General features: G+C 43.0%; 124 protein-coding genes (2 of these 124 cut by a window edge). 45 read left to right on the top strand and 79 right to left on the bottom strand.

The annotated features are described in order from the left end of the window. From BW980_RS14550 to BW980_RS14520, 7 genes are all read left to right on the top strand, one after another. A protein-coding gene (locus BW980_RS14550) for an MFS transporter (RefSeq protein ID WP_076455914.1) crosses the window boundary here: on the top strand, positions 1-309 show its end. Its footprint begins 969 nt before the window's first position; only the last 309 of its 1,278 coding nucleotides appear in the window; its start codon lies beyond the left edge, outside the window; its stop codon occupies positions 307-309. Between the two features lie 34 nt (positions 310-343). Next, positions 344-1,099, top strand: coding sequence for an SDR family NAD(P)-dependent oxidoreductase (locus BW980_RS14545; protein ID WP_076455913.1), 756 nt, complete (start codon positions 344-346; stop codon positions 1,097-1,099). Positions 1,100-1,153: 54 nt separating this feature from the next. After that, positions 1,154-2,194, top strand: coding sequence for a sugar kinase (locus BW980_RS14540; protein WP_013993960.1), 1,041 nt, complete (start codon positions 1,154-1,156; stop codon positions 2,192-2,194). Between the two features lie 18 nt (positions 2,195-2,212). Then, entirely contained in the window at positions 2,213-3,439 is a 1,227-nt protein-coding gene (locus tag BW980_RS14535) for a 6-phosphofructokinase (RefSeq protein WP_076455912.1), read from the top strand. Between the two features lie 56 nt (positions 3,440-3,495). Beyond that, positions 3,496-4,764 (top strand): Nramp family divalent metal transporter, encoded by a 1,269-nt coding sequence (locus tag BW980_RS14530; protein ID WP_076455911.1) that lies wholly within the window; start codon positions 3,496-3,498, stop codon positions 4,762-4,764. Between the two features lie 159 nt (positions 4,765-4,923). Then, positions 4,924-5,085 carry a DUF1328 family protein gene (locus tag BW980_RS14525; RefSeq protein ID WP_013993957.1) on the top strand — a complete coding sequence of 54 codons (162 nt, stop codon included), beginning with the start codon at positions 4,924-4,926 and terminating at the stop codon, positions 5,083-5,085. Between the two features lie 81 nt (positions 5,086-5,166). Beyond that, positions 5,167-5,487 carry a hypothetical protein gene (locus BW980_RS14520; RefSeq protein WP_076455910.1) on the top strand — a complete coding sequence of 107 codons (321 nt, stop codon included), beginning with the start codon at positions 5,167-5,169 and terminating at the stop codon, positions 5,485-5,487. A 57-nt stretch (positions 5,488-5,544) separates the two neighbouring features. Here BW980_RS14520 and BW980_RS14515 read toward each other — a convergent pair whose 3' ends face one another. The 3 genes from BW980_RS14515 to BW980_RS14505 all read right to left on the bottom strand — a co-directional run bounded on the left by BW980_RS14515 (position 5,545) and on the right by BW980_RS14505 (position 7,894). Continuing rightward, the gene (locus tag BW980_RS14515; protein ID WP_076455909.1) at positions 5,545-5,730 is read right to left on the bottom strand and encodes a CsbD family protein; all 186 of its coding nucleotides are present in this window, start codon (positions 5,728-5,730) and stop codon (positions 5,545-5,547) included. A 103-nt stretch (positions 5,731-5,833) separates the two neighbouring features. Next, complete coding sequence (locus BW980_RS14510; RefSeq protein WP_076455908.1) at positions 5,834-6,244, bottom strand: arsenate reductase family protein; 411 nt, start codon at positions 6,242-6,244, stop codon at positions 5,834-5,836. 69 nt (positions 6,245-6,313) lie between these two features. Further along, entirely contained in the window at positions 6,314-7,894 is a 1,581-nt protein-coding gene (locus BW980_RS14505; RefSeq protein WP_139327685.1) for an AsmA family protein, read from the bottom strand. A gap of 217 nt (positions 7,895-8,111) precedes the next feature. On the opposite strand from BW980_RS14505, the gene BW980_RS14500 reads away from it, so the two are divergent. Continuing rightward, positions 8,112-8,690: a M48 family metalloprotease gene (locus BW980_RS14500; RefSeq protein WP_076455906.1), complete on the top strand. Its 579-nt coding sequence runs from the start codon at positions 8,112-8,114 to the stop codon at positions 8,688-8,690. Between the two features lie 20 nt (positions 8,691-8,710). Here BW980_RS14500 and BW980_RS14495 read toward each other — a convergent pair whose 3' ends face one another. After that, positions 8,711-10,228, bottom strand: coding sequence for a GH3 family acyl-acid amido synthetase (locus tag BW980_RS14495; protein WP_076455905.1), 1,518 nt, complete (start codon positions 10,226-10,228; stop codon positions 8,711-8,713). Between the two features lie 195 nt (positions 10,229-10,423). On the opposite strand from BW980_RS14495, the gene BW980_RS14490 reads away from it, so the two are divergent. The 5 genes from BW980_RS14490 to BW980_RS14470 all read left to right on the top strand — a co-directional run bounded on the left by BW980_RS14490 (position 10,424) and on the right by BW980_RS14470 (position 16,258). Further along, positions 10,424-11,809, top strand: coding sequence for an exonuclease domain-containing protein (locus tag BW980_RS14490; RefSeq protein WP_076455904.1), 1,386 nt, complete (start codon positions 10,424-10,426; stop codon positions 11,807-11,809). 318 nt (positions 11,810-12,127) lie between these two features. Beyond that, on the top strand, positions 12,128-12,265 hold the full coding sequence (locus BW980_RS22610) for a hypothetical protein (RefSeq protein ID WP_175609897.1): 138 nt from the start codon (positions 12,128-12,130) through the stop codon (positions 12,263-12,265). A gap of 621 nt (positions 12,266-12,886) precedes the next feature. Continuing rightward, a complete protein-coding gene (locus BW980_RS14480) occupies positions 12,887-13,426 on the top strand; it encodes an ASCH domain-containing protein (protein ID WP_076455902.1) in 540 nt (179 codons plus the stop codon). A gap of 440 nt (positions 13,427-13,866) precedes the next feature. Then, positions 13,867-15,399 carry a beta-porphyranase PorA gene (gene porA / locus BW980_RS14475; RefSeq protein WP_076455901.1) on the top strand — a complete coding sequence of 511 codons (1,533 nt, stop codon included), beginning with the start codon at positions 13,867-13,869 and terminating at the stop codon, positions 15,397-15,399. A gap of 409 nt (positions 15,400-15,808) precedes the next feature. Further along, the gene (locus BW980_RS14470) at positions 15,809-16,258 is read left to right on the top strand and encodes a DUF7079 family protein (RefSeq protein WP_217694808.1); all 450 of its coding nucleotides are present in this window, start codon (positions 15,809-15,811) and stop codon (positions 16,256-16,258) included. A 79-nt stretch (positions 16,259-16,337) separates the two neighbouring features. On the opposite strand, the gene BW980_RS14465 is transcribed toward BW980_RS14470, so the two are convergent. The 9 genes from BW980_RS14465 to BW980_RS14425 form a co-directional block, all read right to left on the bottom strand. After that, positions 16,338-17,747 (bottom strand): MBL fold metallo-hydrolase, encoded by a 1,410-nt coding sequence (locus tag BW980_RS14465; protein WP_076455900.1) that lies wholly within the window; start codon positions 17,745-17,747, stop codon positions 16,338-16,340. Between the two features lie 120 nt (positions 17,748-17,867). Continuing rightward, positions 17,868-19,598 carry a SulP family inorganic anion transporter gene (locus BW980_RS14460; RefSeq protein ID WP_076455899.1) on the bottom strand — a complete coding sequence of 577 codons (1,731 nt, stop codon included), beginning with the start codon at positions 19,596-19,598 and terminating at the stop codon, positions 17,868-17,870. A gap of 84 nt (positions 19,599-19,682) precedes the next feature. After that, complete coding sequence (locus tag BW980_RS14455) at positions 19,683-20,864, bottom strand: cytochrome-c peroxidase (RefSeq protein WP_076455898.1); 1,182 nt, start codon at positions 20,862-20,864, stop codon at positions 19,683-19,685. A 106-nt stretch (positions 20,865-20,970) separates the two neighbouring features. Further along, positions 20,971-21,831, bottom strand: coding sequence for an SDR family oxidoreductase (locus BW980_RS14450; protein WP_076455897.1), 861 nt, complete (start codon positions 21,829-21,831; stop codon positions 20,971-20,973). A 73-nt stretch (positions 21,832-21,904) separates the two neighbouring features. Next, on the bottom strand, positions 21,905-22,456 hold the full coding sequence (locus BW980_RS14445; protein ID WP_076456277.1) for a TetR/AcrR family transcriptional regulator: 552 nt from the start codon (positions 22,454-22,456) through the stop codon (positions 21,905-21,907). 93 nt (positions 22,457-22,549) lie between these two features. Next, positions 22,550-23,182, bottom strand: a complete 633-nt coding sequence (locus BW980_RS14440) for a Crp/Fnr family transcriptional regulator (protein WP_076455896.1) — start codon at positions 23,180-23,182, stop codon at positions 22,550-22,552. A gap of 9 nt (positions 23,183-23,191) precedes the next feature. After that, positions 23,192-23,971 carry an aldose epimerase family protein gene (locus tag BW980_RS14435; RefSeq protein WP_076455895.1) on the bottom strand — a complete coding sequence of 260 codons (780 nt, stop codon included), beginning with the start codon at positions 23,969-23,971 and terminating at the stop codon, positions 23,192-23,194. 63 nt (positions 23,972-24,034) lie between these two features. Then, on the bottom strand, positions 24,035-25,015 hold the full coding sequence (locus tag BW980_RS14430) for a PLP-dependent cysteine synthase family protein (RefSeq protein WP_076455894.1): 981 nt from the start codon (positions 25,013-25,015) through the stop codon (positions 24,035-24,037). Between the two features lie 75 nt (positions 25,016-25,090). Next, entirely contained in the window at positions 25,091-26,332 is a 1,242-nt protein-coding gene (locus BW980_RS14425) for an ABC transporter permease (RefSeq protein WP_076455893.1), read from the bottom strand. 3 nt (positions 26,333-26,335) lie between these two features. On the opposite strand from BW980_RS14425, the gene BW980_RS14420 reads away from it, so the two are divergent. Continuing rightward, positions 26,336-27,592, top strand: a complete 1,257-nt coding sequence (locus tag BW980_RS14420; RefSeq protein ID WP_076456276.1) for an exo-beta-N-acetylmuramidase NamZ family protein — start codon at positions 26,336-26,338, stop codon at positions 27,590-27,592. On the opposite strand, the gene BW980_RS14415 is transcribed toward BW980_RS14420, so the two are convergent. Genes BW980_RS14415 through BW980_RS14405 form a run of 3 tightly spaced genes read right to left on the bottom strand, consistent with a single transcriptional unit; the run spans position 27,593 to position 29,498 of the window. Further along, a complete protein-coding gene (locus BW980_RS14415) occupies positions 27,593-28,453 on the bottom strand; it encodes a sterol desaturase family protein (RefSeq protein ID WP_076455892.1) in 861 nt (286 codons plus the stop codon). A gap of 40 nt (positions 28,454-28,493) precedes the next feature. Next, positions 28,494-28,976, bottom strand: coding sequence for a GyrI-like domain-containing protein (locus tag BW980_RS14410; RefSeq protein WP_076455891.1), 483 nt, complete (start codon positions 28,974-28,976; stop codon positions 28,494-28,496). A gap of 24 nt (positions 28,977-29,000) precedes the next feature. After that, the gene (locus tag BW980_RS14405) at positions 29,001-29,498 is read right to left on the bottom strand and encodes a YkgJ family cysteine cluster protein (RefSeq protein ID WP_076455890.1); all 498 of its coding nucleotides are present in this window, start codon (positions 29,496-29,498) and stop codon (positions 29,001-29,003) included. Positions 29,499-29,573: 75 nt separating this feature from the next. On the opposite strand from BW980_RS14405, the gene BW980_RS14400 reads away from it, so the two are divergent. Both BW980_RS14400 and BW980_RS14395 read left to right on the top strand, forming a co-directional pair. Continuing rightward, on the top strand, positions 29,574-30,281 hold the full coding sequence (locus BW980_RS14400) for a class I SAM-dependent methyltransferase (RefSeq protein WP_076455889.1): 708 nt from the start codon (positions 29,574-29,576) through the stop codon (positions 30,279-30,281). 51 nt (positions 30,282-30,332) lie between these two features. Further along, positions 30,333-31,262: a hypothetical protein gene (locus BW980_RS14395; RefSeq protein ID WP_076455888.1), complete on the top strand. Its 930-nt coding sequence runs from the start codon at positions 30,333-30,335 to the stop codon at positions 31,260-31,262. Between the two features lie 3 nt (positions 31,263-31,265). Here BW980_RS14395 and BW980_RS14390 read toward each other — a convergent pair whose 3' ends face one another. Next, on the bottom strand, positions 31,266-31,898 hold the full coding sequence (locus BW980_RS14390) for a 7-carboxy-7-deazaguanine synthase QueE (protein ID WP_013993928.1): 633 nt from the start codon (positions 31,896-31,898) through the stop codon (positions 31,266-31,268). Positions 31,899-32,090: 192 nt separating this feature from the next. On the opposite strand from BW980_RS14390, the gene BW980_RS14385 reads away from it, so the two are divergent. The 5 genes from BW980_RS14385 to BW980_RS14365 are packed head-to-tail and all read left to right on the top strand — an operon-like array spanning position 32,091 to position 36,483. Next, positions 32,091-33,593 carry a helicase HerA-like domain-containing protein gene (locus tag BW980_RS14385; protein WP_076455887.1) on the top strand — a complete coding sequence of 501 codons (1,503 nt, stop codon included), beginning with the start codon at positions 32,091-32,093 and terminating at the stop codon, positions 33,591-33,593. Between the two features lie 48 nt (positions 33,594-33,641). After that, positions 33,642-34,190 (top strand): hypothetical protein, encoded by a 549-nt coding sequence (locus BW980_RS14380; protein WP_076455886.1) that lies wholly within the window; start codon positions 33,642-33,644, stop codon positions 34,188-34,190. Between the two features lie 38 nt (positions 34,191-34,228). Beyond that, complete coding sequence (locus tag BW980_RS14375; protein ID WP_076455885.1) at positions 34,229-35,194, top strand: YitT family protein; 966 nt, start codon at positions 34,229-34,231, stop codon at positions 35,192-35,194. A gap of 12 nt (positions 35,195-35,206) precedes the next feature. Then, positions 35,207-36,046 carry an alpha/beta fold hydrolase gene (locus BW980_RS14370; protein ID WP_076455884.1) on the top strand — a complete coding sequence of 280 codons (840 nt, stop codon included), beginning with the start codon at positions 35,207-35,209 and terminating at the stop codon, positions 36,044-36,046. Positions 36,047-36,057: 11 nt separating this feature from the next. Then, a complete protein-coding gene (locus BW980_RS14365; protein WP_076455883.1) occupies positions 36,058-36,483 on the top strand; it encodes a VOC family protein in 426 nt (141 codons plus the stop codon). A 61-nt stretch (positions 36,484-36,544) separates the two neighbouring features. Here the strand turns inward: BW980_RS14365 and BW980_RS14360 are convergent, their stop codons facing one another. The 5 genes from BW980_RS14360 to BW980_RS14340 all read right to left on the bottom strand — a co-directional run bounded on the left by BW980_RS14360 (position 36,545) and on the right by BW980_RS14340 (position 42,136). Continuing rightward, positions 36,545-37,516, bottom strand: coding sequence for an aldo/keto reductase (locus BW980_RS14360; RefSeq protein ID WP_076455882.1), 972 nt, complete (start codon positions 37,514-37,516; stop codon positions 36,545-36,547). Between the two features lie 57 nt (positions 37,517-37,573). Continuing rightward, positions 37,574-38,437, bottom strand: coding sequence for an alpha/beta hydrolase (locus tag BW980_RS14355; protein ID WP_245800060.1), 864 nt, complete (start codon positions 38,435-38,437; stop codon positions 37,574-37,576). A 9-nt stretch (positions 38,438-38,446) separates the two neighbouring features. Next, a complete protein-coding gene (locus tag BW980_RS14350; protein WP_076455881.1) occupies positions 38,447-39,778 on the bottom strand; it encodes a Gfo/Idh/MocA family protein in 1,332 nt (443 codons plus the stop codon). A 43-nt stretch (positions 39,779-39,821) separates the two neighbouring features. After that, positions 39,822-40,580, bottom strand: a complete 759-nt coding sequence (locus tag BW980_RS14345; RefSeq protein WP_076455880.1) for a 3-keto-disaccharide hydrolase — start codon at positions 40,578-40,580, stop codon at positions 39,822-39,824. Between the two features lie 233 nt (positions 40,581-40,813). Next, a complete protein-coding gene (locus BW980_RS14340; protein WP_245800058.1) occupies positions 40,814-42,136 on the bottom strand; it encodes an MFS transporter in 1,323 nt (440 codons plus the stop codon). Positions 42,137-42,253: 117 nt separating this feature from the next. Between BW980_RS14340 and BW980_RS22605 the strand changes: the two genes are divergently transcribed. Beyond that, on the top strand, positions 42,254-42,400 hold the full coding sequence (locus tag BW980_RS22605) for a hypothetical protein (protein WP_175609896.1): 147 nt from the start codon (positions 42,254-42,256) through the stop codon (positions 42,398-42,400). A gap of 23 nt (positions 42,401-42,423) precedes the next feature. On the opposite strand, the gene BW980_RS14335 is transcribed toward BW980_RS22605, so the two are convergent. The 4 genes from BW980_RS14335 to BW980_RS14320 all read right to left on the bottom strand — a co-directional run bounded on the left by BW980_RS14335 (position 42,424) and on the right by BW980_RS14320 (position 47,450). Further along, entirely contained in the window at positions 42,424-43,503 is a 1,080-nt protein-coding gene (locus tag BW980_RS14335; RefSeq protein ID WP_076455878.1) for a PAS domain-containing sensor histidine kinase, read from the bottom strand. A 137-nt stretch (positions 43,504-43,640) separates the two neighbouring features. Continuing rightward, a complete protein-coding gene (gene folD, locus BW980_RS14330; RefSeq protein ID WP_076455877.1) occupies positions 43,641-44,525 on the bottom strand; it encodes a bifunctional methylenetetrahydrofolate dehydrogenase/methenyltetrahydrofolate cyclohydrolase FolD in 885 nt (294 codons plus the stop codon). Between the two features lie 68 nt (positions 44,526-44,593). Next, the gene (gene ffh / locus BW980_RS14325) at positions 44,594-45,931 is read right to left on the bottom strand and encodes a signal recognition particle protein (RefSeq protein ID WP_076455876.1); all 1,338 of its coding nucleotides are present in this window, start codon (positions 45,929-45,931) and stop codon (positions 44,594-44,596) included. 172 nt (positions 45,932-46,103) lie between these two features. Continuing rightward, positions 46,104-47,450, bottom strand: coding sequence for a hypothetical protein (locus BW980_RS14320; protein ID WP_076455875.1), 1,347 nt, complete (start codon positions 47,448-47,450; stop codon positions 46,104-46,106). 136 nt (positions 47,451-47,586) lie between these two features. Here BW980_RS14320 and BW980_RS14315 point away from each other — a divergent pair, with 136 nt between their 5' ends. The 4 genes from BW980_RS14315 to BW980_RS14300 all read left to right on the top strand — a co-directional run bounded on the left by BW980_RS14315 (position 47,587) and on the right by BW980_RS14300 (position 52,745). Continuing rightward, positions 47,587-48,099, top strand: a complete 513-nt coding sequence (locus BW980_RS14315; protein ID WP_076455874.1) for an RNA polymerase sigma factor — start codon at positions 47,587-47,589, stop codon at positions 48,097-48,099. Positions 48,100-48,294: 195 nt separating this feature from the next. Then, entirely contained in the window at positions 48,295-49,197 is a 903-nt protein-coding gene (locus BW980_RS14310; protein WP_076455873.1) for a FecR family protein, read from the top strand. Then, entirely contained in the window at positions 49,187-51,706 is a 2,520-nt protein-coding gene (locus BW980_RS14305; RefSeq protein ID WP_076455872.1) for a TonB-dependent receptor, read from the top strand. The genes BW980_RS14310 and BW980_RS14305 overlap by 11 nt, the downstream gene beginning before the upstream one ends. Before the next feature lie 49 nt (positions 51,707-51,755). Next, a complete protein-coding gene (locus tag BW980_RS14300; RefSeq protein WP_076455871.1) occupies positions 51,756-52,745 on the top strand; it encodes a serine/threonine dehydratase in 990 nt (329 codons plus the stop codon). A gap of 6 nt (positions 52,746-52,751) precedes the next feature. Here the strand turns inward: BW980_RS14300 and BW980_RS14295 are convergent, their stop codons facing one another. Both BW980_RS14295 and argS read right to left on the bottom strand, forming a co-directional pair. Then, positions 52,752-53,579, bottom strand: coding sequence for a zinc-dependent peptidase (locus BW980_RS14295; RefSeq protein WP_076455870.1), 828 nt, complete (start codon positions 53,577-53,579; stop codon positions 52,752-52,754). Positions 53,580-53,630: 51 nt separating this feature from the next. Further along, a complete protein-coding gene (gene argS / locus BW980_RS14290; protein WP_076455869.1) occupies positions 53,631-55,415 on the bottom strand; it encodes an arginine--tRNA ligase in 1,785 nt (594 codons plus the stop codon). A 140-nt stretch (positions 55,416-55,555) separates the two neighbouring features. Here argS and BW980_RS14285 point away from each other — a divergent pair, with 140 nt between their 5' ends. The 4 genes from BW980_RS14285 (at position 55,556) to BW980_RS22600 (ending at position 59,518) form a co-directional block, all read left to right on the top strand. Then, positions 55,556-55,981 carry a hypothetical protein gene (locus BW980_RS14285; RefSeq protein WP_076455868.1) on the top strand — a complete coding sequence of 142 codons (426 nt, stop codon included), beginning with the start codon at positions 55,556-55,558 and terminating at the stop codon, positions 55,979-55,981. A 15-nt stretch (positions 55,982-55,996) separates the two neighbouring features. Then, positions 55,997-57,433 (top strand): SDR family oxidoreductase, encoded by a 1,437-nt coding sequence (locus tag BW980_RS14280; protein ID WP_076455867.1) that lies wholly within the window; start codon positions 55,997-55,999, stop codon positions 57,431-57,433. Positions 57,434-57,534: 101 nt separating this feature from the next. Next, positions 57,535-59,025, top strand: coding sequence for a BCCT family transporter (locus BW980_RS14275; protein ID WP_076455866.1), 1,491 nt, complete (start codon positions 57,535-57,537; stop codon positions 59,023-59,025). A 337-nt stretch (positions 59,026-59,362) separates the two neighbouring features. Further along, positions 59,363-59,518 (top strand): hypothetical protein, encoded by a 156-nt coding sequence (locus BW980_RS22600; protein WP_175609895.1) that lies wholly within the window; start codon positions 59,363-59,365, stop codon positions 59,516-59,518. Between the two features lie 134 nt (positions 59,519-59,652). Here the strand turns inward: BW980_RS22600 and BW980_RS14270 are convergent, their stop codons facing one another. Together BW980_RS14270 and BW980_RS14265 are read right to left on the bottom strand one after the other, a co-directional pair. Continuing rightward, positions 59,653-60,345, bottom strand: a complete 693-nt coding sequence (locus BW980_RS14270) for a LytR/AlgR family response regulator transcription factor (protein ID WP_076455865.1) — start codon at positions 60,343-60,345, stop codon at positions 59,653-59,655. Beyond that, positions 60,332-61,363 carry a sensor histidine kinase gene (locus tag BW980_RS14265; RefSeq protein ID WP_076455864.1) on the bottom strand — a complete coding sequence of 344 codons (1,032 nt, stop codon included), beginning with the start codon at positions 61,361-61,363 and terminating at the stop codon, positions 60,332-60,334. Before BW980_RS14265 ends, BW980_RS14270 begins: the two co-directional genes overlap by 14 nt. 192 nt (positions 61,364-61,555) lie before the next feature. Between BW980_RS14265 and BW980_RS14260 the strand changes: the two genes are divergently transcribed. The 7 genes from BW980_RS14260 to BW980_RS14230 all read left to right on the top strand — a co-directional run bounded on the left by BW980_RS14260 (position 61,556) and on the right by BW980_RS14230 (position 66,546). Further along, a complete protein-coding gene (locus BW980_RS14260; RefSeq protein ID WP_083690483.1) occupies positions 61,556-61,834 on the top strand; it encodes an EF-hand domain-containing protein in 279 nt (92 codons plus the stop codon). A gap of 32 nt (positions 61,835-61,866) precedes the next feature. Continuing rightward, positions 61,867-62,922, top strand: coding sequence for a YHYH protein (locus BW980_RS14255; protein ID WP_076455863.1), 1,056 nt, complete (start codon positions 61,867-61,869; stop codon positions 62,920-62,922). Positions 62,923-62,953: 31 nt separating this feature from the next. Then, complete coding sequence (locus BW980_RS14250; protein ID WP_139327684.1) at positions 62,954-63,583, top strand: hypothetical protein; 630 nt, start codon at positions 62,954-62,956, stop codon at positions 63,581-63,583. A gap of 192 nt (positions 63,584-63,775) precedes the next feature. Next, positions 63,776-64,495: a YHYH protein gene (locus BW980_RS14245; protein ID WP_394333502.1), complete on the top strand. Its 720-nt coding sequence runs from the start codon at positions 63,776-63,778 to the stop codon at positions 64,493-64,495. A gap of 5 nt (positions 64,496-64,500) precedes the next feature. Continuing rightward, on the top strand, positions 64,501-65,118 hold the full coding sequence (locus tag BW980_RS14240) for a toxin-antitoxin system YwqK family antitoxin (RefSeq protein ID WP_076455861.1): 618 nt from the start codon (positions 64,501-64,503) through the stop codon (positions 65,116-65,118). Continuing rightward, complete coding sequence (locus tag BW980_RS14235; RefSeq protein WP_076455860.1) at positions 65,087-65,767, top strand: SCO family protein; 681 nt, start codon at positions 65,087-65,089, stop codon at positions 65,765-65,767. Before BW980_RS14240 ends, BW980_RS14235 begins: the two co-directional genes overlap by 32 nt. Then, positions 65,764-66,546 carry a hypothetical protein gene (locus BW980_RS14230; RefSeq protein WP_076455859.1) on the top strand — a complete coding sequence of 261 codons (783 nt, stop codon included), beginning with the start codon at positions 65,764-65,766 and terminating at the stop codon, positions 66,544-66,546. The genes BW980_RS14235 and BW980_RS14230 overlap by 4 nt, the downstream gene beginning before the upstream one ends. Positions 66,547-66,659: 113 nt before the next feature. Here BW980_RS14230 and BW980_RS14225 read toward each other — a convergent pair whose 3' ends face one another. From BW980_RS14225 to BW980_RS14210, 4 genes are all read right to left on the bottom strand, one after another. Then, on the bottom strand, positions 66,660-67,394 hold the full coding sequence (locus tag BW980_RS14225) for a LytR/AlgR family response regulator transcription factor (RefSeq protein WP_076455858.1): 735 nt from the start codon (positions 67,392-67,394) through the stop codon (positions 66,660-66,662). A gap of 2 nt (positions 67,395-67,396) precedes the next feature. Next, positions 67,397-68,437, bottom strand: a complete 1,041-nt coding sequence (locus BW980_RS14220) for a sensor histidine kinase (protein WP_076455857.1) — start codon at positions 68,435-68,437, stop codon at positions 67,397-67,399. An 11-nt stretch (positions 68,438-68,448) separates the two neighbouring features. Continuing rightward, on the bottom strand, positions 68,449-68,775 hold the full coding sequence (locus BW980_RS14215; RefSeq protein WP_076455856.1) for a DUF4907 domain-containing protein: 327 nt from the start codon (positions 68,773-68,775) through the stop codon (positions 68,449-68,451). A 65-nt stretch (positions 68,776-68,840) separates the two neighbouring features. Continuing rightward, entirely contained in the window at positions 68,841-69,839 is a 999-nt protein-coding gene (locus BW980_RS14210; protein WP_076455855.1) for a Kelch repeat-containing protein, read from the bottom strand. Between the two features lie 240 nt (positions 69,840-70,079). Between BW980_RS14210 and BW980_RS14205 the strand changes: the two genes are divergently transcribed. Continuing rightward, the gene (locus BW980_RS14205; RefSeq protein WP_076455854.1) at positions 70,080-71,393 is read left to right on the top strand and encodes a DUF4270 family protein; all 1,314 of its coding nucleotides are present in this window, start codon (positions 70,080-70,082) and stop codon (positions 71,391-71,393) included. Next, positions 71,380-72,633, top strand: coding sequence for a BamG family beta-barrel-assembly machinery protein (locus tag BW980_RS14200; protein WP_076455853.1), 1,254 nt, complete (start codon positions 71,380-71,382; stop codon positions 72,631-72,633). The genes BW980_RS14205 and BW980_RS14200 overlap by 14 nt, the downstream gene beginning before the upstream one ends. 8 nt (positions 72,634-72,641) lie before the next feature. Here the strand turns inward: BW980_RS14200 and ctlX are convergent, their stop codons facing one another. The 38 genes from ctlX to rpsL form a co-directional block, all read right to left on the bottom strand. Continuing rightward, a complete protein-coding gene (gene ctlX, locus BW980_RS14195; RefSeq protein WP_076455852.1) occupies positions 72,642-73,574 on the bottom strand; it encodes a citrulline utilization hydrolase CtlX in 933 nt (310 codons plus the stop codon). Between the two features lie 144 nt (positions 73,575-73,718). Beyond that, positions 73,719-74,633, bottom strand: coding sequence for a dimethylarginine dimethylaminohydrolase family protein (locus BW980_RS14190; RefSeq protein ID WP_076455851.1), 915 nt, complete (start codon positions 74,631-74,633; stop codon positions 73,719-73,721). A 110-nt stretch (positions 74,634-74,743) separates the two neighbouring features. Continuing rightward, on the bottom strand, positions 74,744-76,030 hold the full coding sequence (locus tag BW980_RS14185; RefSeq protein WP_076455850.1) for a citrate synthase: 1,287 nt from the start codon (positions 76,028-76,030) through the stop codon (positions 74,744-74,746). Positions 76,031-76,175: 145 nt separating this feature from the next. Beyond that, positions 76,176-77,711: a glycogen synthase gene (locus BW980_RS14180; protein WP_076455849.1), complete on the bottom strand. Its 1,536-nt coding sequence runs from the start codon at positions 77,709-77,711 to the stop codon at positions 76,176-76,178. 133 nt (positions 77,712-77,844) lie between these two features. After that, the gene (gene eno / locus BW980_RS14175; protein WP_076455848.1) at positions 77,845-79,137 is read right to left on the bottom strand and encodes a phosphopyruvate hydratase; all 1,293 of its coding nucleotides are present in this window, start codon (positions 79,135-79,137) and stop codon (positions 77,845-77,847) included. A gap of 113 nt (positions 79,138-79,250) precedes the next feature. After that, positions 79,251-80,378, bottom strand: coding sequence for a glutamine-hydrolyzing carbamoyl-phosphate synthase small subunit (gene carA / locus BW980_RS14170; RefSeq protein ID WP_076455847.1), 1,128 nt, complete (start codon positions 80,376-80,378; stop codon positions 79,251-79,253). A 93-nt stretch (positions 80,379-80,471) separates the two neighbouring features. Beyond that, positions 80,472-81,038 carry a 50S ribosomal protein L17 gene (gene rplQ / locus BW980_RS14165; RefSeq protein ID WP_076455846.1) on the bottom strand — a complete coding sequence of 189 codons (567 nt, stop codon included), beginning with the start codon at positions 81,036-81,038 and terminating at the stop codon, positions 80,472-80,474. Positions 81,039-81,099: 61 nt separating this feature from the next. Continuing rightward, positions 81,100-82,092, bottom strand: coding sequence for a DNA-directed RNA polymerase subunit alpha (locus BW980_RS14160; RefSeq protein ID WP_013993881.1), 993 nt, complete (start codon positions 82,090-82,092; stop codon positions 81,100-81,102). An 18-nt stretch (positions 82,093-82,110) separates the two neighbouring features. After that, positions 82,111-82,716: a 30S ribosomal protein S4 gene (gene rpsD / locus BW980_RS14155; protein WP_013993880.1), complete on the bottom strand. Its 606-nt coding sequence runs from the start codon at positions 82,714-82,716 to the stop codon at positions 82,111-82,113. An 88-nt stretch (positions 82,717-82,804) separates the two neighbouring features. Then, positions 82,805-83,209, bottom strand: coding sequence for a 30S ribosomal protein S11 (gene rpsK / locus BW980_RS14150; RefSeq protein ID WP_076455845.1), 405 nt, complete (start codon positions 83,207-83,209; stop codon positions 82,805-82,807). Between the two features lie 12 nt (positions 83,210-83,221). After that, the gene (gene rpsM / locus BW980_RS14145; RefSeq protein WP_076455844.1) at positions 83,222-83,596 is read right to left on the bottom strand and encodes a 30S ribosomal protein S13; all 375 of its coding nucleotides are present in this window, start codon (positions 83,594-83,596) and stop codon (positions 83,222-83,224) included. Positions 83,597-83,598: 2 nt separating this feature from the next. Beyond that, positions 83,599-83,715, bottom strand: coding sequence for a type B 50S ribosomal protein L36 (gene ykgO / locus BW980_RS14140; protein ID WP_013305171.1), 117 nt, complete (start codon positions 83,713-83,715; stop codon positions 83,599-83,601). 24 nt (positions 83,716-83,739) lie between these two features. After that, on the bottom strand, positions 83,740-83,955 hold the full coding sequence (gene infA, locus BW980_RS14135) for a translation initiation factor IF-1 (RefSeq protein ID WP_013751343.1): 216 nt from the start codon (positions 83,953-83,955) through the stop codon (positions 83,740-83,742). Between the two features lie 2 nt (positions 83,956-83,957). Continuing rightward, positions 83,958-85,301: a preprotein translocase subunit SecY gene (gene secY, locus BW980_RS14130; RefSeq protein ID WP_076455843.1), complete on the bottom strand. Its 1,344-nt coding sequence runs from the start codon at positions 85,299-85,301 to the stop codon at positions 83,958-83,960. Between the two features lie 12 nt (positions 85,302-85,313). Then, positions 85,314-85,766, bottom strand: coding sequence for a 50S ribosomal protein L15 (gene rplO / locus BW980_RS14125; RefSeq protein WP_076455842.1), 453 nt, complete (start codon positions 85,764-85,766; stop codon positions 85,314-85,316). Between the two features lie 13 nt (positions 85,767-85,779). Next, complete coding sequence (rpmD, locus tag BW980_RS14120) at positions 85,780-85,962, bottom strand: 50S ribosomal protein L30 (protein WP_013993875.1); 183 nt, start codon at positions 85,960-85,962, stop codon at positions 85,780-85,782. A gap of 11 nt (positions 85,963-85,973) precedes the next feature. Next, positions 85,974-86,498 carry a 30S ribosomal protein S5 gene (gene rpsE / locus BW980_RS14115; protein WP_013993874.1) on the bottom strand — a complete coding sequence of 175 codons (525 nt, stop codon included), beginning with the start codon at positions 86,496-86,498 and terminating at the stop codon, positions 85,974-85,976. A gap of 8 nt (positions 86,499-86,506) precedes the next feature. Continuing rightward, positions 86,507-86,863: a 50S ribosomal protein L18 gene (rplR, locus tag BW980_RS14110; protein ID WP_013993873.1), complete on the bottom strand. Its 357-nt coding sequence runs from the start codon at positions 86,861-86,863 to the stop codon at positions 86,507-86,509. A gap of 9 nt (positions 86,864-86,872) precedes the next feature. Further along, positions 86,873-87,415: a 50S ribosomal protein L6 gene (rplF, locus tag BW980_RS14105; protein WP_076455841.1), complete on the bottom strand. Its 543-nt coding sequence runs from the start codon at positions 87,413-87,415 to the stop codon at positions 86,873-86,875. An 18-nt stretch (positions 87,416-87,433) separates the two neighbouring features. After that, positions 87,434-87,832, bottom strand: a complete 399-nt coding sequence (gene rpsH, locus BW980_RS14100) for a 30S ribosomal protein S8 (RefSeq protein ID WP_013993871.1) — start codon at positions 87,830-87,832, stop codon at positions 87,434-87,436. A gap of 66 nt (positions 87,833-87,898) precedes the next feature. Next, the gene (rpsN, locus tag BW980_RS14095) at positions 87,899-88,168 is read right to left on the bottom strand and encodes a 30S ribosomal protein S14 (protein WP_076455840.1); all 270 of its coding nucleotides are present in this window, start codon (positions 88,166-88,168) and stop codon (positions 87,899-87,901) included. Between the two features lies 1 nt (position 88,169). After that, positions 88,170-88,721: a 50S ribosomal protein L5 gene (gene rplE / locus BW980_RS14090; RefSeq protein ID WP_013993869.1), complete on the bottom strand. Its 552-nt coding sequence runs from the start codon at positions 88,719-88,721 to the stop codon at positions 88,170-88,172. A 3-nt stretch (positions 88,722-88,724) separates the two neighbouring features. Next, positions 88,725-89,039, bottom strand: coding sequence for a 50S ribosomal protein L24 (gene rplX, locus BW980_RS14085; RefSeq protein ID WP_076455839.1), 315 nt, complete (start codon positions 89,037-89,039; stop codon positions 88,725-88,727). A 13-nt stretch (positions 89,040-89,052) separates the two neighbouring features. Beyond that, on the bottom strand, positions 89,053-89,421 hold the full coding sequence (rplN, locus tag BW980_RS14080; protein WP_013993867.1) for a 50S ribosomal protein L14: 369 nt from the start codon (positions 89,419-89,421) through the stop codon (positions 89,053-89,055). 1 nt (position 89,422) lies between these two features. Next, a complete protein-coding gene (gene rpsQ / locus BW980_RS14075) occupies positions 89,423-89,683 on the bottom strand; it encodes a 30S ribosomal protein S17 (RefSeq protein WP_013993866.1) in 261 nt (86 codons plus the stop codon). Between the two features lie 13 nt (positions 89,684-89,696). Continuing rightward, entirely contained in the window at positions 89,697-89,888 is a 192-nt protein-coding gene (gene rpmC, locus BW980_RS14070) for a 50S ribosomal protein L29 (protein WP_013993865.1), read from the bottom strand. Between the two features lie 8 nt (positions 89,889-89,896). Continuing rightward, the gene (gene rplP, locus BW980_RS14065; protein ID WP_076455838.1) at positions 89,897-90,328 is read right to left on the bottom strand and encodes a 50S ribosomal protein L16; all 432 of its coding nucleotides are present in this window, start codon (positions 90,326-90,328) and stop codon (positions 89,897-89,899) included. 19 nt (positions 90,329-90,347) lie between these two features. Further along, positions 90,348-91,070, bottom strand: coding sequence for a 30S ribosomal protein S3 (rpsC, locus tag BW980_RS14060; RefSeq protein ID WP_076455837.1), 723 nt, complete (start codon positions 91,068-91,070; stop codon positions 90,348-90,350). Position 91,071: 1 nt separating this feature from the next. Continuing rightward, positions 91,072-91,479 (bottom strand): 50S ribosomal protein L22, encoded by a 408-nt coding sequence (gene rplV, locus BW980_RS14055; RefSeq protein ID WP_013993862.1) that lies wholly within the window; start codon positions 91,477-91,479, stop codon positions 91,072-91,074. Positions 91,480-91,482: 3 nt separating this feature from the next. Then, positions 91,483-91,761 (bottom strand): 30S ribosomal protein S19, encoded by a 279-nt coding sequence (gene rpsS / locus BW980_RS14050; RefSeq protein WP_013993861.1) that lies wholly within the window; start codon positions 91,759-91,761, stop codon positions 91,483-91,485. A gap of 14 nt (positions 91,762-91,775) precedes the next feature. Next, entirely contained in the window at positions 91,776-92,600 is an 825-nt protein-coding gene (gene rplB / locus BW980_RS14045; protein ID WP_076455836.1) for a 50S ribosomal protein L2, read from the bottom strand. Positions 92,601-92,609: 9 nt separating this feature from the next. Continuing rightward, on the bottom strand, positions 92,610-92,900 hold the full coding sequence (rplW, locus tag BW980_RS14040; RefSeq protein ID WP_013993859.1) for a 50S ribosomal protein L23: 291 nt from the start codon (positions 92,898-92,900) through the stop codon (positions 92,610-92,612). A gap of 6 nt (positions 92,901-92,906) precedes the next feature. After that, positions 92,907-93,536 (bottom strand): 50S ribosomal protein L4, encoded by a 630-nt coding sequence (gene rplD / locus BW980_RS14035; RefSeq protein ID WP_076455835.1) that lies wholly within the window; start codon positions 93,534-93,536, stop codon positions 92,907-92,909. Beyond that, positions 93,536-94,153, bottom strand: a complete 618-nt coding sequence (gene rplC / locus BW980_RS14030) for a 50S ribosomal protein L3 (protein ID WP_013993857.1) — start codon at positions 94,151-94,153, stop codon at positions 93,536-93,538. The genes rplD and rplC overlap by 1 nt, the downstream gene beginning before the upstream one ends. Positions 94,154-94,341: 188 nt before the next feature. After that, on the bottom strand, positions 94,342-94,647 hold the full coding sequence (gene rpsJ, locus BW980_RS14025; protein WP_007094989.1) for a 30S ribosomal protein S10: 306 nt from the start codon (positions 94,645-94,647) through the stop codon (positions 94,342-94,344). A gap of 11 nt (positions 94,648-94,658) precedes the next feature. Then, positions 94,659-96,791: an elongation factor G gene (gene fusA / locus BW980_RS14020; RefSeq protein WP_076455834.1), complete on the bottom strand. Its 2,133-nt coding sequence runs from the start codon at positions 96,789-96,791 to the stop codon at positions 94,659-94,661. Positions 96,792-96,797: 6 nt separating this feature from the next. Beyond that, entirely contained in the window at positions 96,798-97,274 is a 477-nt protein-coding gene (rpsG, locus tag BW980_RS14015; RefSeq protein WP_013993855.1) for a 30S ribosomal protein S7, read from the bottom strand. A 74-nt stretch (positions 97,275-97,348) separates the two neighbouring features. Beyond that, complete coding sequence (gene rpsL / locus BW980_RS14010; RefSeq protein ID WP_010519393.1) at positions 97,349-97,723, bottom strand: 30S ribosomal protein S12; 375 nt, start codon at positions 97,721-97,723, stop codon at positions 97,349-97,351. Positions 97,724-98,399: 676 nt separating this feature from the next. Between rpsL and BW980_RS14005 the strand changes: the two genes are divergently transcribed. From BW980_RS14005 to rlmB, 5 genes are all read left to right on the top strand, one after another. After that, positions 98,400-101,663, top strand: a complete 3,264-nt coding sequence (locus BW980_RS14005) for a SusC/RagA family TonB-linked outer membrane protein (protein ID WP_076455833.1) — start codon at positions 98,400-98,402, stop codon at positions 101,661-101,663. Positions 101,664-101,673: 10 nt separating this feature from the next. Further along, the gene (locus BW980_RS14000; protein ID WP_076455832.1) at positions 101,674-103,137 is read left to right on the top strand and encodes a SusD/RagB family nutrient-binding outer membrane lipoprotein; all 1,464 of its coding nucleotides are present in this window, start codon (positions 101,674-101,676) and stop codon (positions 103,135-103,137) included. Between the two features lie 164 nt (positions 103,138-103,301). After that, complete coding sequence (locus BW980_RS13995) at positions 103,302-106,028, top strand: T9SS type B sorting domain-containing protein (RefSeq protein ID WP_076455831.1); 2,727 nt, start codon at positions 103,302-103,304, stop codon at positions 106,026-106,028. Positions 106,029-106,037: 9 nt separating this feature from the next. Then, on the top strand, positions 106,038-106,835 hold the full coding sequence (locus tag BW980_RS13990; RefSeq protein ID WP_076455830.1) for a dienelactone hydrolase family protein: 798 nt from the start codon (positions 106,038-106,040) through the stop codon (positions 106,833-106,835). Between the two features lie 91 nt (positions 106,836-106,926). Continuing rightward, positions 106,927-107,673, top strand: coding sequence for a 23S rRNA (guanosine(2251)-2'-O)-methyltransferase RlmB (gene rlmB / locus BW980_RS13985; RefSeq protein WP_076455829.1), 747 nt, complete (start codon positions 106,927-106,929; stop codon positions 107,671-107,673). 33 nt (positions 107,674-107,706) lie between these two features. Here the strand turns inward: rlmB and BW980_RS13980 are convergent, their stop codons facing one another. Further along, entirely contained in the window at positions 107,707-108,450 is a 744-nt protein-coding gene (locus BW980_RS13980; protein ID WP_076455828.1) for a rhomboid family intramembrane serine protease, read from the bottom strand. A gap of 144 nt (positions 108,451-108,594) precedes the next feature. Between BW980_RS13980 and BW980_RS13975 the strand changes: the two genes are divergently transcribed. Further along, the gene (locus BW980_RS13975; RefSeq protein ID WP_076455827.1) at positions 108,595-109,872 is read left to right on the top strand and encodes a replication-associated recombination protein A; all 1,278 of its coding nucleotides are present in this window, start codon (positions 108,595-108,597) and stop codon (positions 109,870-109,872) included. On the opposite strand, the gene BW980_RS13970 is transcribed toward BW980_RS13975, so the two are convergent. The 6 genes from BW980_RS13970 to radC form a co-directional block, all read right to left on the bottom strand. Further along, a complete protein-coding gene (locus BW980_RS13970) occupies positions 109,869-110,717 on the bottom strand; it encodes a hypothetical protein (protein WP_083690482.1) in 849 nt (282 codons plus the stop codon). The two genes, BW980_RS13975 and BW980_RS13970, sit on opposite strands and share 4 nt — an antisense overlap. A gap of 114 nt (positions 110,718-110,831) precedes the next feature. Then, a complete protein-coding gene (locus BW980_RS13965) occupies positions 110,832-112,262 on the bottom strand; it encodes a DUF5723 family protein (protein WP_076455825.1) in 1,431 nt (476 codons plus the stop codon). After that, positions 112,259-112,750 (bottom strand): hypothetical protein, encoded by a 492-nt coding sequence (locus BW980_RS13960; RefSeq protein ID WP_245800056.1) that lies wholly within the window; start codon positions 112,748-112,750, stop codon positions 112,259-112,261. Before BW980_RS13960 ends, BW980_RS13965 begins: the two co-directional genes overlap by 4 nt. Positions 112,751-112,860: 110 nt before the next feature. Next, positions 112,861-113,550 (bottom strand): YjjG family noncanonical pyrimidine nucleotidase, encoded by a 690-nt coding sequence (locus BW980_RS13955; protein WP_076455824.1) that lies wholly within the window; start codon positions 113,548-113,550, stop codon positions 112,861-112,863. After that, positions 113,543-114,838, bottom strand: coding sequence for a polysaccharide deacetylase family protein (locus BW980_RS13950; protein WP_076455823.1), 1,296 nt, complete (start codon positions 114,836-114,838; stop codon positions 113,543-113,545). The genes BW980_RS13955 and BW980_RS13950 overlap by 8 nt, the downstream gene beginning before the upstream one ends. Positions 114,839-114,912: 74 nt before the next feature. Continuing rightward, positions 114,913-115,343, bottom strand: the 3' portion of a protein-coding gene (gene radC / locus BW980_RS13945) for a RadC family protein (RefSeq protein ID WP_076455822.1). 268 nt of this gene lie beyond the right edge of the window; only the last 431 of its 699 coding nucleotides appear in the window; its start codon lies off the right edge, out of view; it ends in the stop codon at positions 114,913-114,915.

The raw sequence follows: 115,343 nt of genomic DNA, 5'->3' as shown, positions 1-115,343 counted from the left end.
ACCGAAAAGAACCCGATGACCTTTATTTATATCGTGGCCGTCGTACTCTTCGGATTTCAGTTTGCCATTGGTAATATCCAAACTATTTCAAGCGACCTGTTCCGCGGACCCTCTGTGGGCACCTTGGCCGGTTTGGCCGGTACCGTGGCGGCCGTCTCGGTCATCATTATGAACTCTTTGATCCCAATGATAGCATCAGTATCGTATACTCCCGCATTTATTGTAATTGCGGTACTGGCCCCTCTAGCGATACTATCAATCTATGGATTGATAAAGCGGATACGCCCCGTAGAACTTGAGTCAGTTTAATTAAAAAAAATCATTAACAGTAACTAACATACAAATGAAAAGAAAAGTAGCAGTAATAACAGGAGCAACAGGCGGAATAGGTTTTGCCGTAGCAAAAAGATTAGGGCAAGATGGCTATACCGTTATTTTAAATGGTATAGACGATGAAGCCGGCGCAGAAAGGGTAAAGGAACTTACCTCAGAAGGTATTGACGCTGAATATTATAGTTTTGATGTTACCAATGAGGAAGCCGTCACCAAAAATATTAAGGCAATTGGTGAGAAACACGGCAAAATAGACACCCTGGTAAACAATGCCGGAGGTCTAGGAGGCCGATCAAGATTTGAGGAAATGACTACGGAGTTTTACCGATCGGTAATGGCACTGAATCTAGATTCTACCTTTTTTGCCTCACGGGCGGCTATCCCTTATCTAAAAAAAGGAGAAGGTGCCTCTATCATAAATTATACTTCAAATGCAGCTTGGACCGCTGGTGGACCCGGAGCGGGAATCTATGGAACCTCGAAAGCGGGAGTAAACACTATCACCAAAGCATTGGCTAAAGATTTGGCCGAATATGGGATTCGGGTAAATGCAATATCCCCAGGTACCATAGACACCCCATTTCACGCACAGATCAAAGCTACCAAGCCCGAAGTTTTTGCTTCATGGGCCAACAGCATTATGCTGGGCAGATTAGGTCAACCCGAAGATGTAGCCGGTGTAGTATCTTTCCTGGCAAGCAACGACGCAAAATTCATTACCGCCGAAACCATACAAATTGGTGGTGGGCAAGCTTTAGGAATCTAACCGCTTATATCTAAAACAACACTTAAGAACAGTAATAAAGTAACACGATTTAAAATGAAAAAAGTAGTAACCTTCGGAGAGATCATGCTCCGTTTAGCACCTCCAGGATTCTTACGCTTCTCACAGGCCAACAGCTTTGATGTTGTCTATGGTGGTGGCGAGTCCAATGTAGCGGTATCACTCGCCAATTATGGGGTTCCGGTAGATTTTGTTACGCGTTTGCCCAAAAACGACATCGGTGAATGCGCCTTGATGGAAATGCGAAAAAGAGGCGTCAACACCCAAAATATTATTTTTGGTGGCGACCGTCTCGGAATCTATTTTTTGGAAACCGGGGCCGTAAGCCGAGGAAGCAAGGTAGTCTACGACCGTGCCCATTCGGCCATTTCCGAAATTGAACCAGGAATGATCGACTGGAAAAAAGTCTTTGAAGGGGCCGGATGGTTCCATTGGACGGGCATTACCCCCGCCATCTCACAGAGTGCCGCCGATGTTTGTTTGGAGGCCGTAAAAGTGGCCAGCGATATGGGCATTACCATTTCCACCGACCTTAACTATAGGGCCAAGCTATGGAACTATGGCGGTGACCGCGAGGCCATAATGACGGAGCTTACCTCCTACTGCGATATTATCTTGGGCAACGAGGAAGATGCCGAAAAACATTTCGGGATCCATCCTGAAGGGCTTGATGTGCACAAACAAGGTAGCGAGGTAAAGGCCGAGGCTTTTCTATCGGTCTGCAAACAAATGATGAAAAAATTCCCGAAAGCCAAAAAAGTGATAACCACTTTAAGGGGATCCATCTCCGCATCGCACAACACATGGGCCGGTGTACTTTACGATGGTAAAAAAATGTACGAGACCCGACAGTATCAGATTACCGATATCGTAGACCGCGTAGGGGGTGGCGATTCTTTTATGGGTGGATTGATATACGGTCTTTTACAATACCCCGAAGACGACCAAAATGCCCTCGATTTTGCCGTGGCCGCATCCTGTTTAAAGCACACCATTAAAGGTGATGCCAATTTGGTTACGGTAAGCGAAGTAGAGAAATTAATGGGTGGCGACGCTTCCGGAAGGGTAGCGCGATAATTTTTTAAAATACAAAAGATGGCTTCTAAAAAGTCGATACTGATCATTTGTGGCGGAGGTCCCGCACCGGGCATCAATGCCGTTATAAGCACCGTAGCTAAAATCTTTCTCAAAGATGGCTACCGCGTACTTGGCCTTCACGAAGGTTTTAAAGGTATTTTTTCCGAAGAACCGCAAATCAAGGAATTCGATTTTGCACATGCCGATCGTATTTTTAGTCGCGGCGGGTCTACTTTGATCATGAGTAGGTTCAAACCGAGCGACGAAAAAATAAATACGAAACTTTTTTCCGATAACAATGTAAAACTGTTGGTCAGTATCGGTGGTGACGACACCGCCTCTACGGCCAACAGAATTACAGGGTACCTGTCAAAAGAGAACATATCGATATCGAACATACATGTGCCCAAAACCATAGATAACGATTTGCCCTTGCCCGACCGAAACCCAACTTTTGGATTTCATTCGGCCAAAGACGAAGGGGTACGTATCGGTAATACCACATACGAAGATGCACGTACGAGCCAAAACTGGTTCGTAATGTCTACCATGGGGCGTTCGGCCGGCCATTTGGCCTTCGGTATCGCTGCCAGTTGCCATTTTCCCATGATGGTCATACCCGAAATGTTCTACAAGACCCCTATTACTTTTGATAAGGTGGTCCGCTTGATCATATCGTCTATCGTAAAACGAAAGATAAAAAACATCAACTACGGCGTAGCCTTGGTAAGTGAGGGGGTCTTCCACATCATGCCCGACAATGAACTCGATCATTGTGGTATCAACTTCACCTATGACGACCACGGCCACCCTGAATTGGGCAACGTAAGCAAGTCACATATCTTTAATATGCTCGTTCAGGTAAAACTAAAGGAACTAGGCATCCACATAAAGAGCAGGCCCGTAGAGCTTGGCTATGAACTCCGTTGCTGCAGACCCATAGGTTTTGACCTTACGCTCTGTACGCTCTTGGGAATTGGCGTTAAAAAACTATTTGACCAAGGCCTTAGCGGCTGTATCGTTACCGCAAACTCCCGTGGGGAGGTAACGCCCCTGTTTTTGGAAGACCTACAAGGTGAAGACGGCAAAATAGCCCCCCGGCTAGTGGAGGTGGACTCTGAATTTGCAAGGCTCTGCTTTCAAAACATGCACTATATTGAAGAGAGCGACTACGAAGCGGCCAAGGCCTATCTTCCCGATCCCGAATCGTACGATTTCAACAAAATTCTATCCGGAGAAGTGTAAACTGGCGGCCACTATAGAACGATAGCCATAAACGAACCTTTAAACTATTTGAAACAATGCTTGAAGAGAAACCGGGCCTGCTAAAAAAGATTCTTGCTATAATACTCGCCTTTGGCCCTGGTATCTTTGCCATAGGATACACCATTGGTACGGGAAGCGTCACCTCTATGATCGTTGCGGGAAGCACCTATGGTATGCAGTTATTATGGGTCTTGGTCTTGAGCTGCGTTTTTTCGGGCATGCTTATGTTCGCCTATGGTAATTATGCATTGATAACGGGCGAAACCGCCCTCTATGCGTTCAAAAAACATCTAAAATGGGGCAAACCCATTGCCATACTGATTATTTTGGGGGTTTCTTTCGGCCAGTGGAACTCGCTTATGGGCATTCTCGGTATCTCGGCCAATATTATTTTTGAGATATTCCTCATCTATTTTCCGGCCTTGGCGGCCTATCAATATGAATTGGTACTCACCATTGCCGTTGTGGTCATTATCGTCATGTATTATTTTCTGCTTATCGGAAAGTACACCTTCTTTGAAAAGATACTGGTGATTTTCGTTACTATAATGGGACTCTCATTTTTAGTGTCGCTCTTTATGGTCTCTCCCCTTCCCATAGAAGTGGCCAAGGGACTTATTCCGACCGTTCCAAAGGTCGAGGGCGGAGGAATGATGGTCGCCGCTTTCGTTGGAACGACCATGGCCGCGGCCACCTTTTTATCGCGTCCCTTGTTCGTTAAAGGAAAGGGATGGACGATCAAAAACCTAAAACAACAAAAGAAAGACTCCATTATAGCGGCCACTTTGGTCTTTATCATCAGTGCTTCGGTCATGGCCGTTGCCTGTGGGGCCCTTTTTCATCAAGGACAACCCGTAACCAAGGTGCTCGACATGGTAAACACCCTTGAGCCGGTGGCGGGCAAATTTGCATTGACCCTTTTCTTTTTCGGCACACTAAGTGCCGGGCTATCTTCTATTTTTCCCTGCTTGCTCATTGCCCCTATTCTACTTGCCGATTACCAATCGGGAGAATTGGACACTACCTCAAAACAATTTAAGCTCATCACTGCCATTGCTTGTTTGTTCGCCTTGATCGTACCCGTATTCGGGGCCAACCCGATCCAGATGCAGATCGTTTCACAGGTGTTCAACGTATTTGTGCTTCCCTTAGTGATCCTTGGCATCATACTGTTGTGTAACAACAAAAAACTCATGAAGGAACACAAGGCGACCGTATGGCTTAATATTGGACTCACAGCGGCACTGTTCTTCTCCATCATTATCTCGTATAATGGGGCCGTGGCCCTCTGGAATTATTTCTAGAATAGCCTCCCTTCCTATACCCCTGTTAATTAAGGCATACGGTTATTTTTATATCTAATGCAGCTAAGCGGTATACACACCTTTTGGGACATTTGTAAAACATGGAGCAAGACCACTCTTGCCGATGACAAATGAACAGTAATCTTAAAACCAAAAACTATGTTACGTTGGACCGTTATATTTATCATACTTGCCATAATTGCAGGAATCTTTGGATTTGGTGGAATTGCCGCCGGAGCTGCTAGTATTGCCAAGATTTTATTCTTTATCTTTATAGTACTTTTCATAATCAGTTTGATTATGGGCCGCAAGAAGATATAGAACCGATCACGATATAAATTTTACTTGTAGAGGATGGTTATGCGACCATCCTCTTTTTGTTTCACCTTAATACCTAACATTATGGACAGTGAATATGCCAAGCACGAAATGGACGCCATGGACGCCTATGAAAAAAAGGGATATACCCGCCGCTTCCGATACTTGAACGGGGCATTGGTCGACCTTGAGACCGACAAGGGCTACACCCCTGAAGATATCACCATCGTCAAGGAAATCAGATATGAGGGTATGAGCGACCCCGAAGACCTCTCCATTCTCTATATTATTGAAACGAATGACGCTATTAAAGGCATCTTCCTTATGGCCTATGGACCGTCGGCAGATACAGAAACTGCCGCATTTTTCACGGCCATACCCGATAAAAACTACCATAGGGAATAAAAAAAGGCCCGGACTTAAACGTCCTGGCCTTCTTATTTAGGTTGGTACTACCTTGTGTTACCAACTGGCAATCTCCTCTTTCAATTCTTCTTTTCCCTTTCCGATTTTTTCCTGTACCCTACCCAGCATTTCATCAAATTTACCTTCTGAATAGGTGACATCGTCATCGGTCAGATTTCCATATTTCTGTTTGAGTTTTCCTTTTACTTGCTTCCACTTACCTTCTAATTGTTCTTGGTTCATTTTCTTTATTTTTAAGATTCTACTTCTTTTTAAACTCTACCTAAAGTTAAACAGGTTCCCCTTCTTAGCTTGCTGCAAAAAATTCTGTTTTTGACCTAAACGCTTATGCATAGGGTTTATCTATTCCTGCGCTATCATCGTCTAAGAACTTTACAAAATCAGATGGGTTTTTTATCGGAATAAAGCGATTGCCCTTTATAACAACGGGATATGCCAAAGTAGATGGCGATTTTTCCAATACCCGTAACCAATCATGTTCGTCGAGGTCTACCTTTTGGTCACCGTATTTTTCCTTGAAGTCAGGGTGGTCTTGGTTTACAAGACTTCCTACAGGCCGGTTCATACTATGGGCGATCTCTGCCCATTGGGTACCGGTTACCTTTGTTTTTGATATGTCTATGGCCAGAATGTCTTCATCCGCAGATTCAACGTAGGCATAGGTCTGCTTCCCGATAGAATTCCCAGAATTGTAATACAGGGTAATTTTCTTTTTGTCTTTTGATATAACTCCCATTTTTCCGTGTTTTAGTTTACAATACCCTTAAACTAGGACTTTACCGTATGCCTCCTTAGCCCAAAAGAATTATTTTTTTCTCCTTTCGTTCTTTCCGTTGCCGATAATGGTGGAAGTCAGCCCATCGCTCACATTTAACCATAGGTAATTAAAAAAGGACTTGGTAGGATCTCTTTGGGCCTCTATGCCACCATAACGATATCCGTTTTCATCGGTGTTCGACCCATCGTTTACAAAAACCTTCCCTATGGCCGTCAATAATTTATTGATGCGCAAGCGGTCTTTTTTTAAGACGGAAAACTCAAAATCTTCATATTTCATCTTCATATCCCCCGAGGAGGATATGGCGTCGCCACTCACCGTGAAATACAGTTCTTGAATGTCGCCCCGGGCCCTTACCCTTAGATTGGATTCCAAAAAAGGATTCAGCTTCTTCGGATTAAACCCCTTTACCGTTCCGGAAGCCAAAAAGGCATCTGATTTCTTCTGGGTATCAAAAGACCAATTGAGGGTAATAGGCGCTTCGTTCATTAATAAGGCCTTGGCCTCCACACTTGTTTTTAGGTTCTTGTTCGGAATGTTCTGTACATGGAGGATTTGGGCACTCACTTTGGCGAAATTAATTTTACCCGGAGCGGTTTCCCTATTGACCCGTTCACTATAGGCGATATGGCCCCCGCTTATCTCTATCTTGGGTATATCCAATTGTATGGGGAGCTCGCGAAGGGCCTCGCTATATAATTTTTTCCGTTTGGTATCATCGGGCAAGAGCTTATCCCGGTACAGTTCAAGATCGGGGTCCTCTAAGACCGCAACCCCTGTACGCACCCAATAGCTACTTTTTCGATACCCTAGAACGATACTTTCAAAACTGAGCTTGGGAATTTTTAAATCAATAAAGTCATGTTCCTTATGCAGATGCAGGGACAATTCTGTCTTGGAATATTTCGACTTTAACGTCAAATCAGAGATAACGACCGCCCCATGGTTTATTTCGACCTTACTTCCCCCTAAAGTTTCATACGGGCCCAGGTCGGCCATTAAGGAGGTCGCACTAAACCCAAGGGTGGAATAGGTAAGCGGAAGCTTGGTAACGATACGGGAGGCATCGGTAGCCACATCGCTCATTTCAATATTTACCGAATCGAGCTTTAAGGCTACACTGTCGCTTCGGTCTTTGTAGAGCGTAACACTACCATCCACTACCTTGATACTACCAATCTCCAGCGCTTCTAGGTTGCCTAAGGGATTCTTTCCCCTACTGGCCGTATCGGTTTTCTTGTTTTTTAAACCATAGGCCAGGATCGGCCTTTCAATGTATAAAGTCCTTAATGTGATTTTTCGATGGAAAAGAAACTGCCAATACCCCAGCCCGACAACCTCTAAGGCATTTATTTTGGCGGTATCGCCCCGAAGGGAATCTTGGCTTCCCAATTTTAGCCCTATCGTTTTCAATTTGGCACTACCCGTCAACACATTCACCTCAATATCGTTATAATCCAATTGGACATGGGCCGGTAATTTGTTCTTCAAAAAACCCGCTATGGCATCTTTAGCCATCCACTGGGCACCGATAATAACGAATATCAATAGGGTGAACAGCGCGAAAAGTGTCCTAAGAATAATTCTTTTTGTCCGTTTTAGATGCATGCGTTTTGTTTAATTAAGGCGAGTGGCACCAACGTAGCCTCCCCTAACCTAAAAGTGCCCCTTTACCACTTAAAATACGTGTGTTTTTAGATTTATATTTAACCGGTTAAGAAAAAAGGAGGCTAAAATATTCTAAGGTTTTATATCTTGAGGCTAACCGTCATTTAAAACCGATATTATTTCAATTTTGCATCCTTTTCAATTCTGTATATTCCTTATGGCCTTTGTTCCACTCAACGCACAGCACCTTGTGCCCGACGCAATTAAAGAAGAGGCGGGTATCGCGCTTTCCCATTACCCCGAGCTGGCCGACACCCCTATTACCTTTAAGATCGTAAAGAAAATCAAACAGTCTACCATGCGGGCCCAACCGAAATTCAACAGCCTCATCAAAGGAAGGCAAAAACGGGCCTATGTTATTCTGATCAGTGAACACATAAAAATTTCAAACCAAGTGTTTTTAACCCAAGATGTACCAAAAGATATTATGATCGGCTGGTTGGGCCATGAGCTCGGCCACGTGATGGATTATCGGGAACGAAGCACCCTAAACCTCATCTGGTTCGGACTCAAATATTATTTTTCAGGAGCTTATATCAAGGAAGCCGAACGTGCTGCAGACACTTTTGCCGTGGCCCACGGCATGCACGAATACATTCTAAAGACCAAGAGGTTCATTCTTGAAAATGCCGATATAGAAGAAAAGTACAAAGCCCGTATACGCCGCTACTACCTTTCCCCCGAAGAAATAATGGCCATCGTAAAAAAACGTGAAGCTTCAGGGCCAAGCTCATAGTATCGAATCGGATCAGTACCTTATGATCGTACAAAAGCCTCCCATTCTTCGAACTTCTCCTCGCCCATAACCCGTTCCATCTTTACTTGTCCGCCCTTTTTTTTATTCTTGCCGTTCCAGTCATGGAATACGGATGGCGGAACCGAAACGACCTTCACGCCCTTCAGCGCTTTTGAACGGGCCACTTTATAATTCTTATTGGCGTTTTTAAGGGACGCATCCAAGGCGCGGGCCAACTCTTGATCATCGGTTTTATCTTCCGTTCCTAAATACCAGCAATGGTAGAATTCCCCTTCTATCCGTTTGGCACAAAGTGTATATTCGGGAATACGGACCCCGAATTTTTCCTCCAAGCCTTGTACGCCATCATCCAACTTGTTCACGGAAAGTTGCGAACCTACGGTGTTCAAAAAGAACTTGGTCCGCCCTGTGATTTTTATTTCCGCCCTTGCTACATCGGTGAAGGCTATGGTATCTCCGATCAGGTAACGCCATGCCCCGGAAACCGTACTGATAAGGAGCACATAATCTTGCCCCGCTTCCACTTCCGAAAGTTGTAGGGCGGGTGCATCATCGCTTAACGATCCGTCCGGTTTTATATATTCGGGCTCAAAGGGTATAAACTCAAAATAGATGCCTGAGTCGGTAGAAAGCTGCATTGCATCGGTTTCAGGCCTGGCCTGGAATGCCATAAATCCCTCCGAAGCCAAATAGGTATCTATTACGGTAATGGGTTTTCCCAAGAGTGCGTTAAAACTCTTTTTATACGGGCCAAAAGCCACTCCGCCCGAAGTGTATACCTGAAGGTTGGGCCAAATCTCATGGATATGGGTCAAGCCGTGGTAATCTATGACCTTTTGCAACATTAGCTCAATCCACGACGGAATTCCACTCAATGCCCCAATATCCCAATTGGGTGCTTCTTCGGCTATTTTTTGCACGCGTTTGTCCCAATCATCGATTTCGGCTATTTCCTCGCCCGGCTTGTAATACCCGCGAAACCAAGTGGGAATATTGCTGGCACTGATGCCGCTTATCTCCCCTTCTTGATGGCCCTCCACCTTGTTCAGATCCGTTGAACTGCCCAGCATCAAGATACCGAGTTCAAAGAAATCGGGGGGCAAGTCGAAATTGCTCAAGGCAAAGACCTGTTCTAACCCGGTTTTTCGGATGGCATCAATCATAGCATCGGTTACGGGAATTCTTTTACTCGTCTTTCCCGTGGTGCCCGAACTCAAGGCAAAATAATCGGGCCGCCCCGGCCAGGTCACATCCGCTTCACCCTCATGTAGTTTTTGCCACCATTCCTTATCGATCCGGTTGTAGTCGAAATAGGGAACGGACTTGGCAAAAGCTTGGGCAGGGCGTTCCGATTCTTGAATAGCCTTAAAGTTATAATGCTTCCCGAAAGCCGTGTTTTCGGCCTTCTTTAAAAGCTCTTCAAGCATGGCGTTTTGTTCCGCTATGGGATCTTTCGTTCCCGAGAGCTTATCCCTTACCTCAATAAATCCCTTAATAAAATGTCCTATGATCGGCATGTGTATCGTTTTCGTAAAAATAGCCCTGGGCCCGTTCAGACCTGTTCTTTATACAATGTTTGATCAACTCAAAAGCCTTGTCATGGCGTTCCTCTTAGTTTCTCACCTTCCCCCTACGTGTCGATATAACGTTAAACTTTGTAATGCCAATCTTAGTTTGCTTAATTTTAGGGTATAATTCCACCACATTCGCATTTGTACAGCATCGTAGACATAGAAACCACCGGCAATGGCATAAAGGGTAATAAGATTACCGAAATATCCATTTTTAAATTTGACGGTTACGAAATTGTCGAGGAGTTTACCTCCTTGGTAAACCCACAATGTGAAATACCCTATTTCATCACGCGACTGACGGGAATCGATGGCGATATGGTCCGTGACGCACCTACACTGGACGAAATTGCGGATGACATTCTAAAAATTACGGAAAACACCATTTTTGTAGCCCATAGCGTCAACTTCGACTACAATGTAATCAAGAACGAATTAAAGCTCTTGGGCAGGGACTTTATCAGGAAAAAACTCTGTACCGTCCGTTTATCGCGGAAGCTCTTACCGGGCTACCATTCGTACAGTCTAGGAAAGCTATGCTCTTCTTTGGGCATTCCCTTGACCGACAGGCACCGTGCCCGCGGCGATGCCCATGCCACTACCCTTCTCTTTGAAAAATTATTGCGTGCCGATGGGGCCGAAGAAGTGTTCAAAAGCCACCTCAACGCCCGCTCACAAGAAGCTACCTTGCCCGCTTCATTGCCCAAGGAAGCCTTTGAAAAACTGCCCGCAGCGCCCGGCATTTATTATTTCAAGGACGGGAAGGGGAAGATCATCTATGTAGGAAAGGCCATTAACATCAAGAAGAGGGTGTTAAGCCATTTTTACGACAAGTCCACTAAAGAAATACAGCTCTGCCAGGCCACGGCCGATATCGATTTTGAACTCTCGGGAAGCGAGCTCTTGGCCCTATTGATGGAATCGAATGCCATCAAGCACCACTACCCCGAATTCAACCGTGCCCAAAAAAGAAAGATTCAACCCTACGGCATATTCAGTTATGAAGACCGCAACGGCATTATGCACTTGGCCTTCAATAAACTGAAAATGGCCCCAAACTCGGTATTGACCCTCTACGGGCCTACCGATTGCCGATTGTTCATCGAAGAAATCTGTAAGCGCTTTAGGCTCTGCCCCAAGTATTGCCATCTGCAGGAAAACGTAAAGAGCTGCTCACATTACCGCATCGCATCTTGCGACGGTATCTGCCGAGAAGAAGAAGCCACCGACCGTTACAACCAAAAAGTACATCGGGCCCTACATCACATTCGAGCGCAAAAAGAAGATTTTCTCATAAGGGAAAAAGGAAGAAACGCAAACGAGCAGGCTTTTGTATATGTAAAAAACAGTACGTATATGGGGTATGGCTTCGTCGACCGACAAGAACACATAAGTGCCGAACACGAACTGGAAACTTTTCTCGTTCAGCAGAACAACACCTTGGAAACGGAGAGTATCATCAAATCATATCTTAGTAAAAATCCCGATAAAATCGTGATTTTAAACAGCGAACATCACAAGGATTAGTGGCTGGACTTATTTGTTCAACTTTTTATACATAAGAATTACAAACAACAACCACACACTAAATATTACGATTACAACGGTAGTATATATCGATATAGCGTCCATAAGTTTGGTTTCAGGTGGTACAAAGATTGGTGGTCATAAAAGCATTACAATACTAGCAAAAGATGCACTTCGCTAGTTTGTAATCCGATTCTTATTAAAGATAACCAAAAATCAATAAAAACAACCCTTATGAATTAAGATTGCTTTAACATTTGTAAAAATGTTAAGAAAAACGCCCAAACCGTGACTTATTCGCAATAAAAAATGACTTAAATGCAGATAATCAAGGATATACAATTATTTTTTCTTGCCGCTATTCATAAAAAGTACAACGGTGACTACCAGGGCCAAGCACACTATGGCGAAAACGGCAATCATGATAATGCCATTGCCGTAATTGACGAGAGGTAAATTTTGTGAGATCATAGGTCGATTATTTATTTCCTTCAAATTTAAGATGAAGTCCAATTTTAAAATATGATAATTATCAGTATTACAATATTTTAGACTAAACAAAGTCAATACACTATAGGTATGCCCGACCATTTGCCCTGAAGAAGCCACCTACACCAACCAACTGAAAAAAGTTGACCTTGATATCGTAAAAGCTGAATATGGACTTAAAATCCATTTAATGGCCTTGCCCCTAAAAGGCCCATACGGATTCAATTGGGCGCTTCACACCCAAAACACCCTTTCCTAAATAATAAAATGCCGCTTCGTCTAGCATTTATGGTCATGTTGCCCAAAAAGTACCGAGCTTATCACAAAACCGATGAATACGAAACCAAGTACCAAAATTATTACGCTTCTAAGGTCGAAATCTAACGAGGAGAAAATTTGAGAGATCATAACTTTGATTTTTGAATTACTACTTTAAAGTTAAAATGATTCCCCCTCAAAAAATATGATAATTATCAGGAGCTCCGTTCTTTCTAGTCCCTATTGCCCCTTTTGAAGGTTACGGATATCTATATTACTTTTCGTTTAACCAACAAGACAGCCGCAAGATTCAATAAAATATAGAATACAATGAAACACCTCATCCTAATTACCTTCCTCGTATTAAGCAGCTGTAAAGGCGAAACAAAAGCGGAGCAAGAGCTTGCCATAGATCCTTCCGTTCAAGAGATGTGGGAGCGTTTTACCACATCCTATCCGGAGTTTAAGGAAGGGGAAGCACCGGAATCTTGGTTTTTTCACGATAATGCGGCAGATGCCGATCGTTTGGCCGAATTGGTCGTACAAAAGAAAAAGCAAGCGGGTTCCGGGCTCTATTCTTGGTACGAAGAAGCCAAGGCAGAATTGCCATCCATAGGCACAAAACACATCATTACCGATTTTGACGGAACCGCAAGGGCTATCATTGAAATTAAAAAGGTAGATACCATTCCCTTTAACGAAATCTCCGAAGCCTACGCCGCCCTAGATATGGGAACGACCGATGAACCTCTACAAAAATGGAAGAAGGCGCATTGGGATTTCTTTACAAGTACAATGAAAGAAAGCGAAAAGCAAGCCACGGAAGACATGCTCGTTGTTTGTGAGTATTTTGAAACCCTATGGCCGTGAGAACAAAACAACGGCGGCTTCAAATAGAAGATCCATTTTACGATTATTTCTTATGCCCATGTGAAAAGACCATTCGACCGAAATAGAAAACCGAATGAAAGACCTTAGCAACTAGCAAGCATCGATTTCAAACCGCATTAAGAAGAAGACTCCACCAGTTTTTGTTTAAGGGATTTTCAAATCTTTGTTCTACGCATAAGATTGTAGGGCAAGCATAGCCCGTTGACGGAATATCTACATTTCTTATGGCTCCGAAACCGTTGCCAATATTTACAAAATCATATTCCCGCTTTAATATCGATTCCGCTATGACTGAACGATAGCCTCCGGTACAGTGAACAAAACATATTTTTTCTTTGGAAATTTCCGCTTTTGGTCCTGCACAAAATCCAATAATCGATTTTGTACGTAAACACTTACGCAACGCTAAATCTTACAACATGAAAAAAGTATTACTATTTTTAGTTCTTCTAGTAACCGCAAACCTTTCTGCGCAATTACCATCTCCCACAAACGGAAAAAAATGGGAAAAGGTTGAACAATTGTCCGACGAATTTAACGGCAACTCCATTGACACCAGTAAATGGTATGATTACCACCCTTTTTGGAGTGGCCGCGCGCCCAGCAATTTTAAAAAAGGGAATGCTTTCGTCAGCGACGGTTATCTAAACCTCCGTTCTACATTGAGAAAAGAACCAAGCAGCGTTCAAGATCCTTTTAAGGATATTTGGGTAGATGCGGCCGCGGCGGTTTCCAAGACCATGGCCCAACCCGGGTATTATTATGAGGCACGCTTTAAGGCTTCCTCTTTGTCTATGACCTCCTCGTTTTGGTTCCGCGTCGGAAAATTTTCTGAAATCGATGTTATCGAGCATATTGGAAATCCATCGAAAGAAAACCGACAAGACGACCTTCCTTATCAATACCACGTTAACACACATTATTACGGAAAACATGCCGGATTGCAACCACTTGGAACCGAATATAAAATGCCCGGCAGGGGAAGGGATAATTTTTACACCTATGGATTCTGGTGGAAGAGTCCCAATGAACTTCTCTTTTACTTCAACGGAGAGCAGGTTATGCGTATCATTCCAAGAGTACCGTTAGACGAGGAACTAAGAATGATTTTTGATACCGAAGTATTTCCATTTGCTACGGCCGGTGTTGCCAATATCGGACTTCCTAAGCCGGAAAACCTCCGTGACAATTCTAAAAATACCATGAAAGTCGATTGGGTACGGGTGTACAAATTGGTTGACGGCACCGGCGCGGAAGACAGTTCCGACGCTCCGATCGGCAGTTACATTTCCCTCAAAAAAACGCAAGGCGACGGTAAATTTGTAACGGGCGAAAAAGATGGCAGCCAATTGATCGCAAGAGGCGCGACCGTTCAAAGCTGGGAAAAATTCAAAGTAGAAAAACACCCTAAAGGCGGGATAAGCCTTAAGGCGAATTCGAACGGCAAATATGTACAAGTTCAAGGAAGCGACAGTAACAAACCGGTAAGGGCCGCAGGTGATTTTCAGGGTGATTGGGAACAATTCGAATGGAAATCTAAAGGAAACGGACTTGTAGCCTTGAAAAGCGTGCATACGGGCAAATGGCTACAGGCTCCATGGACCCAAAACAACGCTATAGTCAGACCTAAAGGGCCCGTAGATAATGGTTGGGAAACTTTTTCTTGGAAAAAGGAGACACCACCCACCGCCAGTACGGCACTTTCCGCCCAGTTGGAGACAAAGACCCTAGATGGAATAAGAGTGTATCCCAGCCCTGCATCGGAAACCTTGACCATTGAAGGTGTGGAAGGGGAAAATGGATTACGTGTTTTTGACTCATCCGGCAATCCAGTCCTTAAAAAAGAGGGCATACTAAGCCCAAAAGAACGATTGAACGTTTCCGGTCTTATCAAAGGCAACTACCTATTGCGCACTGGATCAGGTGAGCAAACCTGGTTTCAGAAAAACTGATTTTGGAGGCAACTGTAACATAGCCTAATCTAAAATTAATGATAACTTTCCCGAGCCCACGACAAATTCAAAGCTTTGTCAAGGCTCGGGATTTTTTTTATAATTGCTACCAAAAGAACGTTTCATATAATCAGCTAAAATACTTGGGTCCAAACAAAACAACAGGCCTTAAAAGCCAATTGCCCGAAAGACCTAATAAAGTATAAATATGGTTAAATTACAGTCCTATTAGAAAATTTAACCATGGCTAGCCTATTGAAATCCCAAAGAACAAGGGAGCTGAGCCGCACTTACATTTGAGCTCTCTTAGCAAGAAAGCTCATCAAGCAAATACATGTAGTATACGCGATATGTCATGAAAAATTCAACCGATAAAAAATGAAAGTGTAGTTGAAACAACCTTTTCTATATGAAAGCCGACAAAAAGAAAGCTAAAGAATCCCTAGGTAAATCGCCCGATGGTTCATGGGCCGGAGACAAATCCCCGAACGTAGTATTGGAACAAAGACTTCCGATATGGCAGTCCATTTCAGAATTTTATCTAGATACGGAACTACAACCTCACGATTACAATTTCATCACCCGTACTTTTCTTGACTCAGGTCTATCCCTGAACGAATTAAAAGCTATTGACCGCTACGAGGTTTTACCCGTGCTAAAGGCCAACTTAATAAATACCTTAGGCGAATGGAGAGGTTTCGATGAGACCTGGTTGAATGAAGAATGCACAAAGCACTATCTAAAAAGAAACAACCGCTGGTTCAGGTGGAAGATCCAATTTTACGATTACTTCTTATTCTCGATGCGAAAAGACCATTGGACAGAAATAGAAAACCGAATGAAAGACGCTAGCAATTAGCCCACGTCGATTACAAACAGCATTAAAAAGAAAACCCCATAGTCTTTTGTCTATGGGGTTTTTAAAGTTTCGTACCTACTTATAAGGTCGTAGGGCAAACATAGTCCGTTGACGGAATACCTGCATTCTTCATGGCTCCGAAACCGCCGCCTATATCGACAAAATTATGTATCCCCCTACTCTTTAATATCGATTCCGCTATGACCGAACGATAGCCTCCGGCACAGTGAACAAAAAAAGTTTTTTCCTTAGGGAATTCCCCCATGTAGTCGTTTATAAAATCCAAGGGGGTGTTTTCCGCATTGACCGCGTGTTCCGAAAGATACTCACTCTCCTTTCTCACGTCGAAAACAGGCATTTGCTTATTTTCTATTTGTGGTTTTGCCTCTTCCGCAGAAACGGAGTTAATGGTATCGTAATCCTTCCCGGCTTTCTTCCAAGCCTCGAATCCCCCTTCAAGAATTCCGATAGTGGCATCGAAGCCAACGCGGGACAACCGGGTTATCGCCTCTTCTTCCATACCTTCCGGCGTCACCAATAAAAGCGGTTGCTCGGTATCTGCGATAAGGGCCCCTACCCACGGAGCAAAATCACCGTTAAGCCCGATAAAAATCGACCTAGGAATATGGCCTTTTACAAAATCGTCTTGATGCCTTACGTCTAACACCACGGCACCGGTTTCATTGGCCATGGCCTCAAAGGCATCTGGATCTAAAGCGGTGGTGCCGCGATCCAAAACATCGGCTATATCTTCATAGCCTTCTTTGTTCATTTTAACGTTCAGCGGAAAATATTTTGGTGGAGGAAGCAAACCGTCGGTCACTTCTTTGATGAACTCCTCTTTGGTCATATCGGCCCGCAATGCGTAGTTTACCTTTTTTTGATTGCCCAAAGTATCCACTGTCTCCTTCATCATATTTTTACCACAGGCCGAACCTGCACCATGTGCGGGATAAACGGTAATATCGTCGGATAAGGGCATAATCTTGTTGCGTAGGCTATCGAACAATAGGCCCGCAAGATCGTCTTGGGTCATATTGGCCGCCTTTTGGGCCAGGTCGGGCCTACCTACATCTCCTAGGAACAAAGTATCCCCTGAGAAAATAGCATGGTCTTTTCCCGTTTCGTCCTTCAACAAATAGGTGGTACTTTCCATAGTATGTCCAGGGGTGTGCAATACTTGTATGCTAATGTCCCCAAGCTTGAATACCTGTCCGTCACTTGCTATAATAGCGTCAAAGGAAGGGTTGGCATGGGGTCCGTATACGATGGGCGCACCGGTTTCCTTGGAAAGGGTAACGTGGCCACTGACAAAATCGGCGTGAAAATGGGTTTCAAAAATATATTTGATCTTTGCCCCGTCTTTTTCGGCTCTTTCGATATAGGGCTGAACTTCACGAAGTGGATCTATAATCGCCACTTCACCACTGCTTTCAATGTAATATGCGCCTTGTGCCAGGCATCCGGTATATATCTGTTCTATCTTCATAATTGTTTTTTTTATTTCCCGATAGGAAAATTATACGTTTCTTATGCCTTCCCGAAAAGGGAAGTCTATATGCGTCGTTCCTTACAAAAATACCTTTAATCGTTGAATGTGGACGTAACATTAGTTACTGTTCCGTTGGTTTTGGCAGGCTACCCTCTCGCTTAAAACGGACAAGGGCGTCATGTTGTCAAAATAATCGACCGCTTCCTTTGTCTGAACGAAGAGGTACTTCTTGTTCAGGGCATCGATGATACCGCTGCTAAAAATCGTGTCCCTTGTCGGCCCTGTAGCCCCCGAAATATAAAACTGAAGTCCTTTATCATGAAGCTCTTCAATCACCCGTTTAAGCATTAGTGCCGCACTGGAATCGATATAACTTATAGCCTCGGCATTAAGAATGATGCCTTTGAGCTTGCTGCCTTTTTTGTCCACATTTTTTAAAAGTTCTTTTTTGAAATAGTTTTTATTCCCAAAATACAACTGTGAATCAAAACGTACAATAAGCAAATCGTCACGTACCAAAACATTCTGGCTGAACCTATCGATATTCTTATAATAGTCGGACCCTTCTATTCGCCCCAAAACGGCGAAATGCGGCTTTGAGCTTTTGTATACCATTAATAACAGCGACAATAACACACCGATCAGGATGCCCTCTGATATACCGGCAAAAAGAGTGACCAAGAACGTGATGACCAGTACAAAGAGTTCGTCTTTACGGTACTCCCAAAGGCTTTTCGGGTAAGCGATATCGATGAGCCCGAATACCGAAACCATAATAATGCTCGCCAAGACGGCATTGGGCAAATAATAGAAAAGCGGCGTAAGAAACAAAAGGGTGATGGCTACGACAATGGCGCTAAAGAACAAGGCCATAGGGGTTTTTGCCCCGGCTTGTGCATTGATGGCCGAACGCGAAAAACTACCCGTTACCACGTACGACTGAAAAAAGGAACCCAACATATTCGAGCTACCCAGGGCAATGAGTTCTTTATTGGCATCTATGGTCTCTTCCCCGGTTTGTTCCTCCATCGATTTCCCTATGGAAATGGCTTCCAAATACCCAATAAGCGCAAGTGTCACCGCAATGGGTGCCAATTCCAACAAGGTATCGACATTAAAACTGTGAAGCCGGAACGAAGGCAAGCCGGTAGGGATCTCCCCTACGATATGTACCCCAAAAGCGGGCAATTGCAAAAAGTAAACCACCAAAATACCCAAAATGACCACGAAGAGTATACCGGGTATACGTTTATCGAACTTTTTTAAGGCCACAATAATCACAATGCCTACCATGCCAATGGCAAAATCGTATAAATTGGTGTCGGGCATTTTTTCAAATGCGTTCACCAATAATACATCAAAGCGGTTGCTACGGGTAATGTCTACCCCCAAAAGGTGCTTCAGCTGACTGAACATAATTATCAATGCGGCGGCCGAGGTAAAGCCACTTATGACCGGTTTTGATAGAAAATTCACCAAAAAACCCATTCGTAAGAGTCCTAATGTCAATTGTATGGTCCCAACGGTAAAGGCCAAAAGCAGGGCCATACCAATATAATCGTCAACCGAAGTAATAGCCAAGGTAGCCAAACCTGCCGCTACCAAAAGCGAGTCCATCGCAACAGGCCCCACGGCCAATTGTCTAGATGTACCGAAAAAGGCGTAGGCAATCATGGGCAATAAGGAAGCATACAGGCCGTATACCGGAGGTAGGCCCGCAATCATGGCATAGGCCATGCCCTGAGGGATCAATATAATCCCGACCGTTAGGCCCGCCACCAAATCTTTGGAAAACCAGTTCTTGTTATAGTCTGGAATCCACTCCAAAAAAGGGAGAAATCTTCGCATGGGACAAATGTACCATTTAATCTAAAACAGCTATGTTACCTGTGTTACATGAACATCAAGAAACCAGTCTTAAAACCGAAAAATTTATTGAATATTGCCCCCTACCGGCAAGCCACTGGGTACACGCTCGGGTACGGTCTTGTCAAAACCATCGTCATTAAGCGTGTTTAAAAATGAAATGATTTGCGACATTTCCTTGACCGACAAGTTAAGTTCGCGCACAAAGGGATCGTATTTTTGGACCGGCACATGTGGGTTACGCTCCTTCCCATTGGCTATATCCTCATAAAACTCCAGTACCTTTTTAAGGGTGGGCAAACTCCCATTATGCATATAAGGGGCGGTAAAGCGTAGATTCCGTAGGGTTGGTGTACGAAAGGCAAACGTATCCTTCACCCCTCTATCGGGTTCGCCCAGCTTATCGTTTTCAGGGGTACCCAATACGTGCATCTTATAATCTGAAAACATGGGACCATTGTGGCAATTGACGCACCCCACCGACTTAAACAGTTCGAAGCCTTCTTTTTCCGAAATGAGAATTGCATCCTCATCTCCCCTCATGAACTGATCGAAGCGCGAATTGTTCGTCACCAACGAACGCTCAAAGGCAGCGATGGCCTTTCCTAAATTTTCTACCGTTACGGCATTCGGCACACCAAAGGCATCGGCGAACATTTTTTGATATTCGGGAATTTGCTTTACGCGATCCACCACTACCTGTAAGATACTATCGACACCAATACCGTGCCCACGCATTTCCTCAAAGGCCTTTATCGGCTCCAAGGCCTGTTTTTCAAGACTCTTAACGCGATCGTCCCAAAACATAGTGGCTTGTTCCGGATCATAGTTGCCGAAGGGGTCTATGCCATTGTAGGCCGAATTGATAATGGTAGGGGCATTTCTTTTTACAAAGGGAATATCGTTGGGCGCATTGAATTTTCTACGCGCACCCAGACCAGTGGCATTGGGACCGATACTGATATCCAAAAACTCTGCATAACCGTTTTGGGGGTGATGGCAGGTAGCACAGGCCACATCTTTGTTTCCGGAAAGAACGGGGTCGTAAAAAAGTAATTTTCCCAAGGCCTCCTTTTCAGGGGAAGCCGGATTGTCCTTAGGTGATTTCACCTTTTGGGGCAAGGCAATATAAGTTGTTACGACCCGGTTCGATTTTGACGTTTTTTTAGGCTTCCCATCGGTGTCCTTACAGCTCACCAATAACAAGACTACCATTAAACGCACCCCTATTTTCACCATTCTAGCCATATCTTAATTGCACAAGTAGAAAGGTAAAAATAAGTAATTCAATAGAAACCACACAGAAAGAGGATAAATTTGTCCGAATATTTTTTTTCGGCCCCTTTCCCAAACGCTATAAAAAACTGCGCTTGATCTGATCTACCAATTTGTTTCCATCGGGATCGGCCTTGGTTTTAAGCTCACATAGGTTTTGGGCCCATTCCGAAGTACGGATACGCATCGGCGGATTTTCGTTTTCGGCCACATCGAGTACGACTTCGGCAACCTCTCGGCCCGTTTGATAGACTTGCTCCTCAGATTCGGCAGCCCTCTGCTGGTTGCCCGCGAGGTAACGCTCAAAAATAGGAAGGTATTCACCTGAGGCCAATTTACCGTCAACCGCGGTCTTTTCAACGGCCGAATTCATAAATTCGGTAGAGATCCCCCCTGGTTCTACATTACTGATCTTGATATTGAAGGCGTCGGTAACATAGGCCGCCAAACCCTCTGCAAAGCCTTCTATCGCAAATTTCGCGGCGCAATAGAGCTCATTAAAGGGCTGGCCTACCAATCCACCCACCGAACTCAGGTTTATAATTTGCCCTGATCTTTGTTTCCGCATATGGGGCATGACGGCTTGGGTGCAAAATACCGTTCCCAAATAATTGACTTCGGTGACCCATCTTACCTCCTCTTCGCTCGCCTGTTCCACGGCTTTTGCAAAACCTGCCCCGGCATTATTGATCAAGACATCAATTCGCCCCTCTTTCCCGATAATGGTATCGACTGCCGCCTTGATACTGTCGACCTTGGTCACATCGAGTTCCAATATGTCAACGTCTAAATTGCCTTCTTCTATTTTTTCCCTTAGGCGGTCGGCCTTTTTTAAATTTCTCATGGAAGCATAAACCTTATACCCCTTCTCCGCAAAAAGCAGGGAACTTTCAAAACCTACTCCCGATGATGTACCCGTAATTAAAACAACTCTTTTCATTTTTAAAATATTAAATAGTTCACCTTATTTACAATGGAATGAACATTCACTCCAATTTTTATATAAATTTTTTTTACTCTTTTATTCCGTCCCAAACCATTCGCACCTGGTTTTGAACCGTAGACGCCCCTACTTTCACTTGGCCATGGTACCAACGTAAATAGGAGAATACCGAACCTCCGATGAACTGGATCAATTCTTCGGTTTCCAAATTTTTAACAATGCGTTCTTCCTTTCCCCTTTCGAGCAAATCATAAACCGGCGCTACCGTCTCCAATCCCTTTTTCCGGGTCTCCTCGGTGATGATGGGCGAAGCTTGAACTTGCTCCATAAACTTGAAGAACTCGGCATTCTCGATAAAAAATTCAACCATGGCCGTATAATACCGCTCGAATTGGGTCTTTATGGGGCGGGCGGTATCAAACTCCGGGAAAATGGTATTTTCCTTTTCCTTTATTCCGGCGTAAATCTCGTTGATCAGAACTTCCTTATTGGGAAAATAGTTATATATGGTCCCCATACCGGTACCCGCATTTTTGGCAATGGCCGACATGGGGGTGTTATGTACTCCCTTTTCAACCAAAAGCGCTAGAGCCGACCGTAAGATGCTGTCTTTTTTATTCACGAGGCAAATGTAGAGTTTTGGAACAAACATTCCAAAACTCTTTTCTATTTTATATTTTTTTTGGGAAAATGACGTCCTGGCGAACGAAGCCTTTTATAAGTCGATGACTTTGATCCGGTTACGCTGCATCTCTATCTTTCCTTCCTTCTCAAGCTTTTTAAGCAGCCTTGAGATGACCACTCTTGAAGTATTCAGGTCATAGGCAATATCTTGGTGTGTTGTCTGGACGTATTCGTCGTGGTTGACCATGGCCTTGTCTTGAAGGTGCTTGAGCAGCCGTTCATCCATTCGAAGAAAGGCTATGGTATCGACGGTTTCGAGCAATTCGGTCATTCGGGTATGGTAACTGTCCAAGATAAACTGACGCCATGTCGCGTATTTAGACATCCAGGCTTCCATCTTCTCTACGGGAATCATGATAAGCTCCGTATCACTTTCGGCAACGGCACGTATCTCACTTTTATGGGTTCCCACACAACATGAAAAGGTCATGGCACAGGTGTCGCCACGCTCTAAAAAATAAAGTAACAGTTCGTCTCCGTTTTCATCTTCGCGCAAAATCTTGATCGCTCCGTTCAACAATAAGGGCATGTGTGAAATGGTCTCACCGATATCCATGATTACCCTACCTTGACCATACTTTTTTACCAATCCCACCTCTTGCATCTCTGCCAAGAGTGCATCTTCAAAGAGATAGCCATAATTCTGCAAAAGACCTTCTTCCATATTTCCTATTTAATTGACCGCAGTTATAAAGACCCTCAGTTGGGCATCTTCGTCCTTCAAATAACTAAAACCTTCAAACAGCTTCGCCTGTGGTACGGCATACGGATAGAACGTAATAGGTTCTATACACAGCATATTGGGTACTTCCGTCCACAACATAAAATTGCCAAAGCCTTCGGTACGGATACGAAGCTCTTTTTGGTCCTTTAATACGATTTCCTCACAGTCGGCCACTTCTAGCGCCCGGCTTCCTACCGCCATAATCTCATCAAGACTTATTTCTTTATCGCCCACAATTACTACGGGACTTTCGGTGTGAAGCTTAAAAGCAGGGTGATAGCCCAACATAAAAGGCATATCGCGTTCCCCGGAAACCGTAAAGCTTACTTCCAGCCCGTCTTCTCCCAATCGAAAGGTCTTTTTAAAATTGAAATCATAGGTCCAAAACAACCATTCCTTGTTCGACTTGTTCGGATATTTCGAATTCTTCACCCGCGAATTGGCCTTATACGCCTTTTGAAAAACCGCCTCGTTCTCCGTTTCCGATATCAACTCGTACTCCATCTCCCGTAGCAATCCGTGCTGGTCTTGAACCGCAATGTCCCTTGGGGTCTGTACCATAAACTTGGCATCGGCAGTGGGGCCGATGATCGGAAACATTTCGGTATCGGAACTGCGCCATCCCGGACTGCCTTTTTGATGGATATATTCGTGCCCGTCTACGGTATAACCTACCAATTCACCGGCATCTATTTTTACGTTTTGATTTTTAAAACTTAACTCTGTCATCTCTCACTTTTTTATAGACTTCTACTGAAATAGAAGTCGCTTTTCTTGAACACGCTTACAAAACTAATCTAAAAACCCCTTTTCACGCATCCAATCGTCATTGAACATTTTTCCGACATAGCGACTTCCGTGATCATGGAACAACACGACCACCACATCGTCTTTCGTAAAGTGTTCCTTGAGCTGCAATAACCCTTTTATGGCTGCACCTGCAGAATTCCCCGCAAACATGGCCTCTTCCCTGGCCAAACGTCGGGTATACATGGCGGCATCTTTATCGGTAACTTTAACAAAGCCGTCAATAATGTCAAAATCTACGTTTTCCGGGAGAATATCCTCCCCGATTCCTTCGGTAATGTAGGGGTAGATCTCATTCTCGTCGAACACTCCGGTCTCGTGGTATTTTTTAAAGACCGAACCATAGGTATCGACGCCCCAAACCTTTATATCCGGATTTTTCTCCTTCAAAAACTTACCTACGCCCGAAATTGTACCTCCGGTACCCACACCAACGACAAAATGGGTAACCTTACCGTCGGTCTGTTCCCAAATTTCCGGTCCGGTACTAAGGTAATGGGCCTTTGTATTACTCGGGTTATCGTATTGGTTCACGTACCAGGCATTCGGAGTTTCCTTGGCCAGCCTTTTGGCCGTGGCATAATAACTTCTTGGGTCGCTCGGTTCGACATCGGTAGGACATACGTGCACTTCACTGCCCATAGCCTTTAATATATCTATCTTTTCTACGGATTGCTTATCACTTATTACACAAATAAGCCGGTAGCCCTTCACCGTAGCGGCCAATGCCAAGCCCATTCCGGTATTGCCCGAGGTTGCCTCTACAATGGTACCGCCCGGCTTTAGAAGCCCAGCCGCTTCGGCATCCTCTATCATTTGTAGGGCCATACGGTCTTTCACCGAGTTACCCGGGTTAAAGGTCTCGTATTTGGCCAACACTAGGCAAGGAAGGTCGGAGGTTAACTTATTTAGCTTTACCAAAGGCGTATTCCCTATGGTTCCAAGAATATTTTTTGCGTATCTCATGAGCTATAAATTATCATGTAATCTAGCAAAAAAAATAGAAAGACCTTACCACACAGAAATACCCTAAGGTATTTTCTATTCGAATTTGATGGCCTTGACCGGAGAAATTTTGGTGATAATATACGATGGAATCAACAGCATCAGCACACATAGAACCAACACGCCCGCATTGAGGGCCAAGACCGTAAATACGTCGATATGTACGGGCACGTATTCTATGTAATACTCCTTCGGGTTCGGAAACTTCAAAACCTTGAACCGGTCTTGCAATACAATACCTCCCAAGCCAATAAGGTTCCCCCAAAGCAGACCGATACCGATAAGGTATGTAGCATTGTACAAAAACACCTTACGTATGCTCCAATTGGCCGATCCCAAAGCCTTGAGGATACCGATCATTTGGGTGCGTTCTAAAATCAACACCAGCAGTGCCGTAATCATATTGAAGCCACTTACGATGATCACGATACCGATGATCAGAATGATATTAAAGTCGAAAAGACTGATCCATTCAAAGATCTTGTAATATTTGTTTACGATGGTCTGTGTATCTAGTGTAGAGACGGTATTCCCGTAAATCTCATTACTCTTGGCGTCAATATCGTCAAAACTGTTCAAGAACACCTCAAAATTACCTACTTGGTCATCCTCCCACTTGTTCATACGTTGTATGTGCCGTATATCGGTAAAAAGATAAAGTCCGTCAAATTCCTCAAATCCGCTATCGTAGAGGCCGGTAATTTTAAATTTTCTTTGGTTGGGCAATTTCGAAACATCGCCATCCTTGAGAAAAAAGGCGTAAAAGGTATCGCCGGTTTTTAAGTGCAGTCGGTTGGCCATAAGGTCTGACATCAGTACCTCTTCATTCAAATCCCCGGAATAGTTCGGCAACCGCCCCTCTACCAAATACTCCTCAAATGCCGACCAGTCGTAATCTGCCCCTACCCCCTTGGCAATAATACCCTCAAAGGTGGTCTCGGTTCTAATAATGCCCGCCTTGCTAGCTACGGCCTGTACGTGACGGATACCGTCAATGTTTTTAAACTCGGGATAAAACTCTTGATCCAATGAAACCGGAATGACCGATACATCAGATGCATTATTGTCATAACTGGAAATTTGGATGTGCCCGTTGAAGGCGGCTACTTTTTCGCGTATCTTGTACTTCAGGCCAATACCGGTAGCTATCGCAATGAGCATCATTACCACCCCCAATGCAATAGCTGCAATAGCTATTTTTATTATTGGTGCGGAAATACTAATTTTATGCGCCTCACCTTTGATGAGCCGCTTGGCCAAAAAATATTCAAAATTCAATCTATGGCGTTTTTAAACTCTCTCAAAAGTACATTTTTCATTTGGTTTTTGCTTCTTATCGCCTGCGGAAACCAAACGAAAGCCGAGAAAACCCAATCAAAACCTGCGGTCTCACTAAACGATTCGGTCAAGGCAAAGCCCGTTGTAGTGGCAGCCAATAGAACCGAAGCCTACCTTCCTTTACTTAAGGGAAAGAAAGTCGGCATTGTAGGAAACCAGACGACCATTATTTTTAAAGATCAGGTTAAAAACACCCCCCTTCCATATGTCCATCTCGTCGATTCTTTATTGGCACGCGGTGTCGATATCATAAAAGTGTTCGCTCCCGAGCACGGTTTTCGAGGTAGCGCCGATGCCGGCGAAAAAGTTAAGGACGGGATCGACAATAAGACGGGACTCCCATTGATTTCCCTCTACGGGAAAAACCGGAAACCTTCCGCCGAGCAATTAGAGGATATCGATATCGTTCTTTTCGACATTCAAGATGTGGGGGTTCGCTTCTACACCTATATAGCCACCTTACAATTGGTCATGGAGGCCTGTGCGGAACAGAACGTTCCCATTATAGTACTTGACCGCCCTAACCCTAACGGCGCTTATATAGACGGCCCGACCATGAAAAAAGAGCACACCAGCTTTTTGGGCATGACCGAAATCCCCTTGGTCTACGGCATGACCATTGGCGAATACGCCCGAATGATCAATGAAGAGAAATGGCTTGGGAATGGTACTAAAGCCGACCTTACGGTGATTCCATTGGAAAATTGGACATATGACACCCCCTACAGCATACCGGTCAGGCCTTCGCCGAACCTGCCCAACGATACGGCGATCAACCTATATCCGAGCCTAGGTCTTTTTGAAGGAACGAACATCAATGCCGGACGTGGAACCGAATTGCAATTTCAGTGTTACGGGGCCTCTTTTCTCGATAGTACCCAGTATAGTTACAAATATACCCCCATGCCCAATTTTGGTTCAAAATCCCCAAAGGAAAACGGAAAGACATGCTTCGGGAAAGATTTATCCGGATTCCCCAAAATGAGCGAAGTTTCCCTGCAATGGCTCATAGACGCCTATACCAATACCCTCGACAAGAGCAAGTTCTTCAACACCAAAGGCTTCACCGCCCATGCAGGAACCGAAGCACTTCAAAAACAAATTGAACAAGGGATAAGCGAAGAAGAGATCAAGGCTACTTGGCAAAGCGACATCGATGAGTTTAAAAAAATCAGGAAAAAGTACCTGATGTACCGCTAATTACAGGGGCTGCCCTTTTACCGATTCGGCTTCCGGCAAGGTGGTAGGTTTTCTGTATTTATGGAAAGGCTGTCGTAACAGCCCTTTGATGCTGGAGTTCTCGACCTCATCGGGAAAGGTATCTACCCCGTATACAATCTTTTCCCGATCTAACTTCATATAGGTACCGAACAAACGATCCCATAACGAAAATATGTTACCGTAATTACTATCGGTATACGGTAATCGATAATGGTGATGCACCTTGTGCATATCGGGCGAAACGATCAACAGACTTAAGAGGTCGTCTAACCTTTTGGGCATTTTTATGTTGGCATGGTTGAATTGGGTCGCCACAAGCGATAAGGACTGATATAACATTACAATACCGATAGGCGTACCGACGAGAAAAACCCCTACAAGGGTAAACACAAAACGAATCATACTTTCTAAAGGATGGTGCCGATTGGCCGTAGTCGTGTCTACATTATGGTCGGTATGGTGTACCAAGTGTACCATCCATAAAATTTTTATCTTGTGCTCGACAAAATGGGCCAGATAGGCACCGACAAGATCTAGTAACAACAGCCCTACAATAACATAGAGCCATAAGGGCATATCGGGAAGCCAGTTGATAATTCCAAAATCATGAATTACCGTAAAATCGGCGGTCTTTAGCAACAAAAAGGCAAGGGCAAAATTTATGACAACCGTCGTCATCGTAAAAAACAGGTTCGGGAGTGCGTGCTTCCATTTCTTATACGTAAAACCAAAAAGGGGCACGATGCCCTCAAGAAACCAAAAAACGGTGATTCCCCCGACCAAAATAAGCGAACGGTGCAAGGAGGGGATATTTTCAAAGTAATGGATAATGGGCCCCATGTCTTAAAGATAGTAAAAACCTTTAAGAACGGTGCCCGCTTCACTTCGGCCGGACAGGAATCCAAACCTCTTCTTCCGATTCGGGGTGATCGTTTTTATATTTGCTTCCGAGAAGTTCAAAGTGAGGCCTATGATCTAGGCGATAATCGGATATGGGAAGCCATTCCTTAAAAATAAAATCCATTGTCAGATGGAATTCCGAAGACAGGCCCTTATGTAAGAATACGGCATAAAGTCCCCCGTTCAAACATAGGGTCTCCAACCCATCACCATACACAGCTTCCCCCTTCACCTCGACCGCGGCCCATTTTTCGAAGCGGGTATCCGGCCCAAAACTGGAGCCTTCGGGCATTTCCGAAAACACCTGAACGGAATACAGGTCGCTGCCCACTGGGTCGGCTATGGTTTTTCTCAAGGGCATAAAACCGCTCCAAAGTTCAAAGGTTCGGTTATGTGCCAAGGTCATGTTCAAGCGGCGGCCCACTAGTATTTTCTTCGGTAGGACTTCTGTTCTAAGGTACATATTGGGGTTTCTATTTATGGAAGTCTAACCCTTCCCAATGTTTTTTTTCATTTTCTCGACAATATTGAAAGCCGCAGGGCAAATGGCCACATTCTTTAAGGTAAGGTTCGATATTTGCTGGAATTTCTTCCGGTCGGTATGCGGAAACTCACGGCAAGCCTTAGGGCGAACATCGTAGATAGAGCAGTAATTATCGGCGCCCAAGAAGGTACAGGGTACCTGCTGAAGCACGTAATCGCTATCTTCGTCGATACGCAAATACGCTTCAATAAAGGCTTGGGGTTTCTGCCGAAGGAATTTGGCAATTCTTTCGATATCGGCCCTGGTGAACAAAGGTCCCGTAGTTTTACAGCAGTTGGCACAATCAAGACAATCGGTTCGCTCAAATTCTTCTTCATGCAGTTCTTGCATGATGTAATCAAGATTCTTGGGCGGGCGCTTTTTTAGTTTCGCAAAAAACTTCTTGTTTTCGTTCTGCTTATCTTTGGCCTTCTTTGGAAGTTCACGTAAAATTTGGTCCATCCTCTTAAAAATCTGCCCAAAACTAAGCAAGAAATACTTAAAAAGTCCATTTTTGCCTTACAAAGCTATTGTGATATGATCGATATTTTCGGAAATGCAGTATTAGATTATCAAAAAGGAAATTATAGCGAAGACATAATCACCTTCTCTTCTTTGGACGAAGAGGATAAAATACCCCTACCCTATCTCTTTAGGGATTACAAGGAGATGCCAGAGCTGGAACAAAAAGCACTTGACCTTTGTAAGGGCAGCGTACTCGACATAGGATGCGGGGCCGGAAGCCACAGTCTCTACCTTCAGGAAACAAACCGCGACGTAACCGCGCTCGACCACTCCAAAGGCGCCATAGAAACCTGTACCCTAAGGGGTATCAACAAGGTGGTACATAGCGATATACACGACCTTAAAGGTCCTAAATTTGATACCTTGCTCCTGTTGATGAACGGTATTGGCATTGTTGGAAGGCTGGGCAATATGTCCCGCTTTTTAGACCATTTAAAAACCTTGTTGAAACCGGGCGGGCAAATTTTACTTGACTCCAGCGATATCATATACATGTTCGACGAAGACGAAGATGGGGGCCGCTGGGTACCCGATACGGGTTCGTACTATGGTGAAGTCGAGTTCAGTATGAAATACAAAAACCAGGAAAGCGAACCATTTTTCTGGCTCTATCTCGATTACAAAACCTTGAAAATGGCCGCGGAAGCCAATGGATTCAATTGCCAATTAGTAAGAAAGGGCGATCATTACGACTATTTGGCCAAGTTATGGTTGAAATAAGATCATTTTTCACCATTTTTGTTCTTGTACGACTGTCCCTAAAATTCAATGATGAGAAAATCGCACTTATTTTTATTGGTCTTGTTCACTGGCCTTTTCCTAAGCTGTACCAAAGACGACGACACCAATAGCGCCGAAAAGGAAAAAAATCAGGCAAAAGAGGCCAGTCTAAAAAGTGCTGGCGACTCGGCCAAAGACATTCTATCGAACGAAAGGTTTACAAAGCTGCTTATCGAAATTGCCTACGTAGAAGGTTTCAAACCTACGGACGAAGCCATGTTGGGTTTTGTCTCCTACCTAAAAAAAAGAACGTTCAAGGAAGATATTGAGCTCAAGTACACCCAACTGGAATCGCCCGATGAAGAAAATTTGACCTTGGAAGAAATCGCCAAACTCGAATCGGAAAACAGAACCGTTTTTAACGACGGCCCTACTTTAGGACTCTATATCTATTTTGCCGATGCACCGGCAGAAGGCGATGATGAGGAAGAGGGACTCGTTACCTTGGGTGCGGTCTACCGCAATACCTCTATGATCATTCACGAGGTAACGGTGCGCAAACTGGCCAATCAAAGCTTTTTTATTACCGATGCCGATGTAGAAAACTCAACCCTCAACCATGAATTCGGCCATCTTTTCGGCCTTGTGAATTTAGGTACTACACCGGTGCACGACCACGAGGACATAGAACGCGACGAAAACGGCAAACCGGTTTTAGATGAAGATGGCAATACAAAAGGAAATAGCCACTGCTCGGTAGAGGGTTGTCTTATGCAGGCCGAACTGCAGTTCGGCGGATTCGCCAATAAATCATCGGCCAAGATGGGATTCTATGAAAACGGATTAAAAGCCGCCTGTCGCCTAAGCGGTAAAGACGTACTTCGAATGTTGGAATCAAAAACCTCAAAAGACCTTTTTCCCGACCCGCCAAGCCTTGACCCCGAATGCCTATTGGACCTAAAATCCGCAGGCGGTCGTTAAACATTAAGGGATATTCAAATACTTGTGGGTCTGTAGACTTACCTTCCACTTAGGGTTTTGCATCACATAATCGACGATCATGGGCGTAACCTTATCGCGTACGCTCCATTCGGGCTGTAAGTAGAGAATACATTTTCCGTTCACCTTTGCCGCTTCCTGTTCGGCAAAAATCAAATCGTGTTTATTGTAAACAATGACCTTAAGTTCGTGGGCCACCTCATAAATTTCATCTACCGGAAGTTTGTTCTTTTTGGGCGAAAGGCAAATCCAATCCCACGTACCGGTCAAGGGATATGCACCCGAAGTCTCTATGTGGATCTTAAGGTTTTTCGCCTTTAGGGCATCGGTCAAGGGCTGCATATTCCATGTGAGCGGTTCGCCGCCCGTAATGACTATGGTATCGGAATATTTTGAAGCATTTTCGGTAATTTGGCGAATATCGGTGGGCGGATGGGTTTCCGCATTCCAGCTCTCTTTTACATCGCACCAATGGCATCCAACATCACATCCTCCGACACGAATAAAATATGCCGCCGTACCTTTATGGAAACCTTCGCCCTGTATGGTGTAGAATTCTTCCATTAGGGGCAACATCATCCCTTTCTCCACTTCCTGTAAAACTTCATCTTTGACCATCGTGCAAAGATACGCCTTGCAGATTCCAAAACCCAAATTCTGATTCTTAAATTCACCATTTGCCCAATAAGCGCGATTTCAACGGTAGAATACCACCAGAGGGCCAAGGTTCAGCTATGACCAATCCCAAACTTCTCTAAAAGTAACGGCCAAACAGTAAAATTCTCTTATTTTTACTCCAAAATAGACCGAATGGCAACTAGAGACGAATTCTTTCAACACATTGAAGCAGGGTATACTACCAAAGGTGACTCCATAATATTGGGCGCTGCCATGCTCGATGGGGAGGCTATTACCGATGCCCATGTAAAAATACCTTTAAAAACGTTGAACCGTCACGGACTTATTGCGGGGGCTACGGGAACCGGAAAGACAAAAACTTTACAGGTACTGGCCGAAAACCTATCTGAAAAAGGAATCCCGGTCTTATTGATGGATCTCAAAGGGGATTTGAGCGGCTTGGCCCAACCGAGTCCCGGTCACCCTAAAATTGATGAACGCCATACCAAAATAGGCCTGCCCTTTGAACCCAAGGCGTTTCCGGTCGAGATCCTCTCGCTTTCCAAACAAGATGGGGTAAAACTACGGGCCACGGTATCGGAATTCGGACCAGTGCTCCTATCCCGTATTCTCGACCTATCGGACACCCAGGAAGGAATTGTTTCGGTGGTATTCAAATATTGCGACGATAATAAGCTTCCGCTCTTAGACCTAAAGGATTTCAAAAAGGTACTGCAGTACGCCACGGGCGCAGGCAAAGCCGAATTCACCAAAGATTACGGAAGAATTTCCTCCAGTTCCACGGGGGCCATCCTTAGAAAGATCATAGAACTCGAACAGCAAGGAGCCGACCTCTTTTTCGGTGAAAAATCATTTGATGTCGAAGACCTTACCCGTGTAGACGAAAACGGAAGAGGCTATATAAATATTCTTCGACTGACCGATATACAAGACCGCCCCAAACTTTTTTCGACCTTTATGTTGAGCCTACTGGCCGAGATATACAGTACTTTCCCGGAACAGGGCGACAGTGACAGGCCTGAACTGATCTTGTTCATCGACGAGGCACACCTTATCTTTAACGAAGCCTCAAAGGCCCTACTCGACCAAATAGAAAGTATCGTTAAATTGATACGTTCAAAAGGTATCGGTCTTTACTTCGTTACACAAAACCCGACCGATGTACCCAATGAAGTACTCTCACAACTCGGGCTAAAGGTACAACACGCTTTGCGTGCCTTTACCGCCAGAGACCGAAAGGCCATAAAACTAACGGCTGAAAACTACCCCATTTCCGATTATTACGACACCAAAGAGGTTTTAACCGCCTTGGGTATAGGTGAAGCACTGGTGTCGGCCTTAGATGAAAAGGGACGACCGACCCCCTTGGCCGCAACCCTGTTGCGCGCCCCTATGAGCCGTATGGACGTACTTACCGAAACCGAACTCAACACCGTAATCGGCACCTCTAAACTGGTAAAGAAATACGGCGAGACCATTGATCGTGAAAGCGCTTATGAAATTCTGAACGAAAAAATAGAACTGGCCGAAGCCGAGGCCGAAAAAGAAAAAAAGGCCCCTAGAAAGACCAGCCGAAGCAAGGCCAGTACCCGACAGAACCCGATCATTAAGGTTTTGACCAGCGCCACCTTCATTCGTGGGGTTTTGGGAGTTCTGAAGAAAGTAATGCGCTAATGTACCGACCTAATTTCAGAATCAAATTTTAACTTTGCACAAAAATTCATGAAAAAAATAGTAACCTTAAGCTGTCTGATCATTTGCCTTACCAGCTGTAAAGATGAAAAAGACACTTCGTTTTCAATCATTACCGACCGAGTAGGTAAACTAGATCGCATCAGCTTGGTTCGCGACCTTGATATCATTTACGAGAACGACTCCATCGTAAAAGACAGTACTATAGCCAATAGGGCGAACAACAGTAAAAAAATAAAGATTTTTGAAAAGGGAGGAAAACCGCTCTTAACCCTCACACCAAACTCCGACAGTATTCCGACAATCGAGAACATTCGTATTGAAGACCCCCGTTTCACTACCGAAAAAGGGGTTGGCCTAAACAGCACCTTTAAAGATATAAAGGACAACTACACCATTAGAAAGGTAATCACCTCAATGAACAATGTAGTCATCCTTCTAAAGGATAGCGACGTCTATTTTACGATCAGTAAGGAAGAGCTCCCTTCAAGCTTGCGCTATGCTTCCAGCGTCAATATCGAAGCCGTTCAAATTCCCGATGATGCAAAAATCAAATATATGATGGTAGCTTGGGACTGACCCTTTTGCTCCTGCCTTTAGTTTAAACATAACGTACCATGAACACGATCTTACAATACATACTGGTACAACGCGCCAAAAACAAACTAAAGAGCGAGAAAAACGTGGCCAAGCGCCAATTGGTCAAAGAAATACGCTTGGGCCATGTGGAGTTAATACACGCCCTAAAGGAAATCTTGTTCATCGCCATTGGCGTTGGCGCGGCAGGGTTTGGCCTAAAAGGCTTCTTACTGCCCAATAACTTTATAGACGGCGGGGCTACGGGCGTATCGTTATTGATACAGGTAAAATCGAACATATCACTGGGAATTTTACTATTATTGGTGAACCTTCCCTTTATACTGCTAGGGGCCAAGACCATAAGCAGGAAGTTCGCGATCAGAAGTATTTTTTCCATTTTGGCCTTGGCCATTGTCGTTCATTTTGTTCCCTATCCAATAATAACAAGCGACAAGCTTCTTATAGCCGTTTTCGGTGGTTTTTTCTTGGGCCTAGGTATAGGAATGGCCATGCGTGGCGGAAGCGTTATCGATGGTACCGAGGTATTGGCAATCTACCTCAGCCGAAAATGGCATATGACCATAGGCGACATACTTTTGCTTATAAACATTCTGATTTTTTCGGCAGGAGCTTACCTATTGAGTATAGAAACGGCACTTTACGCCATCCTCACCTATTTGGCGGCGGCCAAGACCGTGAACTATGTGGTCGATGGCGTGGAAGAATACATTGGCGTAACCATTATTTCCCCGAAAAATGAAGAAATACGGGTGATGCTCACCGAAAAAATGGGACGGGCCTGTACCGTGTATAGTGGAAAAGGCGGATACGCCAAAGATGGCACGGCACGTATTACTACCGAAATTATCTATACCGTAATGACCCGACTCGAACTGGCCAGGCTAAGCACCGAAATAGACAAAATAGACAAAAACGCCTTTATCGTCATGGGCGTTATAAAAGATATAAAAGGCGGAATGATCAAAAAGAAGCCCTTAAAATAGACCAAAAAATCTATGCGTAAAAACCTGAACAAAATGCTCCCCAAGGTCTACGGGCGCTATTTTAATTTGCTGGCCAGAGTATCCCCAAAAAAGGCTGCGGAGAAAGCGTTTTATGTTTTCTGTACGGTTCGAAAAGGAAGGGTCCTCCCCAATCAAAAAGAATACCTAGACCAAGCGAAAAACGGAACCATAAACGTTCAAGGCCACACCTTGCAGACCTATGCTTGGCCCGGCAACAAAGAGACCGTACTTTTGGTCCATGGATGGGAAAGCAATACCTTTCGCTGGCGCAACCTCATCGCCAAACTCCGTGAAGCCGACTATAACATCGTAGCTTTCGATGCTCCGGCACATGGATATTCCTCAGGACAGTACTTAAACCTCCCCCTGTATTCCGACGGTGTTCAAGCCATGATCGAAAAGTATGACCCCAAGTACCTTATAGGCCATTCTATGGGGGGAATGACCCTGATGTACAATGAGTTTCACCATCAAAATGCACATGTCGAAAAAATGGTGACCATTGGGTCGCCTTCCGAGTTCTATGAAATAATGGACCACTATCAAAAGCTGCTCAACTTCAACGACAAAGTCAGAAAGGCGCTGGAAGCTTTTGTCCTTGATCGTTTCGGCTTTACCGTAAACGAATTCTCATCGTCGCGCTTTGCGAAAAAAAATACCAAAAAAGGACTCCTACTACACGATGAACTTGATAAACTGGCCCCCTTTCACGCCTCGGAGGCCGTACACGCCCAATGGAAAGGCAGTAGCTTTATCCGGACCAAGGGCCTTGGCCATTCTATGCACCAAGAACATGTAAACGATCAGATTGTAGATTTTTTAAAAAACTAAAATAGACATCTATGCAAGCCCTAACCCCTTTTCATATTGCCATACCGGTCCATAATCTAGATGAATGCCGAAGCTTTTACAAGGAAGTACTCAACTGTGAGGAAGGACGAAGCAGCGACCATTGGGTCGACTTTAACCTGTTCGGACACCAATTGGTCATTCACTATAAGCCCAAAACCGAAACCGAAGCCTTACACAGCAATCCGGTAGATGGCAAAAATGTTCCAGTACCACATTATGGGGTGGTTTTGCCATGGGAAGTATTTGAATCCTTTGCCGAAGAACTTACCGCAAAAGGCGTAGAGTTTGTAATAGAACCTTATGTACGGTTCAAAGGCCAGACCGGGGAACAGGCTACGATGTTCTTTTTAGACCCTGCAGGAAATGCCTTGGAGTTTAAGGCTTTTAAAGATATGGGGCAGTTGTTCGCCAAATAACAAAACTCTTCCCGTAAAAAACAAGTCGCCCTGGGCCCAGGGCGACTTGGGTTACTATTCCTTATTGCGACCATTCGGTGGGCTTTCGTACCCAACGGTGATTTCGCAATTCTTCCATCAATTCTTTTGGGAGTCTTTTACCATCGCTCGTGGCGGTATTGGCCAAAACATTACGTTCTTTTCGCATACCCGGTATGGTCGTACCTATGGTCTTGTTCTCCAAAATAAACCGAAGGGCCATCTCGGCCATATTCATACCTTCAGGAATCAAGGGTCGCAAGGCATCGGCATGATCCACACTTGAATTTAGGTTTTCGGGCACAAAATACGTTCCGCGCCAATCTCCTTCGGGAAAAGTAGTTTCCTTGGTAAGATTACCGGTCAAGGTACCCTCGTCAAAAGGCACCCTTGCAATTACGGCCACATCCATCTTTTCACACAAAGGAAAAAGCACGTCTTCCGGATTCTGGTCAAAAATATTGTAGATGACCTGTACGGCATCTATTAGGCCGGTTTTAATGGCCTCGATACCGTTTTCGGGTTCCCAGCGGTTTACACTGATACCCATAGCCGCAATTTTTCCGGCTTTTTTCAAATCTTCTATGGCACGTTGCCATTCGTCACGGTGTGACCAAGAGTCCTCCCAAGTATGAAACTGCATCAAATCAATGCGTTCCATGCCCAAATTGGTCAAGGTTTTCTCGGTATATTCTATAATGTGGTTCTTCGGATACGAATCCTCAAACCTATACTCGGGCTTTGCCGGCCAATTAAAATTCTTAGGGGGTATCTTACTTGCAGCATATAGTTTAGCCCCAGGATGCCTTCTGATGAGCTCTCCCAGCAATTCCTCACTATGTCCTTCGCCGTAGCCCCAGGCCGTATCGAAAAAATTCACTCCGTTTTCAACGGCCAAATCCAAGGACTTTGCCGATTGTGCGTCGTCGGACTCCGTCCATCCAGCCATACCCCACATGCCATAACCCACTTCGCTTACTTGCCAGTCGGTTCTTCCAAATCTTCTATATTTCATACTGCTCTATAATGGATTATTGCCCTTCAAAAAAATAAAGAACAGTACTATTGGTCTTTAATGTTGATGAAAAGCATCGGATACGAACTCCAAGACCTTGGGTAGGGATGCCCTCCAATACGTCCAACTATGTCTACCGTCACGCACCCTATACTCATGTGGAATCTTTTTCTTGGTCATAGCAATATGTACCAAACTGTTTCCTTCAAAGAGAAAATCATCGTCCCCACAATCGATATACCAACGTACGGACTTCACATCTTCAACAGGAACGGTCTTCAGCAATTCCAAAGCATTATGTCTTTTGAAATAGGCCTTGATTTCCGATTCGCTGAATTTGACATCACTTTTCTTCAAGCGTTCCTTAAGGTCGGCAATGGTCAATGGTCCCACATAAGCACTCAAGGGACAGGCCGATGAAAATAGTTCCGGATGATGTAAGGCATACATAAAAGAACCTCCTCCCCCCATGGAAAGTCCGGCTATAGCCCGATATCTCTTAGTGGATTTAATCCGGTATTGCTTCTCTACATAGGGCATGAATTCCTCAAAAAAGAAATCCTCATACCGCCAATCGTCGCCTTGGTTAAAATAGCCCCTTTTGCCTTGTTCGGCATCGGGCATGATAATGACCATAGGCGTTGCCGTACCGTTTTTGATAGCCTCGTCGGTAATACGCAATACTTCCCCGAACTGCACCCAGCCGGTTTGATCATCACCGGCACCGTGCAATAAATAGAGCACGGGATACGACCGTTGTGAAGTATCATAATCAGGGGGCAGATAAACCGCATACTTGCGTTCCCCCTTTAATATTTCACTCTTCATTGTCAATTCATCATAGACCTTTCCCGTCTGTGAAAGGGCGGAAAAAGACATAAAAAGGCAGGTCAATACGGTACAAGCGAGTTTTTGTATCATCGGTATTTATTAAAATTCCCTATAAGGTGAATCTAAAAATTGATTGGCTTCCTCTTCGGCAAATCTGGCCGATTTTGCGTCCCAATGAAGGGTCTTGTTCGGAAAACGGCCTGCAATTACGCCCAACAATATGGTCTCCGTCAAACGCGATGCATAAGAAAACGGGGCACTGGTTTCAGCGGTACCCAAACAGGCATCGACAAACTGATGGTAGTGCTTCTTCCCTTCGCTTTCATAATCGCGAACCGGTTCCCCTAAATTGAATTTTTCAACATCTATTTCTTGATACTCCCCATCTACGATGACCTTGGGAAGCATTTGAAAATGCGGCAAATACAACCTTCCTTTTTTCCCTATGAACATTGCTCCTTGATCATGGAGCTTCTCACCACCGGGAAGCATCAAATCTTCACGTTGTTTATCGGCCCCCTCTCCGTCATACCACACCCACTTCAGCGTGTCTGCCGTATATTTAGTACCTGGAAACTCATAGGTTACCATATTCTGTTCCGGATAGCCAAAACCATTGGGTTTTCTACAATTGGTGGTAATCGTTCTTGGCACATCCAATTCCAAGGCATTGTAAGGCGTATCAAAAATATGAACTCCCATATCACCTAGGGTACCACAACCGTAATCAACCAATTTTCTCCAGTTTCCAGGATGGTAAACGCCTTTTTTATATGGTCTTTCGGATGAAGTGCCCAACCAAAGGTTCCAATCTAAATTGGCCGGAACGGGATCCTGCCCTTCTGGCAATGGTCCGTCATACCCCCAGTTTTTAGGTGACCAGGCCCTTACGGTGTGTACTTTCCCGATAATGCCCGACTGAATCATCAAGGTCGCCAACTTATAGTCGTAAAAAGAGTGTACCTGAATTCCCATTTGGGTAACCAAATTTTTCTCTTTGGCCAATTTTTTCATGGCCCTTGCTTCGGTCACGTGATGCGTCAAAGGCTTTTGACAATATACAGGCTTATCCATTTCCATGGCCATCATAGAAGCCGGGGCATGGGTATGGTCTGGCGTAGAGACTACCACGGCATCGATTTTTTTCTTCATCTCCTTTAACATCACCCTATAATCGGTATAGGTTTTGGCATCGGGATGCAATGCCTTGGCCTTGGCCAAAAGGTCGGAATCGACATCACATAAGGCCACAACATCTACTGCAGCATGCGAGGAAATCGCCTTTAAATCTTCACCGCCCATATTGCCGACACCGATGTGTGCCGTACGCAAGCGCTTCTTTTTTGATTTAGAAAAAGCCATGGCCCCTGACGGTAACAGGGTAATTGTAGACAAGGTAGCGGCATTCTTTAAAAATTCCCTTTTATTCATTTTTTTGTAGTTTGGATTATTGGAGGTTGTTCTATGTTCCTAATTATAGGGGCCTGATCTTAACGTTCTTAAGCCAGAGTGGACTATCGTGATCTTGAAAACCGATATATCCCTTTTTAAAAGAACCGTATTTTGGGGAATTTTTCCATTTCCCTTTACTTTTTCGCTCTTCCCAATCTTTCGACCAAGGCACGAAGGACAGTAATTTTTTACCGTTGAGCCAATGCTCTACATTTTCTGGGGTAAAGATGATACGGGAGGTATTCCATTCCCCCGCAGGCTTCACTATTTTTTGACCTTTATCGGGCAAGTGCATGGCATAATCCGCCCCTGTTTTTTGCCATTCTTCCAACTTGGCATTATTGATCTCTTCCCACTTCAGGTCGTCCAACATCTGGTATTCGGGTGAAACCTCGGGAATACTCCAATCACCTTCTTGGATATGGTACAACAATCCGCTATTTCCACCCTCGGGAATTTTCCATTCCCAACTCAGTTCAAAATTGTCAAACTCTTGGGCGGCATAAATAATATCCTTCCCTCCTTTACGGTTGGCTTCGGTTCTTTTCTCCGTATCAAAAGTCAAAGCCCCATCTTTGATAACCCATTGTGGGGGTAGGTCATCACCATTGTATGCCCTCCATCCTTCGGTAGTTGTCCCATCAAAAAGATAGATCCATTCATCAATTTCGGGCTTAGTTTCCGTCTTAGCCGTCTCAACGGCCGCTTCTTCTTTTTTTGTTTCACCTTTACATGAAACAATGGCTACCGCAAGAGATAGCACCAAGGCAATTTTCTTCATTCAATGGGTTGTTTAGTATTTGGTTTGGCACGCCGGTATTGCCACAAGCATGGCAAGCCCTGTACAACTTCTAAATCTAGCAACATTACCCCAAGAATCAAAATATATGCCCCGATAAGGCCAAGTCAACACATAAATATGCTAACTTTTAATAACCATGTATGTTTTTTCTTAATTTTTTAAATGAAAAACAAAGAAAAATGTAAGTAATAAGCCTGGTAAAAAAAGATTCTTTATTGTGGGTTATTGGCCTTTACCGACGCCAAGGCCAGAAAAACTAAAAAGGCCAGACCTAAATACCCCAAGGGCCGATAGGTGTCAAAAGTCGAGAAGCACAAACTAAAAATGGACGGGGCCAATGCACTGGCCAAAATCAAGAACGACATAACCTTGCCTGTTATGGCCCCTAAATGGGTACGCCCGTAGAACCTTGGCCAAACGATGGCATTCAAGACGGCAAAGAAGCCCCCTAAAACACCAAATCCACCTATCAATAGGGGAATACCTACGACAGAGGACAGAAACAAAAATCCGACCGAAGCCATAATTCCGCCCAAGATCATCAAATACAAATACAATTTGAGGTGAAGGTAATCACTCAAGAAATTAAAAATCAAGGATACCGTTACGGCCACTACCGAGGCGGGAAGAAAAATGGAGATTGCCTCGTCTTTAGGAAAACCTTCGCTAGCAAATACCGATACTACGTGAAAGGTGAGTCCCGTTATAAAAAAGCTGTTAAAGGCCAATATCAAGGCATACATCCAAAATGCCCTTGTGCGCTGGGCCTCTTTGGCGGTGTATTGTTTCGCTAGGGGTACGTACCCAGGGTCGCTTTCCGTTTTCTTAGGCTCCCCATCGGGCAACAGACCGTGCTCTTCGGGCCGGTTCTTATAGAATATTAAAATCAAAATACCGAAGATCAGTAAGGCCGCCGCCAATATCTGCCATGTAATTTGCCAGCTATACCCCTCTATTAAAGCATTTACCCAAAGAGGGGAAGAAGAAAAACCGAAGGAAATAGCCACACTACTAATGGCATTGACCTTTCCACGGTTTTTATCGAACCATATCATAATCAGGTTTCTTGATGCCATAGTGAGTACCCCTTGCCCCGAAAACCTCAGCACAAAGAACAGCAAGGCCATCAATACAAAGGGTATAAGCCAGGTATCGAGCTTCAAAAGGTGCTTCATGAATTCGCTCATGTGTACCGACCACGAACACAACATAAGTGCGCCGGAAAGTGTCAGGGCGGCAAAGAAAGCCACATAACGCGCCCCGTAGCGATCGAACCAAACACCGGCACGGCCAATGACCAACGAACTACAAATGGTTCCGATCATATAGGCATTGCTAAATTGATTTCTGCTCAACCCGAGTGCATCCTTTACCGGATCGGTAAACACCGACACTCCTATGGTTTGCCCCGGTATACTAAAATAAATACCGATCGTACCGATAACCAAAATAACATAGCCATAGAAAATAGGGCTTTTAGCGGGATCGATAAAGGAAAAATAGTTTTTGGGCATGGGCGAAACGAAAAAGGGCAAAAGTAACGGTTTTGCCCCATTGCACGGGCCAGAATCGATAAAGATTACAGAAATCCTATACGGAAAACGAAGTTTTAAACGTTATATAACCTCAATTACATTTAAGTTATCCGATCTATGAAAAAATTAGCAAGCCTATTATTCATACTCACCACGATCATCGTATTCAGCAGTTGCAGTGTTGACGACAGTAATGATATAGAAATTATAAAACCGGGAGATACCGTTATTATGGGAAAGGTGGCCTTAAGGAAACTCAATTAGCCATATTCGGGAAAAGCCCCCCATCAAGATTTGAACTTGATCGTAAAAGTGGTTCCTTCGTTTACCTTACTGTCAACATCGATAGTACCCCCAAGACTTGTTACATGGCTATGCACTAAAAACAGACCTACCCCCTTGCTGTCTTTGGTATCATGAAACCTTTGGTTTAAGCTAAAGATCAAGCCCCCAACTTTATCCATATCAAATCCAAGACCGTTATCGGAGAAGGTTAAAATACCTTCCCCCTTCTCTTGAAAGGAAATGATCTTTATTTCAGGGGAAACATCGGGCCTCATATATTTGATGGAGTTGGTGATCAGGTTCAGAAAAATACTTTCCATATAGGCCATATTGAAATATACGCTCTCCATGCCGGAAAAATCGACACAAAATTTCGCGTTTGAATTCTTGATCAAGGAACTGATAGATTTCTGAACCTTTTCAAAAACTTCACGAAGACATACTTTCACTAAGCCAACCGTTTCCGACTCATTTTCCTTCAAGGCGTCAACATAGGAATTCAGCGAACTTTTCAAGCCTAGGGCCGATTGTTTAATATAGTCTAAAATCCGTCGATTCTCTTCCTCTTTACCACTCTTACAATCGATCATATCCACAAGGCTGAGCAAGTTGTTTACCGGCGACCTTAGATCATGTGAAGTAGTATAGTTCAAGCGCTTGAGTTGTTGATTCATTTTCGAAAGACGGGCCACGTGAGAGATCCGCTCCGATTCCATATTCTTTTTATGGGTTATATCTTTAGCGATTGCGTACACCAATTGCTCCTCTTTTAAAGGAATGGAAGTCCAGTGAAGCCATACCAGTTCGCCCGATTTACAGACATAGCGATTTTCAAAATTCACCAAAGGCCTATTCTTGACCAGACCCTCCCTTTGCAAGGCCGTCAGATTGCGGTCTTCTTCGTAAATAAAATTATGGATAGGTTTAGAATACAGCTCGTCTTCGGAATAGCCCAAAAATTTTACAAAGGCCGGATTAATCCTTTTGAAGTACCCGTCATAACCAGCAACACAGAGATAATCGATAGACAGATCAAAAAAAGGATCTAGGAGAATATTCTTTGCTTTTAATACTGGATTCATTTGGAGCAGGTATATTAGGAACGAACGTAAAACTATAACAAATTGTTGTATATCAGCCTTAGTTAGCGACTAATAATCAACAACTTTGCCTAATTTCTAAGAATACCCTACCAATAAGACCCACTACCTAACAAAAACTAATCGGCATTTCTATGCCGCTCCCTGGCTAAAAGCGTATTCTTTAACAGCATAGCAATAGTCATTGGACCAACGCCCCCAGGAACCGGGGTGATAAAAGAAGCTTTGGGGCCCACACTTTCAAAATCTACATCTCCGGTGATATAATACCCTTTTTCCTTGGTTTCATCGGCTACCCTGGTAATACCCACATCGATAATAACGGCACCTTCCTTGACCATATCGGCCTTGAGAAAATGCGGAACACCCAATGCAGACACCACGATATCGGCTTGAAGCGTAAGTTCCTTGATATTTTTTGTTCGGCTGTGCGCCAAAGTTACGGTGCAGTTGGCCGCCTTTCCTTTTTGGCTCATTAAGATACTTATCGGCCTCCCTACGATATGGCTACGTCCGATCACTACGGCATGCTTGCCCTCGGTATCTACATCATAACGCTTTAGAAGCTCCATAATACCGAAAGGGGTGGCAGAAATAAAGGTTTCCATATCCAAGGCCATTTTACCGAAATTGGTCGGGTGAAAACCATCTACGTCTTTATCGGGGTTTACCGCCATCAACACTTTTTCCTCATCGATATGTTTGGGCAAGGGAAGTTGCACGATATACCCATCAATATCGGGATCGGTGTTCAACTGGTGTACCTGCCGCAGCAATTCCTCCTCTGTAGTTTCGCTCGGCAAGTGGATCAAAGTAGATTCAAAGCCGATTTTTTTACACGAACGCACTTTGCTGCCCACGTAAGTTAAACTGGCCCCATCGTTACCAACAAGAACGGCCGCCAAATGCGGCACTTTCTCGCCTCTTTCTTTCATTCCCGCCACTTCTATGGCGATTTCATCCTTGATTTGGTTCGATACTTTTTTTCCGTCTAGTAATTTCATAATGTTCGGTTACGGTCTGCGCTATTTTTACAAGGGGGCGAACCCCATTTTCTTTATTCGTTCGGGTATTATTTCATACCTCTCATATTGCCCATCATCTGCATCATCTTCTTACCACCGCCACCTTGCATCATCTTCATCATTTTGCTCATCTGGTCAAACTGCTTCAACAGTTGGTTCACTTCCCGCATATCCCTACCACTTCCCTTGGCGATTCGCTTTTTGCGACTTACGTTCAATTTAGAAGGGTTAGACCGCTCGTCAGGGGTCATACTGTGAATTATGGCCTCGATATGTTTAAAGGCATCATCATCGATATCCAGTCCTTTCAAAGCCTTTCCGGCTCCAGGAATCATCCCCATCAAGTCTTTGATGTTCCCCATCTTTTTGATTTGTTGTATTTGGGAAAGGAAGTCATCGAAACCGAATTTATTCTTGGCAATTTTCTTTTGGATCTTGCGAGCCTCTTCTTCATCGAATTGTTCTTGGGCCCGTTCCACCAAGGAAACCACATCGCCCATTCCCAAAATTCGCTCGGCCATACGCGAAGGGTGAAAGACATCTATAGCTTCCATCTTCTCGCCGGTACCGATAAACTTTATTGGCTTATCAACAACCGATTTAATCGAAATTGCCGCCCCACCACGGGTATCACCGTCCAGCTTGGTCAGTACTACCCCGTCAAAATTCAAAATATCGTTAAAGGCCTTGGCCGTATTGACCGCATCTTGACCCGTCATCGAATCCACTACAAAAAGTGTTTCTTGGGGTTGAATGGCCTTATGGATTTCAGAGATTTCGTTCATCATCTCTTCATCTACCGCCAAACGACCGGCCGTATCTATAATGACCACATTATAACCTTCGGACTTGGCCTTGGCTATACCGGCCTGTGCGATAGCAACCGGATCGGTATTCCCACGGTCGGAATATACCTCTACCCCTATCTGCTCACCTACTACGTGCAACTGATCGATAGCCGCAGGGCGGTATACATCACAGGCCACCAAAAGCGGTTTCTTTGTTTTCTTGTTCTTAAGGAAGTTCGCCAACTTACCCGAAAAGGTCGTTTTACCCGAACCTTGAAGACCTGACATTAAAATAATGGAAGGGGTACCGGAAAGGTTGATGCCCTCGGTCTCGCCCCCCATGAGCTCGGTAAGCTCGTCTTTAACGATCTTTACCATTAGCTGCCCTGGCTGAAGGGTGGTCAAAACATCTTGCCCTAGGGCTTTTTCCTTGACCTTATTGGTAAACTCCTTGGCTATCCTAAAGTTGACATCGGCATCTAGCAAAGCCCGTCGGACCTCTTTAGTGGTCTCGGCAACGTTAATTTCCGTAATCTGCCCATGCCCTCGTAGGGTGTGGAGCGCCTTATCTAACTTTTCACTTAAATTGTCGAACATCGTCTTACTTGCTTTTGAAGAAAGGCAAATTTAATAATAACTGAGGGAAAGAACGGGCCGTAAAGAAAAAAATATGAAATCACAAAAAAAGCATCCATCTTTCGATGGATGCCCTTCAAAACTCTGTGGGGCAAAAATAGGCGTCGGGTTATTCAATCTAAAACAAAAATCTTTATTGACAAACCTTTGTCAAGACTGCAATTTCTTCTTTTCTCTTTATTTTTATACGGTCTTCGTAGCACTGATATAACTGCCAATCTCCTGTATATCTTTCCAAATCACTTTGTAGGGCCGTAAGGGTCAATTGGTTTTCCGACAACCTCCAAGTTCCCTTGTCGACAATTTGCCCTTTGGCATCGTAAACCGTCATATCGGTTTGACCAAAGCCTATGGAAAGCTCCGTGGTCGATTCGCCTTTTTCATCGGCAATGGTCCACTGGCATGTCATCAACTTTTCACCTACCAATTGATCGCTACAGGGTTCTGCCGGTACATACTCGCAATAACGCTCTAAAATAATGGCATCATCCTCTATGAACATCTTGATCTTGCCTTCGACCATTTCATATACATACCAACTATTATTAAATCCAACAGCTTCCTTAAACTCGAGTTTTACCACCACACGGTACCCAACTACGGAAGTACTCCACCCCCCTTCTACGCTATACCCGTAATCGTCATAAGCGACCACTTTCCCTTCTTCCGAAAAAATAAGGGTATATTTAGCGTATTGGGCACTATTATCCAGAGCCTTCCGGTCCATACGTACAATTTGCCATGGGCACTTTACCAGGTCCGCCCCAAGGTCGGTTTCGGTAAAATCGTCATCGTTATGGTCGTTGTTATCATCTTCGTTGCAAGCCTTAATCCCTTCCTTAAGGGCACTGCCCAGCTCACTATTTGAACTTATTACAAGACTACTACCATCGAGTGCTACCAGACTAACGGGAAAATCGATGCTGATCAAATCGGAATCGGAGAGACCTTCCAAAAAACGCCTTACCTCGGCATCATTCCCTAAGGCGAGGGTGCCGGTTTTCTGAAAATCACGATTGTACGTAAATACCGTTACTGGATACGATAAATCCCAACATTCAATATCGGCATCATCGCCGCCCTCGACACATTGTTCCGCCAAATTTTCAAGCTCCTCGGCCGAATTTACCTCAACTTCCAAATAATCGGCCGTTACTACCGTAATGGGAAAAATGATCTTCAGCTCGTCGACATCGTCATCGGCTACATCCAAAATATCTTCAATAAGCTGAAAAACCTTGGCCGACCCTACCTCTATTTCCTTTTGATTGACAACGACCTTGTAGGGAAATTGGACTTCCAAGCAACTGGCCTTATCAATAATATTATCATAAGAGCCATCGTTCGAGACCATCCGTTTCAAAAGGCCCAATACTTCCGACCCTGAGGTCAAGGTCAGCTCCGTGTCTATATGCTCTTCAAAGGGCTCTTCTTCCTGACAAGAGGTCAAAGCCACGAACGTGGCCAGTAGGAAAGCCACTAGGCAAAATTTAAAACACTTTCTCATATTCGATTTGGAATTTATCGGCACTTCAAGATTGAAACAACCAAAATTTAAAATACCCTACCTGTTCAATTTCAATTTTTTCAAATACCTTTGAAAAAAATCAACTTACTTGAAAACCAAAAATACAGGCAATGTTTGCGAAGAACAAGTCTTTGATGCAATTTTCAAAGCTAATTCTAAAACGGTTTTCAACTATATATATTATAAGTTCGGCAATGAGGAGAAAGCCTACGACGCCGTTCAGGAAGCATTTTTGAAACTTTGGGAAAACTGCGGTAAGGTAGCTCCTGACAATGCTAAGTCTTATGTATACACAGTAGCGAACAACCTTTACCTTAACGTGATAAAAGCCGAAAAGGTCCGTTTGAAATATGCCGACAAGACCTTAAAGAGTACAAACGAGTCGCCCGAATTTTTAATGGAGGAGGAAGAGTTCAGACAAAAACTCGACCGTGCACTCGACCGTTTGCCCGAAAACCAACGTTCTACATTTCTATTGAACCGTATAGATGGAAAAAAATATGCGGAAATTGCCGAAATGGAAGGGGTAAGCGTAAAAGCCATTGAAAAAAGGATGCATTTGGCCCTTAAGGCCCTTAGGGAAGAAATTGAAGGGATATAGCTATAGTAGTTAGTAGTTAGTAGTTAGTAGTTAGTAGTTAGTAGTTAGTAGTTAGTAGTTAGTAGTTAGTAGTTAGTAGTTAGTAGTTAGTAGTTAGTAGGAAAGTTATTTTTTCCTCATTAACGAACAAATAGTACCAATAAAAAGTAGGGTATTTACGTAATGAGTTGTTATTAAGGCATAAAGCTAGAATCGATGCAAGAAAATCACTTAGCAAAATGGTTGAACAACGACCTCACCGAGGCCGAGCTCGCAGCGTTTAAAAAATCTGCCGAGTACGCTTCGTATGAGCGAATCGTTGCTGCTTCCAATCAGCTGAGGAGTCCTGATTTCAACGCAGACGAAGCCCTTATGGCCTTAAAGAACCAACGTACCTTAAAAGACGGCAAGGTAGTACAGCTCCATCCGTTTAAAAAGTTTTTACGCGTTGCGGCCGCAGCGGCCATAATCATGTTCGGCTCTTATTTTTACCTCAACACTTTAGATAAAAATATAGTGACCCAATATGCCGAAAACAGAGAAATTCTACTCCCTGACAATTCCGAAGTCTTATTAAATGCCGATTCCGAACTTTCGTTCAGTGAACGGAAATGGAACAAAGAACGCAACGTTACCCTTAAAGGTGAAGCCTTCTTTAGAGTCGCCAAAGGCAAACGTTTTACGGTTGCCACCGATGCCGGAACCGTTGCCGTATTGGGTACGCAGTTCAATGTAGAGAATAGGGAGGGCTTTTTTGAGGTCACCTGCTACGAAGGCTTGGTAAGCGTTACCTTCAAAGGCAAGGAAAGTAAATTACCTGCGGGCAGTTCATTTATGGTAATAGACGGCAAGATTATAGAGGCAAGGGCAGCAAAAGCCGAGCAACCTTCTTGGCTAAACCATGAAAGTTCTTTTAAGAGCGTACCCCTCAAATATGTTTTGAACGAGTTTGCGCGACAACACAACATTACGGTAGAAACCAAAAATATTGATACCGACCAATTATTTACCGGCACTTTCAGTAATACCGATACCAAGCTTGCGTTAAAAAGCATAAGTGCGCCTTCACAAATAAAGTTTAAATTTGAGGGCAGCAAAGTGCTCTTCTATGGCAATTAAAATTCGTAAACTCTTTCATTTTTTAATCGCCCTCATGAGTTTTTTCTGTTCCTGCGGCATTTATGCCCAAAACAGAGCCCATATTCCCTTGACCACATATCTCCAGAAACTAGAGCATGAGTTTGATATAAAATTCTCTTATGCCGATGACGATATACGCGATGTGCTTGTCGAGGCCCCCGATGCCACCGAACTTAACACCATCTTGCAACTGATCGAATCGCAAACCCAGGTTCTGATCGAAAAACTGAACGACCGCTACTACACCCTTACCCGAAGCCCAACAATCGATATCTGCGGTACGGTTTACGATAACTTTAAAATGAATACCCTTTACGGGGCCACAGTAACCGTATTGGGCACCGCTTTCAGCAGCATTATTGACGAAAACGGGAACTTTTCATTTAAAGGGGTGCCCCGCGATGCCAAACTGCAAATAAAATATTTAGGCTACAAGACCCTTTTTGTCAATGCCGATGAGCTGGTGACCAAAGAGCCTTGCAAGACCCTATTGCTTGCCCAATATTACCAACAGCTCGAAGAAGTGGTCGTCTACGAATTTTTGACCAAGGGACTTATAAAACAACTCGACGGCAGTGTTCAAATGAACAGTAAGGAGTTTGGCATTTTACCTGGGCTGATAGAACCTGATGTTCTTCAGACCGTTCAAGCCTTACCCGGTATCAAAAGTATAGACGAGACGGTATCGAATATCAACATACGCGGAGGCAGTAACGACCAAAACCTCATTTTATGGGACGGCATCAAGATGTACCAATCGGGCCATTTCTTCGGGCTGATATCCGCTTTCAACCCCTACCTGACCGACAAGGTCACCCTGATTAAAAACGGCAGCAGCAGCCAATATGGCGATGGTGTAAGCGGTATTATCGATATGCGGACCAGAGACAGTATTGCCGACACCTATTTTGCCGGTGCAGGCCTAAACCTTATCGGGGGAGATGTATACGCCCACCTGCCCCTGAACGAAAAATTGGCCGTTCAGTTTTCGGCGCGAAGATCCTTGACCGACTTTTTAGACACCCCTACTTACGACAAGTTCTTTACCCGTGTCTTCGAAGACAGTCAGGTCTCCCGAGACGGTAATTTTTATTTCTATGACTTTACGGGAAAGCTACTCTACAACATCGACAATAAACACAAACTAAGCTTGAGCTTCATCAACATCAACAATCTCTTGGACTATTCGGAAAGGGACATGGACACGAACGATGAAATTCAAAGCGCACTTAGCCAAACGAACCTATCTCTGGGGGCTTCCGTAAAAAGCGAATGGAACAAAAGGTTCAGCACCTCTTTAAACGCCTACCAAACACGTTATAAACTTGAGGCCCAGAATATATCGGGCAATGCGGAGCAAGTTCTTTTCCAGAACAACGAAGTACAGGAAACCGCGTTGAAACTGAACACGAATTACAGCCTTTTCGAAAATTTAGATTGGCTAAACGGCTATCAATTTATTGAAACCTCTATCTCGAACAAGACGGCGGTCACACAACCTCCCTATACCAGCAATCAGCGCGATATCGTTAAAAGCCATGTGCTGTTTTCCGAATTGACCTATACTTCAACCGATAACAGACTCTATGGCCGTGCGGGTATGCGCCTGAATTATTTGGAAAACCCGAAATCGTTCACCAAATATCTTCTTGAGCCCCGGTTGAGCATAAACTATGCCTTTACCAACAGGTGGAAGCTACAGCTATTGGGCGAATTTAAAAGCCAGGCCATCAACCAGGTCATCGACCTAGAACAAAATTTTCTCGGAATAGAAAAACGCCGCTGGATCGTTTCCGATGACGATAGGTTGCCCATCACCCAAAGCAAACAGGGCTCTATAGGAATCAACTACGACCACAAAACCCTATATCTCGGCCTCGAAGCATTTTATAAGGAAGTGAACGGCATCAGCACATTGACCCAAGGATTTCAGAACCAGGACCAATTCAATGGCGAAACGGGAAAGTACAACGTTAAAGGCCTTGAGTTCTTGATCAACAGAAAAACGGACGATTACAGTATATGGGCCAGCTACACCTACAATTTGAACAACTACCACTTTTCGGAAGTTCTGCCCCCCGATTTCCCGAACAACCTAGATATTAGACATACCGCTACCTTTGCAGGCACCTATAATATCAAGAATTTTAAACTGGGCATAGGCCTGAATTACCGTACGGGCAAACCCTACACCCAACCAAGCATAGAGGAGCCCTTGAACACCTCCTTTTTTCCAAACCGCATCAACTACCAAGAACCGAACAGCAGTCGCTTACCCGAATACCTACGTGCCGATGCCTCGGCCATCTATGACTTTGGCATAGGCAAAAAACTAAAGGCTTCTGCAGGAATTTCGGTCTTGAATTTTACGGGCCGGAACAATATATTGAATACCTACTATCGTCTGAACGAAACCAATGAAATTGAAAAAGTAGACAACGTTTCACTCGGCCTGACCCCGAACGCCAGCTTTAGGCTGCGATTTTAGCAGCGCTTTAGGGAGTCTGTCCGTTACTGTAATACCATAAAAATTTGCCATGCCTACCATTGAAGACATCAAAAAAGCCAGGATACGTATCCATGGTCTTGTTCATGAAACACCGATTTTCAGCTCTTCCCTTCTCAACGACTGGCTCGGACATGAAATATATTTCAAGGCGGAATGCCTACAGAAAATAGGAGCCTTTAAAGCCAGGGGCGCCTGCAACACATTGGCTTGGCTCATTGAAAACAAGGAGAGACCCGAACATGTTATCGCGAATAGCTCGGGCAACCATTCGCAGGCCGTGGCGTGGGCCTCCCGACAGTTCAACATTCCGGCCACCATCTATATGCCGGCCTACGCCTCTAAAATAAAAATACAGGCTACCCAATCGTACGAAGCCCATGTTGAACTATGCAAAGACAGAAACATGGCCGACGCCCTTGTCCTTGCCGCATCCAAAGAAAAAGGCGCCTATTGGATTCCCCCGTACAACCATCACCAAGTAATAGCCGGCCAAGGAACCGCCATTTGCGAGGCCATCGAACAAGTCGATAATCTTGACGCCGTTTTCGCGCCCTGTGGCGGTGGGGGACTATTATCGGGTACGCTTATCGCAACCCACGCCCTATCGCCCAAAACCCAAGTTATCGGAGTTGAACCTTTAAACGCCAACGATGCGGCGCAATCGTTACGCACCAACCGTATTCAAAAATTAAGTGCAACGCCCGACACCCTAGCCGATGGGGCCATGACCATGGCCGTAGGCGATATTACCTTCGAGTACCTGAAATTGCTCGATGCCCTGTACGAAGTGGAAGAATCAAAGTTGATATACTGGACCCAATGGCTGACCCATTTATTGAAATTGCACGTTGAACCTACCAGTGCCATGGCCATGGCAGGGGTGGTCAAATGGCTAAAACACAGCACATCGAAAAAACGCGTAATGGTGATTTTGTCCGGTGGAAATATCGACCCTAGCAAGCAAATGGCAATCTGGAACACCAATCATTTAGATTCTAGGCCACGTTTGGAACCCTAGCCCATATCAAGTTCCCATGGCCACCCCAGAACGATGTTCGGGCAATACCTGAAAGTCGAAGCCCAACATTTTTTGGATAATGGCGTACAATTCGGGAAACTCGGCCAAGAATATTTGGGGCGTTTCGGCATAGTTCTCTACGGCTACGGAAAAAAACTCCTGTAGATTGGTCATGCCATACTCCCTAAAATATTTTGAATCGGCCAAGCCTTGGGCATAGCCCTCCCTTAGAAAAAGTTCCTTTATCTTTTTGAGTCCCACCCTAAATTTACGGGCCTCCCATGAATTCTTTCGAATCATTTCAAAGCTGAGGGCATGGGCAAATTCATGCAAGGCCAAATTTACATTGTCATCGGAAATACGAAAACCTTCCCAAATCGTATCCGCAGAAAAAATAACGGTCTTAAAACGGGGATTGTACTCCCCCAAATGGTGCTTTCGGTTTATACGGGAATAATATTTTGAAGGATAAACAACGATCCGCAGCAGCGAACGCATCATTTTATAGTTCTTCAACCCCAAGGTCATTAATACGGCAGAGGCACTTAAAAGCAATTTGAGTTCTTTCCTCCTTTCTACCTTTCCATAAAAAACAAACCTTTTTCTACTTCTGAACCATACGATGCGTTTATCGCACTTTTCCCTTAAATCTACGGGCAACTTGGTATAGATAGGAAAATTATCGGCAAGCAGTTGTTGCTCCGAAGGTGAAAGTGGCTTTTTTTTTATAAAGGGATTTAGGTGATAAAGTCCAATTGTATAATAGAGGATATACAGCGCTTGGACACACAAAAAGAACAAGGCCAAAATCTTGATATCATGCTCTGTAACCATACTGCTAACAACTCGAAAAACGGAATTAAATTGTACGAACTTCCCCCTGCCTTACATTCGTTCAGGAACGTCTATGCCCAAAAGACCGAAAGCCGAAGCTATAACTTCACTGACTTTCTTTGACAGCTGTACCCGTAACAATTTTTTCTGCGCATCGGATTCGCCCAAGATCGAAACCTGTTGGTAGAAGGAATTAAATTCCTTTACCAAGTCGTAGGTATAGTTGGCAATCAAGGCCGGACTATAGTTTTCCGCTGCCAATTGAACGGTTTCCGGATAGAGTTGCAACTGTTTAATAAGTTCTTTCTCCTTGTTGTGCAATCCATCGATATCCCCCATGGCCACATCGGCATTGGTATCAAAATCGGCCTTTCTTAAAATCGACTGGATACGGGCATAGGTATACTGGATAAACGGACCGGTATTCCCTTGAAAATCGACCGACTCTTCAGGATCGAAAAGGATTCGTTTTTTAGGATCTACTTTTAAGATATAGTATTTTAGGGCACCGAGACCTATCAACTTGTACAATGAGTTTTTCTCTTCTTCGGAATAACCTTCCAACTTGCCCAATTCTTCGGAAATTTGGGCCGCTGTATTGGTCATATCGTCCATAAGGTCATCGGCGTCGACTACGGTTCCTTCCCTACTCTTCATTTTACCGCTGGGCAAATCGACCATTCCATAGCTCAAATGGTGCAGGTTTTCAGACCAAAAAAAGCCAAGTTTTTTCAAAATCAAGAACAGCACCTTAAAGTGATAGTCTTGTTCATTACCCACAGTATATACCATACCGCCTACGTCTGGATAATCTTTTACCCTTTGTATGGCCGTACCAATATCTTGGGTCATATAAACCGCCGTTCCATCGGAACGAAGCACTATTTTTTCATCAAGGCCTTCATCCGTAAGATCAATCCAAACACTACCGTCTTCCTTTCTAAAGAAAACGCCCTTTTCAAGACCTTCGGCCACTACATCCTTCCCTAGTAAGTAGGTATTACTTTCATAATATAGGGTGTCAAAATCTACTCCAAGGTTTTTATAAGTGACATCAAAACCTTTGTAGACCCAACCGTTCATTTCTTTCCAAAGAGCAACCACCTCTTCATCGCCGGCCTCCCATTTCTGAAGCATTTCCTGGGCTTCCAAAAGAATAGGGGCTTCTTTCTCGGCTACCTTCTTATCGGTTCCATTGGCTACCATTTCGGCTATCTCCGCCTTATAGGCCTTATCGAAGGCCACATAATAGTTCCCTACGAGCTTATCACCTTTCAATCCGGTACTTTCAGGCGTTTCCCCATGGCCAAAACGCTGCCAGGCCAACATACTCTTACAGATATGGATACCTCGGTCGTTAATGATCTGGGTCTTATATACTTTCTTACCGGAAGCTTTTAAAATCTCGGCAACGGAATACCCTAAGAGGTTATTTCTAATATGTCCTAAATGCAAGGGTTTATTGGTATTGGGAGAAGAGTACTCTACCATTATGGCATCGTTCTCCGAAGGGGAAACAAATCCGTAAGCGGCATCGTTCTTGATCCCATTGAAAAAATCAAGATAATACCCATCACCGATGACGAGGTTCAAAAAACCTTTGATAACGTTAAATCCGGTAACCTCGGCTACTTCCTTTTCCAAATAGGCACCTATCTGCTCTCCTATCTGTACCGGATTTCCCTTAACAAAACGAAGCATGGGAAATACAACAATCGTTACATCACCTTCAAAGTCCTTTCGGGTCGGTTGAAATTCCACTGATGGCAGCTCTACATTGAAAATAGCTGCGATTGCCTCTTTAACCTTGGCTTCTAAAATTGCTTGAATACCCATATCATCTTTCGTTTCAAGCTGCAAAACTAATCATTTTTTGCGCTTTTACCCTAAGACGGGCGGTAATGGCCCCGCTTTTCTTTAACTTTATAAAAATGTCGCCCTTGGTCAGGTCTTAGGGTTTTTAAAACGAAGTCCATATGCTTTTAAACGTATCGTACACGGACCAACGGATTACAAAAAAAATAGATGAGGCCGTAGGCAAGCCTTTTACGCTCAAAGAGCGTTGGGCCATGGGCGGTATCGGCTCGCCTAAATTGTTCATTACCGAGACCAGTATTGGCATTAGAAACCTGCTGATTTTAGACAACAATCTCGACCAGTGCAATATTGAGCTTCGCCCTAGGGGCATTATCCTAAGATTCAGGTCGCTGCTCGAGACCTATGCCTTGGTCATTCCGTTTTACAAGCTCACTTTATACAAAGGGGATATCGGCATCTATTCCATATATCGCGACCATTATTATGTCAAGGTCAAGGCCGACACCAAGGCCATACAAAAATTCTTTATCAAGCTTCAAAATTACAAGGCCGATAATGCACCGACCTCGATCGACGATCTTTAACCCTTAAAACTGCCCATGAAAATACTCTTGACAGGTGCCAACGGCTATATCGGCATGCGACTATTGCCCCAATTACTAGACATGGGCCATGAGGTAGTGTGCACGGTACGTGACGAAACAAGGTTTTCGATAGACAAAGATATACGGGCACAGATCCAAGTGCTTGAAGTCGATTTTCTAAAGGAAGTTGACCCTTCGATCATTCCAAAAGACATAGACGCGGCCTATTTTCTGATTCATTCCATGAGTTCGTCGGTACAGGATTTCGATGCCTTGGAAGCGCAGACCGCCGAAAATTTCAATACTTACCTCAGCCATACCCAGGTAAAACAGGTAATCTACTTAAGTGGAATCGTCAACGAAGACAACCTGAGCAAACACCTACGATCCCGAAAAAATGTGGAGCAAATTTTATACAAGGGCAATTTTCAGCTTACGGTATTACGTGCGGGCATTATTGTCGGTTCAGGCAGTTCTTCCTTCGAGATCATTCGCGACCTATGCGAAAAACTCCCTGTAATGATTACCCCAAAATGGGTCTTGACCAAAACCCAGCCCATTGCCATTAGGGACATCTTGACATTTTTGACCGGTGTTTTGGGCAATGAGAAAACCTATAACGATTCTTTTGATATTGCCGGCCCCGATGTACTGACCTATAAACAAATGTTGGAGCAGTACGCCGAGGCCCGCGGATTTAAGAATTATATTATTACGGTTCCGGTCATGACCCCTAAATTGTCGAGCTATTGGCTGTATTTTGTAACCTCCACTTCGTACAAATTAGCCCTGAACCTTGTCGACAGCATGAAAATAGAGGTCATTGCCAAAGACAAGAGATTGCAAGATTTATTGCATATAGAACCACACACTTACAAAGAAGCCATTGCCCTTGCCTTTAAAAAAATCGAGCAAAACCTCGTAGTCAGCAGCTGGAAGGACAGCATGGTAAGCGGACGCTTTAAAAAGAATCTGGGGAAATACATCCAGGTTCCCAAGTATGGCGTTCTTAAAGATGAGAAAAAGATCAAGGTAGACGAGCCGGAACAGGTCTTGCGCAACATCTGGAAAATTGGCGGGGAAACCGGGTGGTACTACGGGAATTGGCTGTGGAAGATTCGAGGAATCATCGATAAATTTTCGGGCGGTGTCGGTCTACGTCGAGGGCGAACGCATCCCGATAAAATTTTCGCCGGCGACTCCCTTGATTTTTGGCGCGTTCTACTCGCCGATAAAAAAGCGAAGCGCCTTTTGCTCTTTGCAGAAATGAGGTTACCTGGTGAAGCGTGGCTCGAATTTAAGATCGACGAACACAATGTACTGCACCAAACGGCCACATTTCGCCCGCGTGGTCTTAAGGGCCGGCTCTATTGGTACAGCATTATCCCTTTTCATTTCTTCATTTTCGGAGGTATGATCCGCAACATAGCCAAGGCCAAGCCATCGCCCTAAAAAACTCACCTTGACATTTTTTTGTATTTTTCAAGAAAGTAATCCCTGCCCAAGGAGACTTAGAGCGGATTAGAACCCAAAAGATACATACCTTGCCCAAAATGCGCCATCTTAAAAATCCGTTACTTGCCCTCCCCATAGGTTTTCTTGTCCTTTTTACCCTGATTGTATTTTTTGCCACGGAAAAGAGTTACGAGTTTATTGAACTGGCCTCTATTTGGGTACGGAACTATTTTGGCTTTTTCTACCTGTATTTAGGCTTGGGCTGTGTGCTCTTTCTTATTATTATCGCCCTTTCCCCCATCGGAAATATTAAGCTCGGAAAAAAAGGGTCCTCTCCCGAATATTCACTTTGGTCGTGGACGGCAATGTTGTACAGCGCGGGCATGGGCTCGGGCATTTTACTACGTGCCGTTCAGGAACCCGTATTTATGCAGCAACACCCGCCTTTCCCTTCGCATTTAACGCCTGAAATATTGGCCTTGGAATTTACCTTCTATCAATGGGGACTCACGGCATGGGCGTTTTATGGACTTTTTGCCATGGTAGTCGGTTACGCCCTTTTCGTACGGAAGAAGAAGGTCAGGGTAAGCTCGACCATTGAAGATTCCATTTCAAGCCCCTTGGCCAAAAAGGGAATCGATATCATGACCATCATTACCACGGTATTCGGACTCATCGCGGCCATTGGCCTGGGCACTACACAAATAAACGGAGGCCTCAACCATATCTTTGACCACAATTTCGGATTAGGTACCACATTACTTTTGGCCATCTTAATCTCGGCGATTGCGTTCTACTCGGCATGGCAAGGTGTGAACAAAGGCATCAAAGCCATTTCCATGATCAATATTCTCATCACTACCCTCTTACTCTTGTTCGTATTTGCCATGAGTGACGTGAGTGCCATATTGACCGCCTTCGGTACGGCAAGCCTTAACTACCTGATCGACTTCGTTCCCATGAGCCTGGCTTACGGAAGCTACCACCCCGGTATGACCTTCTTGACCGATTGGACTTTTTATTATTGGGCCTTTTGGCTGGCATGGGCACCCTTTACTGGCATTTTTATCGCCCGGATTTCAAAGGGGCGCACCTTGAGACAATTGCTCCTCGGGGTCTTAATCATACCGTCGTTCGGAACGTTTTTTTGGTTTTCCGTTTTTGGCACCTCGGCATTCGGACTCATAGAGGACTGGGGCCAATACCAAAATGAATTTGACCATGTGTTCTCTTCCATTTTCGTGTTTTTCGAAAATTACCCCATGGCCACCCTCTTGAACCTTACTACCGTATTATTACTTGTGGGCTTTCTGGTCACCTCGGTCGACAGCGCGGTATTCGTATTGAGCATGTTTACCGACAGGGGCAAGAAAAATCCAAAGAAGAAGCATAGGTTGATATGGTCGGCCAGTATCTTATTGGCTACCCTGGCCCTTATCCTTTTGGGCAATGCCAAACCCGACATTGATGTTCTTACGGCCGTCCAGAAGCTTCTGATCATTACCTCCTTGCCCTTTGCCCTCTTTATGGTCTATATGGCCGGGGCCTTTGTATGGGAAGTTTCCCGAAAACAGAAGTCCATTCATTAAGAGCCCTTTTCCTTGATACTTTACTTCGATTAGGCAGCGATTGTCCGACAAGATTAAAACACGGCTACACACCACAAAAAACCTTCACAACAAAATCCATAAGATCCGTGTCCCAACACAATAATCGACTGGCGAAAAAGGCCAAAATCGCGCAGCACTAGAAAACAACAAGGCTACAAGCCACTCGATGAACTGAATCATATCTCCGATGAGTTAAAATGGCATTCAACAAAAAATGGCAGTTTTACATCACAAAACCCACATTTGACAACAATCCCGTTTTTCGTGGCAATGGGTAATGTAAATTAGATAAACAAACCAATAATCCCCCACCGTTATGAACAACAGATTAAAGAGTTTACTTTATTTAGCCAGTTTTGTAACCGCCGTAATTGTTTATGATAGATACAACGAAGACCACGATGACAACAGCAACCATGTGGTTGCCGATATTGTTATAGAACAAATTTCAGCACCTGAGAGGCTGAACTAAAAAATTGTGAAAATTATCGAGCTCCCCAAAAGCCCTTTGATTTTCACCAGAACATGCCTACTTGACTAAAAAGGGCCTAACGTAGAGTTAGGCCCTTTTTAATTTGAACAAGATGCCATAGCTATCGCCACTACTCAAAAAAGTTCTTTTTTTACGGCCTCAAAATATTGGGCACTGACGGGTATTTCGGTTTTTCCTATAAAAATATCTCGTCCCTTTAAGGTCGTTACCTTGGTTTTATTTACGATATACGAGCGATGCACTCGCATAAAGCGGTCACTGGGCAAAAGTTCCGTCAGTTTTTTTAACGACTGTAGGCTCATAAGTTTTTTGCCCTCTAGATAAAAATTAACATACTCGCCATCACTTTCTATATATAGAAGGTCGTCATATTTTACCTTGTGCAAATCGTAGCCCGATTTTACCGTAAGGCTATCCGAAATTACTTCACTGGTGTTCCCCGAACCTTCGACTTTCGCCTTCACCTTATTGACCGCAAGCAAAAAACGTTCAAAAGTGATGGGTTTCAACAGGTAATCGACAACGTTGAGTTCATAGCCCTGAAGCGCATATTCCGAATAGGCCGTGGTAAATATAACCTGAACCCCATCGGGAATCAGTTTTACAAAATCGGTCCCCTTGATCTCGGGCATCTGGATATCCAAGAAAAGCAAATCGATTTTCTCATCTTTCATAAGGCCCAATGTATCCAATGGATTGGCCATATCATCTACAAACTGCAAAAAACCCAATCTCTCGATATATGTTTTGAGCAATCCCCTGGCCAGCTCTTCGTCATCGATAACAAGACATTTAATCGTTTTCATCCAAATCAATAGTTAGGTTAACCGTGTATGTTTCCGCTTTTGGCTCTATTTGCAATCGATGTTTTTCAGGATAAAGTATTTCAAGCCTCTTCTTCACATTTTCAAGACCTATTCCTCCCACGATATCTTTTGTTATGGCGTTTTTTGGGATACTGTTCGCTATAAAAAAATCTATTTTATGCCTATCGCACGAAACCCGGACCTCTAAAAACGACCCCTCTATCCTTTCTATATTGCCATGCTTCAAAGCATTCTCTACAAAAGGGATCAAGAGCATAGGTGCAATGGAAACCGTCGAGTTTTGGATGTCAAAATGCGTCGTAATCGGAAAGGGCTTACTGCTCTTCAGGGCAAAAAGCGCCAAATAATTCTCAATATACGATATCTCCTTACCAATAGGCACTAATGGCCTATCGCATTCGTACAAGACATACCTAAGCATTTCCGACAAGGTACCGATACTCTCTTGGGTGCGATTTGAATCTATAACCGAAAGGGCGTAAATATTGTTCAAGGCATTGAACAAAAAATGAGGATTTATCTGAGATTTCAAGAACTTCAGCTCCATCTGTAGGCCGGCATTCTTATTCCGAATGGTCTCTTCCTCTTTCTTTTGGGCCAACAAAAAGGTTTCTACAAAGGTAGCCAACACATAGGCCACCGAAAGGACCAGAAATTGAATCAGAACTTGGGGCGGTGCCATATGGGGCCTACCAGGAGGAGGCCCTCCCATAGGGGGTCCCGGCACCCCATCGATGAGCCGGACTATCTCGGTAACGGCAAAGGAACATACTATGATGGCCACTATGGAGACCACTCCAAAGGCAATATACTTTTTCCTGAACAATAGACGGGGCGCGGTATAATAGATCAGAGTGCCTATTAACAATACCTGCATGATAAAAGAAGGTGCATTTTTCTCTAAAAACGTAGAGTCATCACCTATCAGCAACCAAGCTATCAACCAAACGGCAAGCCATAAAATAGCGTGAAAAAGAAAACGATGTGCTTGTTTCATGCTACAAATTAAGGCATTTAATTTTCATCCATTCCACAAAACAAGGGTTGAAAACCGGGCGAACCGAATCGTTCACTGAAGCTTATCGACCATTCACTGAAAACCCCTCTCCCTTTACTGAATGGTTTCATACCGCCCTTGTTCTTTCTTCATCTTTGTACTGCCCAATAGGCTTAATTAAAAAAGAATATCATGAAAAAAAATGTAATACACAACACACTGGCGCTTTCCATATTTATGTTGATGACCGCCACAGCGGCATTCGCTCAAGAAAAAAAAGGACAAGAACCGCCATCGGCCACTGAATTATTAAAACAGATGGACAAGGATGAAGATGGAAGACTTTCCAAAGAAGAAATAAAAGGCCCCTTAAAGAACGACTTTTCAAAAATAGACACGAACGAAGACGGCTACCTTTCACTTGATGAACTAAAGAAGGCCCCTAAGCCCCAAAGAAGAAAAAAGCAATAAACAGGAAAGCTTAAACCATAAATCCTATTCACATGAAACAAATTATAGCAATGGCACTTTCCGGTATATTTCTACTTTTTTCGGGCAACAGCTGCAGTTCCGACGAGAGCTCGGGTCTTGCGACCAACGATGAAGGCACCCGTACGGTAGACCCGACCCTATTTTTGGCGGATGGCCTGGCAGAACCCATTACTACCGTAGAAAAAACACTTTCCGATGGAACCGTGGCCACCTGCTATAAAATTACTACGACCTCTACCCCCACCGAACACCAAATGGGCCCTTGGTGCCCTACCCATATTTCCGATGGAGCGGACAAAGGGGGGAAGTGGTTTGAAAATGGTGAACTCTACGATGTAGATGGGGCCTTTATTGAAAACATGGCCGATTTCTATTCCGACGCCACCTGGAAAATGTACGATGAAAACGGAAACATCTATGTCACCAATTCATTGGAAGACTGCCAGAACGCCGCCAATCCGAATGTGGGTGAAGAATATGAGAATTTCTGTGTGGAATGTCTGCCTTCTTATGTTACCGATATTACGTTGACTTACTACATCCCCGTTACTCCTGTAAAACTAGATTCCCCCGATTATATTTCGGATGGGATTCCAGGAGGTGGCGGAGGTGTCCCCCCTACAGATGGCCCTCCAGCTGACGGACCTCCACCGGGCGACGCCCCCATGGGAGGTGGCGATGGGTCGGTTATCGGCTTGGCGTTTAACGGCGTAAACTTTGACCCACCGGCACCAACCTCTGCCATTCTCGACGCCTACACACTGGCCCCGATGGATGACAACGGAGGACACGTAAACCCAAACACCGGCTATCATTATCATGCCGCCACTGGCATGACCACTAAAATAGCCCAAGACGACGGACACTCGGCTATGATCGGATATGCCATGGACGGCTTCCCCATGTTCGAACGTTTGGACGATAACGGCAACGAACCAACGGATTTAGACGATTGTCGCGGTCACACTGACGACACACGTGGATACCACTACCATGTAGCCGCCGCCGGGACCAATAGCTTTATCGGCTGTTTTGCAGGTGCTCAAGGCTCCTTTGAAATAAATTAGAAATCAACAGTAAGCCCCTAACACCCCTATCATGAAAAAAATAATATTCGGCCTTTTAACATGCCTCTGTTCGTTATTTGCCAGCGCCCACAGCTCCCAAATAGCAACGATGACCTTGGCACAAGATCAAGAAAATAACTGGACGCTACATATTAGTTCTTCTTTTAATGGTTTCCGGTCTCAGTTGATCCAAAATTACCCTGACCTTCAAATGGACGCATTATCGGCCGATGAGTTTCAAAAATTGGTAATCACCTACGTAAAGGACAATATTCTTTTAAAGGCGAATTCTGATTTTACGGGCGAGCTTAAGGAAGGGGCCATAAAAATGGGCCACCAAACAGACCTTAAATTCAGGGTGGTCGGTTTGCCCAGTGCGCTAACCACCTTACAGGTCAAACTCAAAGGTTTTAAGCAAAATTCAAAACACAATACGGTTTTTAAAATAATCGATCAAGCGGATAGCTCCGAAAACTTTGTCATTAAAAAAGACAATCAGTTTACGGTACAGGTCGAAAAAATCAACGGTCACTTTCAAACAAAGGGAGAAGAATCGAATCTCTTTTGGCCCTTTATTTCCCTAAATATTTTGGTAGTGGTCTCATCGATCATGATTGTAAAAATATTCAAACCGGAGAAAAGCGAGCTAAGTCCGGCTTAGGCAAAGATCGTTTACCGGATAGATTGGGGCAACCACTGAAAACAAAAGGCCACCTACCGATCGGCCCCATTCGGCATGGGCATTAAAGCTAAATTTGACCACCACAAAGAATTAACAATCAATTATTTAAAATACAAAAACATGAAAAAAAAGTTTCTAAGAAAGGTTATCCCATTGGGTTTTGGTTGCGCAATGCTATGCATCGGCTTTGTTGCCTGCAGTTCTGATAGCGTTGATGATTCTGACATGGACGAAACTTCTGAAGAGGAAACCGTAACGGAATTGCATGCCGCCTACGCCGCCTTCAACAACGAAGCCACCACCATTTACTTAGATGGATCTGAAGTTGTTATCGAAACCACAGGCTTACCCAATCACGAAACCGTATACTGGGGAGAAGGCAACAGCCTGTATAAAGATGAGCCCGACGTGGCATTGACTCCTAGTATAATGAGCAGTAATAACAACGCCACGACCATAAGAGTGGATGCAACACCCGACCTTACGGGCAATACGGTGGAAACGCAGCTGAACACTATTGGCATTGCCGTAAGTGGCGCATCCATATTCAATGACCAAGAAGGAGGCGGTGCACTTGACAAAGCGGCGGCAAGTCTCGATTGGACAGGAGCTCATATCGGCCCCGGCGTATACCATTATCACCTAGAGCCAAAGGCCTTCAGTAACGACGATGACAAGCTAGTAGGCATATTGTTGGACGGTGTTTTCCTCTACGGAAGGAAATGTAAGGCTACTGGCACTTACCCAACCGACCTTGACGAGTCAGGCGGACATGTATCGGCCACCCAATACACAGACGGTAAAGAAGAATACCACTATCATATTATTAACGAGGTATATTCCACAACAGGTTCTTATCTGGCCTTTGCAGGACCGTACCAAGGATATTAAGCCCTATGATAAAACGTTTTTTTTACATAACCCTATTGTCGGCACTCTCTTTTGCCAGTTGCAAAGAGAGCGCTACAACAGAACCGAAAGTTGAAGAAGCCCCCCTTGTCATCAATATGCAGGAAGTGCTAAAAAAAGATTTGGTACTTAACCCCATCGAAGGCAAATGGTACTATAACGACCGATCGTACAACGGCTATTCAGTAAAATTCCACCCGAACGGTGCCTTGGGGGAACGCTTAGGTTTTGTAGACGGAAAAAGGGAAGGTATCGCAAAACAATGGTCAGACCACAACATCTTGCGTGTTCAGGCCAATTATAGGCACAATCGGTTAGATGGCGTTTATAAGACGTGGTGGGAAAACGGAACCTTATCGGAAAAATCGTATTACGTCAATGGTCGACTTCACGGCAAGCAAACCAAATGGTACGCTAACGGTAAAATTTTAAAAGAGAGAAACCTGGTAGAAGGAAAAGAGGAAGGCCTACAAAAGGCATGGCTCCAAAACGGCAAACTATACATTAACTACGAAGCCAAGAATGGCCGTATTTTCGGAATGAGGAGAGCTAATTCATGTTATAAACTAGAAGATGAAGTTGTTGTTAGAGATAAGGAGAGATAGCTTTTTACTGTTGCTTTTGGCCTTGACCGCCTGCCATCAAACGGTAGAAAAGGAAAACAAGGAGAAATCGAGCAGGGTCGAACATCTTCCCTATTACGCGGATGCATCTTTTACGCCCCATTGGTTGAAACCGGGCTCACAGGAAGAAAAGGAATTCCACAAAATTCCCGATTACCGCCTAGTAGACCAACTGGGAGACACCATAACCCCCGAAACCTTTAAAGACAAAATTTACATTACCGATTTTTTCTTTACCACCTGCCCCGGCATTTGCCTGAAAATGACCGGGAATATGCAAAAGGTTCAAAAGGCTTTTATAGACGACCCTGAAGTAGCGCTTTTATCACATTCCGTTACCCCTTCCATAGATTCTGTTTCCGTACTGAACACCTACGCCAAAAAGAACGGTGTCATCAATGAAAAATGGCACTTGGTCACGGGAGACAAACAAGAGATCTATGACCTGGGAAGGCACCACTATTTTGTTGAGAACGATTTGGGCATCCCTAAAGACATTAACGACTTCCTGCATACAGAAAACTTTCTGCTCATAGACAAGAACAGACACATAAGAGGTATCTACAACGGATTGAACCGAGCCTCGATCGCACAATTGATCACGGATGTAAAAAGCTTAAAGAAGGAATGACCGTTTTTAGGAAAATAAGAAAGAAGCTTTTAGATTCAGGCAAACTCAAAGGTTATATAACCTATGCCCTAGGAGAGATTTTCCTTATTGTAATAGGTATATTGATCGCTTGGAAAATCAATGATCTAAACGAAATCCGAAAAAACAGGATCGTAGAACTAAAAATATACGAAGGCCTGTACGATGAGCTCAACACCAATCTAAAGATCCTAAGCACCACTATAGACCATTATTCGGACACTTCCAAAAGACTGGAAGCCACCATGAACTATATTGGGCTGCCCTCTAGCGAAATTACCGAAGGGGCAAAAGACACGATTATCCACATCAACTATTCCGAAACCAACTTGCTCGAAGGGGCCTTGAATTCCGTCATCAACACGACCAAATTAGAACTTATAGAAAGTGACTCGCTCAAAGGGCTGATTACCAATTACCCTGCTGAAATACAAAAATTGGAATCTATCGATTCAAAAATAAAGGAAATCGTACTTGACAGATTACAGCCGGTACTGGAAAAACACTTGGCCTTAAAAGACATGCTTTCAAAAGACAACCCCAGATACAGCCGAATAAGGACTTTCGGAAAATCGTCAAACTATCAGAATTTATTAAACAGTAAGGAATATCAGAATAGTCTGGTCGACCGGCTCATACAGACGCAAAACCTACTGACCAGCGCCAAAAAATTGAGAAACAGAACCCAAGTTATGTCCTTGAAGTTAAAACAAGAGTTGGGCTATACGCTTTCATATAAAGAAGTCTCCCTCAAAGACTAGCACCCTCTCCCCTACATCATTCAACAACCAAGACCCGGCCCAATCTTTTAAGCCGTACAACCGTTTGTTTCTATTAGAAAACTACTTTAAGGCTTGTAAAAGTCTATATTCGACTATAGCCCCAACATAGAGAAAAACTGTGTTTTATGGCTCTCCCCAATCGGTATGCGAATATCATCGATTACAATTCTGTTCCGTTGTATGGTCTTGATAAAATTCACGTTGACCACAAATGATTTGTGTACCCTGATAAACTGGTTCTGGGGTAATTTTTCTAGAATGTCCTTAAAACTTAGCAAGGTCAAAATTGTCTTATTACAGCCCACCACATGAATTTTCAAATAGTCTTTTAGACCCTGCACGTATTGAATGTCGTCTAAATCGATCTTTACACTTTCGTGTTCCGATTTTACAAAAATGAACTTCTGGTTTTCATTGGTATCTCCGTACGAAGGAAAGACATTGGCAACCGTGGCGCCCAAAGGGACATCCTTTCGGGCCATTAGCTCCTTAGCCCTTAAAACGGCCTTAATGAAGCGTTGATATGGAATGGGTTTTACCAAATAATCTACAGCGTTCAGTTCAAAGCCCTCAACCGCATATTGTGAATAGGCCGTTGTAAAGATAAAAAGTGGCGGATTATCGAGGGCGCTAATAAAATCCAAACCGTTGATTTGAGGCATTTCAATATCACAAAAAATAAGATCTACTTTTTTCTTGTTAATGGTCGCAATCGCCTCTAAAGGGTTCGTGAACGTACCTATGACCTCAACAAATCCAATTTTCTTGCAATAGTCCGCCAAAATTTCAATGGCCAACGGTTCATCGTCAATGAGTATACAGTTCATATTTATAAGTTTAAAATTAAATTAACTTCATAAGTGGCCCCGTCATCCTTTATATCCAGTTCGTGGGAATTCGGATATAGAAAGTTTAATCTATTCTTTACGTTCTGGAGGCCCACACCGCTACTCTCAGATTTTGCCCTGTGCTTTCCAATTTTGTTCACAACGTATAGATGTATAGACTTCTCTTTGATCAAAAGGTTTATCTTCACGTTGGTCTTTCCATCGTAATCGGTGCCGTATTTAAAGGCGTTTTCAATAAATGAGATAAACAATAGGGAGGGTATTATCTTTCCGGTGTCGTCCCCTGAAATTTTCAGGAAGACGTTTTCACTATCGGCCAAGCGCAATCTTTGTAAGGCCACATAATTTTTGATGTACTCTATTTCCTTATTCAAGGGAACCAAGTCCTTGTCCGCCTCATAAATCATATAGCGCATCAATTCCGATAGGTTTATGATCGCCTCTGAAGTGTCAGTCGATTTTTTAACCGATAGCGAGTATATGGTATTGAGGGAGTTAAAGAGAAAATGTGGATTCAACTGCGTTTTCAGAAACTGCAGTTCAGATTGTACCTTTTCCTTTTCCACAGTTTTACGAAGGTTTTCATTTCGCTGCAATTCATTAAAAACACGGAGCACTATCGCAAAAATGTAGGGGATTCCAAAAGTCACAAAAGGCATTAACAAAAATCGAAAAAAAGGCACTTTGCCTCCCCTATGTTCTTTTATACGATCAGCAATCGGACCGAACTCCCTAGGCAGTTGGGGCGAAAATATATTGTAGAAAAGATAAGCGATGACCAATAACAATACGATCGACAGAACGATATAAACCTTCTTTTTTCCCTTTAATAGAAGACGGGGAACCAAATAGAAGTAATTGAAATAGAACAAAACCGTAGCCATCACCAACTTTACGATGATATGGGGAGGTACCGACCGCGGCTCAAATAAAAACGGATATATTATCACCCCGTATAACGCACACCATAAGAAGGCATGTACCAACCATTGTGGTAAATATTTTCTTTTGGTGCCATTCATTTTTTTTCGATTTAAAATGTTATTTGCATATGCCGAAGTTCTGAAACGGTAATAAACGGATCATCGCCTTTTTTCAACTTTTCCATGACAACATCTCCTATTAGCTGTGCCTCTTCCATAGACTTAAAGGGCCTCTTCCCCTGAATTGCCGGTATAAACTCTTGTTTGACCAATACCTTATTGTCATACAGAATCTGATAACCATAGCCCTCATCAACTTCTATGACTTGGGTTTGGAGACCCGTTTTTCGCCCTTCATCAGCTTTTAGGTGAAATGCAACGGATACGAGGACCATGACCAAAACGATAAATAAAAGATATGCCTTTTTTGCTTTCATATATAGCCAATTAAAAAATGGGGCAGTGCCAAAAGTACTGCCCCATAGCTCACTCAAATAAATAACTAGTCTTCGTCATCATATTCATCAAAAGGAAAAAACTCGTACAGATCGTCCAAATACAGACTTCCGGTTCTTCCCAAACCGACAACGGCCTTGCTTCCGTTGGAAAAAACGACCGCATCTTGCCTACTCGTTCCTTCAAAGTCGGTTTTTAGCTCCCATTCATCCGTACTGGGGTCGTATTGCCAAACCGAAGCCAAAGTGCCGCTAGCCGTCCCACAAGCTATGTAGCCATAACCGTTTAAGGTAAAGCCTACCGCGTTGCTTCTTGTTATGTTGTAATCATCTTCTTCATCTAGGTCAAGTTTTTTGGTCCAAGTCTCGCTTGTTGCATCAAAGGCCCAAAAATCATCGAGATAGATGCCGTTAGACACCCCTGTTCCCAAATACACCTTATCGCCAATGGTAAAGGTAGTAGCCGACCGTCTTTTATCGCCTCCAAAACCAACGAGTTCCGACCAAGAATCCGTAGCAGGGTCGTACTTCCAAAAATCCTTACGATCATTATCACCATCGAAGCCTGTTCCGAAATAACCAAAACCGTTCATTCCAAAGGCCACGGCGCTCCTTCTACCCGTTGACGGCAAGGAAGCTATCTCTTGCCATGAATTGGAACTTGGGTCATAGGCATAAAAATCGTTCAATTCGTCCAATCCATCGTAGCCCGAGCCGATATAGCCCTTTCCATCGACCTCAAAACCTACGGCCGCATTTCTAGCGCTTCCGATAAAATCTGCCTTTTGAGACCAAAAGTCGCCGTCCATATCGTAAGACCAAAATGAGGTAAGGTAATCGTCTCCATCGTACCCTACCCCAGTATATCCCATATTACCAATGGTAAAACTAGAGGTTCCGCTACGTGGACTTCCGTCAAAAACAGACCTGCCCACCCAGTTTCCAAGATACTCATCGTCATCATCGTCATTTGAGCAGCTGATCAATGAACAAGTCATTATGCTAAAAATCGTTATCGTTCCTATATAGTACCCGAATCCTTTCATGTGCCTTTCTATTATGTTAGCCAGTTAATTTTTGTCAAAACTAGAACACGGTTTACTCTCTTGAAACCGAAATAGATAAAGCCGCTCATTTAACACATGAACACCTCGATTTAATCGACCAAAACGATTCTGGCTTTAGTCGCTAAAAACAAGGTATTGGTCATAAAACTATGAGGGTTGGTCTATTGCGGTTTTGAAGCACTGCAACGCACAATACTTTTACTTGCAAATACTACTTATATGAAGAATGTCCTGATCATTTTTATCTGTTCGTCACTACTAATTTCATGTAGCACCGACACCTTGAACCAATCGGATTTTGAAGCTGGGGATGCCTTTACCAATAGCGATATACGCGTGATTCAATTAGACACTATGACCGTAGCTTTCTCGACCATGAAATTCGATAGTATAGATACATCGCAATCTTCCCGCATGCTTGTCGGCAAATATAAGGACCCTGTTTTTGGGGCAGTCAAAACCGCCAGTTTTATGGAGTTGATTCCTAGCTCGTATTTCATCGACATCGATGCCGAATACGACAGCATCACTTTTCTTCTTAGGCCCGACAAGTACTATTATAACGACACCCTACAGGTCAACACCATACATATAAAACAATTGAACGAAAACCTTAAACCCGCCGATGGTGTCAACTTTTACAATACCAGCAGCATAGGTTTCGATGAAGATGACCTCGGCTTCCTGACCTATACCCCCAGACCCTTGTCTACCGACACCCTCGAAATAAAACTCGCCGACACCTTCGGCACTTCACTTTTTAATAATTTACAACAGAAAAAAATAACGACGTACGACGAGTTTAAAAACTACTTCTACGGTATAAGCGTTCAACCGGGTGGCAGCGATGACGGTTCTATCATCGGTTTTTCATTGACCTCCAATATGCGTCTCTATTACAGCATAGCCGGGGAAAGCGAACGAACCCAATATTCAACCGACTTCACTATTAACACCCTTAGCCCTCCCCTACCGTTTTTCAATCAAATTTCTACCGAGGACGCCAACGAGTACTTAAATGCCCTGACCGATCAAGAGGTTAACCTCTATAGTTCGGAAACCGAAAACCTGAGCTTTATACAATCGGGTATCGGTATTGCCACTCGACTAGAATTTCCACATATAAAATCCGTATTCGACATTCAAGGGCAGGGCACCTTACTAGATGCCTCACTTAGAATTACACCCGAGATAGGCTCGTATAACGAGCTATTGACCTTACGGGATACATTATCAGTCTTTATCGTAGATCAAAACAATGAATTGACCGACCAACTGTATTCAACCGACGGTACGGCTGCCCAGGCCATTTTAAATAGGGACAACGAAGAATTTAACGACATCTACTACGAACTCCCCTTAAGTGGTTATTTGGAAGATTTACTCTCCACTGACCTAGAATCATCAGATGCCTTGATCCTTCTGCCCAGTAATTACAATTCGACAGTGGACCGTTTTGTTCTCAACACCGATATAAACACTCAAGGCACCACACTTGAACTTACTTATGCAATCTACGATGAAGATGAATAAAGCCTTACTTTTTTCCATATCCATATTCTTTTTCAACCTGTGTTCAACACGGGCCCAATCGGAAGGTTTGACCAGTTCCCCTTATTCCCTGTACGGTCTAGGTGCCATTAACCAATCCAGTATAGGACGCACCAACGGAATGGGCTATACAGGAATAGGCCTAAAGACTTCAAATCAAATCAACAATCTGAACCCTGCCAATTTCGCCTTGATTCCGCAAGGTTCATTTTTTTACGATATAGGAATAAAGGGAGAGTACAACCAGTACAGCAACAAAGCTGACAATGAAACAAAGACTACCCTGAATTTTTCAAACTTGGCCTTGGCCTTTAGGGTGACGGAAAATTTAGGAGCAGGTATATCGCTCGTTCCTTATAGTGAAATGGGATATTCCTTGGTGGGAATAAAGACGAACATTGAAGGATCGGAGGAAACCTTTGAAAGCAATGTAAGCGGACTCGGGGGGTTAAGTGAACTCAAATTCAATTTAGGCTATAGTATTATACCCAATTTCAGGTTGGGCGCCAATGCTTCCCTTTTGTTCGGGAATATTGAGGAAACCGAAGCCTTTGCCATAAACCAGAGTACCTTTAGTTCAGAGGAAACCACAAATTATTCAGGTATACGCCTCGGTCTTGGTATGCAGTTCGATATTTCGGAGAAACTCACCTTGGGGAGTACCGTTCAATTCCCCACTAGTTTAAAGGGCAACATAAAACGGTCGATAACCAAAAGCTTGGACGGTACCGAAATCACGGTTGAAGACGGGGCAAGTGATACGTCAGCAAATTTCAACATGCCCCTTGAACTTGGGGTCGGACTAAGCACAACCCTTTTAAAGTCATTTACCTTAAGTGCCGACTATAAGAAAAACTACTGGGACGCCACAGGGCAAACCGAAAGCCTTGGAAGTTACGCCGATCAAGACATCTACGCCATTGGTCTTGAATACGTGAAAAACCCCAGCAGTTATAAGTATGTCGACCGTATCCGTTACCGAACCGGCTTTAATTACGACAACGGCTACTTGGCCATCAACGGAAAAAAAGTTGACGGATACAATATTACCGCAGGTATAGGCATACCCGTTGGCCAAAGACAAAGGTCTATGATGAACCTATCTTACAGCTACGGTTCAAAAGGGCAGATTCAGAATATCTTGATAAAAGAGAACTTTCATCTATTGACCCTAAACCTAAGCCTTGAGGACCTATGGTTTCAAAAACGAAAAATTAATTAGTCGCCCCCCTATTTGGAACGGGGAAGAAAAACCTCGGCCATCATGCAACGGGCGCTTCCACCGCCACAAGTCTCAATGGTCTTCAATGAGCTATGGATAATATCGCAATGCTTTTCGATGGCATCGATTTGGTTTTGACCTAGACTGTTGTAAGCCGCCGAACTCATCACCAAATAACGTTTGTTATCAGCCCCTAAGACTTGGAGCATGTTTCCTGCAAAACTGTGCATTTGCTGCTCGGTAATGGTTATGATTTCCTTTCCATCCTGTTTTAGATGGTCGACCACGTTTTTGCGTTCTTTTTTATCATCTATGGTATCAAGGCAGATTACGGAAAAATCTTCCGCGAGGCACATCATCACATTGGTATGATATATGGGCATTCTCTTGCCGTCAACAGATTGATTGGCGGTAAAAATTACCGGAGAGTACTCAAAATCTTCACAGAATTCAATAAAAAGTTCTTCATCGGCACGTTCAGAGAGCGCACAATAGGCCTTACCGTTCACGCGATCCAAGGCCATGCTTCCTGTGGCCTCCAAAAAAAAACCTTCCGCTTCAGCAGAAGTATAATCTACAACGTTCTCAATGGAAAAACCCTTTTCCTCAAGGATATCCAAAATATCTTCACGCCTTTCATTACGCCTATTTTCGGCAAACATAGGATACAAGCCTATGGTACCATTGGCGTGAAAAGAAATCCAGTTATTGGGAAATATAGAGTCTGGGGTATCGGGATCCTTGGTGTCTTCAACCACCACCACGTTCACTCCTTTTGAGCGCAGTACCTCTACAAAAGCATCAAATTCACGTTGTGCTTTTTCATTGATCGTAGTATTTTGAACATCAATATCTTCTTGAAAATAATTATTGACCGCAGTCTGTTCGTTCATTCTAAAACTTACCGGGCGGATCATTAGTATAGTGTTCGTAATCTGCATAAGAAACTCAATTAATTTGAGGCAAAATTAGTGCTTTTAGAGCTGAGGAGCCTCGTATAAAACTAAAAATTAAGGCAGGAAAAAACATACAAAATCCCATGTTTTTCCTAGACAAAAATAAGCTTTCAACAACTTAAAAACCTACTACTCGCGTACCAAGGGCAAGGTACTGCAACGCAAAAGTCCTTCTTGCTTGGCAATTTCAGCATAGGGAACCTCTTCTACCGTAAACCCCTGTTCACGTAACCACTCATTGAGCCGGGTAAAGTTCTTTTCCGATATCACTATCTCAGGTGAAATGGAAAATACATTGCTGAACATTTGATACATTTCATCCGAGGTAATCTCGAATATATTGTCCTTTCCGAAAAAATCGACCAACCATTGATATTCTTCCTCTACCAAGAAGCCATTTTTATGCAATATGGCCTTTCCCTTGCCCAGCGGCTGAAAACAACAATCGAGATGCAAGGCATTTTGCTTGGCATCCGTATTGCTTTTTCGAAGTTCAAAAGACTTTATTTTCTTATGGGGGAATTGTTCGCTTATATATTCTACCGCAGCCTTATTCGTTCTTGCCGTTATATAATCGGCGTAATCACTGCCTGTATATGTGCCTATAAAAATGTAATCGCCCCAGGGCATTACATCGCCACCTTCAACGTGAACCGCTTCCGGTGGGTGCAAGATATGCTCATCATCTATTTCATCGAGAACATGAAGAATGGCCTCTACCTCCTTTTCCCTATCGGGAAGAATATTGGCTATGATAAGCTTGTTTTCTATTACAAAAGCAATATCCCTCGAAAAAATCTGGTTACAGTCTTGTAACACCTCGGGGCGATACACCTGTACACCATATTTTTCGAATACCTTTGCGAGCGCCTCCATTTCAGCGACCATATCGCTTTCTACAGGATAAGTACCTGCCTTTATGTGTTCCAATGACTTGGGATCATAGGCCTCCTCTGGTTTTGGCGTGGGGCCACAACTTTTTGCCGTACCTAGAACCAGGACTTTTAACCTGGAAATCTCATCGTTAACATGAAGTTTCAGCATATACTTTTATTGACAAAGATAAGAGAACGGAATATTGGGCAAAATATAATCGAAAATAAAAATGCCCCCTTCAGGTTTACCAAAGAGGGCATTCAGTTTATTTTATAGCACTATCTTAAATCGACTTCAACAAAGGGGCGTGCGGTTTCGCCAATGTAAATCTGTCTTGGTCTTCCTATTGGTTCTCCCCTCAAACGCATTTCCCTCCATTGGGCAATCCAACCAGGCAAACGGCCCAGTGCGAACATTACGGTAAACATTTCGGTCGGAATACCTAAGGTTCGGTAGATAATACCAGAATAGAAATCTACGTTCGGATAGAGTTTTCTATCAACGAAGTACTGATCTTCCAAGGCCTCTTTCTCAAGTCCTTTGGCTATATCCAAGATAGGATCTTCGATACCCAAATCGCCTAAGACATCGTCGGCCGCTTTTTTGATGATTTTGGCACGTGGGTCAAAGTTCTTGTAAACCCTGTGTCCAAAGCCCATCAATCTAAATGGGTCTGATTTATCCTTGGCCTTGGCCATATATTTTTTTGTATCACCACCATCTTGCTCAATGGCTTCCAACATTTCAAGCACGGCTTGGTTGGCCCCTCCGTGCAACGGTCCCCACAAAGCGGAAATCCCTGCAGAAAGCGATGCAAACAGTCCGGCATGGGACGAACCTACTATACGTACGGTAGAGGTAGAACAGTTTTGTTCGTGATCGGCATGTAAGATCAATAATTTATCCAATGCATCAATTACAACGTCATTTTTCTGATAGACTTGGTTCGGTTTTTTGAACATCATTTTATGAATGTTCTCAACATAGCCCAATGCATCATCGCCATAATCTAAAGGCAGGCCTTTTTTCTTTCTAAGCGTCCATGCTACCAATACCGGAAATTTGGCCAATATCCTTACAATGGCATGGTACATGTCTTTTTCCGATGAAATATCAACGGTAGAAGGATTGAACGCAATCAAGGCACTGGTAAGCGAGGAAAGGACACCCATAGGATGTGCCGATTTTGGAAAACCGTCCAAAATTTTCTTCATTTCTTCGTCAACATGTGACTCTTCCTTGATGTCCGCATGAAATTTTTCAAGCTCTTGCCTGTTCGGAAGTGCACCGAAAATCAACAAATAGGCTACTTCCAAAAAATTGGCCTTTTCGGCTAACTCCTCGATAGAATAGCCACGGTATCTCAAAATTCCTTTTTCACCATCCAAAAAAGTAATGGAACTCTCGCACGAACCCGTGTTCTTATAACCCGGATCGATCGTAACCATACCTCCTGTAACCGACCGGAGTGTTTTGATATCTATGGCGTGTTCACCTTCGGTGCCTTTTATTACTGGAAAATCGTATTTCTTACCGTTATACTCTAGAGTAGCTTTATCTGACATTTTTTGACTTTGCTTAAATTTGAAGTGAGTGTAAATTTACGGAAAATGTTACATCTTAACAATGCCACTTTTTCGTTTAATTTATAATTAACAATGAAATTGATGATTTTGAAAATTGCCCCTATCAAATAGGGGCGCATACCACTTACAAAACGTAAAGTTTTTCATAATATGCATCTAATGATTTCTCCCAAGTGAAGCGAACTTTCTTGGCGTTGGCCTTGATTTTTTTCCATTTGGGCTTATCGTTTTCCCAAAGATCAAGGGCTTCACTAAAATTCTTGACCATATTCTTGACCTTCTCGTCATAGGTAACCCCGTCAAAAGCAAAACCGGTGACATGATGTTCGACCGTATCTTTTAAACCGCCCGTATGATGTACGAAACAAGGGTTGCCATTTCGCATGGCCAACATTTGACTAATACCGCAGGGCTCGAAAAGGCTGGGCATACAATAAAGGTCACTTTCCAGATATATGGAATCGATCAAGTCTTCCGACTGGCCGTTCGTAAAAATGAAATTTTTGTGTTTATAGCTCATTTCCCGAAAGAACTCTTCATAACCGGGATCACCTGTACCCAGCAGCATGAATATACCGTCAATTTTTCCCAGGCGCGCAAGCATTTTTTCGAACGCTTCGGGCGACCTCTTAAAGAAATAAAATTTTTGCTCCGTAAGACGGGCTACGCTCGACACGATAAACTTGGGCCTTTCGTCTACATAGAGCATGATCTTTTCTCCGGTGTGCGCCAAAAAATCGGCTTTGTATTTTTTCGATTCGTCTTGCAACCACCTAAACAAAGCCTTTATGGTATTTCGGTACAAGAAGCCCTTATCTTGCTTTCGTATATCACTGTAGTTCGACGCATTCAGAATACCAAAAAGACGGCCTTCGTTATTGGCTTGCTGCAAATCTTTCTCTAAACTCTCTCCCCCTATGAATTCGGGCCGTGCACTCGGAAGCATAACATCTTCCTTGTATGACGGGGAAACGGTATGGACCGCATCCGCCAAACGAATACCCACGGCCATTAGGTTGATACAGTCTTCATAACGCGGATCTTTTAAGGCTTCATGATCTAATTGCAAATCAGGGAACCAATTATGCACCGAAGCGTAATTGTCATAGAAGGGGCGTATTCCCTGTATGGCCAAATTATGTATACTGTACACATAGCGCATTTTCTTCAGGTCTTTGTAACTTGGATGGTAAGTTTTCAAGAAGAGCAGGGCACTTGCGTGCCAGTCGTGCATATGAACTACATCCAAATTTCCAAAGGCTCCCATTTTTATGGCCTCTGCAACCGCGGTACAAAAAATGACGTACTTTATAAAATCGGTATAAAAGGGTTCGGTAGGGTCATCATGGTAAATATGGGCAATACCCCCTTCTTCAATTTCAGGATGATGGATGACATAATGTACAATGTTCGGACATTCTTTTTTTGCCAATACCTCGTACAATTCGGCCGTATAGACCGTACCTCTTAATTGAAAATTCAAATTGGTTCTGAAGAGTCCGTTTTTATGCAAACGCGAATAGGACGGAACCACTACTTGAACCTTATCTCCCCGCTTCGAAATATGCCTTGGCACATCGCGGACTACATCGCCCATACCACCAGCCTTACAGTTTGGAATCGCATCGTTTTCGGCCGCTACAAAAAGGAAGTTATTCATGGGAGAAATCGGTTAGAAGTTTGTTAAAAAGATAAGTAAACTTTGGCATTGAACCAAGAAAAAAAGCCTTTCAAGTTCGAAAATCATCGAATGAAAGGCTTTTTCCAAAAACAAGTTTTTCTTACCGAAACCCTTATTTTATCTTAAATGCTTTATCCTGAGGATAATAAGCCGTATCTCCTAATTCTTCCTCTATACGAAGCAATTGATTGTACTTGGCCATACGATCCGATCTTGAAGCCGAACCTGTTTTAATTTGTCCCGTATTCAAGGCAACTGCCAAATCGGCAATGGTGTTATCTTCGGTTTCACCTGAACGGTGGCTCATTACAGAAGTATAGCCTGCATTTTTAGCCATATTTACCGCCGCTATGGTTTCGGTAAGCGTACCGATTTGATTTACTTTGATCAATATAGAATTGGCAATACCGTTTTCAATACCTTTTGACAAACGCTCAACATTGGTAACAAAAAGGTCATCGCCCACCAACTGAACTTTATCGCCTATTTTTTCGGTCAATGCTTTCCAACCGTCCCAATCGTTCTCGTCCATACCATCTTCAATAGAAATGATAGGGTACTTGGCGCTAAGGTCGGCCAAATATTGAGCCTGCTCTTCCGATGTTCTCACCACGCCCTTATCTCCTTCAAATTTGGTATAGTCATATTTACCGTCTACATAAAACTCGGCAGAAGCACAATCCAAGGCTATCATAACCTCGTCACCTAATTTGTAACCGGCCTTTTCAACAGCTTTTGCAATAGTGTCAAGTGCATCTTCGGTTCCTCCGGCCAAGTTAGGGGCAAAACCACCTTCATCACCTACAGCCGTACTCAAACCTCTATCGTGTAGAACTTTTTTCAGGTTGTGGAAGATTTCGGTCCCCATTTGCATGGCATGCGAAAAATTCTTGGCTTTTACCGGCATCACCATAAATTCTTGAAAGGCGATAGGGGCATCGGAGTGCGAACCACCGTTAATGATGTTCATCATCGGAACCGGTAAGGTATTGGCGCTAACACCACCTACGTAACGATATAATGACATACCTAATTCGTTGGCCGCAGCTTTGGCAGCGGCAAGGGAAACACCAAGAATGGCGTTTGCCCCTAATTTAGATTTATTAGGCGTACCGTCTAAATCGATCATGACCTGATCAAGGAGGTTCTGTTCAAAGACAGACATGCCCAAGATTTCTTCTGCAATTATCGTATTCACATTTTCTACGGCCTTACCAACACCTTTTCCCATAAAGGTATTTCCTCCGTCACGTAACTCTACCGCTTCGTGCTCTCCTGTAGAGGCCCCAGAAGGTACCGCTGCTCTACCCATTACCCCATTTTCGGTAATTACATCTACTTCTACCGTAGGGTTTCCTCTTGAATCTAAAATCTGGCGTGCGTGTACGCTAAGTATAATACTCATAAATATTATTTTAAGTTTGGAATTCTCTTAAATTTAACTAGCCGCAAATATACGAAACAGTGCTAGTAAAGCACCGTAGAATGCATGTATATTACCGCGGATATAACAATTACTTAACTTTTGGCCATTTCTACTGAATTATTTTCGATCATTTCGTAAAACTGATCAAAAAGATACTCGGCATCATGTGGCCCAGGACTAGCTTCCGGGTGATATTGCACGGAAAAGACATTTTTGTCTTTCATACGAATACCCGCAACGGTCTGGTCGTTAAGGTGAACATGTGTAATCTCTAGGTTTTCATTGGCCTCGGTCTCTTCCCTATTAATGGCAAAACCGTGGTTCTGGGAAGTGATTTCCCCTTTGCCCGTAAGCAAGTTCAATATAGGGTGGTTTATCCCCCTGTGGCCATTGTGCATCTTATAGGTAGACACCTCGTTTGCCAAAGCAATGACCTGATGCCCCAAACAGATACCAAACACCGGTTTTCCGCTATTGATCATCCCTTTCGAGGTTTCAATGGCATCCGTCAAAGGTTCGGGATCGCCAGGACCATTGGAGATAAAATATCCATCAGGCCCCCAAGCCTCCATTTCGGAGAAGGAAGTATTATAAGGGAACACCTTAATATACCCACCGCGTTTGGCGAGATTCCTCAAAATATTCTTCTTGATCCCTATATCGAGGGCGGCGATTTTGATGTTGGCGTTTTCGTCGCCCACATAATATGGCTCTTTGGTCGACACTTTTGAAGCGAGCTCCAGTCCTTCCATACTAGGCACTTCCGCCAGTTGTTTTTTCAAGCTCTCTATATTATCGACTTCGGTAGAGATAACGGCATTCATAGCCCCATTGTCACGAATATAGCTCACCAAGGCCCTTGTATCTACATCGGATATGGCAAATAGCGCATTATCTTCAAGAAAGCTTTCAAGGCTCTTATCGGCCCGTGGTCTTGAATAATTATAACTGAAGTTTCTACAGACCAATCCGGAAATCTTGATCGAATCCGATTCGACCTCTTCGGCTACCGTACCATAATTACCGATATGGGCATTGGTAGTTACCATAATCTGACCGAAATACGAAGGATCGGTAAAAATCTCCTGATACCCCGTCATTCCCGTATTAAAACAAACCTCTCCGAAGGCCGTTCCTTCCTTATCGCCTACTGACTTACCATAAAATATAGTTCCATCGGCCAACAATATCAATGCTTTTTTTCGGGTCTGATACTTCATATGTTTCCTAATTTTTTAATTTCACAAATAAACATAAAAAAAGGATAAACTATTAAGCTTATCCTTTTCCAAATATTATTAGATATCAACATCTTATTCTTCTGAATCGTCAGCTTTAGTTTCGATATCCGTTTGAGCTTCCGCCTCAGAATTTTCAGCGACCACTGGTGGCGTCTTTGTTTCTTTTGCATCAACCTTCGAACTTTCTTCTTCGGCCTTACTACCACCTCTTCTACTTCTTCTCGTAGTTTTCTTCTTAGGTTTACCGGCATTGTAAAGCTCGTTGAAATCAACCAATTCGATCATCGCTATATCAGCGTTATCCCCAAGACGATTACCAAGTTTGATAATTCTTGTATAACCACCCGGTCTATCAGCTACCTTTTCGGCCACAGTACTGAACAATTCAGTAACTGCATACTTGTCTCTAAGGTTTTTGAAAACGATACGCCTGTTATGTGTTCCCTTTTCAGCTGTAAGGTTGTTCTCTGCTTTTGATTTTGTAATCAAAGGCTCAACAAACTGCTTTAACGCCTTAGCTTTCGCTACGGTCGTATTGATTCTCTTGTGTTCGATCAAGGAACATGCCATGTTGGCCAACATCGCTTTTCTGTGCGCTGTCTTACGTCCTAAATGATTGACTTTTTTACCGTGTCTCATTTCTTTCTTCTAATGTATTTCTCCAATCCCAGGGCATTTCCCTTCGTGTAAGAAATAGCGATTAATCTTTATCTAATTTGTATTTCGAAAGGTCCATTCCGAAGCTAAGCCCCTTATTGATGACCAATTCTTCTAGTTCTGTTAAGGATTTTTTACCGAAATTTCTAAATTTCATCAAATCGTTCTTATTGAAAGAAACCAAATCTCCCAATGTATCAACCTCGGCAGCTTTCAAACAGTTCAAGGCACGTACGGAAAGATCCATATCTACCAATTTTGTTTTCAACAACTGACGCATATGCAAAGACTCCTCGTCATAAGTTTCCGTTTGCGCGATTTCATCGGCCTCTAGGGTGATGCGCTCATCGGAGAACAACATGAAGTGATGAATCAAAACCTTGGCACCTTCGGTCAAGGCATCCTTTGGATGAATCGAACCATCGGTAACAATTTCGAAAACCAATTTTTCATAATCGGTCTTTTGCTCTACACGAAAGTTTTCGATGCTATACTTTACATTTTTGATAGGTGTAAAAATAGAATCTACTGCAATAGTACCAAGTGCGGCATTCGATTTTTTGTTTTCTTCAGCAGGAACGTATCCACGACCTTTGTCGATAACGATTTCCATATTGATGCTCACTTTGGAATCCATGTTACAGATTACCAAATCAGGGTTCAACACTTGATAACCCGAGATGAACTTTTGAAAATCTCCAGCGGTCAATTGCTCTTTTCCACTAACGGAAATAGACACAACCTCTGCTTCTGAATCGTCTATCTGCTTCTTAAAACGAACTTGTTTCAGATTCAATATTATTTCAGTAACATCTTCTACAACGCCTGAAATAACGGAAAACTCGTGTTCTACACCATCTATTCGTACAGAGGTGATCGCATGGCCTTCCAACGATGAAAGCAATACTCTTCTTAGTGCGTTCCCAACAGTCAATCCATAACCAGGTTCCAAAGGACGGAATTCGAACTTTCCTTCGAAATCCGAGGAATCGATCATTATTACTTTATCGGGTTTCTGAAAATTAAATAATGCCATATGAATTAGTGTTCTTTATTATTTAGAGTAAAGCTCAACTATTAATTGTTCTTTGATATTTTCAGGAATCTGAAGTCTTTCAGGAACGCTAACAAAGGTACCTTCTTTCTTTTCAGAGTTCCAAGTAATCCATTCGTACACTTTGCTGTTGGAAGCAAGTGAATCTTGTATGGCCTGTAAAGATTTAGATTTTTCACGTACACCGATTACATCGCCCGGTTTTAATGCGTATGATGGTATGTTCACCAATTCACCATTAACGGTAATGTGTCTGTGCGACACCAATTGTCTTGCTCCTCTTCTTGTTGGGGAAATACCCATACGAAAGACCACATTATCTAAACGTGATTCACACAATTGCAAAAGAACTTCACCGGTAACTCCCTCTTTTCTCTTAGCAGTAGCAAATATATTTCTAAATTGCTTTTCCAAAATACCATAAGTGTATTTGGCTTTTTGCTTTTCCATCAACTGTACCGCGTACTCAGATTTTTTACCTCTTCTTCTTGCGTTACCGTGTTGTCCTGGTGGGTAATTCTTTTTTTCGAAAGATTTGTCATCTCCGAAGATAGCTTCGCCGAACTTACGGGCGATTTTACTTTTTGGTCCTGTATATCTTGCCATTTTCTTTAGTTTAGAAGTGTGATTATGAATTAAGGCTTATCCTTCGATAATCGTTAACAACACTTCTGTGAAATAATATAGTGATTAATTAAACTCTTCTTCGTTTCGGAGGACGACATCCGTTGTGCGGCATCGGTGTCACGTCAATAATCTCGGTAACTTCGATACCAGAGTTATGAACGGCGCGAATTGCAGACTCTCTTCCGTTACCAGGTCCTTTTACATAAACCTTTACTTTTCTCAAACCAGCTTCGTGAGCAGTTTTTGCACACTCTTCAGCCGCTACTTGAGCAGCGTAAGGCGTGTTTTTCTTAGAACCCCTGAAACCCATTTTTCCAGCAGATGACCAAGAAATGACATCTCCTTTTTTATTGGTAAGGGATATAATGATATTATTGAAAGATGCCGTTACGTGAGCTTCGCCAACAGAATCGACTATTACTTTACGTTTCTTAGCAGCTTTTGCACTTGATTTTGAAGTTGCCTTTGCCATAATAACTACTTATTATTTAGTCGCCTTTTTCTTGTTGGCAACCGTTTTTCTTTTTCCTTTTCTCGTCCTAGAATTATTCTTTGTACGTTGTCCACGAAGGGGAAGACCAGACCTGTGACGAATACCTCGGTAACAACCGATGTCCATCAGACGCTTGATATTAAGCTGAGTCTCTGAACGCAACTCGCCTTCTATTGTATAAGAAGAAACGGCATCCCTGATACGACCTATTTCATCATCGTTCCAATCAGACACTTTTTTACCTTCATCTACTTGGGCTTTTTCTAGTATTTCTTTAGCCCTACTTCTACCGACACCAAAAATATAGGTCAATGCAATTACGCCCCTTTTCTGTTTTGGTATGTCTATACCTGCAATTCTTGCCATAATTATCCTTGTCTTTGTTTAAATCTAGGATTCTTTTTGTTGATTACGTACAACCTGCCCTTTCTGCGTACAATCTTGCAGTCGGCACTTCTTTTTTTAACTGATGCTCTTACTTTCATCGTTCTTATTCTTCTATCGTATTACTAATATCTATATGTAATTCTGGCCTTGCTAAGGTCATACGGACTCATTTCCAACTTTACCTTATCTCCAGGAAGCAACTTAATATAATGCATACGCATCTTTCCGGAGATATGGGCCGTTACTACATGACCGTTTTCCAATTCAACCCTAAACATTGCATTTGACAATGCTTCAATTATAGACCCGTCTTGTTCTATTGCTGCTTGCTTAGCCATAATTATGCGACTTTTCTATTTTTACCAGTTTTCATCAATCCATCATAATGCCTGTTCAAAAGATAAGCGTTCACCTGTTGAACCGTATCTATGGCCACACCAACCATAATCAATAAAGAGGTGCCTCCATAAAACATTGCCCACCCGGCCTGAATATCCATCAACTTAAGCACTATTGCCGGTAAAACAGCCAACAGGGCCAAAAATACAGATCCTGGCAAAGTTATTAAAGACATGATCTTATCCAAGAAATCACCAGTTTCCTTTCCAGGTCGAATACCCGGAATAAAACCACCACTTCTTTTCAAATCATCTGCCATTTTATTCGTTGGAACCGTAATGGCCGTATAGAAATATGTAAAGACGATAATAAGAAAGGCGAACAATAGGTTGTATGCCAATCCGAATATATCTTGAAACTGTACTTCCATCCACTGGCCCGCACTGGTATTGTTGAACGTCTTACCTATTAAACTAGGTGCAAACATAATTGCCTGGGCAAAGATAATAGGCATTACCCCAGAAGCATTAAGTTTCAAAGGAATATATTGCCTCGACCCCATAACGTTCTTCTCATATCCACCCGACGCCGTTCTTCTTGCGTACTGAACCGGTATCTGACGCGTAGCCATTACCAAAAGAATACTGGCCAAAATAACCAAGAACCAAAGTATAATTTCAATTAGGATAAACATCAACCCACCGTTATTGTCAACGGTTCTAGAGATAAATTCCTGAACAAATGATTGTGGCATGGTCGCTATAATACCAATCATGATTAATAGTGAAATTCCGTTACCGATACCTTTATCGGTAATCTTTTCACCCAACCACATGGCAAATACACATCCCGTCACCAAAATGATAACCGCCGGAATCATAAAGTCCAATCCTTTACCTAAAACGAAGGCACTGTCTTGGACACCGAAGGCCTCCAATCCGTAAAGATACGCTGGCGCTTGAACGACACAAATACCGATCGTAAGCCAACGTGTAATCTGATTCTTCGTTTTTCTACCACTCTCCCCTTCTTTGTCTAATTTCTGCAAATAAGGAATGGCGATACTCATAAGCTGTACAACAATAGATGCCGATATATAGGGCATGATACCCAAGGCAAAAATCGAAGCGTTAGCAAAAGCACCACCTGTAAAAGCATTCAATAAGCCGAAGATACCGGAATCGGTACCTGAGGCTAATTCTGCCAATTGAGTAGAATCAATACCCGGAAGAACTATTTGACAACCAAAACGGTATACCAACAACAAACCAAGGGTTAGTATAATCCTATTCCTTAGTTCGTCTATCTTCCAAATATTGGATATGGTCTCGAAAAATTTCTTCATGGTCAGTTATGCTTATAAATTTATTGCTTCTCCACCAGCAGCTTCAATGGCCGCTTTAGCACTTGCCGTAAATTTATGCGCTGAAACTTTAAGTGAAGCTTTCAATTCCCCACCACCCAATATTTTTACTAGGTCTTTACTCTTAGCCAAACCGTTGTCTACTAAAGCTTCAAAAGTAACAACGTCTTTAACCTTTTTGTTATCGACCAACTCTTGTAACTTTTCAACATTGATACCCTTGTACTCTACTCGGTTTATGTTCGTGAAACCAAACTTAGGCACACGTCTTTGCAATGGCATTTGACCACCTTCAAAACCAATTTTCTTAGAGTAACCAGATCTCGACTTGGCACCTTTATGTCCTCTTGTAGCTGTACCGCCTTTACCAGACCCTTGACCTCTACCTACTCTTTTGCCCGCTCTATTGGTAGCACCATCGGCTGGCTTTAGATTACTTAAATTCATTATAATATGCTATTTAAGCTTCCTCAGTGGAAACCAAATGTTCAACTTTAGCTATCATACCGAGTATATTCGGCGTGGCATCATGCTCTACTACTTGACCAATTTTCTTTAGACCCAAAGCCATCAATGTACGCTTTTGGTTCTGTGGCCTTTTGATGCTGCTCTTCAACTGTTTTACCAGAATTTTCTTTGCCATAATATCTTTACTTATCCTTTAAACACTTTTTCAAGGGAAACCCCTCTTTGGCTTGCTACGGTCTTAGCATCCCTAAGCTGCAAAAGCGCATCAAAAGTAGCTTTCACAACGTTGTGAGGGTTAGATGAACCTTGAGACTTAGAAAGCACATCTTGCACTCCTACGGCTTCAAGTACCGCCCTAACGGCTCCACCTGCAATAACCCCGGTACCGTGAGATGCCGGTTGGATATAAACGCGAGCTCCACCGAATTTTCCCTTTTGCTCATGTGGCAAGGTTGCCTTGTTCAAAGGAATACGAATCAAGTTTTTCTTAGCGTCCTCTATAGCCTTTGCGATAGCAGTAGCTACTTCTTTTGATTTTCCTAAACCGTGACCCACAACCCCGTTTTCATCACCTACAACAACTATAGCTGAAAAACCGAAAGCTCTACCACCTTTAGTTACCTTGGTAACACGTTGTATGCCTACCAATCTATCTTTAAGTTCCAACCCACTGGGTTTTACGGTCTCTACGTTTTTATATTTCTGGTACATACTCTTATTTAAAAATTAAGTCCTGCTTCCCTTGCTCCTTCAGCCAAAGATTTCACTCTTCCGTGGTAAAGGTTACCACCTCTATCAAAAGCAACTTTTTCAATACCTGCTTCTTTGCACTTAGTAGCAATCGCCTTACCTACAAGGTTTGCAATCTCTGTCTTAGTACCTTTTTCTTTTGCCAAATCTTTATCCCTTGACGACACGGCTACCAAAGTAGTACCTTTAGTATCATCTATAACCTGGGCATAAATTTCGTTATTACTTCTAAAAACGGACAATCTAGGTCTTTCCGCTGTTCCATTGGAAACCTTTCTGATCCTTCTCCGTATTCTCTGTTTTCTTTCGCTTGTTGATAATCCCATGATATACTATTAAGCTGATTTACCTGCTTTTCTTCTTAATTGTTCGCCAACAAACCTAACCCCTTTTCCTTTGTAAGGCTCAGGCTTACGGAACGAGCGTATCTTAGCGGCTATTTGCCCTACTAACTGCTTGTCGTGCGATGTCAATTTTATAATTGGGTTCTTTCCTTTTTCAGATGTAGTCTCAACTTTGACTTCTGGAGCCAAGTCTATAACAATGTTATGGGAAAAACCTAGGGCAATGTCTAATTTCTGACCTTGGTTGCTAGCTCTATAACCAACACCTACAAGTTCCAATTCTTTTGTCCACCCTTTTGAAACACCTTCGATCATATTTCTGACCAAAGAACGGTAAAGACCATGCTTTGCCTTGTGCTCTTTTGAATCTGACGGTCTGGTTACCCAGACTTGGTTATCTTCTATCTTTACCTCGACGGCGGAAAACTCTTGGGTAAGTTCTCCCAACTTGCCTTTAACGACAATCTCGTTATCCTTAACCTCAACAGTAACCCCTTCAGGAATAGCTACCGGATTATTACCAATTCTTGACATTTCTTACTATTTATCCTATTAATATACGTAGCAAAGCACCTCGCCACCTACATTTTCATTTTTCGCCTGCTTACTAGTCATTACCCCATGAGAGGTAGATACTATCGCTATCCCTAAGCCGTTTAAGACCCTAGGCAGATTTTCAGCACCGGTATACTTACGTAAACCCGGCTTACTTACTCTTTGAATCTTTTTAATAACAGGCTCTTTAGTAGCCTTGTCGTATTTCAGAGCTATTTTAATAGAACCCTGAACCTTATCTTCCTCAAATTTGTAACTTAAAATATAGCCCTGATCGAACAATATCTTAGTTATCTCCTTCTTCACCTTTGAAGCGGGTATCTCTACCACTCTGTGACCAGCTCGGCTGGCGTTTCTAACTCTCGTTAGATAATCTGCTATAGTATCTGTAACCATTTGTATATAATTCGGTAACGGTTTTCGTCTTCATTAACGAACCTGAAACCAGTTATTCAATAAATATTACCAGCTTGCCTTTTTAACACCTGGAATAAGACCTTTGTTTGCCATTTCCCTGAACATAACCCTAGAGATACCAAAAGTTCTCATGTAACCTTTAGGCCTACCTGTCAACTTACAACGGTTGTGCATCCGAACAGGTGATGCGTTACGTGGCAACTTTTGCAATGCTTCGTAATCTCCAGCCTCTTTCAAAGCCTTTCTTTTCTCGGCATATTTTGCAACAGTTTTCGCCCTTTTGCGCTCACGGGCTTTCATTGATTCTTTAGCCATACTAGTTCTTTTTAAAAGGTAATCCTAATTCGGTTAATAATGATTTTGCTTCCTTGTCCGTTTCGGCCGAGGTAACAAAGGTAATATCCATTCCGTCAATTCTATTGATTTTATCAATATTGATTTCAGGAAAAATTATTTGCTCCGTTACACCAAGGCTATAATTTCCACGACCATCAAAGCCAGTTGCCTTAATACCCTGAAAATCACGAACACGTGGCAACGCACTAGTGATCAAACGATCTAAAAATTCGTACATGCGCTCACCACGTAACGTTACTTTGGCGCCGATTGGCATACCTTTTCGCAACTTGAACGCAGCAACATCCTTCTTAGACAACGTGGCAACCGCTTTTTGACCGGTAATATTGGTCAATTCGTCTACCGCATGGTCAATAAGTTTTTTATCTGCTACAGCGGCACCTACACCCCTGCTAACAACTATCTTCTGAAGTTTCGGCACTTGCATTACATTCTTGTAACCAAACTCTTCTTTAAGCGCATTTACTATACGCTCACCATATTCTTTCTTTAACCTTGAAACGTAAGCCATAACTTATATTACTTCATTGGATTTCTTAGAAAACCGGACTTTCTTTCCGTCTCTTACCTCATAACCTACTCTCGTTGTCTCACCTGATTTAGCATCGATAAGGGCAAGATTGGAAATATGGATAGGAGCTTCTTTTTTTACGATACCACCTTGAGGGTTTTGCGCACTTGGCTTCTGATGCTTAGAAACCATGTTTGCACCTTCTACGATAGCTTTGTTCTTCTCACGGTCTACGGTCATAACCTTGCCTTCAGTACCTTTATGGTCTCCTGCAATGATACGAACCGTATCCCCCGTTTTAATTTTCAACTTTTTCATGCTTTGTCTATTATTAAAGTACCTCAGGGGCCAATGAAACAATTTTCATGAATTGCTTATCGCGAAGTTCGCGTGCAACCGGACCGAAAACACGGGTTCCTCTCATCTCTCCCGTTGGATTCAACAACACACATGCATTGTCATCAAAACGGATGTACGAACCATCTGGCCTTCTTACTTCTTTCTTTGTTCTTACAACCACCGCCGTAGATACAGCACCTTTTTTGATACCACCATTAGGCGTAGCCTCTTTAACGGTAACAACGATCTTATCTCCGATGGAAGCATATCTTCTCTTGGTACCACCAAGCACACGAATGGTCAAAACTTCTTTTGCCCCAGTGTTATCCGCTACCTTTAATCTTGATTCTTGCTGTAACATATTATTTAGCTCTTTCTAAGATTTCTACTAAACGCCAAGTTTTAGTCTTGCTTAACGGGCGTGTCTCCATTATCTTAACGGTATCACCTTCGTTGCAATCGTTTTTCTCGTCGTGCGCAACGTACTTTTTCGTTTTCAAAACGAACTTACCGTACATAGGGTGTTTTACTCGCTTTACCTCAGCCACAACAATGGACTTCTCCATTTTGTTACTGGTTACAACCCCTATCCTCTCTTTTCTTAAGTTTCTTTTTTCTTCCATAAAGCAGAACCAGTTATTGGTTTTCCCTATTAGTTAATTCCGTTGCCAATCTAGCTACCGTTCTTCTTGCCTTTCTGATTTGAAGCGGATTCTCAAGAGGGGTTACAAAATGCCCCATTTTAAGATTCGCATGCTGCGTTTTGAACTCAGCCAGCTTTTGCTTAAGCTCTTCTATAGACAATTCTTTAATTTCCTTGTTTTTCATGGTACACCTTAGATTAAATCTTGATCAACGTAGTCTCGAGCAACAATAAACTTTGTCTTGACCGGTAATTTCTGTGCTGCCAACCTAAGCGCTTCTTTAGCTACATCCATAGGTACACCGGCAACTTCAAACAAAACCCTACCTGGCTTAACAACCGCGACAAAGTATTCTGGAGCACCTTTACCTTTACCCATACGTACTTCCAAAGGTTTTTTAGTAATAGGCTTGTCCGGAAATATCTTTATCCACAACTGGCCTTGTCTTTTCATGTATCTAGTAGCCGCAATACGCGCCGCTTCTATCTGACGTGACGTTATAAATTTTGAATCCAAAGTCTTGATGCCGAACATACCATTCGATAGTTGATGTCCACGGCCCGCATTACCTTTCATGCGGCCTTTTTGCATCTTGCGAAACTTGGTTCTTTTAGGTTGTAACATTGTTTACTTCTTTAAAAAATTACTTTCTACGACGTTGCTTTCTACCGCCTTCACGCTTATCACCTCCTTTTGAAGACTGACCTTTGGTCATACCTACTAAGGGGGACAATTCACGCTTGCCGTACACTTCACCTTTCATGATCCATACTTTAATACCTAACTTACCGTAAGTTGTTTGCGCCTCATGCAAAGCGTAATCAATATCAGCACGAAAAGTAGACAATGGAATACGACCATCTTTATACGATTCGGAACGCGCCATCTCAGCACCGTTCAAACGACCGGAAATCTGCACCTTGATACCTTCGGCATTCATTCTCATTGCCGCAGCAATAGCCATCTTTATAGCCCTTCTAAATGAAATCCTGCTTTCGATTTGACGCGCGATACTCGCCGCAACCAAATTCGCATCAAGCTCAGGTCTCTTGATCTCGTAAATATTGATCTGAACCTCTTTATTGGTGATTTTCTTAAGCTCCTCTTTAAGCTTATCTACCTCTTGACCACCTTTACCGATAATAATACCAGGTCTTGCAGTAGTCACTGTAATCGTAATCAACTTTAAGGTACGCTCAATAATTACCCTTGAAACGCTAGCCTTGGCCAAACGCGCATGGATATACTTACGTATCTTATCGTCTTCAGCTAGTTTATCTCCATAATCGTTTCCACCATACCAGTTAGATTCCCATCCCCTGATAATTCCTAGACGATTTCCTATCGGATTTGTTTTCTGTCCCATTCTAGCTTTCTATATTATTATTAGACCCCAACACCAATGTAACATGGTTGGAACGTTTTCTAATTCTATGTGCCCTACCCTGTGGTGCCGGACGCAATCTCTTTAACATACTACCTCCGTCAACGCGAATCTCCTTTACATAAAGGTCCGCATCTTCAACGCTAGCATCTTCATTCTTAGCTTGCCAGTTTGCCAAGGCAGAAAGCAACAACTTCTCTAACTTACGAGAAGCCTCTTTTGGGTTGAAACGTAGAATGGCCAAGGCCTTTTCTACCTGCACACCCCTAACAAGGTCTGCCACCAAACGCATCTTTCTAGGCGATGTAGGGCAATTGTTCAACTTGGCGAACGCTATTTGCTTTTTCTCGGCCTTGATTCTTTCGGCCATCTGTTTTTTTCGAACTCCCATAGCTTACTTTTTTCCTTTGTTCTTGGCTCCTGCATGACCTCTAAAAGATCTTGTCGGAGAAAATTCGCCTAATTTATGACCTACCATATTCTCTGTAACGAACACAGGAACAAACTGTCTTCCATTATGCACAGCTATAGTCTGACCTACAAAATCAGGTGTTATCATCGATGCTCTTGACCACGTTTTTATAACGCTCTTCTTTCCCGAAGATGCGCTCTGCTGGATTTTTTTCTCCAAGCTGTAGTGAACGTAAGGTCCTTTTTTTAACGATCGTGCCATTGTTTCTTACTTTATTATTTCTTTCTACGTTCTAGAATATACTTATTCGTCTTCTTGGTTCTAGTACGCGTTCTATAACCTTTAGCCGGAATTCCGTTTCTCGATCTTGGGTGACCACCTGAAGCTCTACCTTCACCACCACCCATCGGGTGATCGACAGGGTTCATCGCTACCGGTCTTGTTCTAGGCCTCCTACCCAACCATCTGCTTCTACCCGCTTTACCGGATACCAACAACTGGTGATCTGAGTTTGAAATAGCCCCGATAGTCGCCATACATGTTGACAAAATCAACCTTGTTTCACCTGAAGGCATCTTGACCGTAACAAACTTACCGTCTTTCGCCATCAACTGGGCAAACGTACCAGCACTTCTCGCCATAACGGCACCTTGACCTGGCCGCAACTCAATACAAGAAATAATAGTACCCAATGGAATATCACTAATAAACAATGCATTCCCTATTTCCGGAGCAGCACTCTTACCAGCAACCACTTCTTGACCAACTTGAAGGCCATTCTGCGCGACGATATATCGCTTCTCACCATCGGCATATTTTAGCAATGCTATAAAGGCCGTTCTGTTAGGATCGTACTGAATAGACTCGACGGTCGCAGCAATATCTTGCTTATCCCTTTTGAAATCTATCACACGATACCTTCTTTTATGACCACCACCTCTATGGCGCATAGTCATTTTTCCTTGACTGTTTCTACCTCCCGATTTTTTTAACGGAGCGAGCAAACTCTTCTCCGGCTTATCAGCAGTAATGGCATCAAAACCATTTACTACTCTAAAACGCTGCCCGGGGGTTATGGGTTTTAATTTTCTAACTGACATTTCTTGTCTTTATAGATTACTGTAAAAATCAATGATATCACCTTCAACCACATCAACTACCGCTTTTTTAATCGCGTTAGTTTTTCCATGCTGTATACCAGTCTTAGTGTAACGTGTCTTTCTGCTAGGACCATAATTCATGGTTCTCACTTTCTTTACCGAAACACCGTAAGTTGCTTCTACCGCGTCTTTTATCTGGATCTTGTTGGCCCTTGGATCAACTATGAAACCATAACGATTGTACAACTCGCTATCAGCGGTCATTTTTTCCGTTATTATTGGTTTTATCAACACATTCATGGCTTTCTATTTTGTTAAATTAGACTCCAATCCTTCTAAGGCACCTTCCAATAACACAATATTATTTGCGTTTAAAATCTTGTAAGTACTTATCTCTGAGGAGGTTATGACTTCGGAATCCTTCAAATTTCGCGAAGACAAATATAAGCTATTATTTGGTTCACCCAAGACAAACAGCGATTTTTTGTTTTCAAGCCCTAAAGACTTCAAAACATCCTTAAAATCTTTTGTCTTTGGAGCATCAAAATTAAAATCTTCAACAACCAAAATTGCCTGCTCTTTAGATTTGATACTCAAGGCAGATTTACGGGCCAAACGTTTCACGTTTTTGTTCAATTTTTGACCGTAATCTTTTGGTCTTGGACCAAAAATTCTACCACCACCCCTAAAAATCGGAGATTTGATACTACCTGCACGGGCAGTACCTGTTCCTTTTTGTTTCTTGATCTTACGAGTACTACCCGCAATCTCCGCACGCTCCTTAGCTTTATGCGTACCTTGTCTTTGGTGTGCCAAATACTGCTTAACATCCAAATAAACGGCATGCTCGTTAGGCTCTATTGCGAAAACAGCATCAGAAAGGTCTGCCTTTCTACCTGTTTCTTTTCCTTTGATATCTAAAACTGCTACCTTCATTACTTCTCGATAGTTACGTAAGCGTTCTTATGACCTGGAACAGCACCTTTTACAACCAAAAGATTCTTTTCCGGAACAACCTTCAACACTCTAAGGTTCTGAATGGTAACTCGTTCACCACCCATTCTACCGGCCATTTTCATTCCTTTAAAAACTCTTGCAGGATAAGATGCGGCACCAATGGAACCTGGAGCTCTCAATCGGTTATGCTGACCATGGGTCGCTTGACCCACACCACCAAATCCGTGGCGTTTTACAACACCTTGAAAACCTTTTCCTTTAGACGTACCAATGACATCCACAAACTCTCCTTCTACAAAAAGATCGACACCAACGGTATCCCCTAATTTGTATTCCTCCTCAAAACCTTGAAATTCAACGACCTTTTTCTTAGGAGATGTACCTGCCTTTTTAAAATGACCTGCTTCGGCCTTATTAGCACGCTTCTCTGCCTTGTCATCGAAACCAAGCTGAAGGGCATTATAGCCATCAACTTCCTCGGTTCTGACTTGGGTAACCACACATGGTCCGGCTTCGATAACGGTACAGGGGATATTCTTCCCGTTCTCGTCAAAGATGCTGGTCATGCCTACTTTTTTTCCAATTAACCCAGACATACTGATTTTAGATTATGGAATCCAGATTTACAAAAACCCGTCTTCCGTTTATATTACATTTATTAATACTCATTAACTATCGGGCAAAAAAACAGGGTCAAAACAATTCAACCCTGATTGTTTTTCTCCGTTTTTCCCTCGCACGCAGCTCGGGACATGTCCTCCATCCTAATCCGGACGGAAAATACCTAGACTTTTATCTCAACCTCGACACCACTAGGAAGCTCAAGCTTCATAAGTGCATCAATAGTTTTTGATGAAGAGCTATAAATATCCAACAATCTCTTGTAAGAACTAAGCTGGAATTGCTCTCTAGACTTCTTATTTACGTGCGGCGAACGCAATACGGTAAATATCTTTTTGTGCGTAGGTAGCGGAATTGGCCCGGTTACCACAGCCCCAGTAGTCTTTACGGTCTTTACGATTTTCTCTGCAGACTTATCTACTAGATTATGGTCGTAAGATTTTAGTTTTATCCTTATTTTTTGGCTCATCTTTCTAAAAATTAAGCGGTGGTTACACCTTTTGCTGCCTTAATTACTTCTTCTGCGATATTCGATGGTGTTTCTGCATAGTGAGAAAATTCCATGGTAGAGGTTGCCCTACCCGATGACAACGTTCTCAATGAAGTCACATAACCGAACATTTCAGATAAAGGCACTTCACCTTTAATCACTTTTGCCCCGGCCCTGTCACTCATGTTGGAAATTGTACCCCTTCTTCGGTTCAAATCACCAACTATATCACCCATGTTTTCCTCAGGTGTCAACACCTCAATCTTCATGATAGGCTCCATAAGCACAGCTTTTGCAGCTTTCGCAGCCGCTTTATAACCCATTTTGGCAGCCAACTCAAACGATAAGGAGTCAGAATCCACCGCATGGAAGGAACCATCCTTAAGGGTAACCTTCATACTATCCATCTCGAATCCGGCCAAAGGACCATTTTTCATGGCATCTTTGAATCCTTTTTCAACAGCTGGTATAAATTCCTTAGGAATGTTACCACCCTTTATCACGTTCACAAACTCAAGACCTGTAGCTTCCTCGTCTTCAGCAGGCTCAATTGTAAATACAATATCGGCAAACTTACCACGACCACCAGATTGCTTCTTATAGGTCTCCCTATGATCCGCCGCCTGGGTAAAGGCCTCCTTGTACTCAACCTGTGGCTGACCTTGGTTTACCTCGACCTTAAATTCCCTCTTCAAACGATCTACAATAATATCCAAGTGAAGCTCACCCATACCAGATATAATGGTCTGACCGGAAGCCTCATCGGTTTTCACCTGAAAAGTAGGATCCTCTTCAGCCAATTTACTCAAGGCCATACCCAACTTATCTACATCGGCCTTTGTTTTAGGCTCAACGGCAATACCGATTACAGGATCAGGAAAGTCCATGCTCTCCAATACAATAGGATGCTTTTCAGCGGACATGGTATCCCCTGTTTTAATATCCTTAAATCCAACCGCAGCCCCAATATCACCTGCTTCGATATAATCGATAGCATTTTGCTTATTGGAATGCATTTGATATATACGGGAGATACGCTCTTTTTTACCTGAACGGTTGTTCAATATATACGAACCGGCGTCCAGACGACCAGAATAAGTTCTAAAGAAAGCCAACCTACCTACGAAAGGATCCGTGGCAATTTTAAACGCAAGGGCAGCAAAAGGCTCCTTTACATCAGGTTTTCTAGACTCTTCTTTTCCAGTCTCGGGATTTACGCCTACAATAGCCTCTTTATCAACAGGCGAAGGCAAGTATCTACAAACGGCATCCAACAAAAATTGAACCCCCTTGTTCTTAAAGGAAGAACCACACACCATTGGTATAATTGCCCTATCCATTACAGCAGCCCTCAAAGCAGCATGCACCTCGTCTTCGGTAATAGAATCCTCATCTTCGAAGAATTTCTCCATCAACTCCTCGTCGTATTCAGCAACAGCTTCGATCAAAGCAGCCCTATACTCCTTAACCTCGGCCTTCATATCTTCCGGAATCTCAATCTCATCAAAAGTAGACCCAAAATTATCTTCGTGCCATTCGATAGCCCTATTCTTGGCCAAATCGACAATACCCCTAAAATCAGCCTCGTCACCAATTGGAAGAACGATCGGCACAGCATTTGAACCGAGCATTTCTTTCACTTGCTTACAGACATTCAAGAAGTTAGCCCCTTGACGATCCATTTTGTTCACGAAACCAATACGTGGTACTTTATAGTTATCGGCCAATCTCCAGTTTGTCTCTGATTGAGGCTCAACACCATCAACAGCACTAAAAAGGAAGACCAAACCATCCAACACACGCAAAGATCGGTTTACCTCAACAGTAAAATCAACGTGTCCCGGAGTATCTATAATATTAAAGTGATAATCTTTTGTTTCAGGTAACGGTTTTGCGTTTTCCAAAGGAAACTTCCATGTACAGGTAGTAGCCGCAGAGGTAATCGTGATACCACGCTCTTGCTCTTGCTCCATCCAATCCATAGTTGCAGCACCATCATGCACCTCCCCTATTTTATGACTTACACCCGTATAAAAAAGTATACGTTCCGTCGTAGTGGTCTTACCGGCATCGATATGAGCCGCAATACCTATATTTCTTGTGTATTTTAAATCTCTTGCCATTTCTGATTAAAATCTAAAGTGGGAAAATGCCTTATTGGCCTCAGCCATTTTATGCGTATCAACTCTCTTTTTAACAGCTGCACCTTCTTCTTTCGAAGCGGCAAGAACCTCAGCTGCCAATTTTTGGGCCATACCTTTCTCGTTACGCTTTCTAGCGAAACTGATAAGCCATTTCATTGCAGTAGATATCTTACGGTCCGGCCTGATTTGCATCGGAATCTGGAACGTAGCCCCACCAACCCTTCTACTTCTCACCTCAACGTGAGGCATCACATTGGAAAGAGCATCCTTCCAAAGCTCTAAAGCAGTTTTTTCATCATCGGTCTTTTTCTCTTCTACGATATCCATTGCATCGTAAAAAACACTAAAAGCGATAGACTTCTTACCGTCCCACATCATCATATTGACGAAACGCGTTACCAATTGATCGTTAAATCTTGGATCTGGTAAAAGTGGTCTTTTTTTTGCCTGTCTTTTTCTCATTACTTAATAATTTCGGATTTTAAGCCAGCATCGAAACCATTGTCTCGACCCTCACCTAAACACCCTTTGTTCATTTACTTCTTAGGGCGTTTTGCACCGTACTTAGACCTACGTTGAGTCCTTCCTGCAACACCTGCAGTATCCAAAGCACCTCTAACGATATGGTATCTAACACCTGGCAAATCCTTCACCCTTCCGCCCCTTACTAATACTATCGAGTGCTCTTGGAGGTTATGTCCTTCTCCGGGGATGTAAGCGTTTACTTCCTTACCATTGGTCAACCTAACCCTTGCTACTTTTCTCATAGCTGAATTTGGTTTCTTTGGCGTAGTCGTATAAACACGAGTACAAACACCTCTTCTTTGAGGACACGAATCCAAAGCCGCCGATTTACTCTTCTTAGTAATCGTGGACCTTCCTTTTCGTACTAATTGTGAAATTGTTGGCATACTAAATATATATGTATAAATAAGCCCTTGTTTAAGGGTCGGCAAATGTAATACTATTTCACAGAAATTCAAATAGTTTGCCATTAATTTTCCAAGAAATTTATTTTAGAAACCCTCATCGGAAAAAATCCACCCCCAACCCAAGAGAAAAACACACTCTAACATTTAAGCCGCTCAAAACCAAAACTCCAAAATCCACACCCCAAACCCCACACACATAATCAACCAAAAATACCCTCATCAACAACACATCAATTCCATCCCCGATAAAATCACGAGACAAGCCGATTTCACCCTAATAAACAAAATCATCTAAACCACAAAACTCCATGAATTTCAATAAAACAATATAATATTACTCACAACTTGAAGCCATTTACTTACTTTTATAGAGGCCTAATACTGTTATTTTAACAAAAACTTGCCAAAAACAGCATTATTAAATTATTCCAAATATTTTAACACAAACCGAGGTCGTTTTTCACAAACCATTTCAAAAAACTGCCTTTTATGTAACATCGGACTCTTTTAATGTGTTATTTTCATAAAAATAAGACCTGTCAACCCAATTTGTAACACCAAAAAACCTATGCATGCATAATTTAACGTTAAAAAAAATTGGATTATTAACGTGAAATTAAGACTTTTGGCTCTAGCTAATTCAAATAATTATAAAATGAGAGCAAAACAAAAAGGATTGTTGACGCTGTTTTTGGCGTTAATCGTGCAGTTATCTTTTGCACAAAGCAAAACCATTACCGGTACGGTATCCGACCAAGATGGTCTCCCGCTACCAGGGGTGAACATTGTAGTTCAAGGAACGACTAACGGAACCCAAACCGATTTTGACGGAAACTATGCCATTTCGGCTAGCGAAGGTCAATCATTAGTATTCTCTTACATCGGGTACAAAAATGAAACCCGAGCTATTGGAGCATCTACTACCATCAACCTTCAAATGTCTGAAGATGCACAGGCACTTGATGAAGTGGTAGTTACTGCCTTAGGTATTAAAAGAGAGAAAAAAGCTCTTGGTTACGCCACGACCAACGTTGGAGGCGATGAGGTCAATACCGCGAAAGAAACAAACTTCGTAAACTCACTTTCTGGTAAAGTTGCCGGTCTTGACATTAAAAAAAGTAATACGCTGGGAGGTTCATCAAACATTATCTTAAGGGGATACACATCCATTACAGGTAACAACCAACCACTATTTGTTATTGACGGAACGCCTGTCAGTAACATTAGCAACGCAAGTTCCGCAAGTTTTGACACTACGACCAGCGACCAAACACAGGGTAGAGGTGGATACGATTTCGGTAATGCCGCAATGGACATCAACCCCGAGGATATTGAATCAATCAACGTTCTTAAAGGTGCTGCCGCATCTAACCTTTACGGATATCGCGCTGCCAACGGTGTAATTATCATTACCACTAAAACCGGTAAAAGAAAAAAAGGCTTAGGATTCACTGTTAATTCAGGAGTTACGTTGTCTAATTACGACAAAGATACCTTCCCTAAGTACCAAACTGAATATGGTGCTGGTTATGGCGCATACTATAGTGGCCCAGGAGGATATTTCTTCGAACAAGACATTGATGGAGACGGACTGGATGACCTAACCACCGTCTTTACTGAAGATGCATCATTTGGTGCCGCCTTCGACCCTAGCCTTCTTGTATACCAATGGGATGCATTCTATCCTGAGTCCCCTAACTATCTTCAGGCAACACCTTGGGCTCCTGGTAAAAACGATTTCTCCCATATATTCAACACAGGAGTTACGCTTAACAACAGTATATCTGTTTCTGCAGGTAGTGATACTGGATCTTTTAGATTAGGATACACTAATCTTGACCAAACAGGAATTTACCCAAACAGTAAGTTAACTAGAAACTCTGTTGATTTTAACGGGTCTCAAGATATATCCGAAAAATTAACGGTTGGGGTTAAGGCCACATTTACAAAAACTGACGGTTCTGGGCGTAACGGTACCGGTTATGACGGACGAAACGTCGCCCAAAGTTACAGACAATGGTATCAAACCAACGTTGATATGGCTGCCCAAGAGAAAGCTTACTACGACACAGGACGTAACGTTAGTTGGAACTTCGGTGGAGACCCATTAACACAAGACGGTAGAAAACCTATCTTCCTTAACAACCCTTATTTCGTTCTATTCGAAAGTTATGAATCGGATACACGTAACAGAATTTTCGGAAATGTTAACCTAACTTACAAAGCGAAAGATTGGTTAACTATTACGGGTCGTACCTCACTCGACACTTATTCTGAATTACAGGAAGGCCGTATAGCTACTGGAAGTGTTGACGTTCCTGAGTACAGCAGATTCAACAGAACGTTTACCGAATTGAATTACGATCTTTTATTCAATTACAACTTTGACTTAAGTGAAAAGCTAACTTTAGATGGTGTAGTCGGTAGTACCGCAAGGCAACAAAGAATTGAATCCATTAGAGCTGTTACCAGTGGCGGATTAGCCGTCCCTAAACTATATGCTTTAGGTAACTCAGTTAACCTATTGAATCCTCCTACTGAATATTTAGGCAAATTGAAAGATTACGGCTTCTTCGGAAACGCGTCTTTTGGCTATAACAACTTGCTTTATTTAGATATTTCAGGTCGCTATGATATTTCATCCACCCTACCTGAGGAAAACAATGGGTTCTTCTACCCTGCGGTTTCTACATCATTCGTTTTTTCAAACTTGATAAACGCAGATTGGTTGAGCTTTGCCAAAGTAAGAGCCAACTATGCTGAAGTAGGTAACAGTACGAACCCTTATAGGGTCTATGACAGTTATGCGAACCCTACCAATTTCACGGTTCCTTTCTTCTCAGTAAGCAACCAAAAATCAAATGCCGACTTTGTTAACGAACTTACAAAGAGTTATGAAGTAGGTTTGGAAACAAGTTTTGCCAATAAACGTTTTGGTTTTGACCTTGCTTACTATAGCACTCAATCCACAAATCAAATTTACCCGGTAGCCGTAAGCCGCGCGACTGGATATCACACATTAGTTGTCAACTCTGGACAGGTAGACAACAAAGGTATTGAAGCATCTGCCTTTGTTTCCCCTATTAGAACAGAGGACTTTGAATGGGCCATTAACGGTACTTGGGCTAAGAATGAAAGTGAAGTAATTTCTCTTTTCACCAACCCAGCAACCGGTGAAGAAGTAACCAACCTTCAAATGGCATCACTACAAGGAGGTATATCTATCAACGCTACAGTTGGACAGCCATACGGTAGCATCTGGGGATCGAACTTCACCTATATTGATGGTAAAAAAGTAATCGACCCTACTACAGGAAGATACGTTGTAGATGGCACCCCACAACCAATTGGAGACATAAACCCTGATTGGAAAGGTGGTATCACAAACCGATTAACCTACAAAGACCTATCATTTAGTTTCTTAATCGATGTACAAAAGGGTGGTGATGTATTTTCTTTAGATACCTGGTACGGATATGCAACCGGTATATATGACATTACAGCCGGTACAAACGAATTGGGCAACCCAAAAAGAGACCCAGTTTCTGAAGGTGGAGGAATTCTACTTGAAGGTGTTAACCCTGACGGAACACCGAACACAACAAGAACCAGCATGGGCAACTATGCCAATGCCCTTGGTTATGTTCGAGCTCCTAATGCACTACATGTTTACGATGCGAGCTACGTGAAACTTAGAGAGGTTACACTATCTTATCAACTTCCTAAGAAACTTGTCGACAATCTTCCTTTCAATAGCATTTCAATGTCAGTTGTTGGAAGAAACTTATGGATTATCGATAAAAATATGCCATACTCCGACCCTGAAGCCGGTTTAAGTAGTGGTAACATTCAAGGATATCAATCTGGTGCTCATCCATCTCAAAAAGAATACGGATTTAACTTGAAATTTCAATTTTAAAAAATAAACTATGAAAAAATATTTGTTTTTACTCACAGCAGTTGGACTTATGTCTTCTTGCTCTGATTTTGGAGATATGAATATAGATCCTAAAGAGGCTAAAATCGGTGAAGCCCCGCCAGAAACATTATTTGCGGCGGCAACCAAGCAACTTAGCGATCAAATGACAAGTACAAGTGTCAACCGCAACATCTTTCGTCTTTTTGCCCAGCACTGGACTGAGACCACCTACACGGATGAAACTAATTATAACCTGATTACTCATGATCAACCTGGTACTCATTGGAATGAGTTATATAGAGATGTATTACGTGACTTTGATGAATCAAGACGATTGATCAATTTAACCGACACTCAATTAACACCACCTGCCGTAATCGACAATCAATTGGCTATCATTTCTATTCTAGAAGTTTTCACCTACCATGTGTTAGTGGATTCTTATGGGAATGTACCTTTTTCAGAAGCTATTGACATTAACAATGTCCTTCCGAAATATGACGACGATGAAGATATCTACATGGCGATAATCGACGATTTAGATAATGCAATGAGCATGATAACAGTTGGCGAACCATCTTTTGGCTCATCAGACCTAATATATGGAGGTGATGTTTCTGCTTGGATTAAATTTGCGAATTCTTTGAAGTTGAGGCTAGCGGTTAGAATTGCAAAAGTAAACCCTAGCAAAGCCGCAACAATGGCTACCGAAGCTGTTGCCGGCGGAGTTTTCACATCTAACGCCGATAACGCAAGTTTCCAGTATTTATCTGCAGACCCAAACACAAACCCTGTATGGGTTGATTTGGTACAAAGTGGTCGTCAGGATTTTATACCTGCCAACACGAATGTGGATATCATGAATGCGCTAGAAGATCCTAGAAGAAGGATTTATTATGACCAAAACCTAGAAGGAGACTATGTCGGTGGTATCTACGGTTCGAATTCTCCATACAGAGACTACACGCATCTAGGTTCTATCTTTCATCAACCTGAAACTCCTGGTATCTTAATCGACTACCCAGAAGTTGAATTCTTGTTAGCGGAAGCCGCCGAACTTAACTTGGTCGGAACTCCTGCTGATGCAGAAGCGCATTACAACAATGCCATTATTGGTTCTTTTGTTTTCTGGGATGCTGGTGACCCTGAGACAGAAACGCCTCCATCTGCCATTGCTTTGGATTATTTATCTAAACCTGAAGTAGCATATGCAACCGCAGCAACTACTTGGCAAGAAAAAATAGCCGTTCAGAAATGGATTCACCTGTTCAATAGAGGATTCGAAGCTTGGACAACTTATAGACTTTATGGTTTCCCTGAGATGAACGTTCCTGAAATTTCCGGTGAACCGGTTCCAAGAAGATACACTTATCCTCTTGACGAACCTTCTGTAAATGGTGCCAACTACTCAGCAGCTTCAGAGGCAATGGGAGGAGACACTAAAGCTTCTCGAATTTTTTGGGATGTAGAATAATAATCATATTCTAAAATTTAATAAAGAAACCTGCTTATATAATAAGCAGGTTTTTTTTTACCAATGCAGACGTATTGAGACCAACTTTCCCCCATAATTTTCTAATGCCTAATTATGCCTTGGCTCATTAATTTTCACTATTTTTATTAATCAACATTCTACTAATGTGGCATTTAAGACTATTGATACTCTTTCTTTCACTCTACTGCTCTCATAGCGTCTTTGCGCAAAGAGAAGCCAGCAGGTGGTATTTTGGGGAGAATGCCGGCTTAAATTTTAATGAAGGCAGCCCCTCCCCCTTATTAGACGGCAAACTAATGACCCATGAAGGGTGTGCTACCATTTCGGACAAAAACGGTGGCCTCCTATTTTACACCGACGGTATAACAGTTTGGGACAAAACTCATCAGATTATGCCAAATGGGCAAGGCCTCTTAGGCCATGAATCGAGCACACAATCCGCTTTGATTGTCCCAAAAACCGGATCCCAGACGGAATACTATATATTCACGGTAAACGAACCCGAACCAAAAGATGATATCAATTACGGATTAAATTACACCCTTGTGGATTTAAGCCTCAACAACGGATATGGTGACGTTGTAACATCTAAAAAAAATATACATCTTGTCACATACAATCCAAATGAACCAACAGAATCACATCTTAAATGTTCGGAAAAACTGACCGCAGTCCAGCACGAAAACGGTAAATCTACATGGGTTTTAACCCACTTCGGCAACTATTTTTATTCATTTAAAATCGATAAAGACGGTGTTCATGAAAGCCCGATTAAGAGTATGACCAAAGTAGAGGCTTTCCCCACTGGATATAAACAAAATGGAATTGGTTACCTAAAAATATCCCCTGACGGGAAAAAAGTCGGCATCGCCCATAGTCAAACCAATTTCAGTACCATAACAGGACCAAAAACACCTGACAGACAGAAACAAACAGGAAAAGTCCTCTTATACGATTTTGACACCAACACAGGAAAAGTAAGCAATGAGCAAGTTTTATTAAGTAACAAAATACCCTACGGAATTGAGTTTTCCCCAAAATCATCCAAGTTATACACCACAGTTAACAACTACAAGGACGATGGCAGCCCCTTAGGGAGTTCTTTGTATCAATTTGACCTATCTTCAAGTAACATCAGACAATCTATCATAGATGTAAACACATCTTCTAATGTAGCTGGGGCCCTTCAACTGGCTATTGACGGAAAAATATATCGTGCAGGATATGCGATAAGTGCATCCGGCACTAGCCTATCGGTTATCAATAACCCCGAAGCCCTAGGAACTGCTTGCAATTATACAGCAAATGCTATTTCTCTTGGTGGCAGATTTTCTGAGTTAGGCCTCCCTCCCTATGTTCAATCTTTGTTTCTTTTGAAGTTTGAATTTCAAAATGTTTGCCTTGGAGATGAAACCGAATTTACCATTCAAGGTGATGCCCCATTCGATTCAGTATCATGGGATTTTGGTGATGGTGTTACATCAAATGCAGAATCTCCAAAACATGTTTACAGCCAACCTGGAGAATATACAGTTACGCTAACCAAAACAATAGGTGGCACCATATCCGATCCAATCACAAAAACCGTCACTATCTATGACGCTCCTAAAACCCCATCAAATACAATTGAATATTACCAATGTACCAATACTCCAAACAATAACGGCATTGAGAAGTTTAATCTTGCCAACATCAATTCTTCCGTAAGCCTAGATACCGATCAAATTATAAACGTATTTTATTACAAGGATTTACAAAGTGCAGAAATGGACACAAGCAATCTTAACGCACTTCCTTTTGAATATAGAAATACGGTTCCTGACGAGGTACTGATAGCCAAGGTAATAAACCCAATCAGCTTATGCCACAGTTATGCCGAGGTCAAATTAAAGGTAAAACAAGCCTTAACTTTAGACATTATCGACCTTAGTGGATGTGCCTTAGGAGACGGGACTGCTGAGTTTCATCTTGATTTAAAAAGGGAATCCATACGGACTCAACTAAACCTTTCGAAAGATAGTAACATTAAGTTTTACCTTACCGAAAACAAAGCCCTACTTGGTTCTAACGACTATCTTCCCGATAACTTTGTTTCCAGGAATAGTACTATTTATGTTCGAGTAGAAAACCAAAATATTTGTTATGGGTCTGGAAAATTTGATATCCGAATTGAAGAATTCGATATAGCACCTACCCAAGACATACTACTTTGTGGTACAGATGGTAAAGGAACTATTCTATCTCCCGGAATTACAAGTAACCCAAACACCAACTACACGTTCGAATGGTCGACAGGCGAGGCCACAGAAACCATTAACGTTACAGAAGATGGCATCTATTCGGTAAGAGTAACCAATGACACGGGTTGTTCTGCCACTAGTATTATTACCGTCACAAAAACAGAACTACCCAACATACAAAATATTAAAGTGTCCAATGACACCGTCGAAATTATAATGGATCGAAACAGGTCGTTTGAATACAGTTTAGACGATGAAAACAACTATCAATCGAGCAATATTTTTAAAAACGTTCCGACAGGAACCCACACAGTATTCGTCAGAAATATAAATGGATGTGGACTTAGCTCACAAAAAGTTTCCGTTTTGGCTTATCCAAAATTTTTCACCCCAAACGGCGACTTAAACAATGATTATTGGCAAATACAAGGTTTCGATTCCTCCCAACTACCAAAAGAGCCCATCTCCATTTTTGATCGGTACGGAAGTCTCCTTGCCCAAATTGATCCGACCTCACAAGGTTGGGACGGCAGCTATAACGGACGCACCTTAGAATCTTCTGATTATTGGTTCAGTTTAACCCTTGCAGATGGCCGTATTATGAGAGGACATTTTACACTTAAACGTTAAAAACAACCTATGAAATCATCAAAAATATTTAAACCTCTAATCATTATACTAGCCTCAGGTCTTTTCTTGTCTTGTAGCTCAAATTCGAGTGATGACGCCCCTCAACCTAAAGAAATCACTTTCGAAGACGTTGACAAGAGCTTTTCCGAGTTACAAATCAAAGAAGGCAATAATGACTTCAGATTAGAAGTTCCAAATGGGCTTTTTTGGAATTTTCGAGTAACGGCACCTAAGCCTTCCGAAGAAAAGAAACCTCTTTTCATCAACCTTCATGGCGCCGCAGGTGGCAGCCCTGATGCCCACAAAAACACTTCCTGTTATTTAGAAAGTGCAACATCATCAATCAATGCTTTTGTTGTCAGTCCGAATGGCGGCACATATCAGTGGTTTGAACCTATTAACCAATCACAAGTTATGGGTATAGTAACCCTTGCATTAAAATACTGGAATATCGATTCAACCAAAGTCGTTGTAACAGGCTACAGCAACGGAGGCATAGGAAGTTGGTTCTTTGCAGAAACCCAACCAGAAGTGTTTAGCGCAGGTATACCACTAGCTAGCTCTTACAATACAACCAATACAAATGGTGAAGCCCGAAAAATTGACTCACCTTTATATGTAATTCATGGCGAAGATGATGAACTCTTCCCTTTATCCCAAACCCAGACATGGGTAGAACAGTCAGTTGAAGTGGGAAGCGAAATCGAATTTGTGGTAGCAAACGGACTAACACATAACGAACTTTGTCAATATGCCCCATACTTTGATGATGCTGTTTTATGGCTCACGACCTCAATCTGGGAATAAGACTATTACGAATGTTATTTTTTCAACCTAACTAACTATTCTTACAACGGAATCAAATAATTTAGTATTGTAATACCCTATATTTGCGTCCATGCACAAAACAACTCAAATTTACGGTATACGGGCGGTCATAGAAGCCATAAACGCCAATGAACCCATCGACAAGGTCTTTGTTCAAAAAGGGCTTAAAGGCGACTTATCGCGTGAGCTTGAAGGATTGATCCGAAAGAACGGGATCAACACTTCATACGTTCCGATCGAAAAACTTAACAGGCTGACCCAAAACAACCATCAAGGTGTCGTTGCCAATATCTCCCCCATTACCTTTTACGAACTGGAAGAGCTTGTAGAAGAAGTTATTGCAAAAAAGGACGCCCCCCTATTCTTGTTACTTGACCAACTTTCCGATGTCCGTAATTTTGGTGCCATTATAAGAACTGCCGAATGTACCGGTGTCGACGGAATCATCATTCAGAAAAAAGGAGCTGCGCCCGTTACTGCCGATACCATTAAAACATCTGCCGGAGCGGCTTTTAAAGTACCTATCGCAAAGGTCGACCATATAAAAGACGCCGTCTACTATTTTCAGGCCAGTGGAATCAGCGTTGTGGCAGCGACCGAAAAGACCGATACTTCTATATACGATATTTCCTTTAGCGGACCATCGGCCATAGTTATGGGTTCTGAAGATCGTGGCATCTCCCCCTCTACCCTAAAAGCGGCCGACCACCTTGCCAAATTGCCCCTGTTGGGCGAAATAGAATCGCTTAATGTGTCGGTTGCCTGTGCGGTATTCCTATATGAAGCGGTACGGCAAAGGACCTTGCCTAAATCTTAGGTATAGGAACAAGCGGCTTACCTATTTACTGGTTTACCCAGAAAAATCATTGGGCTTTTGTTCTTTGTAGTGGTATGTAATTTTTACCGAATCCTCGAGAACCTCCTGTTCTGGAGTTTTTTCAATAAAATTTCCGTATTCATCGAACTGCCGTAAAAACTCATCGGCTTCCTCGTCATAGTCTTCTTTTTCCCAATCGTACTTTTTTACGGGCGGCACCTCGGTCTTTAACACGAAAGCCAATAAAAGTCCGCCCAAAAATCCCCCAAGATGCCCTTCCCAAGAAATTCCATCTTCTATGGGGAAGATATACCAAAGCATACTCCCGTAGATAAAAACCACGATCAGCGATAAGGCTACCAATCGGTAGTGCTTTGTAAAAATCCCCTTAAAAAAAATAAAACTGGCCAGAAGATAAATAACGCCACTCGCCCCGATATGATAAGAGGGCCTACCGATTGCCCAAGTAAACAGTCCGGAAATCAAAATACCCATAACGAGTACCCTTAAGGCTATACCCCTATAAAAATAAAACAATGAGGCGGTCAATACGGCCAATGGAATGGTATTGTTATAGAGATGCTCTACAGAACCATGAATAAAAGGACTGAAAATTATGCCTTTTAGGCCCGAGACCCGCTGTGGATATATGCCATAGTCGTTCAAGTTGATTTTAAAGCGCAATTCAACCCAAAAGACCGTCCATATCGAGAGTATAGCCAACAAGGGGGCTACAACTACACTGTTCGTAAATTTGAAATAGGCGTTATCCGACATACCTTAAAATTAACAATAAGTTGGCCAACTCTTCGCAAACTGCTAAATCGTCAGTACCCAACAAGCTTCATATCTCTTTTGAAAAAGCGTGTTTCCTCTGCTATATGAAACCACCTTCTGCCAACTTTATTATATTTTTGCACCATGAACGAACCTTTAGCCGAACGCATTCGCCCCAAAACCCTAGATGACTACATCAGCCAACACCATTTGATTGGTAAGGACGGCTCATTAACGAACCAAATAAAAAGGGGCATTATACCTTCCCTCATTCTTTGGGGGCCTCCCGGTACGGGCAAAACTACCTTGGCCAACATTATCGCCAACGAAAGCCAACGTCCGTTTTACGTGCTTAGTGCCATCAATAGTGGCGTCAAGGATATTCGAGAAGTAATCGATAAGGCCAAACAAAGTGGGGGACTTTTTACTTCCAAGAACCCTATTTTGTTCATTGATGAGATCCATCGTTTTAGCAAATCGCAACAAGATTCGCTTTTGGCCGCTGTTGAAAAGGGCTGGGTTACCTTAGTAGGGGCCACAACAGAAAATCCGAGTTTTGAAGTGATTCCCGCCCTCCTATCGCGTTGTCAGGTATATGTATTGAACCCTTTTGGAAAAGATGACCTAGAGAACCTTCTTAAAAGGGCCATACAGCAAGATAAATATCTAAAATCAAAAAATATAGAGCTCAAAGAAACCGAAGCCCTTATGCGGCTATCGGGCGGTGACGGAAGAAAATTGCTAAATATTTTCGAATTGGTCGTCAATTCCGAGGCGGGAGATAGCGTTCAGATCACCGACGAGCTGGTAATGAGCAAAGTGCAAAAGAATACGGTACTTTACGATAAAACCGGCGAACAACATTACGATATTATCTCCGCCTTTATCAAATCAATTCGAGGGAGCGACCCCAATGGTGCCGTTTATTGGCTCGCCAGAATGATCGAAGGTGGCGAAGATGTAAAATTCATTGCCCGAAGACTTCTTATTTCGGCCTCTGAAGATATCGGTCTTGCCAACCCTACAGCCTTGGTCATAGCCAACAATGCTTTCCAGGCCGTTACCACCATTGGGTATCCGGAAGCTAGCATTATTTTGAGCCAGTGTGCTGTTTACTTGGCCACATCCCCTAAGAGCAACGCCAGTTATATGGCCATCAAAAAGGCACAACAAAAAGTGAGGGAAACCGGAGATCTTTCCGTGCCCCTACCTTTGCGCAACGCCCCCACCAAACTAATGAAAGATTTGGGGTACGGTGCCGAATACCGCTATGCACATGATTATGAGAACAATTTTGTAGAAGCCGAATTTCTTCCCGAGGAACTATCAGGGACTCCCTTTTACGAGCCCGGAAACAATTCGCGAGAGAATGCCATTAAAGAATTTTTAAAAAATAGATGGAAGGGTAAATACGACCACTAGAACTTTATGGCCAATTCTTCCGTCTTAAGCTTTCCGTCGACGTATTGCTCAAAATACCATTTTCCGCCTTGCTGGAATACCACGCCGTTTTCCTCATCGCCTTCGGCCAAAAAGTAGTTGGGCAAGGAAGTCTTAAATATCTTCAACTGAATTTTAGGGGTACTGTCCACCAATTGAAACCCGTTGGGGATTTCCTGTGCGTAAAGAGTGCCTTTATCCGATTTCGACGCGTTGATAACGACACTTGGTGCAGCCGCTACGGTCTGTGACGATTGTACTGATTTATAATTGGAAGGTTGTGGTCTATTGTCCTTATAGCTCTGAGTTTCCTTAGTGGCCACTTGCTCCACCATGGGCTGCCTGTTCTTTGATTCGTAAGGCGCCTTCTCCCCAACCTGCTTGACATCATCCTTAAAGCTTACTCGAACAGGCTCAGATGTATCGGCCTTTCCATTGTAGCTATAATTCACGGTATCAAAAGATTTGAAAGCGTTTCTCAAGGCCTGGCCATAGGCCAGCTTGTAATCTTTCTCCTTGCTTTTACCTATGGCGGTAGTAAATACCTCTTGCCCCTTGCAATTCTCCAAAACCACTCCCGCCTTGGTCGTGAACATCGATGAATCGTCTATAAGGTTTGCCACTAGGCCCAAACATCTATTGTTGTTCAGTTCGCTGGGCAGTTCATCTTCATAAACAGCTTGAAACCCTTTTTCGGTAAACAGAAATTTTACAAGGGTACTGGTCTGATATTGGTTCTCTTTTTTAAAGCCATCGAATTTTTTCGGAACGATGATATACTTATAATCGTTCAACTGGTCTTGGGCCATACCGATGAGACTTACCATGAAAAAACAGGTTAGGAATATATACTTCACAATTGTTGTTTTTAATATTTGTAATCAGGAAGATGAAAAAAGCGTGCCAAACCTTGAAGTTGTTCATTTATCGGCTACGCCATATCATTTCTTGCCCCAAGATATGATATTTAATCCTAACTGAAAAGAAGCATAATGGCTATTTGCCAAATTGCCGTAAGACAACAGATTATCGGCCATGGCATAAATATTTACCGGTCCTGCCTGTACGGAAAGTCCTAACCCAATATTCGAATAAGAGAACTTATCTATCGTATAGGTGGTTTTAAGGGCCATAAAATTACCGAATCGTCTTTGATAAAAACCTGTCAAGGCCATTTGCGGACCTCTTGGTCTATTTATAATATATAACTGACCTCCAACACTGTTTGCATATTTGGCTCGCGCTCGGTTGCTCGAAGCATTTACACCACAGGCACAATCGGCCCTGTTATCAACACGCTCACCAAAATTATAGCGTAAAGACCCGTACAATTTTGTGGGCCTAAAGGCTATATAAGCATCTTCATTATCTTCAAAAGGCACAAAATCCTCAACGTCATCCACAAGGTCCTGCCAAAAATCGGAATTGGGATCTGCGGCGGCATCGGGTAAAATAATCCCTATACCTTCAATAGTGGCCTTTCCGTTAAGGGTGTAGTTTTTAATATCTTTTGAATGGTAGACAAGTCCAAAATCCAAAAGGCTAGCGGTAATAACGGTTTGATCGTTCAGGTGGTAGGTAAAGCCAAAATCAAGGCCTACCCCAAGGTTACCTCCCAAAAGTGCCCTTTTGGCGACAGTGCTTCCTACGGTTCCCTCGTCAACGGCATCCTTTAGGCCGTTAAGGCCTGAAGTACGTAATTGCATATCGGCTTCCACGGTACTGGAGTATATATTGTTGACCCCTTCCTTGGTAACAAAAGTACCTTTGTTCTTGGTAGAGTTAAAATCGAAAATACTGGAATACAATTTACCCCTCACCCCAATCGTAAGATCATTGTCCACTTTTTTGTTCAAACCAAGGTGAAATACGTTCATTAACTCGCCCCTTGTCTTCAACTGGCCCAAATCAAAAGCTTGGTTCAGTTTATCTGCATTTCCCTCAAACGCCAATATGGCGTAATCTTGAAACCAATACCCAATGGCATCACCTTCAATGTACATTCCGGCCGTATAAAAGTTATCGGGATTTTTTCCTCGGAAACCCAAACTTAAAAGTTCTATTTGAAATGTACCGCTCAGCTCATCTCGAGGGTTCATACCGTAAATGGCCCGCTCCCGTATTTTATCATTAATGTTCAATCCATCATTCGCAAAGATATCATTCACGGAAACACCGCTCAAACCTGCTTGAAGCGACAATCCCGACAATAATGGAACGCCTGCATACCATTGAAAATCGGTATCGACCCCAGGGTTGACCATGGCCGACTGCGGAATCTCGACAAAATCGTACAGAATCTGCTTGTTCTGACCGTATGCGACGAAGCCTACCCAAAAAAGGACTATAAACAGTAGTTTTGGGGCTCTCATTTTATTTCGACTCTGAATTGTCCGCTCGATTTTAAGATAATTTTTGGCTCGGGTTCATTTGAAGTGCTGCTGGTGTCCCCTAAATTATTAGCTGTTACGCGTATACTAGACGTATTCTTTATAATATCTATACTGCGGCCCGAACTTCCATATGCTACATCGCGTTGCAAGCTATAAGGTGTAGGGTCTACAGGAATTATTTCCGTATCCAGAACATTATCATCCGCATCAAGCAATTCTATAGTAACCTGTAGCTCTTTACTAGTTGTATTTTCGACAATATAGGTAATGGTACCATCTAGCACCCGCTTTGCAAAAACATCGGAACTAAAGGCATCAAAATTAAAGTTGCGCGAAAAGATGTTCGCCCCATTCGTTTCGTTAACCAAAGATTCAGGGGCCTCTACATAAAGAATACTCGCTTCAAGGTTCGGGGTTACCCCAATCTCGTCATATTGGTTAAAATCTTGATCCTCTACACACGACAAAAGTGTGAGACAAGAGAAGGTGCAAAGTAAAATATTTTTAATAAATTTTATCATGGCAATACCGAACACAGGCCTTAGTTGGCGCAATTATGGTCTTACCTAATATAACTCTATAAAAAGGTTTTTATTTCGTGTAAATCGTCAATGATTTCACAAAAATCGTGTTTTGGGCCCTGATGTGCGTTAAAGTGAAGCACATGATAACCTACGGCCTGTGCCCCCAATATATCGGCTTCTAGATTATCGCCTATCATCAAGGAGTTTTCCGGCCTTGTGTCGGCCCTTCTCAACGCCAATTCAAAAATAAAGGGATCGGGCTTTTTTACACCCGCCATTTCCGAATCTATAATCTGGTTAAAGTAGCCGTATATATTTGATTTTTTGAGTTTTTTCTCTTGAACTTCTTGAAAACCGTTGGTGATAATATGGAGCTTATACTTTGGCTTTAGATAGTCTAAAATTTCGGTTGCATTGGGAAACAAATGATTGAAAGACGACAGGTAGCGGATATACTCATCGGATAATTTGTTTATGGTTTCATCGGGAACAGGATATTTCAAATCATCAAATACCGATTTCAGTCGCTGATACCTCAAGTCTTCCTTGCTTATTTTTTCTTCCCTATAAAGTTTCCAAAAGGCAAAATTCGCCGGAACGTAGACCTCTAGAAAATCGGGAAGCGCTACCTCAATAGCGTTTTCCTGAAAAATCTTTTCAAAAGTAAGGGCCGAATTCTTCTCAAAATCCCAAAGGGTATGGTCTAAATCGAAGAAAACATCGGTAACTACATTCTTAAACATGACATAGTTTTAAAACGGTTTCATAAAAGTCTTTCCAGTCCATTTTTTCCTCGCCCCCTAGGAGCTCATTGGAAAAAACCGACACAAACTCCCCGTTAACAGATTTGACCTCATCACAAATCGTCTGGATCTGCCCTATAATGGCCTGACTATCCTTCTGGTTGACAAAAGCGTAATCGTGAAAGGCAAACGAATGTATGCGAATGGGCTGTTGTACCTCCAAATTGATATCATAAAAATAGAATGGGGTACACGTACTGGCCCGAAAACCGATTTCGTGGGTATAGCCCATTGTATAATCGTCAACAAACTCCGCCTCTACCAAGTTCCTGTAGGTGTGGGGCAGGTCTACGCGATTATAACGCAAACGTGACGAATTTATAGGCCTGTTGATTACACCTGTCAACTTTTTCTTCTCTTTCTTCAAAAGATCGATATCGTTAAAGGAGCTATAAGATGCCGCTAGGGCGACCTTACTATAATCTGCAATGGACTTTATAAGAAAGCGGAATTTATTGTTATCGGGAGAAACATTCTTATCGTAAGTGGAGTAGTCCGCAAACTGAAAAAAGAAAATATCCTTTACCCTATATTTTTTATGCAAATCGATAAGGAATGAAAAATTGTCGTAGGGATCCTTTTCTGGGTCGAACCAAACTTTTAGTCGCTGTGCCACCCGCTTAAACTTCAAAGAGCCCAAGTCATAGACAAGACCGGCAAGACTGCGTACAACGCCCCTATAGGCAAAGCAATGCGACGTGGTTACATCTATGGCCGATACATATCTGTACTTTTCGGGCTTGCGTTCCATATCAGGAAACCGCGATTTTAATTCATCGAGCAATCGATAGGCCCATATATCGACTACCGGCGACCTCAAAAATTTATGTTTATAGGCAAGACTGTCTTTTACAGGAAACCTTTCATGCACATCCTTTACATGGGGCAAGTACTCTTCGTAACGGCTCAACAGGTAGAAACTGGCCGAAAATATATCGAAGGGCAGATTGCTGCGCTCGCCTGCTTTAAAAAAACACGGAACCCCGTCCCAATCGGCCACGGAAATATCCAGGTCATTTATACCTTGTTCGAAGAGAAGGTCGTTGCTCCGTACGAAAAATTCGTTCTGCAAAGGCTGTTTGGTATACGTAATCTTGGGGCCCGTATGCTTTATAAAATCTTCGACTTTGGTCGTAAATACAATCTCTATACCCAAAATACGGGTAAATACCTGTTTCATGGTATATCTGAAACGCGGTGTGATCTTATGGGTATAGATAAGTAACATAATCGGTTAAGAGTTCAAATTTCAACTGCTATTGGGCCATCAGGGCCGATTCGGTTCCAAATGGCAAATAGGGCCTAAAGAATACCTTCATCGGCAAAACTATAATAATCATTCTGGGTAATTATCAAATGATCTAAAACTTTTATATCGAGTGCCGCGGCCGCTTTTTTTAATTTCTGGGTAACCTTGCGGTCTTCCTCGCTAGGCCTGAGTGTTCCCGAAGGGTGGTTATGCGATAATATCAACCCGACCGCTCCCTGCTCCAAAGCTTGGCGCATCACGATCCTCACATCTACCAAAGTACCCGTCAAACCGCCCTTGCTCAACTGCGCACTATGCAAAACCTTATTGGCGTTACTAAGGTAGAGAATCCAAAATTCTTCATGCTGCAACTCACCGATTCGGGGGTGCAATAAATGGAAAACATCCCTACTACTACTGATCTTATCGATTTTCCGGGCTTCTTCTCCCCGCCTTCTTCGGCCAATTTCCAAGGCTGCCGCTA

This window comes from Zobellia uliginosa, assembly GCF_900156625.1.
GTDB lineage: Bacteria > Bacteroidota > Bacteroidia > Flavobacteriales > Flavobacteriaceae > Zobellia > Zobellia uliginosa.
The sequence above is the reverse complement of the archived record's forward strand: the minus strand, read 5'-3'. Positions and strand labels throughout refer to the sequence as shown.

Bases quoted from the DNA above. Each gene is read 5' to 3' on its own strand.
- BW980_RS14210 (WP_076455855.1), bottom strand. From the start codon at position 69,839: ATGAAAGGATTCGGGTACTATATAGGAACGATAACGATTTTTAGCATA.
- BW980_RS14400 (WP_076455889.1), top strand. From the start codon at position 29,574: ATGATCGATATTTTCGGAAATGCAGTATTAGATTATCAAAAAGGAAAT.
- rpmD (WP_013993875.1), bottom strand. From the start codon at position 85,962: ATGGCAAAGAAAATTCTGGTAAAACAGTTGAAGAGCAGCATCAAAAGG.
- rplC (WP_013993857.1), bottom strand. From the start codon at position 94,153: ATGTCTGGGTTAATTGGAAAAAAAGTAGGCATGACCAGCATCTTTGAC.
- rplW (WP_013993859.1), bottom strand. From the start codon at position 92,900: ATGAATGTGTTGATAAAACCAATAATAACGGAAAAAATGACCGCTGAT.
- BW980_RS22610 (WP_175609897.1), top strand. From the start codon at position 12,128: ATGCAGATAATCAAGGATATACAATTATTTTTTCTTGCCGCTATTCAT.
- rpsQ (WP_013993866.1), bottom strand. From the start codon at position 89,683: ATGGAAGAAAAAAGAAACTTAAGAAAAGAGAGGATAGGGGTTGTAACC.
- BW980_RS14285 (WP_076455868.1), top strand. From the start codon at position 55,556: ATGCTTTTAAACGTATCGTACACGGACCAACGGATTACAAAAAAAATA.
- rpmC (WP_013993865.1), bottom strand. From the start codon at position 89,888: ATGAAAAACAAGGAAATTAAAGAATTGTCTATAGAAGAGCTTAAGCAA.
- argS (WP_076455869.1), bottom strand. From the start codon at position 55,415: ATGGGTATTCAAGCAATTTTAGAAGCCAAGGTTAAAGAGGCAATCGCA.
- BW980_RS14000 (WP_076455832.1), top strand. From the start codon at position 101,674: ATGAAAAAATATTTGTTTTTACTCACAGCAGTTGGACTTATGTCTTCT.
- BW980_RS14300 (WP_076455871.1), top strand. From the start codon at position 51,756: ATGCCTACCATTGAAGACATCAAAAAAGCCAGGATACGTATCCATGGT.
- BW980_RS14215 (WP_076455856.1), bottom strand. From the start codon at position 68,775: ATGAAAGCAAAAAAGGCATATCTTTTATTTATCGTTTTGGTCATGGTC.
- BW980_RS14450 (WP_076455897.1), bottom strand. From the start codon at position 21,831: ATGAAAAGAGTTGTTTTAATTACGGGTACATCATCGGGAGTAGGTTTT.
- BW980_RS14225 (WP_076455858.1), bottom strand. From the start codon at position 67,394: ATGAACTGTATACTCATTGACGATGAACCGTTGGCCATTGAAATTTTG.
- rpsN (WP_076455840.1), bottom strand. From the start codon at position 88,168: ATGGCTAAAGAATCAATGAAAGCCCGTGAGCGCAAAAGGGCGAAAACT.
- rpsL (WP_010519393.1), bottom strand. From the start codon at position 97,723: ATGCCAACAATTTCACAATTAGTACGAAAAGGAAGGTCCACGATTACT.
- rpsE (WP_013993874.1), bottom strand. From the start codon at position 86,498: ATGTACCAGAAATATAAAAACGTAGAGACCGTAAAACCCAGTGGGTTG.
- BW980_RS14360 (WP_076455882.1), bottom strand. From the start codon at position 37,516: ATGAAATATAGAAGATTTGGAAGAACCGACTGGCAAGTAAGCGAAGTG.
- BW980_RS14525 (WP_013993957.1), top strand. From the start codon at position 4,924: ATGTTACGTTGGACCGTTATATTTATCATACTTGCCATAATTGCAGGA.
- BW980_RS14370 (WP_076455884.1), top strand. From the start codon at position 35,207: ATGCGTAAAAACCTGAACAAAATGCTCCCCAAGGTCTACGGGCGCTAT.
- BW980_RS14200 (WP_076455853.1), top strand. From the start codon at position 71,380: ATGAAGATGAATAAAGCCTTACTTTTTTCCATATCCATATTCTTTTTC.
- BW980_RS14415 (WP_076455892.1), bottom strand. From the start codon at position 28,453: ATGGGGCCCATTATCCATTACTTTGAAAATATCCCCTCCTTGCACCGT.
- BW980_RS14515 (WP_076455909.1), bottom strand. From the start codon at position 5,730: ATGAACCAAGAACAATTAGAAGGTAAGTGGAAGCAAGTAAAAGGAAAA.
- ffh (WP_076455876.1), bottom strand. From the start codon at position 45,931: ATGTTCGACAATTTAAGTGAAAAGTTAGATAAGGCGCTCCACACCCTA.
- BW980_RS14510 (WP_076455908.1), bottom strand. From the start codon at position 6,244: ATGGGAGTTATATCAAAAGACAAAAAGAAAATTACCCTGTATTACAAT.
- BW980_RS14190 (WP_076455851.1), bottom strand. From the start codon at position 74,633: ATGCTGAAACTTCATGTTAACGATGAGATTTCCAGGTTAAAAGTCCTG.
- BW980_RS14005 (WP_076455833.1), top strand. From the start codon at position 98,400: ATGAGAGCAAAACAAAAAGGATTGTTGACGCTGTTTTTGGCGTTAATC.
- BW980_RS14245 (WP_394333502.1), top strand. From the start codon at position 63,776: ATGCTATGCATCGGCTTTGTTGCCTGCAGTTCTGATAGCGTTGATGAT.
- BW980_RS14205 (WP_076455854.1), top strand. From the start codon at position 70,080: ATGAAGAATGTCCTGATCATTTTTATCTGTTCGTCACTACTAATTTCA.
- BW980_RS14230 (WP_076455859.1), top strand. From the start codon at position 65,764: ATGACCGTTTTTAGGAAAATAAGAAAGAAGCTTTTAGATTCAGGCAAA.
- BW980_RS14375 (WP_076455885.1), top strand. From the start codon at position 34,229: ATGAACACGATCTTACAATACATACTGGTACAACGCGCCAAAAACAAA.
- BW980_RS14260 (WP_083690483.1), top strand. From the start codon at position 61,556: ATGAAAAAAAATGTAATACACAACACACTGGCGCTTTCCATATTTATG.
- BW980_RS14460 (WP_076455899.1), bottom strand. From the start codon at position 19,598: ATGCGAAGATTTCTCCCTTTTTTGGAGTGGATTCCAGACTATAACAAG.
- BW980_RS14535 (WP_076455912.1), top strand. From the start codon at position 2,213: ATGGCTTCTAAAAAGTCGATACTGATCATTTGTGGCGGAGGTCCCGCA.
- BW980_RS13990 (WP_076455830.1), top strand. From the start codon at position 106,038: ATGAAATCATCAAAAATATTTAAACCTCTAATCATTATACTAGCCTCA.
- rplE (WP_013993869.1), bottom strand. From the start codon at position 88,721: ATGGCTTACGTTTCAAGGTTAAAGAAAGAATATGGTGAGCGTATAGTA.
- BW980_RS14305 (WP_076455872.1), top strand. From the start codon at position 49,187: ATGGCAATTAAAATTCGTAAACTCTTTCATTTTTTAATCGCCCTCATG.
- BW980_RS14405 (WP_076455890.1), bottom strand. From the start codon at position 29,498: ATGGACCAAATTTTACGTGAACTTCCAAAGAAGGCCAAAGATAAGCAG.
- BW980_RS14380 (WP_076455886.1), top strand. From the start codon at position 33,642: ATGAAAAAAATAGTAACCTTAAGCTGTCTGATCATTTGCCTTACCAGC.
- rplB (WP_076455836.1), bottom strand. From the start codon at position 92,600: ATGTCAGTTAGAAAATTAAAACCCATAACCCCCGGGCAGCGTTTTAGA.
- BW980_RS14275 (WP_076455866.1), top strand. From the start codon at position 57,535: ATGCGCCATCTTAAAAATCCGTTACTTGCCCTCCCCATAGGTTTTCTT.
- BW980_RS22605 (WP_175609896.1), top strand. From the start codon at position 42,254: ATGAAAAAATTAGCAAGCCTATTATTCATACTCACCACGATCATCGTA.
- BW980_RS14240 (WP_076455861.1), top strand. From the start codon at position 64,501: ATGATAAAACGTTTTTTTTACATAACCCTATTGTCGGCACTCTCTTTT.
- rplV (WP_013993862.1), bottom strand. From the start codon at position 91,479: ATGGGAGTTCGAAAAAAACAGATGGCCGAAAGAATCAAGGCCGAGAAA.
- BW980_RS14355 (WP_245800060.1), bottom strand. From the start codon at position 38,437: ATGATACAAAAACTCGCTTGTACCGTATTGACCTGCCTTTTTATGTCT.
- rplN (WP_013993867.1), bottom strand. From the start codon at position 89,421: ATGTTACAGCAAGAATCAAGATTAAAGGTAGCGGATAACACTGGGGCA.
- BW980_RS13995 (WP_076455831.1), top strand. From the start codon at position 103,302: ATGTGGCATTTAAGACTATTGATACTCTTTCTTTCACTCTACTGCTCT.
- rpsJ (WP_007094989.1), bottom strand. From the start codon at position 94,647: ATGAGCCAAAAAATAAGGATAAAACTAAAATCTTACGACCATAATCTA.
- rplX (WP_076455839.1), bottom strand. From the start codon at position 89,039: ATGAAAAAGTTGAAAATTAAAACGGGGGATACGGTTCGTATCATTGCA.
- eno (WP_076455848.1), bottom strand. From the start codon at position 79,137: ATGAGTATTATACTTAGCGTACACGCACGCCAGATTTTAGATTCAAGA.
- rplF (WP_076455841.1), bottom strand. From the start codon at position 87,415: ATGTCAAGAATTGGTAATAATCCGGTAGCTATTCCTGAAGGGGTTACT.
- rpsK (WP_076455845.1), bottom strand. From the start codon at position 83,209: ATGGCAAAGGCAACTTCAAAATCAAGTGCAAAAGCTGCTAAGAAACGT.
- rplD (WP_076455835.1), bottom strand. From the start codon at position 93,536: ATGAAGGTAGCAGTTTTAGATATCAAAGGAAAAGAAACAGGTAGAAAG.
- BW980_RS14430 (WP_076455894.1), bottom strand. From the start codon at position 25,015: ATGAGATACGCAAAAAATATTCTTGGAACCATAGGGAATACGCCTTTG.
- BW980_RS14385 (WP_076455887.1), top strand. From the start codon at position 32,091: ATGGCAACTAGAGACGAATTCTTTCAACACATTGAAGCAGGGTATACT.
- BW980_RS14435 (WP_076455895.1), bottom strand. From the start codon at position 23,971: ATGACAGAGTTAAGTTTTAAAAATCAAAACGTAAAAATAGATGCCGGT.
- infA (WP_013751343.1), bottom strand. From the start codon at position 83,955: ATGGCTAAGCAAGCAGCAATAGAACAAGACGGGTCTATAATTGAAGCA.
- BW980_RS13980 (WP_076455828.1), bottom strand. From the start codon at position 108,450: ATGTCGGATAACGCCTATTTCAAATTTACGAACAGTGTAGTTGTAGCC.
- BW980_RS14390 (WP_013993928.1), bottom strand. From the start codon at position 31,898: ATGGTCAAAGATGAAGTTTTACAGGAAGTGGAGAAAGGGATGATGTTG.
- ctlX (WP_076455852.1), bottom strand. From the start codon at position 73,574: ATGCAGATTACGAACACTATACTAATGATCCGCCCGGTAAGTTTTAGA.
- BW980_RS14180 (WP_076455849.1), bottom strand. From the start codon at position 77,711: ATGAATAACTTCCTTTTTGTAGCGGCCGAAAACGATGCGATTCCAAAC.
- BW980_RS14270 (WP_076455865.1), bottom strand. From the start codon at position 60,345: ATGAAAACGATTAAATGTCTTGTTATCGATGACGAAGAGCTGGCCAGG.
- secY (WP_076455843.1), bottom strand. From the start codon at position 85,301: ATGAAGAAATTTTTCGAGACCATATCCAATATTTGGAAGATAGACGAA.
- ykgO (WP_013305171.1), bottom strand. From the start codon at position 83,715: ATGAAAGTAAGAGCATCAGTTAAAAAAAGAAGTGCCGACTGCAAGATT.
- rlmB (WP_076455829.1), top strand. From the start codon at position 106,927: ATGCACAAAACAACTCAAATTTACGGTATACGGGCGGTCATAGAAGCC.
- BW980_RS13950 (WP_076455823.1), bottom strand. From the start codon at position 114,838: ATGTTACTTATCTATACCCATAAGATCACACCGCGTTTCAGATATACC.
- BW980_RS14265 (WP_076455864.1), bottom strand. From the start codon at position 61,363: ATGAAACAAGCACATCGTTTTCTTTTTCACGCTATTTTATGGCTTGCC.
- folD (WP_076455877.1), bottom strand. From the start codon at position 44,525: ATGAAATTACTAGACGGAAAAAAAGTATCGAACCAAATCAAGGATGAA.
- rpsH (WP_013993871.1), bottom strand. From the start codon at position 87,832: ATGGTTACAGATACTATAGCAGATTATCTAACGAGAGTTAGAAACGCC.
- BW980_RS14235 (WP_076455860.1), top strand. From the start codon at position 65,087: ATGAAGTTGTTGTTAGAGATAAGGAGAGATAGCTTTTTACTGTTGCTT.
- rpsC (WP_076455837.1), bottom strand. From the start codon at position 91,070: ATGGGACAGAAAACAAATCCGATAGGAAATCGTCTAGGAATTATCAGG.
- BW980_RS13970 (WP_083690482.1), bottom strand. From the start codon at position 110,717: ATGGTAAGTCTCATCGGTATGGCCCAAGACCAGTTGAACGATTATAAG.
- BW980_RS13965 (WP_076455825.1), bottom strand. From the start codon at position 112,262: ATGAGAGCCCCAAAACTACTGTTTATAGTCCTTTTTTGGGTAGGCTTC.
- BW980_RS14465 (WP_076455900.1), bottom strand. From the start codon at position 17,747: ATGAAGATAGAACAGATATATACCGGATGCCTGGCACAAGGCGCATAT.
- rplQ (WP_076455846.1), bottom strand. From the start codon at position 81,038: ATGAGACACGGTAAAAAAGTCAATCATTTAGGACGTAAGACAGCGCAC.
- BW980_RS14160 (WP_013993881.1), bottom strand. From the start codon at position 82,092: ATGGCATTATTTAATTTTCAGAAACCCGATAAAGTAATAATGATCGAT.
- BW980_RS14395 (WP_076455888.1), top strand. From the start codon at position 30,333: ATGAGAAAATCGCACTTATTTTTATTGGTCTTGTTCACTGGCCTTTTC.
- BW980_RS14250 (WP_139327684.1), top strand. From the start codon at position 62,954: ATGAAAAAAATAATATTCGGCCTTTTAACATGCCTCTGTTCGTTATTT.
- BW980_RS14335 (WP_076455878.1), bottom strand. From the start codon at position 43,503: ATGAATCCAGTATTAAAAGCAAAGAATATTCTCCTAGATCCTTTTTTT.
- rpsS (WP_013993861.1), bottom strand. From the start codon at position 91,761: ATGGCACGATCGTTAAAAAAAGGACCTTACGTTCACTACAGCTTGGAG.
- BW980_RS13975 (WP_076455827.1), top strand. From the start codon at position 108,595: ATGAACGAACCTTTAGCCGAACGCATTCGCCCCAAAACCCTAGATGAC.
- BW980_RS22600 (WP_175609895.1), top strand. From the start codon at position 59,363: ATGAACAACAGATTAAAGAGTTTACTTTATTTAGCCAGTTTTGTAACC.
- BW980_RS14185 (WP_076455850.1), bottom strand. From the start codon at position 76,030: ATGTCAGATAAAGCTACTCTAGAGTATAACGGTAAGAAATACGATTTT.
- BW980_RS14420 (WP_076456276.1), top strand. From the start codon at position 26,336: ATGGCGTTTTTAAACTCTCTCAAAAGTACATTTTTCATTTGGTTTTTG.
- BW980_RS14310 (WP_076455873.1), top strand. From the start codon at position 48,295: ATGCAAGAAAATCACTTAGCAAAATGGTTGAACAACGACCTCACCGAG.
- carA (WP_076455847.1), bottom strand. From the start codon at position 80,378: ATGAAGTATCAGACCCGAAAAAAAGCATTGATATTGTTGGCCGATGGA.
- BW980_RS14295 (WP_076455870.1), bottom strand. From the start codon at position 53,579: ATGGTTACAGAGCATGATATCAAGATTTTGGCCTTGTTCTTTTTGTGT.
- BW980_RS14410 (WP_076455891.1), bottom strand. From the start codon at position 28,976: ATGTACCTTAGAACAGAAGTCCTACCGAAGAAAATACTAGTGGGCCGC.
- BW980_RS13955 (WP_076455824.1), bottom strand. From the start codon at position 113,550: ATGTTTAAGAATGTAGTTACCGATGTTTTCTTCGATTTAGACCATACC.
- BW980_RS14545 (WP_076455913.1), top strand. From the start codon at position 344: ATGAAAAGAAAAGTAGCAGTAATAACAGGAGCAACAGGCGGAATAGGT.
- BW980_RS14500 (WP_076455906.1), top strand. From the start codon at position 8,112: ATGGCCTTTGTTCCACTCAACGCACAGCACCTTGTGCCCGACGCAATT.
- BW980_RS14255 (WP_076455863.1), top strand. From the start codon at position 61,867: ATGAAACAAATTATAGCAATGGCACTTTCCGGTATATTTCTACTTTTT.
- BW980_RS14495 (WP_076455905.1), bottom strand. From the start codon at position 10,228: ATGCCGATCATAGGACATTTTATTAAGGGATTTATTGAGGTAAGGGAT.
- BW980_RS14480 (WP_076455902.1), top strand. From the start codon at position 12,887: ATGAAACACCTCATCCTAATTACCTTCCTCGTATTAAGCAGCTGTAAA.
- rpsD (WP_013993880.1), bottom strand. From the start codon at position 82,716: ATGGCAAGATATACAGGACCAAAAAGTAAAATCGCCCGTAAGTTCGGC.
- BW980_RS14365 (WP_076455883.1), top strand. From the start codon at position 36,058: ATGCAAGCCCTAACCCCTTTTCATATTGCCATACCGGTCCATAATCTA.
- BW980_RS14455 (WP_076455898.1), bottom strand. From the start codon at position 20,864: ATGGCTAGAATGGTGAAAATAGGGGTGCGTTTAATGGTAGTCTTGTTA.
- BW980_RS14505 (WP_139327685.1), bottom strand. From the start codon at position 7,894: ATGCATCTAAAACGGACAAAAAGAATTATTCTTAGGACACTTTTCGCG.
- BW980_RS14470 (WP_217694808.1), top strand. From the start codon at position 15,809: ATGAAAGCCGACAAAAAGAAAGCTAAAGAATCCCTAGGTAAATCGCCC.
- BW980_RS14440 (WP_076455896.1), bottom strand. From the start codon at position 23,182: ATGGAAGAAGGTCTTTTGCAGAATTATGGCTATCTCTTTGAAGATGCA.
- fusA (WP_076455834.1), bottom strand. From the start codon at position 96,791: ATGGCAAGAGATTTAAAATACACAAGAAATATAGGTATTGCGGCTCAT.
- BW980_RS14540 (WP_013993960.1), top strand. From the start codon at position 1,154: ATGAAAAAAGTAGTAACCTTCGGAGAGATCATGCTCCGTTTAGCACCT.
- rplP (WP_076455838.1), bottom strand. From the start codon at position 90,328: ATGTTACAACCTAAAAGAACCAAGTTTCGCAAGATGCAAAAAGGCCGC.
- BW980_RS14520 (WP_076455910.1), top strand. From the start codon at position 5,167: ATGGACAGTGAATATGCCAAGCACGAAATGGACGCCATGGACGCCTAT.
- rplO (WP_076455842.1), bottom strand. From the start codon at position 85,766: ATGAATTTAAGTAATCTAAAGCCAGCCGATGGTGCTACCAATAGAGCG.
- BW980_RS14220 (WP_076455857.1), bottom strand. From the start codon at position 68,437: ATGAATGGCACCAAAAGAAAATATTTACCACAATGGTTGGTACATGCC.
- BW980_RS14350 (WP_076455881.1), bottom strand. From the start codon at position 39,778: ATGAATAAAAGGGAATTTTTAAAGAATGCCGCTACCTTGTCTACAATT.
- porA (WP_076455901.1), top strand. From the start codon at position 13,867: ATGAAAAAAGTATTACTATTTTTAGTTCTTCTAGTAACCGCAAACCTT.
- rpsG (WP_013993855.1), bottom strand. From the start codon at position 97,274: ATGAGAAAAAGACAGGCAAAAAAAAGACCACTTTTACCAGATCCAAGA.
- BW980_RS14530 (WP_076455911.1), top strand. From the start codon at position 3,496: ATGCTTGAAGAGAAACCGGGCCTGCTAAAAAAGATTCTTGCTATAATA.
- rplR (WP_013993873.1), bottom strand. From the start codon at position 86,863: ATGGGATTATCAACAAGCGAAAGAAAACAGAGAATACGGAGAAGGATC.
- BW980_RS14280 (WP_076455867.1), top strand. From the start codon at position 55,997: ATGAAAATACTCTTGACAGGTGCCAACGGCTATATCGGCATGCGACTA.
- rpsM (WP_076455844.1), bottom strand. From the start codon at position 83,596: ATGGCAAGAATTGCAGGTATAGACATACCAAAACAGAAAAGGGGCGTA.
- BW980_RS14345 (WP_076455880.1), bottom strand. From the start codon at position 40,580: ATGAAGAAAATTGCCTTGGTGCTATCTCTTGCGGTAGCCATTGTTTCA.